Origin of the sequence: Sphingopyxis sp. GC21, from assembly GCF_025727575.1 — a bacterium.
Classification (GTDB): Bacteria; Pseudomonadota; Alphaproteobacteria; order Sphingomonadales; family Sphingomonadaceae; genus Sphingopyxis; species Sphingopyxis terrae_A.
In genome coordinates, this window is record NZ_CP095845.1 from 567007 (window position 1) to 681115 (window position 114109).

The 114109-nt window shown below is 64.9% G+C and carries 113 protein-coding genes, 1 tRNA gene, 1 other RNA gene and 1 pseudogene (2 of these 116 running past the window's edge); 51 read left to right on the plus strand and 65 right to left on the minus strand.

Annotated elements, in window-relative coordinates; translation table 11 throughout:
* Positions 1–711, minus strand: partial view of a hypothetical protein gene (locus tag MU856_RS02700; RefSeq protein WP_263588300.1) — the 5' portion only. The gene continues 186 nt to the left of window position 1, outside the view; only the first 711 of its 897 coding nucleotides appear in the window; its start codon is at positions 709–711; the stop codon falls past the left edge of the window.
* Between the two features lie 173 nt (positions 712–884).
* On the opposite strand from MU856_RS02700, the gene MU856_RS02705 reads away from it, so the two are divergent.
* From MU856_RS02705 to MU856_RS02715, 3 genes are all read left to right on the plus strand, one after another.
* The gene (locus tag MU856_RS02705) at positions 885–2276 is read left to right on the plus strand and encodes a cytochrome P450 (RefSeq protein WP_263588301.1); all 1392 of its coding nucleotides are present in this window, start codon (positions 885–887) and stop codon (positions 2274–2276) included.
* A gap of 84 nt (positions 2277–2360) precedes the next feature.
* Positions 2361–2801, plus strand: a complete 441-nt coding sequence (locus MU856_RS02710) for a hypothetical protein (RefSeq protein WP_062767881.1) — start codon at positions 2361–2363, stop codon at positions 2799–2801.
* 8 nt (positions 2802–2809) lie between these two features.
* A complete protein-coding gene (locus MU856_RS02715) occupies positions 2810–3526 on the plus strand; it encodes an extensin family protein (RefSeq protein ID WP_263588302.1) in 717 nt (238 codons plus the stop codon).
* 9 nt (positions 3527–3535) lie between these two features.
* Here the strand turns inward: MU856_RS02715 and MU856_RS02720 are convergent, their stop codons facing one another.
* The 11 genes from MU856_RS02720 to MU856_RS02770 form a co-directional block, all read right to left on the minus strand.
* Positions 3536–3907, minus strand: a complete 372-nt coding sequence (locus MU856_RS02720) for a HesB/IscA family protein (RefSeq protein ID WP_263588303.1) — start codon at positions 3905–3907, stop codon at positions 3536–3538.
* Positions 3907–4377, minus strand: a complete 471-nt coding sequence (locus MU856_RS02725) for an SUF system Fe-S cluster assembly protein (RefSeq protein WP_263588304.1) — start codon at positions 4375–4377, stop codon at positions 3907–3909. Before MU856_RS02725 ends, MU856_RS02720 begins: the two co-directional genes overlap by 1 nt.
* On the minus strand, positions 4374–5576 hold the full coding sequence (locus tag MU856_RS02730; protein ID WP_263589010.1) for an aminotransferase class V-fold PLP-dependent enzyme: 1203 nt from the start codon (positions 5574–5576) through the stop codon (positions 4374–4376). Before MU856_RS02730 ends, MU856_RS02725 begins: the two co-directional genes overlap by 4 nt.
* 38 nt (positions 5577–5614) lie before the next feature.
* On the minus strand, positions 5615–6340 hold the full coding sequence (locus MU856_RS02735) for a SufD family Fe-S cluster assembly protein (RefSeq protein WP_263588305.1): 726 nt from the start codon (positions 6338–6340) through the stop codon (positions 5615–5617).
* Positions 6337–6651, minus strand: a complete 315-nt coding sequence (locus MU856_RS02740) for a hypothetical protein (RefSeq protein WP_263588306.1) — start codon at positions 6649–6651, stop codon at positions 6337–6339. The genes MU856_RS02735 and MU856_RS02740 overlap by 4 nt, the downstream gene beginning before the upstream one ends.
* Positions 6648–7391, minus strand: a complete 744-nt coding sequence (sufC, locus tag MU856_RS02745) for a Fe-S cluster assembly ATPase SufC (RefSeq protein WP_263588307.1) — start codon at positions 7389–7391, stop codon at positions 6648–6650. Before sufC ends, MU856_RS02740 begins: the two co-directional genes overlap by 4 nt.
* A 5-nt stretch (positions 7392–7396) precedes the next feature.
* On the minus strand, positions 7397–7777 hold the full coding sequence (locus MU856_RS02750; RefSeq protein ID WP_263588308.1) for a hypothetical protein: 381 nt from the start codon (positions 7775–7777) through the stop codon (positions 7397–7399).
* Entirely contained in the window at positions 7774–9261 is a 1488-nt protein-coding gene (sufB, locus tag MU856_RS02755; protein ID WP_058812754.1) for a Fe-S cluster assembly protein SufB, read from the minus strand. Before sufB ends, MU856_RS02750 begins: the two co-directional genes overlap by 4 nt.
* A 4-nt stretch (positions 9262–9265) precedes the next feature.
* The gene (locus MU856_RS02760; protein ID WP_058812753.1) at positions 9266–9751 is read right to left on the minus strand and encodes an SUF system Fe-S cluster assembly regulator; all 486 of its coding nucleotides are present in this window, start codon (positions 9749–9751) and stop codon (positions 9266–9268) included.
* 364 nt (positions 9752–10115) lie between these two features.
* Positions 10116–11003, minus strand: coding sequence for a helix-turn-helix domain-containing protein (locus tag MU856_RS02765; RefSeq protein ID WP_263588309.1), 888 nt, complete (start codon positions 11001–11003; stop codon positions 10116–10118).
* 100 nt (positions 11004–11103) lie between these two features.
* Positions 11104–12921 carry a DUF885 domain-containing protein gene (locus tag MU856_RS02770; RefSeq protein WP_263588310.1) on the minus strand — a complete coding sequence of 606 codons (1818 nt, stop codon included), beginning with the start codon at positions 12919–12921 and terminating at the stop codon, positions 11104–11106.
* A 120-nt stretch (positions 12922–13041) separates the two neighbouring features.
* Here MU856_RS02770 and MU856_RS02775 point away from each other — a divergent pair, with 120 nt between their 5' ends.
* The 3 genes from MU856_RS02775 (at position 13042) to MU856_RS02785 (ending at position 17896) form a co-directional block, all read left to right on the plus strand.
* Positions 13042–14112, plus strand: coding sequence for a quinone-dependent dihydroorotate dehydrogenase (locus MU856_RS02775; RefSeq protein WP_263588311.1), 1071 nt, complete (start codon positions 13042–13044; stop codon positions 14110–14112).
* An 83-nt stretch (positions 14113–14195) separates the two neighbouring features.
* Positions 14196–15887: a gamma-glutamyltransferase gene (gene ggt, locus MU856_RS02780; RefSeq protein WP_003047899.1), complete on the plus strand. Its 1692-nt coding sequence runs from the start codon at positions 14196–14198 to the stop codon at positions 15885–15887.
* Positions 15888–16066: 179 nt separating this feature from the next.
* Entirely contained in the window at positions 16067–17896 is a 1830-nt protein-coding gene (locus MU856_RS02785) for an AMP-dependent synthetase/ligase (protein ID WP_062902040.1), read from the plus strand.
* A gap of 81 nt (positions 17897–17977) precedes the next feature.
* Here the strand turns inward: MU856_RS02785 and MU856_RS02790 are convergent, their stop codons facing one another.
* The 11 genes from MU856_RS02790 to MU856_RS02840 all read right to left on the minus strand — a co-directional run bounded on the left by MU856_RS02790 (position 17978) and on the right by MU856_RS02840 (position 23810).
* Entirely contained in the window at positions 17978–18427 is a 450-nt protein-coding gene (locus MU856_RS02790; protein ID WP_263588312.1) for a hypothetical protein, read from the minus strand.
* Positions 18428–18488: 61 nt separating this feature from the next.
* A complete protein-coding gene (gene gloB, locus MU856_RS02795; protein WP_062767902.1) occupies positions 18489–19217 on the minus strand; it encodes a hydroxyacylglutathione hydrolase in 729 nt (242 codons plus the stop codon).
* Between the two features lie 74 nt (positions 19218–19291).
* Positions 19292–19729: a VOC family protein gene (locus MU856_RS02800; RefSeq protein WP_003047492.1), complete on the minus strand. Its 438-nt coding sequence runs from the start codon at positions 19727–19729 to the stop codon at positions 19292–19294.
* 9 nt (positions 19730–19738) lie between these two features.
* Positions 19739–20176, minus strand: a complete 438-nt coding sequence (locus MU856_RS02805; protein WP_086455924.1) for an acyl-CoA thioesterase — start codon at positions 20174–20176, stop codon at positions 19739–19741.
* A 9-nt stretch (positions 20177–20185) separates the two neighbouring features.
* Entirely contained in the window at positions 20186–20953 is a 768-nt protein-coding gene (locus MU856_RS02810) for an alpha/beta fold hydrolase (protein ID WP_263588313.1), read from the minus strand.
* A gap of 10 nt (positions 20954–20963) precedes the next feature.
* Complete coding sequence (locus MU856_RS02815) at positions 20964–21218, minus strand: DUF6356 family protein (protein ID WP_062902045.1); 255 nt, start codon at positions 21216–21218, stop codon at positions 20964–20966.
* Between the two features lie 193 nt (positions 21219–21411).
* Positions 21412–22320 (minus strand): alpha/beta fold hydrolase, encoded by a 909-nt coding sequence (locus MU856_RS02820; protein ID WP_263588314.1) that lies wholly within the window; start codon positions 22318–22320, stop codon positions 21412–21414.
* 4 nt (positions 22321–22324) lie between these two features.
* Positions 22325–22516, minus strand: a complete 192-nt coding sequence (locus MU856_RS02825) for a helix-turn-helix transcriptional regulator (RefSeq protein WP_263588315.1) — start codon at positions 22514–22516, stop codon at positions 22325–22327.
* Positions 22513–23109, minus strand: coding sequence for a hypothetical protein (locus tag MU856_RS02830; protein ID WP_263588316.1), 597 nt, complete (start codon positions 23107–23109; stop codon positions 22513–22515). Before MU856_RS02830 ends, MU856_RS02825 begins: the two co-directional genes overlap by 4 nt.
* Before the next feature lie 3 nt (positions 23110–23112).
* Positions 23113–23292, minus strand: coding sequence for a hypothetical protein (locus MU856_RS02835; protein ID WP_156001228.1), 180 nt, complete (start codon positions 23290–23292; stop codon positions 23113–23115).
* A gap of 104 nt (positions 23293–23396) precedes the next feature.
* A complete protein-coding gene (locus MU856_RS02840) occupies positions 23397–23810 on the minus strand; it encodes a MerC family mercury resistance protein (protein WP_058813422.1) in 414 nt (137 codons plus the stop codon).
* Positions 23811–23959: 149 nt separating this feature from the next.
* Here MU856_RS02840 and thrS point away from each other — a divergent pair, with 149 nt between their 5' ends.
* A complete protein-coding gene (gene thrS / locus MU856_RS02845) occupies positions 23960–25966 on the plus strand; it encodes a threonine--tRNA ligase (RefSeq protein WP_086455919.1) in 2007 nt (668 codons plus the stop codon).
* Entirely contained in the window at positions 25963–26724 is a 762-nt protein-coding gene (locus MU856_RS02850; protein ID WP_086455918.1) for a sulfite exporter TauE/SafE family protein, read from the plus strand. Before thrS ends, MU856_RS02850 begins: the two co-directional genes overlap by 4 nt.
* On the opposite strand, the gene MU856_RS02855 is transcribed toward MU856_RS02850, so the two are convergent.
* Together MU856_RS02855 and MU856_RS02860 are read right to left on the minus strand one after the other, a co-directional pair.
* Positions 26721–29222: an ABC transporter permease gene (locus tag MU856_RS02855; protein ID WP_263588317.1), complete on the minus strand. Its 2502-nt coding sequence runs from the start codon at positions 29220–29222 to the stop codon at positions 26721–26723. The genes MU856_RS02850 and MU856_RS02855 overlap by 4 nt on opposite strands.
* A gap of 46 nt (positions 29223–29268) precedes the next feature.
* Positions 29269–29940 (minus strand): ABC transporter ATP-binding protein, encoded by a 672-nt coding sequence (locus MU856_RS02860; RefSeq protein WP_263589011.1) that lies wholly within the window; start codon positions 29938–29940, stop codon positions 29269–29271.
* Between the two features lie 53 nt (positions 29941–29993).
* Here MU856_RS02860 and MU856_RS02865 point away from each other — a divergent pair, with 53 nt between their 5' ends.
* A complete protein-coding gene (locus tag MU856_RS02865; RefSeq protein ID WP_263588318.1) occupies positions 29994–30710 on the plus strand; it encodes an arylesterase in 717 nt (238 codons plus the stop codon).
* Here MU856_RS02865 and MU856_RS02870 read toward each other — a convergent pair.
* From MU856_RS02870 to MU856_RS02890, 5 genes are all read right to left on the minus strand, one after another.
* On the minus strand, positions 30707–31354 hold the full coding sequence (locus tag MU856_RS02870) for an MOSC domain-containing protein (RefSeq protein WP_263588319.1): 648 nt from the start codon (positions 31352–31354) through the stop codon (positions 30707–30709). The two genes, MU856_RS02865 and MU856_RS02870, sit on opposite strands and share 4 nt — an antisense overlap.
* An 86-nt stretch (positions 31355–31440) precedes the next feature.
* Positions 31441–31896 (minus strand): outer membrane protein, encoded by a 456-nt coding sequence (locus tag MU856_RS02875; RefSeq protein WP_003047453.1) that lies wholly within the window; start codon positions 31894–31896, stop codon positions 31441–31443.
* Positions 31897–32055: 159 nt separating this feature from the next.
* On the minus strand, positions 32056–33294 hold the full coding sequence (rlmN, locus tag MU856_RS02880) for a 23S rRNA (adenine(2503)-C(2))-methyltransferase RlmN (protein WP_003047451.1): 1239 nt from the start codon (positions 33292–33294) through the stop codon (positions 32056–32058).
* A 61-nt stretch (positions 33295–33355) separates the two neighbouring features.
* Positions 33356–33703, minus strand: a complete 348-nt coding sequence (locus tag MU856_RS02885; RefSeq protein ID WP_058813415.1) for a hypothetical protein — start codon at positions 33701–33703, stop codon at positions 33356–33358.
* Positions 33704–33872: 169 nt separating this feature from the next.
* Entirely contained in the window at positions 33873–34616 is a 744-nt protein-coding gene (locus tag MU856_RS02890; protein ID WP_263588320.1) for an SDR family oxidoreductase, read from the minus strand.
* A gap of 123 nt (positions 34617–34739) precedes the next feature.
* Between MU856_RS02890 and MU856_RS02895 the strand changes: the two genes are divergently transcribed.
* Positions 34740–35126 carry a winged helix-turn-helix transcriptional regulator gene (locus MU856_RS02895; protein WP_412072810.1) on the plus strand — a complete coding sequence of 129 codons (387 nt, stop codon included), beginning with the start codon at positions 34740–34742 and terminating at the stop codon, positions 35124–35126.
* 35 nt (positions 35127–35161) lie between these two features.
* Here MU856_RS02895 and MU856_RS02900 read toward each other — a convergent pair whose 3' ends face one another.
* Entirely contained in the window at positions 35162–35494 is a 333-nt protein-coding gene (locus MU856_RS02900) for a UrcA family protein (protein ID WP_263588322.1), read from the minus strand.
* Between the two features lie 150 nt (positions 35495–35644).
* On the opposite strand from MU856_RS02900, the gene MU856_RS02905 reads away from it, so the two are divergent.
* Complete coding sequence (locus MU856_RS02905; protein WP_263588323.1) at positions 35645–36526, plus strand: LysR family transcriptional regulator; 882 nt, start codon at positions 35645–35647, stop codon at positions 36524–36526.
* A 286-nt stretch (positions 36527–36812) separates the two neighbouring features.
* Here the strand turns inward: MU856_RS02905 and MU856_RS02910 are convergent, their stop codons facing one another.
* Complete coding sequence (locus tag MU856_RS02910) at positions 36813–37307, minus strand: hypothetical protein (protein WP_263588324.1); 495 nt, start codon at positions 37305–37307, stop codon at positions 36813–36815.
* Between the two features lie 170 nt (positions 37308–37477).
* Here MU856_RS02910 and dnaN point away from each other — a divergent pair, with 170 nt between their 5' ends.
* Complete coding sequence (gene dnaN, locus MU856_RS02915; RefSeq protein WP_058813473.1) at positions 37478–38593, plus strand: DNA polymerase III subunit beta; 1116 nt, start codon at positions 37478–37480, stop codon at positions 38591–38593.
* 25 nt (positions 38594–38618) lie between these two features.
* Here the strand turns inward: dnaN and MU856_RS02920 are convergent, their stop codons facing one another.
* Positions 38619–39959, minus strand: coding sequence for a PQQ-dependent sugar dehydrogenase (locus tag MU856_RS02920; protein WP_263588325.1), 1341 nt, complete (start codon positions 39957–39959; stop codon positions 38619–38621).
* A gap of 170 nt (positions 39960–40129) precedes the next feature.
* Here MU856_RS02920 and MU856_RS02925 point away from each other — a divergent pair, with 170 nt between their 5' ends.
* A complete protein-coding gene (locus MU856_RS02925) occupies positions 40130–40345 on the plus strand; it encodes a hypothetical protein (RefSeq protein WP_003047427.1) in 216 nt (71 codons plus the stop codon).
* A gap of 3 nt (positions 40346–40348) precedes the next feature.
* On the opposite strand, the gene argC is transcribed toward MU856_RS02925, so the two are convergent.
* The 3 genes from argC to MU856_RS02940 all read right to left on the minus strand — a co-directional run bounded on the left by argC (position 40349) and on the right by MU856_RS02940 (position 43711).
* Positions 40349–41272 carry an N-acetyl-gamma-glutamyl-phosphate reductase gene (gene argC, locus MU856_RS02930; RefSeq protein ID WP_003047424.1) on the minus strand — a complete coding sequence of 308 codons (924 nt, stop codon included), beginning with the start codon at positions 41270–41272 and terminating at the stop codon, positions 40349–40351.
* A 3-nt stretch (positions 41273–41275) separates the two neighbouring features.
* Positions 41276–42220 (minus strand): C40 family peptidase, encoded by a 945-nt coding sequence (locus tag MU856_RS02935; RefSeq protein ID WP_263588326.1) that lies wholly within the window; start codon positions 42218–42220, stop codon positions 41276–41278.
* 84 nt (positions 42221–42304) lie between these two features.
* Entirely contained in the window at positions 42305–43711 is a 1407-nt protein-coding gene (locus MU856_RS02940; RefSeq protein ID WP_263588327.1) for a leucyl aminopeptidase family protein, read from the minus strand.
* A gap of 56 nt (positions 43712–43767) precedes the next feature.
* Between MU856_RS02940 and MU856_RS02945 the strand changes: the two genes are divergently transcribed.
* From MU856_RS02945 to MU856_RS02955, 3 genes are all read left to right on the plus strand, one after another.
* Entirely contained in the window at positions 43768–44592 is an 825-nt protein-coding gene (locus MU856_RS02945; protein WP_263588328.1) for a DUF3298 and DUF4163 domain-containing protein, read from the plus strand.
* A 50-nt stretch (positions 44593–44642) separates the two neighbouring features.
* Entirely contained in the window at positions 44643–44825 is a 183-nt protein-coding gene (locus tag MU856_RS02950; protein WP_263588329.1) for a DUF3008 family protein, read from the plus strand.
* A gap of 145 nt (positions 44826–44970) precedes the next feature.
* On the plus strand, positions 44971–45978 hold the full coding sequence (locus tag MU856_RS02955) for an IS110 family transposase (protein ID WP_263588330.1): 1008 nt from the start codon (positions 44971–44973) through the stop codon (positions 45976–45978).
* Between the two features lie 449 nt (positions 45979–46427).
* On the opposite strand, the gene MU856_RS02960 is transcribed toward MU856_RS02955, so the two are convergent.
* Positions 46428–47933 (minus strand): flavin-containing monooxygenase, encoded by a 1506-nt coding sequence (locus tag MU856_RS02960; RefSeq protein ID WP_263588331.1) that lies wholly within the window; start codon positions 47931–47933, stop codon positions 46428–46430.
* A 201-nt stretch (positions 47934–48134) separates the two neighbouring features.
* On the opposite strand from MU856_RS02960, the gene MU856_RS02965 reads away from it, so the two are divergent.
* The gene (locus tag MU856_RS02965) at positions 48135–49259 is read left to right on the plus strand and encodes a DUF47 family protein (protein WP_003047402.1); all 1125 of its coding nucleotides are present in this window, start codon (positions 48135–48137) and stop codon (positions 49257–49259) included.
* Positions 49260–49274: 15 nt separating this feature from the next.
* Positions 49275–50288: an inorganic phosphate transporter gene (locus MU856_RS02970; protein ID WP_263588332.1), complete on the plus strand. Its 1014-nt coding sequence runs from the start codon at positions 49275–49277 to the stop codon at positions 50286–50288.
* Here the strand turns inward: MU856_RS02970 and MU856_RS02975 are convergent, their stop codons facing one another.
* From MU856_RS02975 to serS, 6 genes are all read right to left on the minus strand, one after another.
* Positions 50289–51770, minus strand: a complete 1482-nt coding sequence (locus MU856_RS02975) for a DUF4403 family protein (RefSeq protein WP_263588333.1) — start codon at positions 51768–51770, stop codon at positions 50289–50291.
* An 85-nt stretch (positions 51771–51855) separates the two neighbouring features.
* On the minus strand, positions 51856–53226 hold the full coding sequence (rimO, locus tag MU856_RS02980) for a 30S ribosomal protein S12 methylthiotransferase RimO (protein WP_263588334.1): 1371 nt from the start codon (positions 53224–53226) through the stop codon (positions 51856–51858).
* Positions 53227–53290: 64 nt separating this feature from the next.
* The gene (locus MU856_RS02985; protein ID WP_003047390.1) at positions 53291–54346 is read right to left on the minus strand and encodes a potassium channel family protein; all 1056 of its coding nucleotides are present in this window, start codon (positions 54344–54346) and stop codon (positions 53291–53293) included.
* Positions 54343–55413 (minus strand): M23 family metallopeptidase, encoded by a 1071-nt coding sequence (locus tag MU856_RS02990; protein WP_263588335.1) that lies wholly within the window; start codon positions 55411–55413, stop codon positions 54343–54345. Before MU856_RS02990 ends, MU856_RS02985 begins: the two co-directional genes overlap by 4 nt.
* Before the next feature lie 41 nt (positions 55414–55454).
* Entirely contained in the window at positions 55455–56234 is a 780-nt protein-coding gene (gene surE, locus MU856_RS02995) for a 5'/3'-nucleotidase SurE (RefSeq protein ID WP_263588336.1), read from the minus strand.
* Positions 56235–56356: 122 nt separating this feature from the next.
* Positions 56357–57631 carry a serine--tRNA ligase gene (gene serS, locus MU856_RS03000; RefSeq protein ID WP_263588337.1) on the minus strand — a complete coding sequence of 425 codons (1275 nt, stop codon included), beginning with the start codon at positions 57629–57631 and terminating at the stop codon, positions 56357–56359.
* Positions 57632–57904: 273 nt separating this feature from the next.
* On the opposite strand from serS, the gene MU856_RS03005 reads away from it, so the two are divergent.
* From MU856_RS03005 to MU856_RS03015, 3 genes are all read left to right on the plus strand, one after another.
* Positions 57905–58783 carry a hypothetical protein gene (locus MU856_RS03005; RefSeq protein ID WP_263588338.1) on the plus strand — a complete coding sequence of 293 codons (879 nt, stop codon included), beginning with the start codon at positions 57905–57907 and terminating at the stop codon, positions 58781–58783.
* A gap of 706 nt (positions 58784–59489) precedes the next feature.
* Positions 59490–59951, plus strand: coding sequence for an RNA polymerase-binding protein DksA (dksA, locus tag MU856_RS03010; protein ID WP_003047377.1), 462 nt, complete (start codon positions 59490–59492; stop codon positions 59949–59951).
* A 91-nt stretch (positions 59952–60042) separates the two neighbouring features.
* Entirely contained in the window at positions 60043–60432 is a 390-nt protein-coding gene (locus tag MU856_RS03015) for a PilZ domain-containing protein (protein ID WP_263588339.1), read from the plus strand.
* A 48-nt stretch (positions 60433–60480) separates the two neighbouring features.
* Here the strand turns inward: MU856_RS03015 and MU856_RS03020 are convergent, their stop codons facing one another.
* Positions 60481–60639, minus strand: coding sequence for a YdcH family protein (locus tag MU856_RS03020; protein ID WP_003047371.1), 159 nt, complete (start codon positions 60637–60639; stop codon positions 60481–60483).
* A 135-nt stretch (positions 60640–60774) separates the two neighbouring features.
* Here MU856_RS03020 and MU856_RS03025 point away from each other — a divergent pair, with 135 nt between their 5' ends.
* The 3 genes from MU856_RS03025 to MU856_RS03035 all read left to right on the plus strand — a co-directional run bounded on the left by MU856_RS03025 (position 60775) and on the right by MU856_RS03035 (position 62998).
* On the plus strand, positions 60775–60972 hold the full coding sequence (locus MU856_RS03025; protein ID WP_003047369.1) for a YdcH family protein: 198 nt from the start codon (positions 60775–60777) through the stop codon (positions 60970–60972).
* Between the two features lie 69 nt (positions 60973–61041).
* Positions 61042–61518, plus strand: coding sequence for a DUF1465 family protein (locus MU856_RS03030; RefSeq protein WP_263588340.1), 477 nt, complete (start codon positions 61042–61044; stop codon positions 61516–61518).
* Between the two features lie 82 nt (positions 61519–61600).
* On the plus strand, positions 61601–62998 hold the full coding sequence (locus MU856_RS03035) for a methyl-accepting chemotaxis protein (protein ID WP_186401874.1): 1398 nt from the start codon (positions 61601–61603) through the stop codon (positions 62996–62998).
* Between the two features lie 26 nt (positions 62999–63024).
* Here MU856_RS03035 and MU856_RS03040 read toward each other — a convergent pair whose 3' ends face one another.
* The 7 genes from MU856_RS03040 to MU856_RS03070 all read right to left on the minus strand — a co-directional run bounded on the left by MU856_RS03040 (position 63025) and on the right by MU856_RS03070 (position 70464).
* Positions 63025–63870 (minus strand): AAA family ATPase, encoded by an 846-nt coding sequence (locus MU856_RS03040; RefSeq protein WP_003047362.1) that lies wholly within the window; start codon positions 63868–63870, stop codon positions 63025–63027.
* 112 nt (positions 63871–63982) lie between these two features.
* Positions 63983–64654: a DUF6975 family protein gene (locus tag MU856_RS03045; RefSeq protein WP_263588341.1), complete on the minus strand. Its 672-nt coding sequence runs from the start codon at positions 64652–64654 to the stop codon at positions 63983–63985.
* A gap of 273 nt (positions 64655–64927) precedes the next feature.
* The gene (locus MU856_RS03050) at positions 64928–65227 is read right to left on the minus strand and encodes a PspC domain-containing protein (protein ID WP_263588342.1); all 300 of its coding nucleotides are present in this window, start codon (positions 65225–65227) and stop codon (positions 64928–64930) included.
* Positions 65228–65583: 356 nt separating this feature from the next.
* Positions 65584–67599, minus strand: coding sequence for an RNA polymerase sigma factor RpoD (gene rpoD / locus MU856_RS03055; protein WP_263588343.1), 2016 nt, complete (start codon positions 67597–67599; stop codon positions 65584–65586).
* A 35-nt stretch (positions 67600–67634) separates the two neighbouring features.
* On the minus strand, positions 67635–69515 hold the full coding sequence (dnaG, locus tag MU856_RS03060; protein ID WP_263588344.1) for a DNA primase: 1881 nt from the start codon (positions 69513–69515) through the stop codon (positions 67635–67637).
* Positions 69512–69901, minus strand: coding sequence for an endonuclease domain-containing protein (locus MU856_RS03065; RefSeq protein WP_263588345.1), 390 nt, complete (start codon positions 69899–69901; stop codon positions 69512–69514). Before MU856_RS03065 ends, dnaG begins: the two co-directional genes overlap by 4 nt.
* 110 nt (positions 69902–70011) lie before the next feature.
* Positions 70012–70464 (minus strand): GatB/YqeY domain-containing protein, encoded by a 453-nt coding sequence (locus MU856_RS03070; RefSeq protein WP_058813483.1) that lies wholly within the window; start codon positions 70462–70464, stop codon positions 70012–70014.
* A 131-nt stretch (positions 70465–70595) separates the two neighbouring features.
* Between MU856_RS03070 and carA the strand changes: the two genes are divergently transcribed.
* The 5 genes from carA to MU856_RS03095 all read left to right on the plus strand — a co-directional run bounded on the left by carA (position 70596) and on the right by MU856_RS03095 (position 76700).
* Complete coding sequence (gene carA, locus MU856_RS03075; RefSeq protein ID WP_263588346.1) at positions 70596–71855, plus strand: glutamine-hydrolyzing carbamoyl-phosphate synthase small subunit; 1260 nt, start codon at positions 70596–70598, stop codon at positions 71853–71855.
* A gap of 29 nt (positions 71856–71884) precedes the next feature.
* Positions 71885–72157, plus strand: coding sequence for a hypothetical protein (locus tag MU856_RS03080; protein WP_263588347.1), 273 nt, complete (start codon positions 71885–71887; stop codon positions 72155–72157).
* Entirely contained in the window at positions 72157–75477 is a 3321-nt protein-coding gene (gene carB, locus MU856_RS03085; protein ID WP_263588348.1) for a carbamoyl-phosphate synthase large subunit, read from the plus strand. The genes MU856_RS03080 and carB overlap by 1 nt, the downstream gene beginning before the upstream one ends.
* Positions 75478–75574: 97 nt before the next feature.
* Entirely contained in the window at positions 75575–76051 is a 477-nt protein-coding gene (gene greA, locus MU856_RS03090) for a transcription elongation factor GreA (protein ID WP_003047342.1), read from the plus strand.
* A gap of 13 nt (positions 76052–76064) precedes the next feature.
* A complete protein-coding gene (locus MU856_RS03095; RefSeq protein ID WP_263588349.1) occupies positions 76065–76700 on the plus strand; it encodes a rhomboid family intramembrane serine protease in 636 nt (211 codons plus the stop codon).
* A 3-nt stretch (positions 76701–76703) separates the two neighbouring features.
* On the opposite strand, the gene MU856_RS03100 is transcribed toward MU856_RS03095, so the two are convergent.
* The 5 genes from MU856_RS03100 to MU856_RS03120 are packed head-to-tail and all read right to left on the minus strand — an operon-like array spanning position 76704 to position 79917.
* Complete coding sequence (locus tag MU856_RS03100) at positions 76704–77252, minus strand: NUDIX hydrolase (protein ID WP_263588350.1); 549 nt, start codon at positions 77250–77252, stop codon at positions 76704–76706.
* A gap of 28 nt (positions 77253–77280) precedes the next feature.
* Positions 77281–77961 (minus strand): TPM domain-containing protein, encoded by a 681-nt coding sequence (locus MU856_RS03105; RefSeq protein ID WP_003047334.1) that lies wholly within the window; start codon positions 77959–77961, stop codon positions 77281–77283.
* A gap of 12 nt (positions 77962–77973) precedes the next feature.
* Complete coding sequence (locus tag MU856_RS03110) at positions 77974–78792, minus strand: TPM domain-containing protein (protein WP_263588351.1); 819 nt, start codon at positions 78790–78792, stop codon at positions 77974–77976.
* Complete coding sequence (locus MU856_RS03115) at positions 78789–79313, minus strand: TPM domain-containing protein (RefSeq protein ID WP_062767975.1); 525 nt, start codon at positions 79311–79313, stop codon at positions 78789–78791. Before MU856_RS03115 ends, MU856_RS03110 begins: the two co-directional genes overlap by 4 nt.
* A 1-nt stretch (position 79314) precedes the next feature.
* Entirely contained in the window at positions 79315–79917 is a 603-nt protein-coding gene (locus tag MU856_RS03120; RefSeq protein ID WP_003047327.1) for a LemA family protein, read from the minus strand.
* Between the two features lie 118 nt (positions 79918–80035).
* Here MU856_RS03120 and mscL point away from each other — a divergent pair, with 118 nt between their 5' ends.
* Positions 80036–80458, plus strand: coding sequence for a large conductance mechanosensitive channel protein MscL (gene mscL / locus MU856_RS03125; protein WP_086455884.1), 423 nt, complete (start codon positions 80036–80038; stop codon positions 80456–80458).
* 58 nt (positions 80459–80516) lie between these two features.
* Positions 80517–80875, plus strand: a transfer-messenger RNA (tmRNA) gene (gene ssrA, locus MU856_RS03130).
* 90 nt (positions 80876–80965) lie between these two features.
* Here ssrA and MU856_RS03135 read toward each other — a convergent pair.
* On the minus strand, positions 80966–81376 hold the full coding sequence (locus MU856_RS03135; protein WP_263588352.1) for a MerR family transcriptional regulator: 411 nt from the start codon (positions 81374–81376) through the stop codon (positions 80966–80968).
* Positions 81377–81483: 107 nt separating this feature from the next.
* On the opposite strand from MU856_RS03135, the gene MU856_RS03140 reads away from it, so the two are divergent.
* The 4 genes from MU856_RS03140 to MU856_RS03155 all read left to right on the plus strand — a co-directional run bounded on the left by MU856_RS03140 (position 81484) and on the right by MU856_RS03155 (position 86523).
* Entirely contained in the window at positions 81484–82101 is a 618-nt protein-coding gene (locus tag MU856_RS03140; protein WP_263588353.1) for a cation transporter, read from the plus strand.
* A gap of 185 nt (positions 82102–82286) precedes the next feature.
* The gene (locus MU856_RS03145) at positions 82287–83969 is read left to right on the plus strand and encodes an MFS transporter (RefSeq protein ID WP_263588354.1); all 1683 of its coding nucleotides are present in this window, start codon (positions 82287–82289) and stop codon (positions 83967–83969) included.
* Positions 83966–85153, plus strand: a complete 1188-nt coding sequence (locus MU856_RS03150; RefSeq protein WP_263588355.1) for an HlyD family secretion protein — start codon at positions 83966–83968, stop codon at positions 85151–85153. The genes MU856_RS03145 and MU856_RS03150 overlap by 4 nt, the downstream gene beginning before the upstream one ends.
* The gene (locus tag MU856_RS03155; protein WP_062902089.1) at positions 85150–86523 is read left to right on the plus strand and encodes an efflux transporter outer membrane subunit; all 1374 of its coding nucleotides are present in this window, start codon (positions 85150–85152) and stop codon (positions 86521–86523) included. The genes MU856_RS03150 and MU856_RS03155 overlap by 4 nt, the downstream gene beginning before the upstream one ends.
* Here the strand turns inward: MU856_RS03155 and MU856_RS03160 are convergent.
* Entirely contained in the window at positions 86520–88391 is a 1872-nt protein-coding gene (locus MU856_RS03160) for a M1 family metallopeptidase (protein ID WP_062903154.1), read from the minus strand. The genes MU856_RS03155 and MU856_RS03160 overlap by 4 nt on opposite strands.
* Positions 88392–88569: 178 nt before the next feature.
* Between MU856_RS03160 and MU856_RS03165 the strand changes: the two genes are divergently transcribed.
* The 9 genes from MU856_RS03165 (at position 88570) to MU856_RS03205 (ending at position 95146) form a co-directional block, all read left to right on the plus strand.
* On the plus strand, positions 88570–90624 hold the full coding sequence (locus tag MU856_RS03165; RefSeq protein WP_263588356.1) for a S46 family peptidase: 2055 nt from the start codon (positions 88570–88572) through the stop codon (positions 90622–90624).
* 111 nt (positions 90625–90735) lie between these two features.
* Positions 90736–91044 (plus strand): hypothetical protein, encoded by a 309-nt coding sequence (locus tag MU856_RS03170; protein ID WP_202988258.1) that lies wholly within the window; start codon positions 90736–90738, stop codon positions 91042–91044.
* A gap of 189 nt (positions 91045–91233) precedes the next feature.
* The gene (locus tag MU856_RS03175) at positions 91234–91557 is read left to right on the plus strand and encodes a ParB/Srx family N-terminal domain-containing protein (protein ID WP_062902091.1); all 324 of its coding nucleotides are present in this window, start codon (positions 91234–91236) and stop codon (positions 91555–91557) included.
* Positions 91554–92027 carry a hypothetical protein gene (locus MU856_RS03180; RefSeq protein WP_062902092.1) on the plus strand — a complete coding sequence of 158 codons (474 nt, stop codon included), beginning with the start codon at positions 91554–91556 and terminating at the stop codon, positions 92025–92027. Before MU856_RS03175 ends, MU856_RS03180 begins: the two co-directional genes overlap by 4 nt.
* A gap of 20 nt (positions 92028–92047) precedes the next feature.
* Positions 92048–92437 (plus strand): hypothetical protein, encoded by a 390-nt coding sequence (locus MU856_RS03185; protein ID WP_263589015.1) that lies wholly within the window; start codon positions 92048–92050, stop codon positions 92435–92437.
* Positions 92407–92742, plus strand: coding sequence for a DNA-methyltransferase (locus MU856_RS03190; RefSeq protein WP_062902094.1), 336 nt, complete (start codon positions 92407–92409; stop codon positions 92740–92742). Before MU856_RS03185 ends, MU856_RS03190 begins: the two co-directional genes overlap by 31 nt.
* Positions 92743–92861: 119 nt before the next feature.
* Positions 92862–93272, plus strand: a complete 411-nt coding sequence (locus tag MU856_RS03195; protein WP_263588357.1) for a DUF5681 domain-containing protein — start codon at positions 92862–92864, stop codon at positions 93270–93272.
* A gap of 252 nt (positions 93273–93524) precedes the next feature.
* A complete protein-coding gene (locus MU856_RS03200) occupies positions 93525–94211 on the plus strand; it encodes a hypothetical protein (protein WP_263588358.1) in 687 nt (228 codons plus the stop codon).
* Positions 94208–95146 carry a type IV secretory system conjugative DNA transfer family protein gene (locus MU856_RS03205; RefSeq protein WP_062902097.1) on the plus strand — a complete coding sequence of 313 codons (939 nt, stop codon included), beginning with the start codon at positions 94208–94210 and terminating at the stop codon, positions 95144–95146. Before MU856_RS03200 ends, MU856_RS03205 begins: the two co-directional genes overlap by 4 nt.
* 293 nt (positions 95147–95439) lie before the next feature.
* Here the strand turns inward: MU856_RS03205 and MU856_RS03210 are convergent, their stop codons facing one another.
* The 4 genes from MU856_RS03210 to MU856_RS03225 form a co-directional block, all read right to left on the minus strand.
* On the minus strand, positions 95440–96630 hold the full coding sequence (locus MU856_RS03210) for an IS91 family transposase (RefSeq protein ID WP_412072811.1): 1191 nt from the start codon (positions 96628–96630) through the stop codon (positions 95440–95442).
* A 5-nt stretch (positions 96631–96635) separates the two neighbouring features.
* Positions 96636–97544, minus strand: a complete 909-nt coding sequence (locus MU856_RS03215; RefSeq protein ID WP_263588359.1) for a tyrosine-type recombinase/integrase — start codon at positions 97542–97544, stop codon at positions 96636–96638.
* A 524-nt stretch (positions 97545–98068) separates the two neighbouring features.
* Positions 98069–99553 carry a peroxidase family protein gene (locus tag MU856_RS03220; protein ID WP_263588360.1) on the minus strand — a complete coding sequence of 495 codons (1485 nt, stop codon included), beginning with the start codon at positions 99551–99553 and terminating at the stop codon, positions 98069–98071.
* A gap of 360 nt (positions 99554–99913) precedes the next feature.
* On the minus strand, positions 99914–100621 hold the full coding sequence (locus MU856_RS03225) for a Crp/Fnr family transcriptional regulator (protein ID WP_003039380.1): 708 nt from the start codon (positions 100619–100621) through the stop codon (positions 99914–99916).
* Positions 100622–100919: 298 nt separating this feature from the next.
* On the opposite strand from MU856_RS03225, the gene MU856_RS03230 reads away from it, so the two are divergent.
* The 3 genes from MU856_RS03230 to MU856_RS03240 are packed head-to-tail and all read left to right on the plus strand — an operon-like array spanning position 100920 to position 104755.
* Positions 100920–101270 (plus strand): cupin domain-containing protein, encoded by a 351-nt coding sequence (locus tag MU856_RS03230; protein WP_003039377.1) that lies wholly within the window; start codon positions 100920–100922, stop codon positions 101268–101270.
* Positions 101271–101312: 42 nt separating this feature from the next.
* Positions 101313–103565, plus strand: a complete 2253-nt coding sequence (locus MU856_RS03235; RefSeq protein WP_263588361.1) for a nitric-oxide reductase large subunit — start codon at positions 101313–101315, stop codon at positions 103563–103565.
* Entirely contained in the window at positions 103562–104755 is a 1194-nt protein-coding gene (locus MU856_RS03240) for an NnrS family protein (protein ID WP_263588362.1), read from the plus strand. Before MU856_RS03235 ends, MU856_RS03240 begins: the two co-directional genes overlap by 4 nt.
* Before the next feature lie 175 nt (positions 104756–104930).
* On the opposite strand, the pseudogene MU856_RS03245 reads toward MU856_RS03240, so the two are convergent.
* Positions 104931–105946, minus strand: a pseudogene (locus MU856_RS03245) (IS3 family transposase); the annotation flags it as partial.
* 81 nt (positions 105947–106027) lie between these two features.
* Positions 106028–107391, minus strand: a protein-coding gene (locus MU856_RS03250) for an IS3 family transposase (protein WP_412072812.1) whose coding sequence is annotated in 2 segments (ribosomal slippage) — positions 106028–107041 and positions 107044–107391 — 1362 coding nt in all. Because the reading frame shifts where the segments join, the coding sequence is not laid out codon by codon here.
* Between the two features lie 94 nt (positions 107392–107485).
* Here MU856_RS03250 and MU856_RS03255 point away from each other — a divergent pair.
* Positions 107486–107623, plus strand: coding sequence for a DUF2924 domain-containing protein (locus tag MU856_RS03255; RefSeq protein WP_082819923.1), 138 nt, complete (start codon positions 107486–107488; stop codon positions 107621–107623).
* Positions 107616–109319 carry a recombinase family protein gene (locus tag MU856_RS03260; protein WP_062902101.1) on the plus strand — a complete coding sequence of 568 codons (1704 nt, stop codon included), beginning with the start codon at positions 107616–107618 and terminating at the stop codon, positions 109317–109319. The genes MU856_RS03255 and MU856_RS03260 overlap by 8 nt, the downstream gene beginning before the upstream one ends.
* Positions 109320–109507: 188 nt before the next feature.
* Here the strand turns inward: MU856_RS03260 and MU856_RS03265 are convergent.
* Positions 109508–109594: transfer RNA gene (locus MU856_RS03265), tRNA-Leu, on the minus strand.
* A 318-nt stretch (positions 109595–109912) separates the two neighbouring features.
* On the opposite strand from MU856_RS03265, the gene MU856_RS03270 reads away from it, so the two are divergent.
* The gene (locus tag MU856_RS03270; protein WP_062902102.1) at positions 109913–111535 is read left to right on the plus strand and encodes a hypothetical protein; all 1623 of its coding nucleotides are present in this window, start codon (positions 109913–109915) and stop codon (positions 111533–111535) included.
* A gap of 78 nt (positions 111536–111613) precedes the next feature.
* On the plus strand, positions 111614–114109 hold the 5' portion of the coding sequence (locus MU856_RS03275; protein WP_062902103.1) for a TonB-dependent receptor domain-containing protein. The gene runs 255 nt beyond the window's last position; only the first 2496 of its 2751 coding nucleotides appear in the window; the start codon lies at positions 111614–111616; its stop codon lies beyond the right edge, outside the window.

The window sequence follows — 114109 nt, forward strand, 5'->3', positions numbered from 1 at the left end:
CTGCCGGTTTCCGGTCCATTCACCCGAAGGCGCGGGCCGCGGGCGGAGGACGCCGGGACCGCGCGTAGGCCGCGACGGCGCCGTGACGGGATCGCCTGAGGGGCGCGTCGGGGTGCTGCCCACCGGCGGACGCGGGCGGATGACGCCCGGACCGCGATCGGGGCGTCCCGGGTTGCCGCTGGTCGGCGGGGTACCGGCGCCGGGCCGACCGCCGGGCGGGCGCGTCCCATGCTGGCCGTCGCCGTCCCGATCATGCCCCTGCCAGCCGCCGGGGCGATGGGGGCGTCCGCCGTGATCGCCGCCGCTCGACGGCGGGCGGCCTTGCCAGTGGCCGTCGCCGCGGTCGCCGCGATGCTTCCACCAGGCGCGGCGCCCGCCCCAATAGTTCAGATACTGGCCGCGCAGCGGGTAGCGGTTGCGATAATTGTCGAACATCCACATGCCGTAGCCGGGGTAATAATAATTGTCGTACCAGCCGCCGCCGAAACCGATCTGGACGAAGCCGCCGCTATAATCGGTCGGATCGTAACAGTCGTAGCTATAGCCGTCCGAATAGGCATAGGGATCATAGTCGTAATAGTCGTTCGCGCAGACCCCCGCCGAGGCATAGCTCGGGCCATAGAGATCGCCGTCATAGTAGCAGCCGCCGAGCGTCGCGGTGGCGAGAGCGCCGAGCGCAAGGGAGAGGGGCTTTTTGAGGCTGTTGGGCATGATGCCATCCTTCCTTGGCGCCGCGATGGAGGCGCCATATCGGAATCGAAACTGCACGAAGCGAGTTGAATTTGCGGTGAATGGTCGCCGCCGCCGGAATAAGACTTACTTGCAACAATGTCAGTAAGCCGATAGTCTGCGCCGACATCGGACAAAATGAAGGATTTGCCGCGATGAATGCCCCCACGAAGATCGAATGGTCGGAACGCCGCTTCGGACCCGAGACCGCGCACTGGATGCCGCGTAACGCGGAGACCGCGCTCGATCATATTCCCGGCGACGACGGGATTCCCGTGCTCGGCACGACGCTGGCGCAGCTCAAGGATCCGGTCGGCTTCACCAACCGCATGGTCGCGCAGCACGGCAAGGTCTATCGCGCCAAAAGCTTCGGCGGCCGCGGCGTGTCGCTCGTCGGGCCCGAAGCGAACGAGCTTGTCCTGTTCGATCGCGAAAAGATCTTCTCGTCCGAACAGGGGTGGGGGCCGGTGCTCAACCTCCTGTTCCCGCGCGGCTTGATGCTGATGGACTTCGAAAAGCATCGCGCCGACCGCAAGACGCTGTCGGTCGCCTTCAAGCCCGAACCGATGCGGCATTATGCCGGCGCACTGAACGAGGGTATCGGCAGCCGCATCGGCGCATGGAGCGGCAAGAGCTTCAAATTCTATCCGGCGATCAAGCAGCTGACGCTCGATCTGGCCGCGACGAGCTTTCTAGGCATCCCTTGGGGGCCGGAGGCGGAACGGATCAACAAGGCGTTCGTCGACATGGTGCAGGCGTCGATCGGCATCATACGCGTGCCGATGCCCTTCACCGCCATGGGCCGCGGGGTCGCCGGGCGCAAATTCCTCGTCGATTATTTCACGCGACTGGTGCCCGAACGCCGGGCATCGGAAGGCGAGGATATTTTCACCCAAATCTGTCACGCCAAGGACGATGACGGCGAATATCTCAGCGTGGAGGCGATCGTCGACCACATGAACTTCCTGATGATGGCGGCGCATGACACCATCACCAGTTCGATCACCTCGCTCGTCTGGCTGCTCGCCCGGCATCCCGAATGGCAGGACCGGCTGCGCGACGAAATGCTGTCCGTCGCGCCGGCGGGCGAGGGTGTGGGGCACAACAGCCTCGGCGAGCTTGAACTGACCGAAATGGCGTTCAAGGAAGCGTTGCGACTGATCCCGCCGGTGCCCGCCATCCCGCGCCGCGCGCTCCGGGATTTCGAATTCTGCGGCTACCATATTCCCGCCGGCACCAATGTCGGGATCAACCCGAGCTATACGCATATGATGGCCGAATATTGGCCCGACCCCGAACGCTTCGACCCGCTGCGCTTCGCGCCCGAAGCGGTGCGGGGTCGCCATAAATATGCATGGGTTCCCTTCGGCGGCGGCGCGCATATGTGCCTGGGGCTGCACTTCGCCTATATGCAGGCGAAAATCTTCTTCCACCATGTGCTGACGACGCATCGCATCCGTATCGCCGACGGCTATGCCCCCGACTGGCACATGTGGCCGATCCCGCGCCCGAAAGACGGGCTGACGGTCACCTTCGAACCGCTCTGATCTTCGCCCGGCGATTTCAGCGGCTTGCGCCGCGACCCGTCCGCCCTATCTCTGTCTTTCAACCGAAAGGCAGGGGGACAGGATATGGCATTGGCGGCTTTTCTTGCGGGGCTGGTGGCGGCGATGCTGCTGGCACCGGACACGCCAGCGGCGCGCTGGCTTCACCGCCATTGCGTCGAAGAACTGCTCGATCTCGCGAGCCGGCTCGAGCGCAAGCATATCCTGTTCCTCGTCGTCGGCCTCGTGTCGATCCAGGCTTTCGCGATGACTCTGCCCGCCGAACTGGCGGTGGCGATGGCGTGGGATGTCACCGCCTATGTCGATCTGGTCGTCGCCGTCTGGACGCTCTCCGCCTTCGCGCGAGTCCGGTCGATGAAGGCCTGGGTCGCGATGAAAGTCCGCGGGTCGCTGCTGCGGCTGCACCGCCGCCGGGTGCGGGCGAGCCGCGTGCGCCGACCCGTCGAAAGCCATAGCGCCGCAAATGACGACGACCCTGCGCCGGCGCGCGTTGCGCTGGCGGCCTGAGCGCCGCCGTGGCACGCCGTCGCGGGCCGATTCTGTCCCTGCTGCTGCTGGCGCTGCTAAGCGCGGGCTTGCTGGTCGGCTGGCGCTGGCTGCGCGCGCATCCCGAACATGATCCCTTTGCGCCCTTCGACCTCGCGCAGCCGCTGGGCTGGGCAACGCATCGCAAGCTCGTCGGACTGGCTGGCGAGGATGAAGCCTGTTTTGCGGTGTTCGACCGCGCGGGCGAGCGATACGCGCGGCGCCCTGCGGCCGGCGCGGGGCAATGCCGTGCGAGCCAGCGCATGATCCTTGCCGGCAATCGCCTTGTCCCCTCGATGCGTCCCGCGAACGCCGCACCCGGCTGCGCCGTGACCGCGGCACTGGCGCTATGGACGCGCGATGTGGTTCAGCCCGCGGCGCAGGAGCATTTCGGACAGAAGGTTGTCGGCCTTGAAAATCTGGGCAGCTATAATTGCCGCAAAATTGCCGGGCGACAGGCGCAAAGCGAACATTCGACCGCCAATGCAATCGACATTTCGGCCTTTATCCTTGCTGACGGGACGCGTGTGGCGCTGCGTGCCGACTGGGACGATCACGGTGCGAAAGTAGCTTTCCTGCACGCGGTGCGCGATCGGTCGTGCGGGCTGTTCAGTACGCTGCTGTCACCCGATTATAACCGGGCGCACGCCGACCATTTCCACCTCGATATGGCGGCGCGGACGGCGGGGTGGACGGTCTGCCGCTAATATCGACCGTCAGACCGTAAAGCTTTCGCCGCAGCCGCACGCGCCCTTGGCGTTGGGGTTCTCGAATACGAAACCCGCTGCGAAATCATCCTCTGCCCAGTCCATGGTGCTGCCGATCAGATAGAGTACCGACGCGCCGTCGATGTAAAACACGCCGCCGGGCGTTTCGATTTTCTCGTCGAATTTCTGCTCTTCGGTCACATAGTCGACCGAATAGGCAAGGCCTGAACAGCCGCGCCGCGGCGTCGACAGCCTGACCCCGATCGCGCCGTCGGGCGCGGCCGCCATCAGCTTTGCGATGCGCGCTTCGGCGCCGGGCGTCAGCGTGACGGCGGCGGAGCGGGCTGTCCGCGTCTTCTCGGGTGTCTTGGCTTCAGTCATCACAGCATTCCCAATTCGAGCCGCGCCTCGTCGCTCATATTGGCGGGCGACCAGGGCGGATCCCAGACAAGGTTCACTTCGGCATCGCCGACGCCGGGCACCGCGCCGACGCGCAGCTCGACCTCGCCGGGCATCGATTCGGCGACGGGGCAGTGCGGGGTGGTCAACGTCATGGTGACGATGACATGGCCTTCATCGATCTCGACATTGTAGATCAGGCCAAGGTCATAGATATTCACCGGAATTTCCGGATCGTAAATATCCTTGAGCGCCGCGACGACGGCTTCGTACAGGTCGCCGCCGACGCCGTGCGGGTCGACCGGGGCGGGCTTGGCGGCCAGAAAGCCCTCCAGATAATCGCGCTTGCGCTCCAGCTTCTCGGGCGCGGTTTCTGCATCCTCGACGCGCGCCTTGGGCGGCGGCGCGACGCTTTCCACTTCCTCGATCCTGATGCTGTTTTCTTCGCTCATCCGAAAATCCTCTCGACGCGCGCCAATCCTTCGACCAGCGCGGTCACATCGTCTGCATTGCTGTAGAGCCCGAAGCTCGCGCGGGCGGTCGCCGGTACGCCGAGATGCGCCATCAGCGGCTGCGCGCAATGATGCCCGGCGCGGATCGCGACCCCGCTTTCGTCCAAGATAGTGCCGATGTCGTGCGGATGAACCCCCGCCATCGCGAAACTGACGATCCCGGCGCTGCGGTCGGGGCCGAACAGCGTGATGCTGTTCTTGCGGGCGAGCTGCTCGCGCAAACTGCCGACCAGCGCACATTCATGCGCGTGGATCGCCTCGACACCGATCGCTTCGACATAATCGACCGCCGCCGCGAGCCCCAGCGCCTCGACGATCGCCGGCGTGCCGGCCTCGAAACGGGTGGGGGCGGGGGCGTAGGTCGTGCGTTCGAAGGTCACACGGTCGATCATCGACCCGCCGCCCTGCCAGGGCGGGAGCGTGTCGAGCTTGTCGCTCCACAGCACGCCGATGCCGGTGGGGCCGTAAAGCTTGTGCCCCGAGAAGGCATAATAGTCGCAGCCCAATGCCGCGACATCGACCGGCAGGCGCGGCACGGCCTGGCAGCCGTCGATCAGAAGTTCGGCGCCGACGCGGTGCGCGATATCGGCGGCGCGGGCAACCTCGAGCGGGCTGCCGAGCACGTTCGACACATGCGCGAAAGCGACCATCGTGTGTTCGGGGGTGAGAAGCTTTTCGGCGGCGCCCAAGTCGATGCAGCCGTCGGCGGTGAGCGGGCACACGTCGACCTGCCAGCCCGCGAGCTGCCAGGGCACGATATTGCTGTGATGTTCGAGCATCGACAGCAGCACGCGGCCTTTGCGCGGGTGGGAATAGGCGACGAGGTTGATCGCCTCGGTCGCACCGCGCACGAAGGCGATCTGATCCTCCTTCGCGCGGATGAACCCTGCGATCCGCCGCCGTGCCGCCTCATAGGCGAGCGTCATGTCGGCCGAGCGCGCATAAACACCGCGGTGCACGGTCGCATAGTCGCGGCCCATCGCATTCACCGTCGCGTCGATGACGGCTTGCGGCTTTTGCGCGGTCGCGGCGGTGTCGAGATAGTGCCAGCCGGGCGTCAGGCCGGGGAACTGGTCTCTAACCCCGTTCGTGTCGAGCGAAGTCGAGACACCCCGAAGGCGTGCGTTACCGATGGGCATCTCGACTTCGCTCGATGCGAACGGGGAAGGGAGGTTGGTCACACCAATTCCCCCAGCTTCGCGAGCGCGAGAGCCTGCAACTGTTCCTCATCTTCGGCGCCATCGAACACGCCGGCAACGAACGCTTGCAGCATCAGCTTCTTCGCCTCCGCGGGCGGGAGGCCGCGCGACTGGAGATAATAGAGGCTCATCGCGTCGAGCTCGCCGATCGCGCAGCCGTGCGCGCACTTCACATCGTCGGCGAAGATTTCGAGCTCGGGCTTTGCGTTGGCGGTCGCGCTGCGGTCCAGCAGCATCGCCTTCACATCCTGTTCGCTGTCGGTCTGCTGCGCGTCACGCGCGACCGCAACTTTGCCGAGATAGGTGCCGGTTGCCGTACCGCCGAGGACCGAGCGCACCATCTGCCGCGACGTCGCACCGGGCTCGGCGTGGGTGACGGTGGTGACGATCTCGAGATTCTGCTCGCCGCCGCCAATCTGCGCGGCGCCGAGATTGAAGTCCGCGCCTTCGTGGAGTGTCACGGCGAGTTCGATGCGGCCATATGCACCGCCGATGTTGAGGACGTGCAGCGACGCAGTCGCGCCCTTGCCCAGCACCAGCTCGATCTGCTGGATGTCACCCGAATCCTGCACAATCGCGCGCTTGAAGTCACCGCCTGCGGGCACGACGATATTTTCGGGCGCGGGCAGCGGCCAAGCTGCTGCGACCGCGTCGATGTCGCTATAGCGCCACGCTTCGTCGCGGCGATTAGGGAGAGCGGTCATGGCCTGCGCTCCGCCCATTCGCGGCGGAAGTTCGCGAGCAACGTCGATTTTCGCTTGTCGATGCGGGCCTTCACTTCAGCCTGATTCGATGCGCCTTTCTTCACGCAGGTCGCGCTTGTCTTGCAGAGCTGCGCGTCGAGACGCGCATTGCCGCTGCTTTCGCTGAGGTCGCAATGATAGCGCCCCTTGGCATCACGGCCGACATGGACCGCGATGCCGCTCAGCTTCTGTGCGATCACGACGATTTCCTCGTCGGTCGGCACCGGCTCGGGCGCTTGCGCAATCGTCAGAAGGGCGAAAGCGAGGATCACGCCGCGATCTCCGCATAGCCTTCGCGTTCGAGTTCGAGCGCGAGTTCGGGGCCACCCGACTTGACGATGCGGCCAGCGGCGAGGACATGCACGAAATCGGGCCGCACATAGTCGAGCAGGCGCTGATAATGGGTGATCAGCAGCACCGCCTTGTCGGGACGTCGCATGATCGCGTTGATCCCGTCGCCGACGATGCGCAGCGCGTCGATGTCGAGGCCTGAATCGGTCTCGTCGAGGATCGCGAGCTTGGGGTCGAGGATGCCCATCTGCACCATCTCGTTGCGCTTCTTCTCGCCGCCCGAAAAGCCGACGTTCACCGGGCGCTTGAGCATGTCCATGTCCATCTTGAGCAGCCCCGCCTTCTCGCGCGCCAGCTTCAGGAAATCGCCGCCCGACAGCGGCTCTTCGCCGCGCGCCTTGCGCTGGGCATTGAGGCTTTCGCGCAGGAACTGGACGTTCGACACGCCGGGGATTTCGACCGGATATTGGAAGCCGAGAAACAGGCCGGCAGCAGCGCGCTCGTGCGGGTCGAGGGCGAGGAGGTCCTGTCCGTCGAACGTCGCTGACCCCTCGGTGACCTCATAGCCGGGGCGCCCGCCGAGGACATAGGACAGCGTCGACTTGCCCGCGCCATTGGGCCCCATGATCGCATGGATTTCGCCCGCATTGATGCTGAGCGACAGGCCTTTCAGGATCGGCTTGTCGGCGACGGTGGCGTGGAGGTTTTCAATTTTGAGCATTGGAATTACTGGCCTGAAAAATTGGAAGGCGAAGAGGCGGAAGATTTTAATTTTTGGATGAAGTTTCGGAACGATCCCTCGACGGCGGCGAAGCTTCCGCTGACATATCGATCACGGTCTTCCGCCGAGATTGTCGGCTCCGCTAGCAACGCCTGATCCGCGGCTTTAACTGCTTGCACCTTGACCTGTTCGCAATCGGCAAGAACAGCGTCATCGAGCTTGCCGAGTTCCGCTACATCCCCTCGCGAGCGCTTTTGCAGTCCGGAATTCAGGCAGCCCATATAATCGCCAATCATCGGCCGGATCGCGTTGGGTATCTGAATTGCGTCGGAGCTTTGGACGGTCTGTTGTGCTGCCAAAGCCATTGCGAAGAGAAAGCTAATCACCCCACGCTCCCTTCAAGGCTGATCCCCAAGAGCTTCTGCGCCTCGACCGCAAACTCCATCGGCAGTTGCTGCAGCACTTCCTTGGCAAAGCCGTTGACGATCAGCGCCACCGCCTCTTCCTGCCCCAGCCCGCGCTGCATTGCATAGAAAAGCTGATCGTCGCTGATCTTGCTCGTCGTCGCTTCATGCTCGACGGTCGCCGTGGGATTGCGGACTTCGATGTACGGCACGGTGTGTGCGCCGCAGGTGCTGCTCAAGAGCAGGCTGTCGCACTGGGTGAAGTTGCGCACACCCTCGGCATTGGGCGCGACGCGGACGATGCCGCGATAGGTGTTGTTCGACTTGCCCGCGCTGATCCCCTTCGAAACGATGGTCGAGCGCGTGCGCTTGCCATTGTGGATCATCTTGGTGCCGGTGTCGGCCTGCTGGAAATTGTTGGTGACGGCCACCGAATAAAATTCGCCGACGCTGTCGTCGCCGTTGAGCACGCAGCTCGGATATTTCCAGGTGATCGCGCTGCCGGTTTCGACCTGCGTCCACGACACCTTGCTGCGCTTGCCTTGGCACAGCGCGCGCTTGGTCACGAAATTATAGATGCCGCCGAGGCCTTCGGCATTACCCGGATACCAGTTCTGGACGGTCGAATATTTGATCTCGGCATCGTCGAGCGCGACCAGTTCGACCACCGCGGCGTGAAGCTGGTTCTCGTCGCGCATCGGCGCGGTGCACCCTTCGAGGTAGGAGACGTACGCGCCCTTGTCGGCGACGATCAACGTGCGCTCGAACTGCCCCGTATTCTCGGCATTGATGCGGAAATAGGTGCTGAGCTCCATCGGGCAGCGCACGCCCTCGGGAACGTAGACGAACGTCCCGTCCGAGAAGACCGCGCAATTGAGCGTCGCAAAATAATTGTCGTGCATCGGCACGACCTTGCCGAGCCACTTCTTCACCAGCTCGGGATATTCGCGGATCGCTTCGCTGATCGACAGGAAGATCACGCCCGCGCGCTTCAATTCCTCGCGGAACGTCGTCGCGACGCTGACGCTGTCGAACACCGCGTCGACCGCGACCTTGCGCGCGCCCTCGACGCCCGCGAGCACCTTCTGCTCCTCGATCGGGATGCCGAGCTTCTTGTAGACCTCGAGAATCTCGGGATCGACCTCGTCGAGGCTCGCGAGCTTCGGTTTCGCCTTGGGCGCTGCATAATAGTACGCGTCTTGATAGTCGATCGGCGGCACGTTGAGCTTCGCCCAGTCGGGCGTCTCCATCGTCTGCCAATGGCGAAACGCCTTCAGCCGCCAGTCGAGCATCCATTCGGGCTCGTTCTTCTTGGCGCTGATGAAGCGTACCGTATCCTCGGTGAGCCCCTTGGGCGCGAAGTCGGTCTCGATCGCCGAGGACCAGCCATGCTCATAGTCGGCAACGCGCAGCGCGGCGTCGCGGGCTGCCTGATCCTTGACGGGGGTTTCGCTGTTATCGGTCATAATCTTAACTCGTCGCTCCCGCGAAGGCGGGAGCCGTTGGAGGGGGCAATCCGGCGCTGTCGCCCGGACGTCCAGCGCCCGGCGCAGGGGCACCGCTCAGGCTGGCGAGGCTGATCTGTGCCAGCGCGCCGCGCACGGCGTTGTTTACGACGCCCCAATGCGGCTTGACGCGGCAATTGCCTTCGAGCGCGCAATCGTGGCGACCGTCCTCGACGCAAGTGGTGAGGGCGATCGGACCTTCGACGGCTTCGATAATATCGGCGATGCTGATCGCCGCTGCGGGCCGCGCAAGGCGTACGCCGCCGCCAGTGCCCCGCGTCGACACCAGCAGGCCGGCGCGGGCGAGGCCGCTCACCAGTTTCTGCGCCGTCGGACCGGGAATGCCCGTCTGTTCGGCCAGCATCGCCGCATGCAGCGGCACCGATCCGCACTGGCGCGCGGCGGCGCTCATCAGCACGACGGCATAATCGGCAAGGTTGGACAGGCGCATGGCTCTTTCCGGCGGAACTGCGAATGATTCTTAATTGGAGTAATTCGTTCCAATTAGATAGTCGCTGAGCGCCCTAGGCGCAAGGTCGCGGACCGGCAATAAAAAAAGGCACCCATCCAGCCGGAGCCGAATGAGTGCCGAGATGAAGGTCTCAGTCCTCGTCAAAGGAAGAGCTCTTCTGGGTCGCAGGTTCCGGATAGGTCGCGGGTCTGATTCGCGATTGTATCAAAACGCCAAATCGTCGTTCGGCGCCGAAAAAGACCGTCCCGTCGTGGGGCAGGGCGAATGGATCAGCAAGTCCGGGATGACGAGATCTGGAAAAAGCGGGCGAGCCTCCGCCACACTCCGCCCGCTTCTTCCTGCCTCAGGTTTCGGAAACGATCGGGCTGACCTTGCCCGCAAGCTGTTTGCGGCCCTTCGTCGTCGCCTCGGTATAAAGCGTCGGCTTGCCGAGCTGTCCCGGGGTTGCCCCGGCAAAGCGCTTGATCTCGCGAATCAGGTGCGACTGGTCGTAAAAGGCGTCGCCAAGCTGCGCCTGGTCGAGCGTCTCGCCGCGCGCCAGCGCCGCCGCGGCGCGCACGGCGCGATATTTGCGCGCCAGCATGCGCGGCGACAGGCCGTAATAATGTTTGGTCATCCGCTCGACCGAGCGGATCGACATGCCGGTCGCTTCGACCAGGTCATGCACCTGCGGCGACGCCGATCGCGTCAGCCATTCATCGACGGTCCGGATGAACCACATCGCGGGCGCCTCGGTCTGTTTCAGCACCGCGCGGACGAAATTATTACCGATAATCAGCCGCTCTTCGTCGTTCGCGGCGCCCAGTATCGCGTCGGCGACCTCGTTGATCCAGTCGCCGAACAGATCGGCCGCGTCGATCGCGCGGTCGGTCAGTTTCTCGCCATGGCTGCCCATCAGCGCGGCCCAGCCGGCGGGCAGCATGCCGAAGCCGAAGATGCGCGTCGGGCGGTTGCTGATCGCGCGGACGCGCCCGCTCGTCGGTCCGACGATATTGGCGCGCCGTACCGCGCTGCTGTGCCCGTCCGAAAAGACATATTCGCCGTCGGCGACGGTGATAAAGCGAAACTGCGGGCGGTCGGCGCGCTCATATTCGTCGAAGCGCGGCATGTTGATGCGCGCGCAGTAAAAGCTCGACACCATGTCCGCCAGATCGGGATCGGGCGGAAAATAGTGCAGCTCGAACGGCTGCTCGCCGCTCATCTGCCCGGATGAGGCTGACGTATCCGACATGACGAGACCGACCCTTCGGTGGCTTTGTTGCCGCCTGTTGCTTCCCCGCCATAATTTCAGAACGCCCGGCTGCGTCAAGGCGCAATTTTGATTCGCACTATCAACGGCTGGCGGCGATCCAGGCATCGACGCGGCGTTCGAGGATGTCGAGCGGCACCGGCCCCGATTTGAGCACGACATCGTGAAAGTCGCGATAGTCGAAACGGTCGCCGAGCGCCGCCTGCGCGCGCGTCCTGAGTTCCATGATCTTGAGCTTGCCGATCAGATAGGCAGTGGCCTGCCCCGGATAGACGATATAGCGTTCGATCGCCTTTTCGATGTCGCCGTCGGGGTTGGGCGTATTGTCCTTGAGATACTGGATCGCCTGCTCGCGGCTCCAGCGCTTGTCGTGAATGCCGGTGTCGACGACGAGGCGGCACGCGCGCCACAATTCCATGCCGAGCCGCCCGAAATCACTGTAGGGATCGGTGTAAAAGCCCATGTCCTTGGCGAGTTCCTCCGAATAGAGGCCCCAGCCCTCGGTATAGGCGGTGAAGCCGCCGAAACGGCGGAAGGGCGGCAGGCCGGTCAGTTCGGTCTGCACCGCGCGCTGCAGGTGGTGTCCCGGAATACCCTCATGATAGGCGAGCGCCTCGAGCTCGGTCTTCGACATGTCGCGCAGGTCATAGAGGTTCACATAATAGGTGCCGGGCCGCGATCCATCGGGCGAGGGCGACTGGTAAAAGGCCTTGCCCGCCGACTTTTCGCGGAACGCTTCGACCGCTTTCACCTGCAGGTGCGCCTTGGGCAGCGTATGGAAGAAGGCGGGCAGCCGCGCCTCCATCGCCTTCACCTTGGCATCGACATCGGCCAGATAATCCTCGCGGGTCGTATAATAATATTGCGGGCTGGTGCGCAGATGCTCGAAAAACTCGCGCAAAGTCCCTTTGAAGCCCACCTGCGCCATGATCTTCTTCATCTCGCCGTGGATACGTGCGACTTCGGAGAGGCCGAGCGCGTGGATCTGCGCCGCGCTCATGTCGGTGGTCGTGTAATTGGCGAGCAGCGCGGCATAATAGGCTTTGCCGTCGGGCAGGCGCCAGATGCCGTCCTGCGTCGGCGCGACCGCCTGCTGGCGCTTCATTTCGGCGAGCAGCCGGCCATAGGCGGGGCCCGCGCTTTCGGCCCATGCGGCCTTCGCGGCATCGGTCAGCCGCGTCTTTTCGCCGGCGCCGATGTCGAGCTTGCCGACCTTCGCGCCGATATCCTCGATCACCGCATTGTCCGGCTTCATCAGATTTTCGATGTCGCTGATGACATAGGCATAGACCCACTTGGGCGGCTGGACGCCCTTTTTCGCGCGCCGCGCCGATTCGGCCGACAGCGCGTCGAGCACCGGGCCCATGCCGCGGATGCGCTCCACATAGGCTTCGGCTTCGGCAACATTCGCAACGCGGTGGATATTGATCAGAAAGGCGGGCATCTGGCTCTGCGCGCCGTTCATCTGGTCGAAGATATATTCATCGTCGCGGAACGGGAACAGCCGCTCTGCGCGCGCCGCCTGCGCGTTGAACAGTTCGAAGGACAGCGCTTCCTCCGCCGACAGCTTCGCGGGGTCGAAGCTCGCGCGCATCGCGGCGGCAGTCGCCTGTTGCAGCGTGTGGCTGGCAACCTCGGCGTCGTCGCTCGGGTCGTTCCACTTGCCGTAATCGGCGTCGCGGATACCGCGATACGCCTTGCCTTGCGGGCTCAACGACAGCTGCGCTTCGTCATAATTGTCGAAGAATTGCGCAAGATCGGCGCCCGCCGGTGCGCTCGCCGCGGGCGATTGCGGCGCGGTCGCCACGGTCGCCGGCGTACATCCCGCCGTCGCCAGCAGCACGAGCGCGGTGGACAGGATCGCGGTGGACGGGCGGGCGGCGAAACGGCGATGCGACACGATAGTCTCCCTTTGTTGGCCGGTTGACCGCAGGCCCGGCAAGGCCCTTCATTTTGCAACGATTTCCGGCTGGTCGGCAGGGGGCTTGCCATAGCCGTCGCCCCGGCGCAATGGCGGGGCATGTCGCTCTTTGCCTCCGCCGCCGATGCCGCCTACGGCCTTGTCCGCCCCGTCGTTCACGCGACCGATGGCGAGGCGGCGCACAATCTGACGCTCGCCGCGCTCCAGCCGCTACCGCGTGCGCGCGCCGCGCTGACCAGTCCTGCGCTGGCGACCGAACTGGCGGGTCTGCACTTCCCGAACCCGGTCGGCCTCGCCCCCGGCTTCGACAAGGATGCGCGCGTGGCGCATGCGATGCCCCATTTCGGTTTCGGCTTTGTCGAGGTCGGGACGCTCACCCCCTTGCCGCAGGACGGCAATCCGCGCCCGCGGCTGTTCCGGCTGGTCGAGGACCGCGCGGTGGTCAACCGCATGGGCTTCAACAACGGCGGGCAGGCAAAGGCGGCCGACCGCATCGCCTGCCTGCGCCGCCACGGTCTGCCGGTGCCGCTCGGCATCAACATCGGCGCCAACAAGGACAGCGCCGATCGCATCGCCGACTATGCGAAGGGCACGGCGGCAATGGCGCCGCTCGCCGATTATCTCACCGTCAATATCTCGTCGCCCAACACGCCGGGCCTGCGCGCCTTGCAGGATCGCGGCGCCCTCGAGGCGCTGCTCGACGGCGTCGCGGCGGCGCAGCCCGCGGGAGCGGCCAAGCCCGTCTTCCTGAAGGTCGCGCCCGATCTCGAACCCGCCGACATCGACGACATCGTCGCGGTGGCGATCGACAAGCGCCTCGCCGCGGTCATCGTGTCGAACACCACGATCACGCGCCCGCCGCTCGCCTCGCGCCACGCGGGCGAAGCGGGGGGGCTATCGGGCGCGCCGCTTCACGATCTTGCGCTGCAGCGCCTGCGCGACTTTCGCCGGGCAAGCGGCGGAACAGTGCCGCTGATCGGCGTCGGCGGTATCGCCAATGCCGATCAGGCCTGGGCGCGCATCCGCGCGGGCGCCAGCCTGATCCAGATCTATTCGGCGATGGTGTTCGAAGGGCCGGGGCTGGCCGCACGCATCGCGCACGGCCTCGAAGATCGCGCCGCGCGCGACGGCTTTGCGCGGGTGTGCGACGCGGTGGGCGCCGGCGCCTGACGTGCTCGCGCCGACGGGCGAGGGGAGACGGGCGGGGGGAACAGGGCTTGCACTCGACAGACCCCCGCGCCAATGTCGCGCCCATGCTTAAACGACTCTTTGCTGTTTTCAGCCTCTTCGTCCTTGCCGTCCCGTCGCTTGCCGCGGCGCAGGGCGTCACCTCGTCGGCCGACCCGCGCGCGACCGAGGCGGGGCGAGAGATTTTGCATCAGGGCGGATCGGCGGCCGACGCCGCGATTGCCATGGTCGCGGTGCTGACCCTCGTCGAACCGCAATCGAGCGGCATCGGCGGCGGCGGCTTCATGGTCTATCACAATGCCAAGGACGACAGCATCTCGACCATCGACGGCCGCGAAAAGGCGCCGGCGGCGGCGAAGGGCGACCGCTTCCTCGGCCCCGACGGCAAGCCGCGCGGCTTCATGGACGTCGTGCCAGGCGGCTTGTCGGTCGGCGTTCCGGGCAATGTCCGCCTGATGGAAATGGCGCACAAGAAATGGGGCAAGCTCGAATGGAAGGCGCTGTTCCAGCCCGCGATCAAACTGGCCGAGGACGGATATAAGGTCACGCCCGCGCTTTATACCTGGCTCGAACAATTCCAGCCGGTGTGGAAGGATTTCCCGGCCGCCCGCGCCATCTATTATGTCGACGGCAAACCCGCGCCCGTCGGCACCGTGATCCGCAACCCGGCCTATGCGGCCATTCTGCGCGACATTGCGGCGCGCGGCCCCGAAGCCTTTTATGCGGGCGCCAATGCCAAGGCGATCAGCGACGCCGTGGCAAAGGCGCCGCGCAATCAGGCACAGCTCACGCTCAAGGATCTCGCCGCCTATCAGGCGAAGGAGCGCCCGGCGGTCTGCACCACCTATCGCATCTACAAGCTGTGCGGCATGGGGCCGCCCTCGTCGGGCGCGACGACCGTCTTCGGCATCCTCGGCATGCTCGAGGGCTATGACATGAAGGCGATGGGCAAGGATAATCCGATGAGCTGGCACCTGCTGGCCGAAGCGATGCAACTCGCCTATGCCGACCGCGCGGCCTATCTCGGCGACGCCGATTTCGTCGATGTGCCGGTGAAAGGCCTGCTCGACAAAGGCTATCTGGCCGAACGCCGCCAGCTCATCTCGCCCTATGGCGCCGCAGGCCATTATGAACCCGGCACGCCGCCGGGCGCGAAGCCGCGCGCTGCCGCGCCGCCGATCCCCGAACATGGCACGACGCATTTCGTCGTCGCCGACAAGGACGGCAATGTCGTCTCGATGACCTCGACCGTCGAAAGCATCTTCGGCAGCCAGCTCATCGCCAACGGCTATTTCCTCAACAACGAGCTCACCGATTTCGACTTCGTGCCGGTCAAGGACGGGCAGCCGACCGCCAACCGCGTCGAAGCGGGCAAGCGACCGCTCTCCTCCATGTCGCCGACGATCGTCTATGGGCCCGACGGCAAGGTGATCCTCGCCGTCGGCTCGGCGGGCGGCAAGCGCATCATCATGCATGTCACGAAGACGCTGATCGGCGTCCTCGACTGGGGGCTCAGCGCGCAGGATGCGATGGAACTGCCCAATATCTTCTTCGGCCAGCAGGGCGTGCTGATCGAGAATGACGATCTCGGCAAGGCGATCGCGGCGAAGATGAAGCCCTTCGGCTACAGCTTCACGCCGACCGATCTAGGCTCGAAGCTCAACGCGATCGAACGCGTCGGCGATGGCTGGCGCGGCGCCGCCGACCCGCGCGGGCCCGGCACCTCGTCGGTCGACGGCGCACCGGCGCAGAACTGATTATTACGGCCAATTTTATCGTCATCCCGGCGAAGGCCGGGATCTCGCCGCTGCGCTGTGACGCGAGGATGAGATCCCGGGCTCCGCCGGGATGACGGAGGGGTTATGGGCTTCTATCGTGTGGCGATTGACCCTAAGAACGACCCAACGACAATAACCTCCCGAGGAGAGCGAGAGGCATGAAGCTGGACAACCCGCATCTCGACCATTTTCCCAGTCTGGTCGCGATGTTTTTCGACCGTGCCGAACGGGGCGGCGAAAGCCCCTTTCTCTGGCACAAGGCCGACCGCGCGTGGCAACCCCTGAGCTGGCGGCAGGTTGCGAACCAGGTCGCCGCGCTCGCGCATAATCTGCGCGCGCTGGGGCTGAAGGAGGGCGACCGCGTCGTCCTCGTCAGCGAAAACCGGCCCGAATTCTGCATCGCCGATCTCGCCATCATGGCGGCGGGGTGCATCACCGTGCCCACCTACACCACGAACACCGAACGCGATCACCAGCATATCCTCGACAACAGCGGCGCGCGCGCCGTCATCGTCTCGACCGCGAAGCTCGCGCGCACCCTGATGCCCGCGGTGATGCGGTCCGACGCGCATATCGTCATCAGCATGGAAAGCCTGCGCGTCGGCCAGCAGGGCGAGGTGGCGGTCCACGACTGGGCGCCGCTGGTCGAAGGCGGCGAGGCCCATCTGGCGGACGCGAAGGCGCGCGGTCTGGCGATGACGCGCGATGATACCGCCTGCCTTATCTACACCAGCGGCACCGGCGGCGCGCCGCGCGGGGTGATGCAGCATCATGGCGCGATCCTGCACAATGCGGCGGGCGCGGCCGAGGTGCTGGTCAATGATTTCGGCATCGGCGACGAAGAGGTATTCCTCTCCTTCCTGCCCCTGAGCCACGCCTATGAACATTCGGGCGGACAGTTTCTGCCGATCATGGTCGGCGCGCAAATCTATTACAGCGAGGGTCTCGAAAAGCTCGTCTCGAACATCGAGGAAACGAAGCCGACGATCATGGTCGTCGTCCCGCGGCTGTTCGAAGTGATCCGCGCCCGGATGATCAAGTCGGTCGAAAAACAGGGCAAGCTTGCGAACTGGATGCTCAGCCAGGCGCTGCGCGTCGGCGAAAAGGATTATGAGCGCCGCCTCGGCGTGCTCGACCGCCCGGTCGACCTCATCCTCAACAAGCTGTTCCGCCCCAAGATCCAGCAGCGCTTCGGCGGCCGGATGAAAGCGCTCGTTTCGGGCGGTGCGCCGCTCAACCCCGAAATCGGCGTCTTCTTCCACTCGATCGGCCTGACGCTGCTTCAGGGCTATGGGCAGACCGAGGCGGGGCCGGTAATCAGCTGCAACCGCCCCTCGGTCGGCCTCAAGATGGACACCGTCGGCCCGCCGCTGATGAACACCGAAGTGCGGATCGCCGACGACGGGGAAATCTGCGTCCGCGGCGAACTCGTCATGAAGGGCTATTGGCGCAACAAGGAGGAAACGGCACGCGTCCTCGTTCCCGATCCGGCCGAACCCGACAAGGGGCCATGGCTCCATACCGGCGACATCGGCCATATCGACGATCAGGGCCGCATCGTCATCACCGATCGCAAGAAGGATCTGATCGTCAACGACAAGGGCGACAATGTCTCGCCGCAGCGGGTCGAAGGGATGCTGACGCTCCAGCCCGAAATCCTGCAGGCGATGGTCTATGGCGACAAGCGCCCGCACCTCGTCGGCATATTGGTGCCCGATCCCGAATGGATGGCCGAATGGGCCGAGGTCGAAGGGCTGCCCAAGGATCTGAAACTGCTGCGCGAGCACGAAAAATTCCGCACCGCGATCCGCGAGGCAGTCGACCGCGTCAACGGCCAGCTTTCGGTGATCGAGAAGGTGCGCAAGTTCGACTTTGCCGACGAACCCTTCACGATCGAGAATGAACAGATGACCCCGTCGATGAAGATCCGTCGCCATATCCTGCGCAAGGTCTATGAGGACAAGATCGCGGCTCTCTACAAGGGGTAGGTTCGCGTCAGGATACAGGCGGGGGCGCGACCCGAAAAGCTCGGCGCAAACCGGAACCCCGCCTGTGACCGAACCTTTGGTTCAGCCGCCGTCCCCCGCCGGTTTGCGATAGGGGACGAATTCGCCAAAAACGCATGTCGGACCGCGAATGCCGCTGCTGCGATCGACCAGGTAAAAGAAGTCGCCTTCGCAGGTCGACGATCCGAACTGGCGCACGACCATGATATCGCTGTCGCGCGCGAGGCCGGGGCAACTGCCTTTCAGCGTGTTGCGGTAAACCAGATTGCGGCCCGACCGATAGAGCAGGATGTCGTCCGACACGCGAATGCTGTCCATCGAACGGTAATTGGGCAGGCATTTGACCGGGGTGCCCGGCGTCTTGCCAGTGAGCTGCTTGTCGAGCGTCGCCGCCTGCTTGGGCGTCAGCGCTGCGGCGCCGGGGGCTCCGCTTGCCGACGGCGCACAGCCGGCAAGCGAGGCGGCGGCGCCGATCAGCGCGGTGCAAAGGGCAAAGCGGGGCATGGTCATCATAGGGATCCTGACGGGCGTTGTTTGGCGGACGGACGCTGAACGAGGGCTGAAGCAGCCCATTTCAGGCCGCATCCTTCAGCGCGCGGATGCGGCCGAGTTCCGCTGCGCTGGGCGCGCGCAGAAAGGGATTGGTCGCGCGCTCGTCGCCGATCGTCGTCGGCACCGTGGCTATGCCTTGCGCGCGCGCCGTTTCGACCGCGCTCAGGCGCTCGGCCAGCGCGCGGTTGTCGGGATCGACCGTCACCGCGAAGCGCGCGTTCGACAGTGTATATTCGTGCGCGCAATAGACGCGCGTCGCATCGTCGAGGGTCGCGAGGCGCTGCATGTTCGCGAACATCTGGTCGGCGGTGCCTTCGAACAGGCGGCCGCATCCCATCGCGAACAATGTGTCGCCGACGAAGATCACGCCGTCCTCGGCAAAATGATAGGCGATATGCCCGGCGGTGTGCGCGGGGACCGCCCAGACGTCGGCGACATGCGCGCCGAGCATGACCCGGTCGCCATCGGCGACGAGGCGGTCGGCGGTCGGTATGCGCTCGCGCTCGGCCGCGGGCGCGATGATCTCGCACCCGGTCTTCGCCTTGATGTCGGCGTTGCCGCCCGTATGGTCGGGGTGCCAATGGGTGTTCCAGATCGCGGTGATCGGCCAGCCGCGCGCGTTCGCCTCGGCCAGCACCGGCTCCGCCACGGCGGGGTCGACGACCATCGTTTCGAAGCTTGCCGGATCGTGGACCAGCCAGACATAATTGTCGCTGAGGACGGGGATGCGGACGATTTCCAGCGCGCTCACGCTCTTCTCCTATGTCTCGCCGGCCTCATGCCTTCCAAGACGGACACGCGCGCGCGCCGCCTTGGTTGCACGATCTACCAGCTTCCCGTGTTGGGCATCGAGGCCCAGGGTTCGGCAGGCTCCAGATGGCCGTCCTGCAACAGCTCGACCGAGATACCGTCGGGCGATCGCACGAAGGCCATGTGGCCGTCGCGCGGCGGGCGGTTGATCGTCACGCCGGCGTCCATCAGGCGCTGGCAGGTTTCGTAGATATTGTCGACGCGATAGGCGAGATGCCCGAAATTGCGCCCGCCCGAATAACTTTCGGGGGCGCTGCCATCCTCGGGCGGCCAATTATAGGTCAGTTCGACCTCGGCAACGCCGGCCTGTCCCGGCGGGGCCAGAAAGATCAGCGTGAACCGGCCCGCCTCGCTGTCGAAGCGGCGGACTTCCTCAAGGCCGATCAGCTTGAAGAAATCGATGGTGGCGTCCGGATCCGAAACGCGGATCATCGTGTGGAGATATTTGGTCATGCCCCCATATTAGGCACGAAGCGCGCGACCTTCAAACGCTTCGAACAGATTTACGAATTCATCGGGGACCGGGCTCGGCGCGCCCTGCGCTTCGGCGACATGGACGTTCACCAGCACGCCCGTCGCGCGCAGATCGTCCGCGCCCGCGCCGTGCAGTTCGAAGTGAAAAACCATCGAACTGCGCCCGACCCGCGCCGCGCGCACGCAGATGTCGATTTCCTCGTCGAGCAGGATGGGCGCGCGATAGTCGATCTCGGCGCGCGCAACGTGGAATTCGGGGCTGTCGTGGCCCGGCCAGCGATCATATACACCCGCCGCGCGCCAATATTCGGTGATGCCGATGTCGAAATATTCGAGGTAGCGGCTGTTGAACACCACCCGCTGCGCGTCGATCTCGGCATAGCGGACGCGCTTGCGCACATGGAATTTATAGTCGCTGCGGGCCATGATTGTCCTTCAGTCCGGATGGGTCGCGAGGCGCGCGACAGTATCGATCAACAGGGCGATGTCGCCATCGCGTGACAGGCGGTGGTCGCCGCCCTTGACCAGCGTCACCTGCACATCGTCGCTCGCAAGCGCCGCGGCAAGGCGCAGGCTGATGTCGGACGGCACGTCGCCGTCTTCCTGCCCGTGGAGCAGCCGCACGGGGCAGGAGAGGGGGATTTCGCTGTCGAGCAGCAGATTCGACTCTCCTGACTGGAAGAAGACGCGCGTGGTCGCATAGGGCTGATCGCCATAGGGCGTTTCTTCGATCAGCGCGCCTTCGGCGAGGATGATCGCCTTTTCCTCAGGCGAGAAACCCCAGCGGGTGAAGTCGGGCGCCGCGGCGATGCCGACAAGTCCCGCCACCCGCGTCGGCCCGTCGCGCGCGACCAGCTCGCGCGCCGCAAGCAGCATCAGCCAGCCGCCCATCGACGATCCGACAAGGATCACCGGCCCCTCGACCTTTGCGTCGATCAGGTCGAGCACGTCGCCGCGCCAGTCGAGCAGCGTCTGGTCGGCAAAAAGTCCGTCGGACAGGCCGCAGCCCGCATAATCGAGCAGCAGGCAGGCCTGCCCCTCGGCCGCCGCCCAGTCGAACAGCGCGGTCGCCTTGCCCCCGGCCATGTCGGACATATAACCGGGCAGGAATATGATCGTCGGCCCTGCGCCACTGGCATGGCGATAGGCAAGCCGCGGGCGGCCGGGACGGTCGAGATAATCGGGTGTCGCCGTTTCGGTCACGCGAACGCGCTCAGATCACCCAATCGACCGTGTTCATCTGCGCCACGGCCTGGCCCTTGGCGCGGCGCTGTTCGACCATGATCTTGTTGAGCCGCTGGATGGTGTCGCTGCCGGTGGTGATGCACCAGCCGGGGACGACCGCATGGACCAGCGCGCACAGACCGCCCCAGATCATCGTGAAGCCGAAGCGCGCGGCGACCCCGAAATGCTCGACGTAATTTTCGTCTACGCTTTTCGGATGATCGACAAACAGGCGCTTGAACATTTTGGCGGTTCCTTTCGGGTTGCCGCTGCCCTAGCGAGCGGCCGGGGCGCAGGCAAGGGCGGTATCCGGATCCTACCCGCGGGGGAACACTTACTTGCTCCCGCCAGATATATGCCGACCTTGTCCTGAGCGCCTACCCGGTAGCCGAAGTCCGCTGCCGCCTCCCCATGCCGGCAGCACAGGGTGGATCGCCTTAATTCGCCAGGAATTCGTCGACCGCCGCGGCAAAGGCCTCGGGTTGATCGAGCATGATGAAATGGCGGCTGTCGTCGATACGCTTCAGCGTCACGGTCTTGGCCGTTGTAAAGGCGCCCTTGTAGAGTCCATCGACCATCGCTTCGGGCATCGCGCTGGCATCGAGTGGATAGAGCATCGTGAACGGCGCAGCGATTGCGCTCAGCTCGGGACGAAGATCGGTGGTCATGTCATCATACATCAGCTGCGCCGCGACCTTCGCGTTCGCCGCCCGCGTCCAGGCTTTGACCTGCGCGCGGCCTACGTCGGTGGCCGACATCATCTGCAACGTCCGGTCGTCGGCCTCGGCGCTATCCCGTGCGGCGAGCATCTTCTGCATCGCAGCGGCTTGCGGCTCGACGCCGGCGACGGTCGCGGTCGGACCGAATAGCATCCCGAAAAAGGGCAGGCTGTCGACGACCATCAGCCGGCCGACTTCCTTGGGGGAACGGGCAGCGATCATCATCGCGGTCAGGCCGCCGAGCGAATGGCCGATAATGGCCGGAGCGGGGCGGCCTTGGTCGACGATGCAATCGTCGATGTAGTCCGCAATCTCGCGCATCATCGGCTCGAGTATCGGGCCCTCGGCATTCAGGCCCGGCGCATCGCCGCCGAATCCGCGCACCTCGACAAGGTGCAGGCGATGCGTCGCTTTCAGCCGTTCGGTGGTGGGCGCCCAGACCGCGCGCGGCGAGGACAGGCCGGGGATCAGCACGACGTCGGGACCGTCGCCTTCGACCTCGACCGTGATCCGCTTGCCTTCGAGCAGGCCGGTGCCGCATCCGGCGGCGCCTTCCGCGGCATCGGCGCGCGGTGTGATGGTGGCGATCAGCAGGATGAACAGCGCGGCGATGGAAAGTCGTTTCATGGGTTCAGTCTTTCAGGAATATGGCTTCGATCGGCAGGCCGAACAGGTCGGAAATGCGGAAGGCGAGCGGCAGCGACGGATCATATTTGCCGGTTTCGATGGCGTTGACCGACTGGCGCGACACCTCGAGCCGGTCGGCGAGGTCATGCTGGCTCCAGTCACGCTCGGCGCGCAGAACCTTCAGGCGGTTCTTCACAGGCCGCGAACCTTGCCGATGAAATGTCCCAGCCCCAGGCCAAGACACCACACCGGGACGGCGGTCCACATCGGCACCGCCGGCGCAACGCCGAAGGTCGTCAGGAAGCCCCAGAAAGTCGCCACCGCGAGCAGCAGGCCGGTGGCGATCAGCGCCGCATTGACCGTCCGCGCGCGCAGATACTCATCGCTCTCCTCGATGACATAGCGCGCCATTGCCCAGATCATCCCGAATACGGGCAGCGTCGGCAGCAGCGCGAGCAGCGCGGCGAACGGTTTGGCTGCCTCCTGCTGTCGAAACAGGAGCAGCGCGCTGCCCAGTCCGATCACATACGCGAAGGAGGCGACCAGCATCCGGCGGTTGTAGCGCGTGGCAACGACCGATGCGCAGCCAGTTTCGCGCTGCATGCGCTCGGTCGCGCGCACCATCGGGATCAGCAGCAGCATCGGGAGAATCATGATCGCAAGACCCCAGGGTGCCGCGATGACCTTGCTCGTTTTCAGCAGCCATGCGGTGCCGAACATGCCGATCAGAAAGGCGATCGCCCAAAATCCTGCGGCACGCCGGGCGGAGGTTTCGGTTGCGCTTGCCATGGTTCAGGCCGCCGTCCGCTTGGCGCAGGCGCGGCCGTCGCGTGGCGTCGTTGCGATCATGATCGCGGGCAGCACGATGATCAGCATCGTCGCGATATTCTCGGGAATGATGTCGAGGATCTGCGCAACGGCGACGCACATGATGGCGAGGGCCCAGCAAAGAGCACGGAAAATCGGCGGCATCGGTCAAGCTCCCTTGTTAAAAAGTAAAGGGACATTGACACGGAGATTTGCGCTTGTCAAGCAACATTGACACAATGACAAGCGAGCCAATCGCGCTGGAGGCGTCAGCCTTTCGCGTGCCGCAATCGCCAGTTGACGATGTGTGCGCTGGCGAGGGCGATCGCGCCGAGGGTGGTGAACAGGCGGTCGCCGGTTTCGGGGGCGAGACCGCGGACCCAGCCTTCGTGCGCGGCGAGTCCGGCGGCGAGGAGGGCAAGGCCGACCAGCGCCGCGGCGACGGGATAGCGATGGCCGTGGTGCCGCTGGCCGTCGGCCAGCGCCAGCGCCGCCGCGGGCGCGGCAAGCAGCAGGATCACCGCATGAAAGCTCTCGGGCAGCGAGAGCCAGGCGCTCAGCGCGGGCGCCGCGAGCAGGAGCAGCGGCAGTGCGAGGCAATGGACGAGGCAGGCGAGCGACAGCCCGACTCCGATAAGGTCGGCGGCGCGCGAACGCAGCGAGGGGCGGGCGGGGAGGCACATGGTTCGGGCTTTCGACAGGGGGGGCGGCGGGCGTGACATAATGATACATTGTATCATTGCAGGCCCTCGCGGTGAAAACGGCCCTTGCCGCTGCTTTCGCGCGCTGGCAAAGGGGCGCAGTTTATTCCGCCAGAAAGGCCCGATTTCCAATGTCCGAGATGATCCGCGTCACCCTTCCCGACGGCTCTGCCCGAGAAGTCGCACGCGGCACTACTCCGGCGCAGATCGCGGCAGACATCGGCCCCGGCCTCGCCAAGGCGGCACTTGCCGCAAAGATCGACGGCGAACTGCGCGACATCATGCGGCCGCTGGAGGAAGACACCAACCTTGCGCTGGTCACGAGCCGCGACGAGGCCGATGCGCTCGAACTCGTGCGCCACGACTATGCGCATGTGCTGGCGGAGGCAGTGCAGACTCTGTTTCCCGGCACGCAGATCACCTTCGGTCCCTCGACGAACGACGGTTTCTATTATGATTTCGCGCCGACCGCCGACCGCGGCCCGTTTCGCGACGACGAACTGCCGCTGATCGAGGAGGAGATGCGCCGTATCATCGCCGCCGACCTTCCGCTGACGCGCGAGGTGTGGGAGCGCGACAAGCTGATCGCCAAATGGCAGGCCGAGGGTGAGACGTTCAAGGCCGAATGGGCCGCCGAACTGCCCGAGGGTGAGGAACTGACCGTCTATCGCTCGGGAGACGGCTGGATGGACATGTGCCGCGGGCCCCACTTGGCCTCGACCGGCAAGCTCGACCCCGCCGCCTTTAAGCTGACGCGCGTCTCGGGCGCTTATTGGCGCGGCGACCAGAAGAATGCGCAGCTTTCGCGTATCTATGGTACCGGCTGGCTCAACAAGAAGCAGCTCGCCGAGCATCTCGTCCGGCTGGAGGAAGCCGCGAAACGCGACCATCGCAAGATCGGCCGCGAGATGGACCTCTTCCACCTCCAGGAAGAAGCGCACGGCAGCGTCTTCTGGCACCCCAAGGGCTATCGCATCTACCGCGAGCTTGAGGCCTATATGCGCCGGGCGATCGACGGCTCGGGCTATCAGGAGGTCAAGACGCCGCAGGTGATGGACGCGCGCCAGTGGGAACAGTCGGGCCACTGGGGCAAGTATCGCGAGAATATGTTCGTCATCCCCGACGAGGTGCCGAATATCGAGGACGACGGCCCGCTCGTCTCCGACGATGCCGAGTGGATGGCGCTCAAGCCGATGAACTGCCCCGCGCACGTGCTGATCTTCCGCCAGGGGATCAAGTCGTACCGCGACCTGCCGCTGCGCATGGCCGAAATGGGCTGCTGCCACCGCAACGAACCGCATGGTGCGCTGCACGGCATCATGCGTGTCCGCCAATTCACGCAGGACGACGGCCATATTTTCTGCCGCGAGGATCAGATCGTCGAGGAAGTGCGCGCCTTCTGCGAACTGCTCGACCGCGTCTACAAGCAGCTCGGCTTCGAGAAATATGCCGTGAAGCTCGCGCTGCGGCCCGAGATGCGCTTCGGCACCGACGCGATGTGGGACAAGGCCGAGCAGGAACTGCGTGAGGCGGTCGCGCGCGCGGGCATGGCGAACGACGATTATGGCTGGGAAGAATTGCCGGGCGAGGGCGCCTTCTATGCTCCCAAGCTCGAATTCCACCTGACCGACGCGATCGGCCGGACGTGGCAGTGCGGCACGATCCAGTCCGACCGCGTGATGCCCGAACGCCTCGATGCGTCCTACGTCGGCGAAGATGGCGAGCGCCATCGCCCGGTGATGCTCCACCGCGCGATCCTCGGCACCTATGAACGCTTCATCGGCATATTGATCGAGCATTTCGCGGGCCGCTTCCCGACATGGCTCGCGCCGGTGCAGGCGGTCGTCGCGACGATCGTGTCCGATGCCGACGATTATGCGAAGGACGCCGCGGCGCAGCTCGAGGCGGCGGGCATCCGCGTCGAAACCGACCTGCGCAACGAAAAGATCAACTACAAGGTGCGCGAACACAGCCTTCAGAAGGTTCCCTATCTGCTTGTCGTCGGCAAGCGCGAGGCCGACGAAGGCACCGTCGCGATCCGCACCCTCGGCCAGGATGGCCAGCGCATCCTGCCGCTCGCCGAAGCGATCGCGATGCTGAAGGGCGAAGCGACCCCGCCGGACCTGCGCCCCGCTTGACCGGCATCAAGGCTCTCGTCGGCCTGGCGCCGCTCACCTTTGCGGGCGCTGCGGCGATGACGTTCGGCGCGGCCTATGTGCGCGGGCTGACCGGCTTCGGCATGGCGATCATCCTCGTGCCGCTGCTCGGGATGATCGTGCCGCCGGGGCAGGCGGTCGTCGTAGCGATCATCCTGCAATTGCTGATCGGTCCGGTCGGGCTGCGCGTCATCCTGGCCGATGCCGACCGCCATACGGCGGTGCCGATCGGGCTGATCGCGATGGCGACGACGCCGCTCGGCATGCTCGCGCTGAAAGCGATCACCCCCGATGTCGCGCGCCTGATGATCACGCTCGTCGCGGTCGGCGCCTTCCTGGCGATCCTGATGCCCAAACAGCCCGAGGGACATCGGCCCGGCCGCGTCGCCATCGGCGGGACGGGGATTGCGTCGGGCTTGCTCACCGGCTTCGCCGCGATGCCGGGACCCCCGGTGGTGCCCTTTTACCTGCGCCGCCGGCTCGATCCGCGGACCGCGCGCGCGTCGATGATGCTGATCTTTTTCGCCACCGCCATCGCAGGGACGCTCGCGGCGCTGTGGACCGGGCTCGCGACGCACCGCTTGTTCATCCTCGCGCTGCTGCTGTTCGTGCCGATGTGGCTCGGCAATCATCTCGGCGGCCGCCACTTCGGCCGCGTTCCGGCGCATCTGTGGCAGGCGATGGTTGCGGTCGTGCTCGGCCTCTCGGCGATTTCGGCGGTGGTGCGGATATTGAACTAGAGGCTGCGCAGCGCCTGCGCGGGTTTCGCCGACAGCAAGGGCCAGCTTCCGGCGATGCCGATCAGGAAGGCGAGGCCCGCACCGCCGACCAGCGTCGCGCCGACGACCAGAGGATCGGGGGCGAAGCGGAAGTCGAACAGTTCGACCACCACATAATGCGCCGCAACGAGCCCGAGGCCGAGCGCGAGCAGCGCGAGGATCGCGGCGAGCAGCGCATATTCCAGCCCCTGCGCCCCCAGAATCTGGCCGCGCGTCGCGCCGAGCAGTTTCAGGATCACGCTGTCATAGACGCGTCGCTCGCGGCTTGCGGCAATCGCGCCGATCAGCACGGCGATGCCGGCCAGGATCGCAATGCTCGCCGCCGCAGCGATCGCCTGGCTCATCTGCGTCAGCAGGCTCGTCACCTGACTCACCACGTCGCGCACCTGAATCAGCGAGGCCGAGGGGAAGGCGCGGGGGATGCTGCGCGCCAGCGCGGTTTCGGCCTGCGGCCCGACGGCGACGGTCGCCACCATGTTATGCGGCGCCGCGTCGAAGGTGCCGGGCGAAAAGACGAGCGCATAGTTGAGCCCGAAATTGTCCCATTCGACGGAGCGGAAAGAGGCGACGTGCGCCTGAACCTCGACCCCCAGCACGTTGACCGACAGCGTGTCGCCGATCTTCAGTGCCAGCGATTTGGCGACATCGGCCTCGACGCTGACCAACGGCGGGCCCTTGTAATCGGGCGCCCACCACTGGCCCTGGGTCAGGCTGCTGCCCTTGGGCAGCACGGGGCTGTAGGTCAGGCCGCGGTCGCCGCGCAGCACCCACGCGCCTTCGGGCAGTTCGGCGAGCTCGTCGACGCGCTTGCCGGCAAATTCGGTGACGCTGCCGCGCAGCGCGGGGATCATGTTGATCGCCGCCTTGCCGTCGGTGCCCGTCACCAGCGCGCGGAACGCCGCCGCCCGGTCGCGCGGAATGTCGAGCACGAAAAAGCTCGGCGCGCGTTCGGGTACGGTGCGCGCGATTTCGGCGGTGATGCTTGTCTGGATCGCGGCGAGGGTAACGAACAGCGTCAGCCCCAGGCCGAGCGCGACGACCAGCGCGCCGGTTGCGGCGCCGGGACGATGCAGATTGGCGAGCGCAAGGCGCAGCAGCGGTCGCTTCGGGCGCGGCAGCCGGCTCGCGAAGCGGCGCACCAGCCAGCCGAGCGCGACAAGGATCAGGAGCAGCAGCACCGCCGCCCCGATAAAGCCCAGCGCAAACAGCGGTTCGCGCGCCGTCCCGACCGCGAGGGCGACGATGGCGGCGAAGGCGAGGGCAACGGCGGCCAGCACGCGCTTTTCGATCCGGCCCGCGCCGTCGACCGTCGCGCGGTAGAGGCCCGCGGCCGGAATATGGCGCGTCGCGGCGAGCGGTGGCAACGCAAAGGCAATCGCGATGAGCAGGCCGTAGGCGGCGCTGACCGCGAGCGGGAGCGGATAGACGGCCAGCCCCGGCTTGACCGGCAGGACGTCGCCCGCAATCGCGCCGATCGCCGCGGGGGCCAAGGCGCCCGCGATCAACCCTGCGGCAATCGCGGCGGCGGCCACCGCCAATATCTGCAAGCCATAGATGCGCAGCACCGCCGCGCTGTCGGCCCCGAGCACCTTCAATGTCGCAAGCCCGGGGCGCTTGCCCGCAAGATAGCTGGCGACCCCGTTGCCGACCCCGATCCCGGCGATCACCAGCGCGGCGAGGCCGACGAGTGACAGGAACTGCCCCATGCGTTCGATAAAGCGCCGCGTGCCCGGCGCGCCGTTGCTACGGTCGGTCACTTCCCAGCCTGCGTCGGGGAAGGCCGCGCTCAGCCGCTTGCCCACGGCCACCGGATCGGCACTGGCGGGCAGGCGGACGCGATATTTGCTTTCGTAGAGGCTGCCGGGCTGGATCAACTGCGTTGCGGCAAGGTCGCCGAGGCCGATGATTGCCACCGGGCCCAGCGTAAAGCCTTCGCCTAGCCGGTCGGGCTCGTCGGCGATGATGCCGTCGATGCGGAAGGATTTGTCGCCGAAGTTCACCGCGCCGCCGACCGCCAGGTCAAGCCGCGACGCGAGATCCTTGCCGATCCAGATCGCCCCCGGCGGCGGCGGGCCGCGGCGCGCGCCGCTTTCGAGCCGCATCGTACCGTAAAGCGGATAGGCAGCATCGACCGCCTTGAGTTCGGAGAGCAGCGCGCCGCCGCCCGGTGCGTTCGCCATCGCGCGCATCCGCACCGTCGCCGATGTCGCGCCCGCACCGCGCAGCCCCGCGAGCTCGGCCTCGCTCGCCTGCCGCTGCGGCAGGCCGAACTGCAGGTCGCCGCCCAGGATCGTCTGCCCCCGCGACGCCAGTTCGGCGGTGATGCCGCTCGTCAGGCTGCCGATGGCCGCGAGCGTCGCGACGCCGAGGAACAGGCACACTGCCAGCAGGCGCAGCCCGCGAATCCGTGCCGCCAGATCGCGCCGCGCGATACGCCACAGGGTGGTGAGCGGGATCATCAAATCCTCCCTGCCGCGTAGCGGTGGGGAGGGGGACCATCGGCGCTCATGCAGCTCGTTCCTCGATCCGCCCGTCATGCATCACGACGACGCGGTCGCAATGGTCTGCCAGTTCGGGGTCGTGGGTGATGATCAGCAGCGTCGCGCCGAGCGCCGCGCGCCGCGCGAAGATCAATTCGATGATCGCATGTCCGGTCGCGGTGTCGAGGTTGCCGGTGGGTTCGTCGGCGAAGATGATCTGCGGCTCGCTCGCCATCGCGCGGGCGATCGCGACGCGCTGTTGCTCGCCGCCCGAAAGCTGCGCGGGATAATGGGTCAGGCGGTGGCCCAGGCCGACCGCCTCCAGCTCGCGCGCGGCGCGCCCGAACGGGTCGTCGATCCCCGCCAGTTCCAGCGGCACGGCGACATTTTCGAGCGCGGTCATCGTCGGCAGCAGGTGAAAGGCTTGCAGGACGATACCGATCCGCCCGCGCCGCGCGCGTGCCAGCGCATCCTCGTCCATCGTTGCAAAATCGAGCCCCGCGACCATGACCGTTCCGCCGCGGGCGCGTTCCAGTCCGGCGAGCACCGCCATCAGCGAACTCTTGCCCGATCCCGACGGACCGAGCAGCGCGACCGAGGTGCCGGCCGCAACTTCCAGGTCGACGCCGCGCAAAATTTCGACGGGGGCCTTGTCGCTCCCCAGCGTCAGCGTCACATTATGGGCGGCAATCGCCATCGTCGGCGCGACGGGCGGTCGGGGGCTGTCGGTCAAGAAAGGACCCTTTGGAAATGAGAACGGCCGGATGGCGCTCTTTCGCCCTATATGGTTTTGCAATCGCCCTTTGCCAACCGCTTGCCGGGTGCGGCTCTGCGGAGGCGCCCGCGACGCCCGTAGCGGGCAAGGAAATTCCGGCAAAGGCGGCGCCCGTGCTTCCCGCCGACGCGCCGCTCGTCATCGCCTTCGGCGACAGCCTCTACGCCGGTTACCAGCTTGACCCCAAGGAAGGCCTCGCGCCGCAGCTTCAGGCGGCGCTTGCGGCGGACGGCCGCATGGTGCGCGTCCAGAACGCCGGGGTATCGGGCGATACCACCGCGGCGGGGCGGCAGCGGCTGTCCTATGTTCTCGACAATGCGAAGGTGAAGCCCGCGCTCGTGCTGCTCGGCCTCGGCGGCAACGACATGCTGCGCGGCATCGGCCCCGACCAGACGCGCGCCAATCTCGACGCGATGCTTGCCGAGCTCAAGCGGCGCGGCATCCCCGTCCTGATGACCGGGATGATGGCGGCGCCCAATCTGGGCAGCGATTATGCGAGCAAGTTCAATCCGATATTTCCCGAACTTGCCGACAAATATGGCGCGAGCCTCTATCCCTTCATCCTCGACAATGTCGTCACCGACAAATCGCTGATGCTCGGCGACAATATGCATCCCAATGCCAAGGGCGTGAAAATCATCGCCGCATCGCTGGCGCCGCTCGTCGAACAGGCGCTGCCGACGCCGCGCTAACCCAGCAGCTTGTCGGCGCGGGCGCGCCAGTTGGCGGCGAGCAGGTCCATCGCGGCGAGCGCGCGCAGCGCCGCCGGTTCGCGCTTGCCCGCCCCGCCGATCAGCAGGTGAAAGACGCGCTCGACGCTCCAGTCGGGCAGCGGACGCTCCATCAGCTCCAACGCGTCGCCTGCGCCCACCGCGCCATCCTCGATGACACGGTAATACCAGCCGCCGCGGCGAGAGGTGACGACGGTGGCGGGCAGCGTCGCGATGCCGAACCGGTGGCCGAGCTTCCAGCACGGCTGGCGGCCCTGGCTGATCTCGACCAGCGCGCTGCCGAGGCGATAGCGGTCGCCGATGCACGCCGCGCTCTCGGTCAGGCCCGATGTCGAGATATTCTCGCCGAACGCGCCGGCGTCCTGCAACAGCGCATGGTCGCCGATCGTCTCGGCCCACCAGTCATAATGATCGCGCGGATAATGGTGGATCGCCTTGTCGGGGCCGCCGTGGACCGAAAGGTCGGCCTGCTCGTCGCCCGCGATGCCCAGTGCGCCGACCGCGCGCCGTCCCTCGACCGCGCGCTTGTCGATCGCGCTCGGCTCGCCTTTCGCGCCGAAGCGGCGGGCCTTGCCGGTCAACAGGGCGTCGATCGTGTAGCGCATCGCCCTGCTGTGGCGGCTTCCCGCGCAAAAGAAAAGGGGCGACCCTGCGGGGCCGCCCCTTTCCGTTCGTCTCGCTGACCGAAGGATCAGAAAGCGAAGCCGACGCCGACCGCGAAGGCGTCGGTGTCGTCGAAGTTGTTGATGAACTGGTGGCGATATTCGACCTTGCCATAGACGTTCTGGGTCAGCTTGTGCTGATAACCGGCGCCAACATAGGGATCGTCGATCTGGCCGAAGGTGTAGCCGCCGGTCGCGTAGAGCTTGCCGTTCGTGCCGAGGTTGGCGCCCAGGCGCGCACCCGACGAGAACTGGACCTTGGCGCCGTCGATCAGCACCTTGTCGCCCGCGATTTCGACGCCGGCAAAAGCCTTGTCGCCCAGGTTGTAATCATAGCCGCCCGCAACGCCCAGGGTGGCGTCGTCCAGGCCGCTGCCGGTGATGTACCCGCCGCGCACTTCGACATGACCTTCGCCGTTCTGGGCGAGGGCAGGCGTGGCAACGACAGCCGAGAGGAGAGCGGCAGCAACTGCGAACTTCTTCATTGTCTTTTCCTTTTCTTTGACAGGGGGCGCCCTTTGGGTCGCGTCCCGTGTGCAAAGATGGCGTTCGCACCTGTCGTTTCAATGAACGCATCGTTCAGAAAATGACAATTTTATTACCTGTGTTGTTTTTGCAACACAGCATAGCTATGCAAGCCAGCCTCAGCCCAGCGCGGCCTGCTTCTCTTCGGCGATCCGGTCGAGTTCGGCGCGTGACGGTTTGGTCGCCGCGCTCTTGAGCTGGCCGCACGCCGCCATGATGTCGCGCCCGCGCGGGGTGCGAATCGGCGCCGAAATTCCGCTTTCGAAGATGATGTTGCTGAACGCGCGCACCCGCTCGGGCGACGAACATTCATAGATCGCGCCGGGCCAGGGGTTGAACGGGATCAGGTTGACCTTCGCCGGCAGCTTGTACTGCTTGATCAGCCGCACCAGCTCGCGCGCGTCGGCGTCGCTGTCATTCTTGTCCTTCAGCATCACATATTCGAAGGTGATGCGCCGCGCATTGTTCGCGCCGGGGTAAGCGGCGCAGGCGGCGAGCAGTTCCTCGATGCCGTATTTGCGGTTGAGCGGCACGATCTCGTCGCGGATTTCCTTGTTCACCGCGTGGAGCGAGACGGCGAGGTTGACGCCGATCTCCTCGCCCGCGCGCGCCATCATCGGCACCACGCCGCTCGTCGACAGGGTGATGCGCCGCTTCGACAGCGCCAGCCCGTCGCCGTCCATCACGATCTTCAGCGCGCCCTTGACCTCGTCGAAATTATAGAGCGGTTCGCCCATCCCCATCATCACGATATTGGTCAGCATACGGCCGTCCGCGGTATAATGGCCCGCGTCGTCATCCTCGTCGTCGATGTCGGCGCTTGATGCCATCGTGCCCTTCGGCCATTCGCCCAGCGCATCGCGCGCGAGCAGAACCTGGCCGACGATCTCGCCGGCAGATAGGTTGCGGACGAGCCGCATCGTGCCGGTGTGACAGAAACGGCAGTTCAGGGTGCAGCCGACCTGGCTGGACACGCACAGCGTTCCCCGATCGGCGTCGGGAATGAACACCATTTCATATTCCTGGCCGTCCGCCGCCGCGAGCAGCCATTTGCGCGTGCCGTCGGTTGAAACCTGCGCGGTGACGACGGTCGGGCGGCCGACGATGAAGCGTTCGGTGAGCCAGGGGCGCATCGCCTTGGCGATGTCGGTCATCGCGTCGAATTCGGTGACGCCGCGATGATAGATCCAGTGCCAGATCTGCTTGGAGCGCAGCTTCGCCGCCTTGGCGTCGAGCCCCGCCTCCTCGAGCGCGGAACGGATGCCCTCGCGCGTCAGTCCGACAAGGTCGACGCGGTTGCCGCCGCGCAGGGGAACGGTGCCCGTCGTAACGGGATCGATGTGGCCGGGGATCTGCATGATGCGCGGCCCTATAGTCGCGATGCGCGCTTCGCGCAATTGTGCGCGTCAGCGCGGCCCTTCACGCACCGTGATAGGGGTCCATCGCATCTTCGAAATCTTCGAGCGTCCCGACATGCTCCAGCGGCGGTTCACCGGGGGCGGCGGGAAAGATCGCATCGATCCGACGGCGCAGCGTGTCGTCGAACGCGGCATGGTTCGAAATGCGCGCGTTGCTGCTGACCGTCAGCTCGGTGCGGATCGCGCCCTTGATGCGCTCCAGCCCCTCGGGGCTCAGCACCCCGCTGTTCAGCAATTCCTCGCAAAGCTGGATCAATCCGACCGTCGTCGCATGGGCGCGCAGCCCGATGAAATCCAGCGCCCGGTGCCGCTCGCGTGCGGCGGCATCGCATCTGCCAATGGCATTCATTGGCCCATCTCCTCATCCCACTAACCTCGCCGTCGGGCGCGCCTCTGTCGGGCGTCGTCCTTTCGGGCCGGTCGATCATGCGCGCCGGACGCCGCCTCGGCAAGAGCCGATGTGGCGTCCGGCGCATCATTTCGGGATGAGCGCGCTGGCGGCGATCAGAGGGTAGCCATCAGAGGGTGGCGAGGAACGCCAGCCGTTCGGCTACCGCGCCTTCGGCTTCGGCGTTCCGCAGCGGGAGGACATTGCGCACCAGAATCTCCGCCGGCGTCGGCGTTTCGGCGAACAGCGCCATGACCTCGTCGGCAAAGGCATCCAGCGGCATATAGGCGTCGCGCGTCGACTGGCCGGGGGTCAGTTCGGTCCGCACCGCGGGCGGCGCCAGTTCGATCACGTCGACGCGGCCGGCAAGCTGGACGCGCAGCGCCTGCGTATAGCTGTGCAGCGCCGCCTTGGTCGCCGAATAGGTCGGCGCCTTGGGCAGCGGAACAAAGGCCAGCCCGGAGGTTACGTTGACGATCGCGCCGTCGCCGCGCGCGACGAGATGGTCGATCAGCGCATCGGTCAGCCGGATCGGGCCGAGCAGGTTGGTGACGACCGTCGCTTCGGCGTCGCTCAGATCGCGCTCGCCGTCCAGCGCCTCGTACATCATCACCCCGGCATTGTTCACCAGGACGTTGAGATCGGGGAAGCGCTGCACGATATCGGCGGCAAAGGCGGCGATCGCGTCGGCGTCGGTCACGTCGAGCGGCGCCGCGTGCATATTAGCCCGGCCCGCGATCGCGGCGTCCAGCTTGGCGCTATTGCGTCCGGTCACGATCACCACATTGCCGGCATCGTGCCAACGCTGCGCGAGCGCCAGACCGATGCCCGATCCGCCACCGGTGACCAGGATGGTGTTGCCTGTCGTTTTCATCGATTGTCCTTCGTTTCGGGGTTGGGGAGGCGGCCAATTTATGCCAATACTCTCCAATGGAAAGTAGGCACCTGAAAGTGCTATACTTACGCGATGGAGAGAATTGGGATTTCCGCCATGTCCATGATGAAAAATTCCACCGCGGCCGCCTATCCCACGCCCGATCCGCGCGTCGAGATGCTGGTCAACGAGTTGATCGGCCGAGTCGCCGACAAATGGACGCTGCTCGTGCTCGAGGAATTGGAAGAGCATGGCACCTGCCGCTTCACGCGGCTCGCGCAGCTCGTGCCGGGGATCAGCCAGAAGATGCTGACCCAGACGCTGCGCGCAATGGAGCGCGACGGGCTCGTCCGCCGCACCGTCTATCCGGTGGTGCCGCCGAAGGTCGAATATGCGCTGACCGATCTCGGTCACAGCCTGGGTGAAGCCTTTTGCGGCGTGTGGCGCTGGGCCGAAGCCCATCTCGCCGCGGTCGAGGCGGCGCGCAGCGCCTTCGACGCCCGCACCTGACCGCGGCGGCGGCGCGCTGCGCGCTTATTTGGCACCTATTTGGCGAGCGTCACCTGGATCGGTTCGCCGCGAGTTGCGGCGCTGGCGATGACGCGGTCGGCGTCGGCTGATGCCTGCCGCATCGTGTCGCGGCGGCAATGGCGAACGTCATTCTTGCCTTCCAGGTCATAGTCGGGCGCGCTGCCGCACACGTTGACGACCGCGCGCCAGATGCGGCGTTCCAGCTTGTCGGCGCCGCGTTCGGTGCTGAGGTCGAGGTCCGAATGGACGACGGCGACGCTGCGCGGCGCGGGCGCCGGTTCGGCGTGGGCGGGCAGGGCGGGCGCGACCGCGGCGAGCGCGGCAAGGGTCAACATCATCTTCATCATATGTCTCCGTTGACCGGCGGGTTGGGGGAGGGGAGGAAGCCGGTAAGACCTAGATAGGCCTGCGCGCGCTGCCGCAGGAGCAGCGATGTTGCGCGATCGTTCTGCATAATTGCAGAATGAAGCGGGGGCGATTATTCCCCACAAGACGCCATGTTCGACTGGAACGACCTTAAATATTTCCTCGCGGTCGCCGAAAGCGGCAGCACGCTTGCGGCGGCGCAGGCGCTGCGCGTCAGCCAGACGACGGTGGCGCGCCGCATCGCCGCGCTGGAAGCGGCTACAGGCGTCACGCTATTTGAACGGCGCCAGGCTGGTTATGCGTTGACGCCGACGGGCGAGGCGATGCTGGCGAGTGCGCTTGCGGTCCGCGACTCTGCGGACCGGTTCGGCGAAGCCGTGGGTGCCCAGTCGCGCGACGCGGGCGGGACCGTCAGCCTGACGACGATGGAGATTATTGCGATCACCCTTCTGCCGCCCATCCTGCGCGACCTGCGTGCGGCGCATCCCGGCATCCATATCGACCTCGACACCGCCGACGAGCCGCGCGACCTTGCAAGCGGCGCCGCGGATATCGCGATCCGCAGCAGCAAGCAGCCGACGGGGGCGGGTCTCGTCGGACGCCGCGTCGCCGATAATCCGTGGACGGTCTATTGCAGCCGCGACTATGCCGGACGCCACGGCATTCCGCACAGCCGCGAGGAACTGGCGACGCATCCCTTCATCGGCGGCGGCGGCCATATCTGGGAGCCGTATCGGGCGTGGCTGAAGCAATACCGGCTCGAGGATTCGGTGGTCATGCGTTACGATACCGCATCGGGGTTGCTCGCTGGCGTGCGTTCGGGAATGGGGCTGACGATCCTGCCGGCCTTCCTCGCCGACCGCGAACCCGACCTCGTCCGCTGCATCCCGGCGCGGGAGGATGATACGACCGGCCTGTGGCTGCTCACCCACGAACGCCTGCGCCACGTCCCCCGCATCCGCGTCGTCCTCGATTTTCTGGCCGGGGCGCTGACGCGGCTTGCGCGCAGTTGACCCGGCGGCGGCGCGGACCGGAAATGCCTTTCCTACAATCGTCGGCTGTGGTTCAAACTGGCCGATGACTACCGGCACCCCTCCACAACATGAAACGCGAGTGAAGTTGCGCGGTTTTCCGCGATTTTTCGATCGCACAAAATCTTCCACCTTCGTCACCCAGGACTTGATCCCGGGTCAATTCGCGCCGCGTCGAAGAAGTCCACCACGGATCAGGTCCAGTGCGGCGCGCTACCGTGAATCGCGAATGAAGTTCGGCAGTTTTCTGCCATTTTCCAAAACGGCATCAGCGGATGCTCGCGCACCCCAGCGCTGCCGCGTCGATCGCCGTCGCGGCGCCGCGCAGGCGATAGGTATCGGCGATCGCGCCGCCGGTCGTCGACCGGCTCTCGACGCTCATGCTCGGTGCCGCGCGCATGGCGGCGATGATCGCGGCGTCCATGCGGGCATCGCTGGCCCAGCCGTGGACGCCATTGCCCGTCAGCACGAAGCGGCGGCTGCCGACCGTCAGCCGCAATTCGCTCTGCGGTGCGCGCGGCTTCGACACGCGGATATAGAATTGACCGCGGATGCGCGCCTTGGGCCAATATCCGATGCTGGCATACGCTTTTTCCTGCGCCCGCCCGATCATCGCGGCGGGGCTGGCGATCGCGTAGCAGCGGGGGGTTGCCGGATCGCGGAAGGCGCCCCAGCCATCGAAGATGCCGAGCGCGGTCGGTGCCGCCCAGGCGAACGCGGGCAGGCCGATGCACAGCAATAGAAGGAATAGCGCCCGCCGCATCGCGCTTCCGTTGCGCGAAAGCCGCCGCAATGCAAGCATGGCTTGCGCGGCGCGGTGCGCGCGTTAAGGAAGGAAGACATTTCCAGGGGCAGGGAATCGGGGCGTCGCTGCGTCCGCGGCGCCGGCTCCATCAGGGACTTCTCCCGCAGAACACAGGATGGCGGATAAGAATGAAAGCGACGATTGAACGCGCAGTGCTTCTGAAGAGCCTCGGCCACGTCCAGTCGGTGGTCGAACGGCGCAACACGATTCCGATCCTGTCGAACGTCCTGATCGAAGCCGATGCGAGCGGCCAGCTCAAGCTGATGGCGACCGACCTTGATCTGCAGGTCGTCGAGACCATCGCGGCAAAGGTCGAAACGCCGGGTACCACGACCGTCTCGGCGCACACCCTGTTCGAAATCGCGCGCAAGCTGCCCGAAGGCGCCGAGGTCAGCCTCGCCGCCGCCGAAGGCAAGATGCAGGTCAAGGCCGGCCGCTCGAACTTCAATCTGCCGACGCTGCCGCGCGACGATTTTCCGGTGATCGCCGAGGGCGATCTGCCGACCAGCTTCGAACTGCCGGTCGCCGAACTCATCCAGATCATCGACAAGACGCGCTTCGCCATCTCGACCGAGGAAACGCGCTATTATCTCAACGGCATCTTCCTGCACGTCGCCGAAGACTCGACGGGTCCGGTGCTCAAGGCCGCGGCGACCGACGGCCACCGTCTCGCGCGCTATACGGTAACGCGTCCCGAGGGCGCCGCGGGCATGCCCGACGTCATCGTGCCGCGTAAGTGCGTCGGCGAAATCCGCAAGCTGCTCGACGAAGCCGAAGGCAATGTCGAAATCAGCCTGTCGGCGTCGAAGATCCGCTTCCAGCTCGGCAATGCCGTGCTGACCTCGAAGCTGATCGACGGCACCTTCCCCGACTATAGCCGCGTTATTCCGACCGCGAACGACAAGCTCCTGAAGGTCGATCCCAAGAGCCTGTTCCAGGGCGTCGATCGCGTCTCGACCATCGCCAGCGAAAAGACGCGCGCGGTCAAGGTCGGGCTCGACAAGGATCGCATCACGCTCAGCGTTACCAGCCCGGAAAACGGTACCGCGGCCGAAGAACTTCCCGCCGGCTACGACGCCGACGCGATGGAGATCGGCTTCAACGCCCGCTATCTCAGTGATATCCTGGGCCAGGTCGACGGCGACACCGTCGAACTCCATCTCGCCGACGCGAACGCGCCGACGCTGATCCGCGAAAGCGAAAAAAGCCCGGCGCTCTACGTGCTGATGCCGATGCGGGTGTAGGTCCGCGTCCGCTTGATCTGGCGGATCAGCCCGCCTTCGCGACCCGCCAGATAATCCCGCCGGTATCGTCGGCGACCAGCGCGCTGCCGTCCTTGGCGACCTTGACATCGGCCGGGCGGCCGCGGGTCGTCTTGCCGTCCTTGGCGACAAACTGGTCGAGCAGGGTGACGGGCAGGGCGTCGAGCGGCTTGCCATTGTCGCCGAACTTGACGAACACGACGTCATATCCCGACACCGGATCGCGGTTCCACGACCCGTGCAGCGCGACCAGCGCGCCGTTTGCCCAGCGGTCGCCAAGGTCCAGACCGTTGGTGAAGGTCATGCCCAGCGGCGCGACATGGGCGCCCAGCGCATATTGCGGCCGCTTGACATATTGCCGCCGGTCCTCGGCTTCGGGGGCAACTCGCGGATCGGTGAAACCACCCCAATAATACCAGGGCCAGCCGAAGAAATCGCCCTCGTCGACGTCGGTCAGATAGTCGGGAACGAGGTCCGACCCCAGCATGTCGCGTTCGTTGACCACGGTCCACAGCGTGTTGCTGCCCGGATAGAAGGCCAGGCCGACGGGATTGCGGATACCGGCGGCATAGGTGCGCATATATTTATTCTCGGGCCGCACCTCCAGAATACGGGCGCGGCGAACCTCGTTGCCCATGCCCTTTTCACCGATGTTCGAATCGGCGCCGACGCCGATGTAGAGCCAGCCGTTGGGCGCCGCGACCAGGCTTTTCGTCCAGTGGCGGTTGGTGCCCTGGGCGGGCAGATCGACGATCTTGGTCGGCTTGCCGGCCATCGCGGTCGCGCCCTCGACAAACGGAAAGGCGAGCAGCGCGTCAGTGTCGGCGACGTAGAGCGTCTTGCCAACGAGCGCCATGCCGTAGGGCGAGTTCAGTCCGGTGATATAGGCGGTCTTTACCTCCGCCTTGCCGTCGCCATTGGTATCGCGGAGCAGGGTGATGCGATTGGCCGACGGGCCGCCCGCACCGGCCTTGCCCATCAGTGACTTCATCACCTTGCCTTCGACGCCGCTGTCCTTGCGCGGGGGGCTCTGCGCCTCGGCGACCAGCACGTCGCCATTGGGCAGCACGAGCATCGAACGCGGATGGTCGAGCCCTTCGGCAAAACGCGCGACGGTCAGCCCGTCCGCAGCCCGCGGCGCTTCGCCGGCCGGCCAGCCCGTGGCTTCGAGCACTTTCATCGTCGGAAATTGTTCGGGGCGCTGCGATGCCATTACCGGCACCCGGCCGCTGAGTTCGGCGGTCGAAAAGCGCGCAATGTCGGGACGTGACGCGACGTAAAAGGCGATCCCGCCCGCGACGATCAACACGACAAGGGCGATGGCGACATATTTCAGGATTTTGCGCATGCCCCCTGCTTACACGCGCAGTGCCGCGCGGCAAAGAGGCGAAAGGCGAAGGCTATGGTTAAGCGCCAAGCCGCTTGCATTAACCTTACCCGATTGTTCATCACGGTTGGGAACGGCGCGGTCAGGCGTGCGCGCTAGGGGAGTGTTTCGAGGCAACGGACGGGGACTCCATGCAGCTTCCAGCACCATTTCTTGCCGACCGCGGTGCGGTCGACGATGCGTATGCGCTGATGACCGAGCATGGCGAGGAAGCCGGCTTCGCGGCGGCCGCGCGCGCCGAACAATATCGGGTGCTCGGCAACCACGTCCATTTCGCGCGCTGGCGGCAGATCGAGCGGCTGATCACCTATCTGTCGATCGATGCCGCACTCGATACGGTGCACTGACGCCTAAAGCCGCAACCCCGCCGTTTCGGGCAGGCCCGCCATGATGTTGAGGTTCTGTACGCAAGCGCCGCTCGCGCCCTTGCCCAGATTGTCGAGCCGCGCGACGAGCCGCGCCTGGCTGCCGTCGGCATCGCCGAAGACGAACAATGCAATGCGATCGTCGCCTTGGTCCGATGCGCGCAGCAGCATTTCGCCGTCCGCGGGGGCGTCGCCCATCACGACGATCGGGCTTGCCGCATAAAAGTCGGCGAGCGCCGCGCGGAGTTCATCGACCGGCGCGGCGCCGGACATCGCGCCAAGCGGCAAAGGCACCTCGACCACCATGCCGCGATGCGCCGGCACGACAGCGGGGGAGAATAGCGGGGCGACCGTCAGCCCGCAGCGCGCCTGCATTTCGGGTACATGCTTGTGTCCCAGCGACAGCGCATAGCCGCGCCAGGCAATGTCGGGGTCGGCCTTGAAGCGCTCGATGAGGCTTTTACCGCCGCCCGAATAGCCGCTGACGGCGTGGCAGCTATAGGGCCAGTCGGCGGGGAGGAGGCCGTCGCGGACCAGCGGCGCGACGAGCGCGATGAAGCCGGTCGAATAGCAGCCGGGATTGCTGACGCGCATCGCTTCGGCCACCGTGCCATGGCCGACGACCTCCGGAAAGCCATAGACCCAGCCGGGCGTGACGCGGTGCGCGGTCGACGCGTCGATGACGCGCGTGCGGTCATTGTCGATCATCGCCACCGCTTCGCGCGCCGCATCGTCGGGCAGGCAGAGGATGACGAAATCGGCGGCGTTCAGAGCTTCGCGCCGCGCGCTCGCATCCTTGCGCCGCGCCTCGTCGAGCTGGAGCAGCGAAAATTCCTGGCGCCCGGCCAGCCGGTCGGCGATTTCAAGCCCGGTGGTGCCGGCGGCACCATCGATAAACACGCTCGTCATGGCTCAGCGCGGCCGCTTGCAGCCGGTGACGGCCGGCTCATGCCCCTTGGCGGCCGACCGCGCCACGACATCGGCGAGCGGCTCGGCTTTCACGCCCATCCAACGGCGGCTCGAGTGGATGATCGTGTCAGCGTCGGCCATGATCCCGACATGACCGGGGAAGAAGATGAGGTCGCCGCGCTGCAAATCGCCCTGGGCGACATCCTTGTCGGCACCGAGCGCAGCGAGTTGCAGATCGCTGTCGCGCGGAAGCTGCACCCCCGCCGCCGCCCAGGCGAGCTGGACGAGCCCAGAACAGTCGATGCCCCGCTTCGTGCGGCCGCCGAACAGATAGGGCGCCCCGATCATCGCTTCGGCGACCACCGCGGCATCGGCAACCTGGCTGTCTGCATCGACCAGAGCGCCTAGCGGTAGGTAGCCGTGCGCGGTCGCGAGCCACTCGCCGGCAATTTCGCCCATTACGAGCGCGCCCATCGGCAGCACCGCCGAACCGCCGCTCGCGGCATCGGGGGCGGAGTGGAAGATGGCCTCGGTCGCGGCGACGCGGTGCGTCGGCGCAATCGGCGCGCCGAGCGCATCGGCGGCGAGATAGCCGACATAATGATCGGCCAGACTATAACCCCAGGCCCAGCCCCCGGTCAGGTCGAGCAGCGCGAAACCCTCGCCATAGAGCAGTTCGCTCGTCTGTTCGGCATCGGGCGACGGCGTGCCGCGCAACACGGCGGCCGGCAGGACGCTGCTCATCATCATCGGCGCCGCATAATGCGGTGCGAAATACTTGCCGGCGACCGCGATGTCGGCAAGGTCGGGACGGATCGCGACGATGCGCGGATCATAGCTTTGCGAGGTGCCTGCGAGCCCGAAGCGGTCGCGGCCCGCGCCCGCAACGCCGGGGCGCCCCATCCGCACGCGATTGGTCGCTAGATTGTCACCACTGTCAGCGTTCACTGGCTATCCTGTTTTCCGGTCGATCCGCCCGCGGCGGACAATCGCGCGCCATTAGCGCAGCGCGCGGCGCTTTATCAAGGATGTTCAACCTTTGGCGCGCCGGTCGTAGCGCGCCTGCAACATCGCCCAGGCCGCGCGCAGCCCCAGCGCCGCGCCGCCCTTCGGCCGCCCGGGCTTCGCAGAAGGCCGCCACGCGAAGGTGTCGAAATGCGCCCAGGCGGCGCCGTCGGGCACGAAGCGCTTGAGAAACAAGGCCGCCGTGATCGAACCGGCAAACGACGAGGAACCGGCATTGCCAAGATCGGCGATATCGGTTTCGAGCAGATCGGCGTAGCCGTCCCACAGCGGCATGCGCCAGACGGGATCGTCGCGATCGATACCGCCGGCGAGCAGATCGTCGGCGAGCGCATCTTCATTGGCATAGAGCGCGGGCAGGTCGGGGCCGAGTGCGACCCGCGCCGCGCCGGTCAGCGTCGCAAAGTCGACAAGCAGTTCGGGCGCTTCCTCGCCCGCCTTGGTCAGCGCGTCGCCGAGGACAAGGCGGCCCTCCGCATCGGTGTTGCCGATTTCGACCGTCAGCCCCTTGCGGCTCTTCAGCACATCGCCCGGCCGGAAGGCATCGCCCGAGATGGCGTTTTCGGCCGCGGCAACCAGACAGTGAAGGCGCACCGGCAGGCCGCTTTCCATAATGAGCTGCGCCAGGGCGAGCGCATGCGCAGCGCCGCCCATATCCTTTTTCATCAACCGCATGCCCGATGCGGGTTTGATGTCGAGCCCGCCGCTGTCGAAGCTGATTCCCTTGCCTACCAGCGCAACGCGCGGGTGATCCGCCTTGCCCCAATGAATTTCGATCAGCCGCGGCGCATGATGCTTTGCTGCAGCGCGCCCGACCGCATGGATCATCGGATATCCCTGCTCGAGCGCTTCGCCCTTGGTTACGGTCAGCTTGCCGCCATGCGCTTTGGCGATCCGTTCGGCCACCTTTTCAAGCTCGGCGGGCCCCATGTCGGCACCGGGCGTGTTGACCAGATCGCGGACGAGCGCCGTTGCACGCATTTCGGCCACCATCGGCGCAATTGCGCCGACATCGGCGGTCAAAAGCACGCGCGGGCCGCTGCCTGCCTCTTCCTTGCTGCGATAGGCGTCGAAGCGATACTGACCGCTCATCCAGCCGAACAGCGCCTTGCCGGGCTGGCGTCCGTCGAGCCGGTAGCGCCCCTCGGGCAAGAGTGGCGCGATTTTGGCGAGACACCAGGCCGACAGATTGTCGACATTGGCGACCGCGGTGACGACCGACCAGCTTTCGGCGTCGTCGCCCGGAAGGATGGCGTGAGCATAGCCGTCAGGCTTGTAGCGCATGGCCGCAAGCGCGGCGCGTTCGCGCGCGCTGCGGCTCTTCAGCCAGTCGTCATAGCTCTTCTTGTCGACAAGGTGGATGGTGCGTGCATCCTGCCCCTTGTCGGGCTGGATCAGGTCGGAATAATCGGTCATGCAAATTCTGCTAGGCTTCCCCGGAAACTTTGTCGATTCCCCGCGTTGGAGCTGTCATGACAAGCAAAAGCCTTCCGATCGTCCTGATCGCCGCCGCCCTGTGTTCCGCCTGCTCGAAGGAGCCCGAACCGACCCCGGCCGAAAAGGTTGCGGCGGCGTCGGTTCCGGGCGCGCCGCCAGGCGCCGCCGACGATGTGGCGGCGAAGGCCGCGACCGCCTCGGACGTCAAGGAAAGCAGCGACCTCATCGAATTCGCCTACAGCTATCCGCGCGAAGCCGCCGCGATTCCGGACCTTGCGAAATGGCTCGACAACGACCGCGCGAGGAAGCGCGAGGCGCTGATCGCCGATGCGACGCGCGACCGCGACGCGGCGAAGAAGGAGGGTTTCCCCTATCACGCGCACAGCCATTTGCAGGCGTGGGAGCGGGTGACGAACACGCCGCGTTTCCTGAGCCTGTCGAGCGACATTTCAACCTATACCGGCGGCGCGCACGGCATGACGAGTTTCGACACGCTGATCTGGGACCGTAACCGCGCGATCCGGCTGAAGCCGCTCGACCTGTTTACCAGCGGCGAAGCGTTCGACGCCGCGATCCGCAAGCCGTTCTGCGATGCGATCGTGCGCGCCAAAGCCGCGCGCGGCATTGCGCCGTCGGACGATCCCGACGGCATCTTCGACAAATGTCCCGCCGCGTCGACGCAGACCGTGTGGCTGGGATCGTCGGACGGCAAATATCTCGACCGGCTGACGATCGGCATCGCGCCCTATGAGATCGGCCCCTATGCCGAGGGCAATTACAAGATCAACGTCCCCGTAACCGGCGCGCTGGTGAAGGTGGTGAAGCCCGAATATCAGCGCGATTTTCTGCCGCTGAACTGAAGCAGCCGGTCACGCGTTGGTCGGACGAGGGGGCAAGCAGGAGACATGTCATGCCAGCCAAGTCCGAGGCCCAGCAAAAGGCCGCCGGCGCCGCGCTGAGCGCGAAGCGCGGCGATACGCCGAAATCGGAGCTTCGGGGTGCATCGAAGGAGATGTACGATTCGATGAGCGAAAAGGAACTCGAAGACTTTGCGTCGGGATCGACCAAGGGGAAGCCGGATCACGTCGATTAGAAGGCGCTCAAGGTGGTTCTTGAAGCGGCCGATCGCGGCTTTGGGGTGATGGGGTGGACGCCCCCCGGCGGCATCGATGTGCCATAGTGGAGGTGTTATCACACCACTAGAGGAGGCGTCCGTGTTGGAAGTTAGCATAATCGGATTGGATATCGCGAAGAATGTTTTTCATGCGCACGGCGCGGATGCGAGCGGGCGAGCACTGTTCAGCCGCAAGATCGGCCGAGGGAAGTGCTGGAGTTCTTTGCTGGGCACCAGCGTTGTACGGTCGCGCTGGAAGCCTGTGGGGGCGCGCACCATTGGGGGGCGGGAGCTCACACGGTTGGGATACAAGGTGAAGCTGATCCCGCCGGCGTATGTGAAGCCGTTCGTGAAGCGGAACAAGAATGATGCGGCGGATGCGGAGGCGATCTGCGAGGCCGCCCAGCGCCCGAGCATGCGGTTCGTGGCGATCAAGAGCGAAGAGCAGCAGGCGTCAGGCCTGGTGTTCCGGACCCGTGACCTGCTGGTGCGGCAGCGCACCCAGCTGATCAATGCCATCCGAGGTCATCTTACCGAATATGGCTGGGTAGCGCCCAAGGGTCCCTCGCATGTCGCGATGCTCGGCGATCTGCTTGAGGACGAGATGGCCTCGTCGCTACCCGAGGCAGCCAGGGCGATGTTCCGCACGATGCTCGACCTGCTGGAGGAGCTCAACGAGAAGATCGGCGATCTCGACAAGGAGATTGCGCGGCGGGCTCGTGAGGATGCCGTCGCGAGGCGGCTGATGACGATCCCTGGGGTTGGACCGATTACGGCCACTGCATTGGCGGCTCTGGCACCGCCGGCAGAAAGCTTCACCAAGGGCCGGGACTTTGCGGCGTGGCTAGGGCTGGCGCCAAGGCAGATGTCGACGGGCGGCAAGCAGAAGTTGGGCTCGATATCCAAAATGGGCGAGCGCACGCTGCGGCGATTGCTCATCATCGGTTGCAGTGCGGTGGTCCTGCAGGCCAGCAAGCGAGGCGCGCCTCAAGGCTCATGGCTCGAGCAGATGATGGCGAGGAAGCCGCGTATGCTGGTCACGGTTGCCCTTGCCAACAAGACAGCGCGGATCATCTGGGCCGTGCTTGTAAAGGAAGAGGATTACAGAGCTCCGGTCGCAGCCGCGGCGTAAGCCAGGGCGGACCAGAGGTCGCCGGAAGGCGTAGTCGGTCGAAGGAGAGTATGGCACAACAGTCGGCGAGACGGGGCCGGAAGAACCAGGGCTTTCCACTGTGCCGCGAGCACGCTGTGGGTGATGTGGTTCCGGTCCGCGAACTCCCATACGGGCCCGCAGCCTCCGATGCTGCATTGCAAGGCCGGACAGATGGCCGCATCCGACTACGTGCACTACCTCCAAAAATCGCTTGCGTCTTTTGGGGCGTCCACAGATGGGAAGCGGACGCTGCCACTTCCCCAAGGTGGCGCTGCATAGTCCTTCTTTCGTCATCCCGGACTTGATCCGGGATTCATTGTTTCGACGCTGCGTGAATGGATCCCGGATCAAGTCCGGGATACGATGAAGAAGGTGTCTACAACCGGTCGCCACCAATCCTTTGATATGGCGAAAACCGAACCCGCCGATTACTCCGCGGCTTCGAGGGCCGGGGCCGATGCCTCCTTCGATACCGACGCCGCCTTGCCGAATTTGAGCACGCCGTCATCGACCGGGCCGGTGCGCATGTCGATGCGGTCCTGGACATAATTCTGGCTGAGCCGCCACGGCAGCTTGTCGGCATTTTTGGGCATGATGTGGAGCGCGCGCTGGATATAGCCCGACGAGAAGTCGAAGATATTCTCTTCGGTCAGGCTCGTCGGGTCGGCGAGCAGCGGCGTTGCGACTGTCGTGCCGGTATCGCGCATATGGTTGAGGATGCGGCAGACATATTCGGACACGATGTCGGCGCGTAGCGTCCAGCTGGCGTTGAGATAGCCGAAGACGACCGAGAAATTCGGCACGTTCGAGAACATGCACGCCTTGTAATAGAAATGCTCGTTCCACGCGACCGGCTCGCCATCGACGCGGACGGGGATTTTGCCCGCGACCGCGAGCTTGAGGCCGGTCGCCGTAACGATCACGTCGGCGTCGAGATGCTGGCCCGATTTGAGCTGGATGCCGGTCTTGTCGAAGCGTTCGATATGATCGGTGACGACCGAGGCCTTGCCCGCCTTCATCGCTTCGAAAAAGTCGGCATCGGGGACAAGGCAGAGCCGCTGGTCCCACGGATTATAGGGCGGGGTGAAAGCGACGGGATCGTAACGGTCGCCGAGCGCCTGCTTCAGCTTCTTGGTCAGGAAATCCGCAACCTTTTCCGGCTTTTCGCGCGCGCGGCGGAAAACGATGTCCTGAAGGCGGATATTCTTGAACCGCGTCAGCCGGTAGGCGGTCTTTTCGGGCAGGATCTTGCGCAGGAAATTGGCGAATCCGTCCTTTGCCGGACGGATGGCATACCAGGTCGGCGTGCGTTGCAGCATCGTCACATGCGCGGCCTTGTCCGCCATCGACGGGACGATCGTCACCGCGGTGGCGCCCGATCCGATGACCACGACCTTCTTGCCCGAATAGTCGAAATCCTTCGGCCAGAATTGCGGGTGGATGATCTGCCCCGCAAAATCCTCGCGCCCCGTGAAATTGGCGTCGAACGGCTCGTCATAATCATAATAGCCCGAGCCGAGGTAGAGCCAGCGCGCGGTCGTCGTGCTGACCGCGCCCTTGTCGTCTTCCATCGTCACGGTCCAGCGCGCGGCGGCACTATCCCAGTCGGCGCCGACAACCTTGTTGTTGAAGCGGATATGCTCGCGGATGCCGCGCTCGTCGACGATGCGGTTGAGATATTCGAGGATCGAGGGGCCGTCGGCGATCGACTTTTCGTGCCGCCACGGTTCGAAGACGAAACCCAGCGTGTGCATGTCGCTGTCCGACCGGATGCCGGGGTAGCGGAACAGATCCCAGGTGCCGCCCAGATTGGCCCGCCGCTCTACCAGCGCGAAGCTGCGGTCGGGACTGTGCATCTGGAGATGCGCGGCCATGCCGATGCCCGAAAGGCCGGCGCCGACGATCAGAACGTCCTGATCCACGGGGCTGTCCATGCCTGCCATCATTTCGTCTCCCATTTGTCTTTAAGGTCGCAGCTTACGCACAGCGTTGCATTTTGCAATCGAATTGACGTTTACGGAAAGGGCATCGCGGCCAATGCGCCATTGCCGCTGTCACAATATTGTCATAGGGGCGTCACCGAATGGCAATGAAACACCGCGGCTCCGGCGGTAGTTTAGGATTTCGGCCGGTTTATGCGTCAAATTGCGGTGCTTCCTTATCGATTCGCGGGCGTGGGCAAGGATGGCCCCACCGAAATCATGCTCATCACCTCGCGCGGCACGGGCCGCTGGGTGATCCCGAAAGGCAATCCGCTGACCGGGATGGACCGCCACGCTTCGGCGGCGGTCGAGGCCGAAGAAGAGGCGGGGGTGATCGGCGCGGTCTGCCCCACCTCGATCGGCAGCTATGAATATCGCAAGCGCCGCGCGAACGGCGCCGCGATCATGTACAATGTCGAAGTGTTTCCGCTCGCCGTGACGCGGGAGCTTTCCGAATGGAAGGAAATGGACGAGCGCGAGCGGCGCTGGTTCACTTTCGACGAGGCCGCGGGGGCGGTCGACGAACCCGATCTTCAGGCCCTTATCCGGTCGTTCGGCGACAGCGGCTTTCGCGTCGCGGCGCAGCGATCGGGGGTCATGTTCAACGTTGCGGAAAAGACAGGGGTCAATCGCATGTTTGCCTGGTTCCAGCGCCTGCTCCCGAGGCAGGGCAATTTCTTCGATCTGTTCGAAGCGCATGCGGCGACGCTAGCCGCGGGATCGGAAGCGCTGGCGCGGCTGCTCCAGGGCGGCGAGGGCATGGCCGACCATATCCAGGAGATCGTCGAGCGCGAGCATGATGCCGACGCGATCACGCGCGAAGTGCTGCAGACCGTTCGCCGCACCTTCCTGACCCCCTTCGACCGCAGCGCGATCACCGACCTCATCGCCTCGATGGACGACGCGATCGACGAGATGCAGAAGACCGCGGGCGCGATCGACCTGTACGACGTCAAGGAATTCGACGCCGAAATGCGTGATATCGCGGCGATCATCGTCGATGCCGCGCGGCTGACGGTCGAGGCGCTGCCGCTGCTGCGCAATGTCGCCGCGAACGGTACCCGCCTGCACGAACTCACCGAGCGGCTGGTCCGCATGGAGGGGCATGCCGACGAGATCCACGCGGCAGGGCTGAAGCGATTGTTCAAGGAACATGGGGCGTCGAACACGATCCACTTCATGATCGCGCGCGAACTCTACAGCCACCTCGAGCGCGTCGTCGACCGGTTCGAGGATGTCGCGAACGAAATCGACGGTCTGGTTATCGACCACGCGTAAGCGGGGCGCGCGCTCATGCACGAACTGGCATTTCCTCTTCTCGCTGGCTTGATCCTCCTCGCGCTGGCGTTCGACTTTCTGAACGGCCTGCACGACGCCGCAAACAGCATTGCGACGGTCGTCGCGACGCGGCTGCTGAAGCCTGTGCAGGCGGTGATGTTCGCCGCCTTCTTCAACTTCGCGGCCTATTTCCTGAGCCTCGCTTTTCCGCAATTGCACAAGGTGGCAGAAACGATCGGCGCCGGGCTGATCGACAAGGATCTGGTCACGCCAGCGGTGGTCTTCGGCGCGCTGGTCGGCGCGATGTTCTGGAATGTCGTCACCTGGCTGAAGGGCATCCCGTCCTCGTCGAGCCATGCGCTCGTCGGCGGCATCGTCGGCGCGGGCATCGCCCATGCGGGATTCGAGGGCATCCAGTGGTCGGGGCTCAACAAGACGGTCATCGCGATCTTCCTCTCGCCGCTGCTCGGCATGCTGCTCTCGATGCTCGTGATGCTGCTCAGCAGCTGGGCGTTCCGGCGCTCGACCGCGAAATTCGCCGAAGTGACGTTCCGCCGCCTGCATCTCGTTTCATCGGCCGCCTATTCGCTCAGCCACGGTCTTAACGACGCGCAGAAGACGATGGGCGTCATCACCGTGCTGCTGTATTCGACCGGCTATCTGACCGGCGATTTCCATGTGCCCCACTGGGTAGCGATCAGCTGCTATATCGCGATCGGTCTCGGCACCTTGTCGGGCGGGTGGAAGATCATCGAGACGATGGGCGGACGCATCACCAAATTGTCGCAGCATCAGGGTTTTGCCGCCTCGACCGGCGGGTCGATCATGGTGTTCACCGCCAGCCTGCTCGGCATTCCGGTGTCGACGACCCATACGATCACCGGCAGCATCATCGGCGCCGGTGTCGCGCGCCGCGCCAGTGCAGTGCGCTGGGGCGTGGCGAGCAACGTCGTCGTCGCCTGGTTCATCACCATCCCGGCGAGTGCGATCGTTGCAGCGCTCTTCTATTCGCTTACGCGCCTGTTCTGATCATTTCGCCGGGCGATAGTCGATGCTCGCCGCCCCGACCATGCGGACGGGGAGGTAGAGGCCATTGCCATACGCCTTGATCTCGCCGGTTTCGAAACTGTCGATGCGGGTCCGGATGACGAAGTCGCCTTCGCGTCGCTGGTCGATCGCGCGGCGGATCTTGGCTTCGAGTTCGGTGAGATCGCGGGTGAAATTCTGGGTCAGCGCGTCGGCGATCATCGGCGCGAAATCGGGTTGCTGTGCCAACAGCACGAAGATGTCACCCTTGATCCCGTTGGTGTCGCCGTTGATGTGCAGGTCGGTGAAGCGCACCTCGGCCGATCCCGGCTTGTTCACCGGACGCGCGGTCAGCCAGACACGGCCGCGCGTGGGCGCGCGCTTCGCTCCGACCGACAGCACATCCATGTCGACCCCCACCGCAATCTTGTTGTCGGGCGCGCCATAGACAGTGACCTTGCCGATGCGCGCATCGACTGGACCGACGGCGGGCAGGTCGAACGGCCGCAGCGATCGTTTGGCGAGCGCCCGCGCGATCACGGGTTCGAGCTGCGCATAATGGGCGATCACCGGCACGCGCACGTCGAAATGCGGCTTGGGCATTTCGCGCACCAGCCGCGGCAGCGGCGTCGGCGCCGGATCCTGCGGCCGGTTCGACACGAAGCTTTCGGTCACCGCCTCGACCGCAAGATTGAGGTAGAGCCGCAGGCCATTGACGCGGAATCCGCCGAACAGGATACGCTGCGGCGTGACCCGCATCCACACGGGGGGATTTCCGCGGTTGAGCTCGATCGTCGTAAAGGCCTGGCGCCAGATGTCGGCCGCCTGGGCGCGGATGTTGATGCGGGCGATCTCACGATTCACTTCGCGTTCGACATCGCGGATCACCGGGCGGAGCTTTTCATCCGCCTCGTCAGTGAAGGTGATGCGCTGGCCCAGAAAGTCGATGCCGGGGGGATTGGTCCAGCCATAGCTGATCCGCGCCTTACCCTGCATCCGCCAGTCGCTGGTCAGATCGACCCGCACGCGCGCATGCGCCATTGCCGATCCGGTCGCGGTTTCACCCTTCAGCACGCCGCCGACGTCGCGCGCGCTGATCCGCGCATGCAGCGGTACATCGACGACGATCTCGTTTCCTTCGCCGCGCATGCGCAGCGCCCCGCGCGTGACTTGCCCGACGATGGTGCAGGGGATCGCCGGCGTCACCTTTACCTTCTTGCCGAACAGCTTGACGCGTTGCGGTTCGACGCAGGCCCTTTCGCGCCGGTTGATCGTCCACAGCGTCTTTGGGATCGCCCGTTCGAGTTCGCGTTTCAGTGGGGCGATGTCGGCGTTGACCGGGACCGCGATCAGCGACGTTTGCGAGGGGGTGGGCGCCGTGTCGGTGGCATGCGGCGGAGCTTCGTCGCCGCCCTTCGCGGGATCGCAGCCGGCGAGCGTAGCCGCCAGACATGATGCAACAATCAGCCCCTTGATCGCGTGCATGGCCCTGTCCCCGATCGATATCTGTCAGATAACATCGATCGGCGAAAGCCGTTCCAACAATTTGCGCGCATCAGGAAGAGGGCGATCAGTCTGCGACGACCCCGAACAGGTCATGCTCGTCGGCATCTTCGACCACCACATCGACGATATCGCCGGCTTTCAGCGTCGCGGCGACATCGCGCAGATAGACATGCCCGTCGATTTCGGGGGCGTCGGCCTGGCTGCGGCCCGTGGCGCCGATGCTGCCGTCTTCGTCGGCTTCGCCCACTTCGTCGATGATGACGGCAAGCGTGCGGCCGACCTTGGCTTCGAGCTTTGCGGCGCTGATCGCTGCGGTCTTCGCCATGATCCGCTGATAGCGTTCTTCCTTGACCTCTTCGGGGACCGGATCGGGCAGGGCATTCGCCTGCGCGCCCGCGACGGGTTCGAAGCGGAAGGCGCCGACGCGGTCGAGCTGCGCCTCGTCGAGCCAGTCGAGGAGATATTGGAAATCCTCTTCGGTTTCGCCGGGGAAACCGACGACGAAGCTGGAGCGGATCGCGATGTCGGGTGCGATCGCGCGCCAGGCTTTCAGCCGTTCGAGCACCTTGGCTTCGTTCGCCGGGCGCTTCATCGCCTTCAGAACCTTCGGGCTCGCGTGCTGGAAGGGGATGTCCAGATAAGGCGTCAACAGCCCCTCGGCCATCAGCGGGATCACCGCATCGACGTGCGGATAGGGATAGACATAGTGGAGCCGCACCCACGGCGCGCGACCGTCGCTAGTCTTTAACTGACCGAGCTCGCGCGCGAGCTCAGTCATGTGCGCACGCACCTCATGGCCTTTCCATTCGCGCGGCTGGTGCCGGATGTCGACGCCATAGGCCGAGGTGTCCTGGCTGATCACCAGCAACTCCTTCGTCCCTGCCGCGACGAGCTTTTCAGCCTCGCGCAGCACCGCGTCGATGCGGCGGCTGACGAGCTTGCCGCGCAGATCGGGGATGATGCAGAAGGCGCAGCTGTGATTGCAGCCTTCGCTGATCTTCAAATAGCTGTAGTGGCGCGGTGTGAGCTTCAGCCCGCCTTCGGGGATCAAATCAACGAATGGCCCCTGAGTCGGGGGCGCCGCCTCGTGGACCGCGTCGACAACCTGTTCATATTGATGCGCGCCGGTGACCGCGAGGACGTTGGGGAAACGCGCGCGGATGACCTCCGCCTCGTTGCCCATGCAGCCGGTGACGATGACGCGGCCATTCTCCGCCATCGCCTCGCCGATCGCCTCCAGGCTTTCCTCCTTCGCGCTGTCGAGGAAGCCGCAGGTGTTGACGAGCACCACGTCGGCGCCGGCATAGTCGGGCGACAGGCCATAGCCGTCGGCGCGCAATTTGGTCAGAATCCGTTCGCTGTCGACGAGTGCCTTCGGACAGCCGAGCGAAACCATGCCGACTTTCGGCTGGGCGGGGAGGGTCTTGATTGTCATGATCGGCCGCGCGCATAGGCGATTTTTGCGCCCTTGTCACGCGCCCGCTGCTTGGGCGTAAAGCCTAATCGGCTTCGCACGCCTCGCACGGGATGACTTCGACCAATATGTCGCCGCTCTGCAGGGATTTTGCACCCGCTTCCCAGAAGCCGATCGGCTGACCGCCGCGATAGATGCGCAGGCCGCGGCCGCCGCTGGCGAGTTCGTCGATGCTCTTGCCGATTTCCTCGGGCCGCACCGGGCGTTCGTTGAGCTGCACCTTGCCCGATACCGAGGCAAGGTCGGCCATATAATCGGCGATATGCGCGCCCTGCGCCGATCCGGCGAGCAGTAGCCCGGTGAAGCTGACCGGGTTGATGACGTCGTTCGCACCCGCTTGCCGCGCGAGCAATTCATTGTCCTGAGTCCGGATGACGACGCTGATCGGTACCTGCGGCGCAAGATGCCGGACGGTCAGGACGATCAGGATCGACGTGTCGTCGCGTCCCGCCGATACCAGCACCGAGCGGGCCTGCGCGATCCGCACATCGAGCAAGGTTTCGTCGCTCGATGCATCGCCTTCCAGCACGTTGCAGCCCATCGCTTCGGCGGCATTGATGCGCTGGCGCGACGGATCGATGACGACAATGCAAGCGGGATCGGTGCCGCGCGCGATCAGTTCGTGAACCGCCTCGCCGCCGCTGACGCCGAAGCCCAGAACGACGATGTGATCGGTGAGTTTTGCCTGGATGCGAGCCATGCGCCATTTTTCCCATGTGCGTTTGATGACGAAACTATAGGCCGTGCCGACGAAGATGAAGAGCACGGCGATGCGGATCGGCGTCACGATCAGCGCCTCGATCAGGCGCGAGCGGTCCGATACCGGCGCAATATCGCCGAAGCCGGTGGTCGTGACAGAAATCATCGTGAAATAGACGACGTCGAGGAAGCTGATGTGGCCGTCGTGGCTGTCCTTCAGTCCGGCGCGATCGATCCAGTGCACGAGGACGACGAAGGCGATCAGCAAGAAGGCGAGGCCGAGCCGCGCGGTGACATCCGCCCAGACGGGCCATTTGCTCGCGCGGCGCAGCGGTTGAAACCGGTGCTGGAGCTTCAGTCGGTCGGACGGACGACGGCTCATCGCGGCGGCAACTGCTTCATCGGATCGACGGGTATCCGATTCTTGCGGAGCTGGAAATGGAGTTGCGGCGATTGCACCTGCCCGGTGGCGCCGGCGAGGCCGATCACCTCGCCCGCCTTGACCGCCTGTCCGCGCTGGACGTCGATCTTGGCCGCATGGCCATAAGCGCTCATCCAGCCGCCGCCATGATCGATCAGGATCAGGCCGCCATAGACCGCGATCTGATCGCCGGCATAGGCGACGACCCCGGCCGCCGCGGCATGGATCGGCGTTCCGCGCGCGGCGGCGATGTTGATCCCGTCATTGACCTTGCCGGGCGCAAGCGGACCGAAACGTGCGATCAGCTTGCCCTGCAGCGGCCATTGGAAACGGCCCGAAAAGGCGGCGGGCGGCGCGATGGCGGTGGTGACGGGCGCGCGTGGCGCGGCGCTGGCGGCGGCGGGGCGCGTTCTGGCGGCGAGCGCGGGCTGGCTGCCGGTCATGATATCGTCGATGTCGAGACGGAAGGCGGCGGCGCGCGCGGCGACATCGACCTGCTCAGGGGTCAGCGGCCGGGCCGAAGCAGGCAGGCGCAAGCGCTGACCGACGCGCAGGATATAGGGCTCGGCAAGCGCGTTGATCGTCACCACCTCGCCCCAATCGACGCCATAGGCATGGGCGATGCCGATGCCGGTCTCGCCCGCGGCGACGCTGTGGTAGCGACCCGCCGGAATCTGCAGTTGTTGCCCGGGGCGCAGCGTATAGGGCGGCGCAAGGTCATTCTCCATCGCGATGGCCTCGGACCCCGCGCCGGTCGTCGCCCCGATCGCGCGCAGCGTGTCGCCGGGACGCACAACATAGGTCGAGGCGGCAATATCGCGGGCGTTGGCCGCGACGCGCTGAAGCGTCCAGGTCGGGCGCGCGTCGCCGCCGACAACCTCGCCAAGTGAACCGCGCTCGAAGTCGGAAGCTCGGGCCTGCTGCGTCGGTGCAGCCGCACGCGGAGCCGGAGCGGTGGTGGCCGGAATACAGGCCGACAGGGCGAGGGCGCCGGTCAACGCGCCGATATAATGATGAATTTTCCCCACCGCGGTCCTTTGGCAGAGCCGCGCCGGGAAATCTACTATGGTTAATCCGACGCCAATCGGGCGGCATAGGCGCCGCGCAGCGCAGCGAGCGAGGCGTCGTGGGTGAGGTCGAGTTGCAGCGGCGTCACCGCGATATAGCCGTCGTCGATCGCCTCGAGGTCGGTGTCGTGGCCGGGCGAATGTTCGATCCCGTGCAGCCCGAACCAGTAATAGCGATAGCCGCGCGGGTCGGTGCCCTCGACGATCGAGCCGCGGCTGTAATCGTGGAAGCCCTGCCGCACGACGCGGATGCCCTTCACTGCTTCGGCGGGGATGGCGGGGAAATTGACGTTGATCAGCGTTCGCGGCGTCATCGCCATGGCGACGAGCGGGCGCAGCACCTTGGCGCCCCATGCCTCGGCCGCCTCGAACGGCACAGCGTCACCCATGCCTTCGCGCGCATAGACCTGGCTCAGCGCGATGGCGGGGATGCCGGCCAGCGCACCCTCGATCGCCGCCGAAACGGTGCCCGAATAGGTGATGTCGTCGCCAAGGTTCGCGCCGCGATTGACGCCCGAGAGGATCAGGTCGGGCTTTTCAGGCATCAGCTTGCCCATCGCGATCATCACCGAATCGGTCGGGGTGCCGGTGCACGACCAGCGCCGTTCGCCATGCTCGCGCACGCGCACCGGGCGCGAGAGGGTGAGCGAGTGGCCGGCGCCCGACTGCTCCTCTGCCGGGGCGCAGACCCAGATGTCGTCGGAAAGCTGGCGCGCGATCGCTTCGAGCACGGCCATGCCGGGGGCGTGATAACCGTCGTCGTTGGTCAGAAGGACGCGCATGGCTTTTCCAGACTATATGTCATTATGTCATTGCGAGGAGCGCAGCGACGAAGCAATCTCCAGCGGAATATTTGCGCTTGATCGAAGGCTGGAGATTGCTTCGCTGCGCTCGCAATGGCGGATCAGGGCACCAGCCGCGCGATCCCGCCCATATAGGGCAAGAGTGCGGGCGGAACATCGACGCTGCCGTCTGCCTGCTGATAATTTTCCAGGATGGCGACAAGCGTGCGGCCCACCGCAAGCCCCGAACCATTGAGCGTATGGACGAATTCATTCGCCTTGGCGCCGTCGCGGCGGAAGCGGGCGTTCATCCGGCGCGCCTGGAAATCGCCGCAGTTCGAGCAGCTCGAAATCTCGCGATAGGCGCCTTGGCCCGGCAGCCAGACTTCGAGGTCATAGGTCTTGCGCGCGGCAAATCCCATGTCGCCCGCACATAGCAGCATCTTGCGATAGGGCAGGTCGAGCGCTTCGAGCACCGCTTCGGCGCAGCGCGTCTTGCGTTCGAGTTCGGCGTCCGAATCCTCGGGTCGGACGATCGAGACAAGCTCGACCTTCCAGAACTGGTGCTGGCGGATATAGCCGCGCGTGTCGCGCCCCGCCGATCCGGCCTCCGACCGGAAGCAGGGCGTGAGCGCGGTCATGCGGACGGGCAGGTCGGCCTCGGGCAGAATTTCTTCGCGCACCGCATTGGTCAGGCTCATCTCTGAGGTAGAGATCAGCCAGCGGCCGTCAGTGGTCTGGAACAGGTCCTCGCGGAATTTGGGCAGTTGCGTGGTTCCGAACGCCGCCTCGTCGCGCACCATCAGCGGCGTTGCGCATTCGACATAGCCCGGCTCACCCGTTTGCATGTCGAGCATGAACTGGCCGAGCGCGCGTTCGAGCCGCGCCATCTGCCCTTTCAGAAAGGCGAAGCGCGCGCCCGACATCTTGGCCGCGGTCTCAAAATCCAGCCCCAGCGCGGGACCGAAATCGGCATGCTCGAGCGGCTGGAAATCGAAGCTGCGCGGGGTTCCCCAGCGCGCGATTTCGACATTACCCTCTTCGTCGAGGCCATCGGGGACGTCGTCGGCCGGCAGGTTGGGCAGCGCCGCCAATATGTCTTGCAACGCGGCGAGCCGGTCGCGTTCGGCCTGTTCCTCTGCCGGGAGCTTTTCCTTGAGCGCGGCGACCTCGCTCTTGAGCGATTCGGCACGATCCTTGTCGCCCTGTGCCATCGCCTGGCCGATCAGCTTCGATGCTTCGTTGCGGCGCGCCAGCGATGCCTGGATCGCGGTCTGGAGCGCACGCAATTCGGCGTCGGCGGCGAGGATCGTCGCGGACATGGGTTCGAAGCCGCGGCGCGCGAGGCCGGCGTCGAAAGCTTGCGGGTTTTCCCGGATCAGGCGGATATCGTGCATCGCCGCGCTATGGCGTTGCTGCCTTCGCGGCGCAACCCTGCGCGGATATCATCGGGACGCAAAAAAGGGGGCCACCCCTAAGAGTGGCCCCCAGAAGGTGGTCTGGGTCTCCCCCCCCATGACCTCCAGTGGATCCGTTAGGCCGCGTCAGCTTCGTCGCCGTTGCGATTCGCGGCGCGGCGGCGCGAGACGAGCGCGGCTGCTGCTGCACCGAACAATAGCATCATCGGAGGCGCAGGAACAGGGGTTGGATCACCGGATGATCCGCTGCTCGTGCTGCCGCCGGAACTGGACGAGGAGGATGAGCTCGACGAGCTGCTGCTCGACGAAGATGACGACGACGAGCTGCTGCTCGATCCGCCGAAACTGCTGCTGCCACCGGTCGCGCCCGACGAGGTCGCGCCGCTCGACGAACTGCTGCTCGACGAAGAGGAACTGCTGCTCGACGACGAGCTTGAGGAGCTGCTGCTGCCCGAACCGCCCGAGCTGCCCGAGCTTCCGCCGTGCGACGACGACCCGCCGTGCGACGAGCTTCCGCCTTTCGACGAGCTGCCCCAGCCAGAGCTGCCATGCGAGGAGCCGCCTTTCGACGAACTGCCCCAACCAGAGCTGCCGTGCGAGCTGCCACCGCCCGACGACGACGAGCTCGACGACGAGGAAGAAGAGGAGGACGAGGAACTCGACGACGAGCTGCTGCTCGACGAAGAGGAGCTGACATTGCCCGACGAGGTCGAAACGCCGCCGGTCGAGGTGCTCACGCCGCCCGTGGAGGTCGATACGCCGCCCGTCGAGGTGCTGACGCCACCGGTCGAGGTCGAAACGCCGCCGGTGGAGGTGCTGACGCCGCCCGTCGAGGTGGTCGAGCTGATGCCGCCCGTGGAGGTTGAAACGCCGCCGGTCGAGGTCGAGGTGCTCACCCCGCCCGTCGACGTCGAAACGCCTCCCGAGGTGCTGCTGGTAGTCGAGCTGAGGCCGCCGGTGGTGGTCGAGGTGACGACCACGCTGCCGCTGCTGCCACCCGAGCTGCCGCCGAAGAAACCGCCGAAGAAACCGCCGCCGAAGCCGCCGCCAAAGCCGCCGCCGATAACGGTCACGCCGCCGCCGCTGCTGCCGCCGCCAAAGCCTTCGCCGCGCGGCGGGAAGGGGGCATAGGGGATGGGGGGCAGGGGGATCGTCTGGGTGACGAACTGCTGCTGCGGGGTCACGGTACGGATCACGCGCGTGGTCGTGACGACGCGCCGGACGCGCTTGACGGGCTTTCTCGCCACGTGGCGCTTGCGCACGACCTTCTTGCAACAGGAGCCCGATTTCTGGACCTGCGCAGCCGCAGCCGGTACGTCGGCGATCTGCATCGCGCCGCTACCGATGATCGCGCCGCCGCAGGTGCAGGCACAAAGCTTGGCGAGGGCCATTCGGACAGACATAGGTTACTCTCTCTTTCCCGTTGCAGGTGCGCCCCATGTCGTTGGCCGACACCCGTGCGCGCCTTCGCTAGCGCCAAAAGGCCAAAGCTTTGTGAACGCGGCAATTGCGTTAACCGCGTTTGATTGTCCGACAGCGGGAATTGATATGCGAAATCAACCGAAATGCGCGTAACTGTCCCAAAACAATACGTGTTTCACGCGAAATGGCCTCAACCGGTTAATTTGCAGCGGCATGCGGCGGTCGAAAGAGCTGGGGCGCGGCTTGTCGTGAGTGCGCCTCCGCCGGGCCGGTTCAGCACTGCTTCAGCCGCGCGCGGGCAAGCGGTCCGCTTCGCGCTTGTATCGCATCGGAGGGCTGGTTATAGGCCCGGCGCAATCCTTGGTTCGCCAAGCTCGGCGAGCCAGGCGATCAGGAAAGGACTTGGACGCTCCTCATGCCGACCAATGTTGCCGAAGTAGGCGCCGACGCTCTCCGCGAAGCCAAGTCCAATCTCGATTCGGATTATGTTCCCAGCGACGACGAGCCGTTCATGAACGAGCGGCAGCAGGAATATTTCCGTAACCTGCTGCTCGCCTGGAAGAAGTCGATCCTCACCGAATCCGAATCGACGCTGGCCCATTTGCAGGATGGTCCGCTGCGCGAACCTGATCTTGCCGACCGTGCATCGAGCGAGACCGACTGGGCGATCGAGCTGCGGACGCGCGACCGTCAGCGCAAGCTGATCGCGAAGATCGATTCGGCGCTGCGCCGCATCGACGAGGGCGAATATGGCTATTGCGCGGTGACGGGCGAACCGATTTCGCTCGCCCGCCTGCAAGCGCGTCCGATCGCGACGATGACTCTGGAAGCGCAGGAACGCCACGAACGCAACGAGCGGATCTCGCGCGAAGACTGATCCCAATCGGGACAGAAGCGCCGCTGTTTACGATTCGGTAAAGTACCGGGCCCTAGGGTCGCTCCGAACGCAATTCGGGGAACGGGTCGCCATGGAATCGCGCATACCATCAACGCTGGACGAAGAGGTCGCTTCGCTGTCGCGCAGCGCCGACCGCGACAGCCTGTTCATGCAGGCCAATCTTTTGTTTCCGGGTCAGTCCAGGCCCGTGACGGTGCGTGTGCGCAACCTGTCGGCGGGTGGCATGCTGGCCGAGGCCGTCGTGCCGGGGCTCGCGCAAGGCGCAACGGCCGAGATCGAACTGCGCAATATCGGCTTTGTGCCGGGGCATGTCGTCTGGGTGGGCGAAGGCAAATTCGGGGTGGCGTTCGAGCGACCGATCGATCCGCACGCGGTGCGGCGGCAGGTGGTTCAGAAGATGGACGTCCCGGCCTATATTTCGGCGCTGGACAAGAAGGCTTCGCTCTACCGCCGACGCTGATGCGTTTCGCGTCGAAAGGCATCAGCGGGCGATAGCGCTCTGCTCGCCTCAGGTTTCGGCGAGCAGCTCTTCCTTGATCTTGAGTTTCTGCTTCTTCATTTGCGCCAGCAAGGCCATGTCCGGTGCGGGGCGGCGCTCTTCATTCGCAATTTTCGCGTCGAGGTCCGCGTGGCGGGACTTCAGGGCGGAAAGGTGCGAGCTGCTCATAGGCCATTCTCCTTTTCGACTCGGTTGGCAGCTCCGAGTAAAACATGATTCGCCCCGCTTGTCCCGTCCGGATGGTCGCGTTTCGGCCAGATGGTGCCCGTTGCGGACGGGCCGTGATCGTGGCAGGGAAGCGGCGTGAACCCGGAAGAAATCGCCCAGCGCCTGGAACTGCTTCGGCTCGAGCATCGCGATCTCGACGCCGCGATCATCGCACTGGGCGACGCGACGGTTCCCGATCAGCTCCAGCTTGCCCGGATGAAGAAACGCAAGCTCAAGCTGCGCGACGAGATCAGCTGGTGCGAGGATCAGTTGCTGCCCGACATAATCGCCTGATTCAAAACGGGACGCTCCCTAAATTCATGGTTAGCGTCCTTGCGGCGGCGCTGCGTGGCGTGGCATTCGATGCCGATGTTCAGGGGACCGATCCGGAACGGCATGGCGACGCAGCCGGTGCAGCGCGCGCAGGTCGAAAATCTCTATGTCGAGGCGATGCTGCTCGCCGACGAGGCGCATGCCGCCTTCCGCGCGCATCGCGATTTCGAGGCGGTGGCGCGCGATCCGATCCTGCAGGTCGGGCTGGCGTGCGAATCGCTGAAGACGACAACGCGGCTGATGCACATCATCGCCTGGCTGCTCCACCGCCGCGCCATGTTCGCAGGCGACCCCGGCGCCGGTCCCGAGGACAGCGCAGCGCTCATCGGCGCGCCAGTTCCTGCCGACCATGCGCTGTGCGCGCATTTTGACGATAATCTTCAGAGAATCGTGGCGGCGAGCGAGCGCCTGTTCGACCGTATCGCGCGGATCGAGGCGGGATGGACCGCCGACGAAGCGGCGCGGCCGGTGCAGGCGCTGCTGGCCCAACTCGAAGCAAGGCTTTGATCGAACTGGTCCCGACCAAGCATTGACGCGGCGTTAACCAATGTGCGCCAAGGTTCGCCCGGAGTCATAAGTGGGTGCGCCAATGAAATTCGAACCGATCAGTTCCGCCGCGCAGAATCTCGACCAGTCGGTTGCCAGCGACTGCGGCGAGCTTGCCGTCGGCTGCAGCGATGCCGCGGGCCAGATCCAGCGCGCCACCGACCAGATGCAGCGCCAGATTTCGGAGCTGGGCCGGCTGGAGGATTATGTCGTCAGCCTGGAGGCCGACCAGCGCCAGATCGCCGATTCGACCGACGAGGCGAAGCTCTTGTCGGCGCGTGCGTGCGAACAGCTCGACGCCGGGGCCGAGCGCGTCAACAGCGCGGTCACCGAATTTCGTTCGGTCATCGATCTGGTCGCGCGGCTGGGCACGCATGTCACCAATTTCGCGTCGGTGATGGAGCAGGTGCAGCAGGTCAGCCAGTCGATCGAGCAGATTGCCAAGACCACCAACATGCTCGCGCTTAACGCCGCGATCGAGGCCGAGCGTGCGGGCGATGCCGGCCGCACCTTTGCCGTCGTCGCCGCCGAGGTGAAGAAGCTGGCGCAGAATACGCGCAGCGCAACCGATGAAATCCGCCGTTCGATCGGCAGCCTGTCGACCGAAGCCGCCGGTCTCGTCACCGAAATCCAGTCGGGGGTCGAGCAGTCGGGGCGGGCGGAGGCGCAGTTCGAGACGATCACCGATGCGCTGCACGATGCGACGCATCTCGTTGCGCTGCTCGACGATCAAAGCGACCGCATCGCGCAATCGAGCGCAATGGTGCACGCCAATGGCGCCAAGGTACGCGAGGCGCTCGACCGCGTCGTCGGATCGGTGCGCGACAATGGCGCGACGCTGAACAGGACGCGCGATTCGATCCTGACGATGGAAAATGTGTCGAACCGCATGTTCAACGCGGTGATTTCCGCCGGCGTCAGCCCCCAGGACAGCGCCATCGTCGATCTGGCCGCGTCGGTCCGCGACGAATTTGTCGCCTTGGCCGAAGCGGCGCTTGCGCGCGGCGAGCTGACGATGGAGCAACTGTTCGACACCAATTATGTGCGCGTGCCGGGATCGAACCCCGAACGCTTCCGTACCAGCCTTTGCGACTGGGCCGACGCCCATTGGCGGCCACTGTTCGACCGCACCGTGGCGCAGCATCCCGAAATCAAGATGTCGTCGGCGGGCGACATGAACGGCTTCCTGCCGACGCACATCACCGAATGTTCGCGCGCGCCGACGGGCGATCTGGAACATGACACCGCGCATTGCCGCAACGGCCGCATCCTGTTCGACGATGTCGACGCGGCGGCAAAGCGCAGCAGCGCGCCCTTTTTCATGTCGGTGTACCGCCAGGAAGGCGATGGCACCAACTATGTGACGGTGCGCAACGTCTATATGCCCGCGGTCATCAACGGTCGCCGCTGGGGCGACGTCGAGGTTGCCTACCAGCTGTAACGGCGGTCATTGCGAGCGAGGCTGGCTCAGCTACCCTGCCGGCGCGCCATGAAGGCGAGCTTTTCGAACAGCATCACATCCTGTTCATTCTTGAGCAGCGCGCCGTGCAGCGGCGGAATCGCTTTGCCGACGTCGCGGTTCTGCAGCACCTCGAGCGGCATGTCCTCGGCGAGCAGCAGCTTCAGCCAGTCGATGAGCTCGCTGGTCGAGGGCTTTTTCTTGAGCCCGGGCACGTCGCGCACGTCGTAGAAGATGTCCATCGCGCGGCTGACCAGCGTTTTCTGGATGCCGGGGAAGTGGACCTCGACGATTTCGGCCATCGTGTCGCGGTCGGGGAATTTGATATAATGGAAGAAACAGCGGCGCAGGAAGGCGTCGGGCAGTTCCTTTTCATTGTTGGAGGTGATGACGACGATCGGACGTTCGCGCGCGGTCACCGTTTCGTTGGTTTCATAGACGTGGAACGCCATGCGATCGAGTTCCTGAAGCAGATCGTTCGGAAATTCGATATCGGCCTTGTCGATCTCGTCGATCAGCAGCACCGGAAGCTGTTCGGAGGTGAACGCCTCCCACAGCTTGCCCTTCTTGATATAGTTGCGGATGTCGTGGACGCGCTCTTCGCCGAGCTGTCCGTCGCGCAGACGCGCAACCGCGTCATATTCATAGAGGCCCTGCTGCGCCTTGGTCGTCGATTTGATGTTCCAGGTGATCAGCGGCGCACCGAACGCCTTGGCGACTTCTTCGGCCAGCACGGTCTTGCCGGTGCCGGGTTCGCCCTTCACGAGCAGCGGGCGGCGCAGCATCGTCGCGGCATTGACCGCGACCTTCAGGTCGTCGGTTGCAATATAGGCGCTGGTTCCTTCGAAGCGCATGGCGGCTCGCCCTTTCCCTTAACGTGAACGTCAACCGGGATGGGCATAGCGAGCGCGAGGGAAGGGTGCAAGCGGAGCGTCGCCACGGCTGCCGCGGCGTGGACGTTCCCGGTCAGGCGTGCGTGCGGCTGGCGGCGCGGGCGGCCATCAGATCCCACAGGCCGCTGTGCTGTGCGATGAGCTGCTGCGCGCCAAAGGCCATCGCGCGCTCGACCGCCGGTGTTTCGGCGACGGCATTGGCAAGACGAGCGGTTTCGCGCAGGTCGGGCAGGGTGCAGCGTGGGACTTTCATGTCAAGCCGCTGAGCACTGATGTCGAGCAGGACGCGGATCGTCCGCCAATCGAGTGTCAGCGCGATCGCCGCGCCAATCGCGCAACCATTGCGATCGGATTCGGCGAGCATGTCGAGCGCCTTGCGCTGCGCGGCGACCGCCGCTTCGCACTGGGCCTGGCCCTGGGTGCTCGGCACCGGACCGACTGCGGCCGCGATTTTCGACAGGAAGGCGCGTTCCTGCGCAAAGGCTTGCGCGGTTTCATCCATCCATTTGCGCGATGCCGCATCGACCGCCTTGCGCGCCGCGCTGTCGACGATGCCGGGATAGCGGCCGTGGAGCAGGCAGAGAAAATGGACCGCGTCGGCAAGGTTGCGCATCGCGTCGGGGCCGCTCGACAGCGCACCCGATTTGACATGGCCGTGCGCGCCCGTTCCCTCGCTCGCGACGAGCGTGTCGAGCAGTTCGGCAATGCCGCGCGGCTGGGCCTGGGGCTGGGGCGACTGGCTCAAGGCTGCATCCTCGTCTGTTGCGGCGGCTCTTGCGACCGGCGCCGTTGCAAATCAGGGGATCAGCATTAGCCGAACGTCGTAAACGTCGCGTTTATGAGGGGCGAGCGATTTCAGGCGCTTCTGTCCCACTCCTGCACAGCGGGCCTCGGTTCGACGCGCAAAGGGACCGGCAGCGGGTTGAGCTGCCGGTCCCTGCGCTGTTGCGGTCCAGTGGAGCGCCGCAACATGGGCGGGGCCGGTGCAAGGGAGAGGGAGAGCCGGCCCCGGTTCGAATCAGGCGGCGAGTGCGAGTTCCTCGGCCTTTTCGGCCTTGGCAGCCGACGCCGCTTCGGCGAGCGCCGGGGCGTCGACCGTATCGGCAGCGCGCTGCGACGGGAAGAAGAAGCGCGACGCGAGCACGATCAGGCCGAGGCCGAAATAGGCCGCGAAGGTCTGCACCGGGAAGAAGAAGAGCGGTGCGACGAACGCGAGACGCAGATACAGGGGGTTGAAGCCGAAATCCTGGCCCACCGCTTCGCAGATGCCGAAGAAGGTGTCCTGGCGGGAGAAGATATTCTGGTTTTCGTTTGCCATCGCTCGGTCTTTCCTCTTGGCGGCGGTGGGGAGGCCGCTCCTGCCCATGACTAAGCAATGGGCGTGCCAATTGGTCATTTTCTCCATTTTCCGGGCTTTTTGGCATCCCCGATCGAGGAATGTGCCCTTGTTTGTTGAAATTATTCCCATCAATCGGGATAATGTGCCAATCGGCGTGATCGTCTGAACCGAGGCTGAAGCGATACGCCGACGGCGTCTCATCTGGTTGGGAAAGATAAAAATTTTAAGATGCTGTGCCAGATTTTTGTGCGGTGCAGCAAAAATGTCACGCCGAGGCCGAAGCAAAACACCCCGCCGGTTGGGGCGGGGTGTCTGATTTTTCGGTACGGATCGACCTATTGGTCGAGGAAACTGCGCATCTTGCGGCTGCGGCTCGGATGCTTGAGCTTGCGCAGCGCCTTCGCCTCGATCTGGCGGATACGTTCGCGCGTCACGCTGAACTGCTGGCCGACCTCTTCTAGGGTATGGTCGGTGTTCATGCCGATGCCGAAGCGCATGCGGAGAACACGCTCCTCGCGCGGCGTAAGCGAGGCCAAAACTCGCGTAACCGTCTCCTTGAGGTTCGACTGCACTGCGGCGTCGACCGGGATGACCGCGTTCTTGTCCTCGATGAAATCGCCGAGGTGGCTGTCTTCCTCGTCGCCGATCGGCGTTTCGAGGCTGATCGGCTCCTTGGCGATCTTCATCACCTTGCGGACCTTTTCGAGCGGCATCGACAGACGCTCGGCCATTTCCTCCGGCGTCGGCTCGCGGCCGCTTTCGTGGAGGAACTGACGGCTGCAGCGCACCAGCTTGTTGATCGTCTCGATCATGTGGACCGGGATGCGGATCGTGCGCGCCTGGTCGGCGATCGAGCGGGTGATCGCCTGCCGGATCCACCAGGTCGCATAGGTGCTGAACTTGTAGCCGCGGCGGTATTCGAATTTGTCGACCGCCTTCATCAGCCCGATATTGCCTTCCTGAATGAGGTCGAGGAACTGCAGGCCGCGGTTGGTGTATTTCTTCGCGATCGAGATCACGAGACGCAGGTTCGCCTCGACCATTTCCTTCTTGGCGATGCGCGCTTCGCGCTCGCCCTTCTGGACCATGTTCACGACGCGGCGGAACTCGGGCAGGCTCATACCCGCCGCCTGGGCGATTTCCGAAATCTCGGTCCGGATGCGGTCGACCGCTGCGCCCTCATTCTCGGCGAACGCCGCCCACTTCTTGTCGAGCTTGCCGACTTCGTCGAGCCAGTTTTCTTCGAGCTCGCGCCCGACATAATGGTCGAGGAAAGCCTTGCGCGGCACCTTATGGCGTTCGGCAAGGCGCAGCATCTGGCCGCCGAGCGCAGTCAGGCGCCGGTTGTAGCTGTAAAGCTGGTCAACCAGATATTCGATCTTGGTACCGTGGAACTGCACGCTTTCGACCTGCGCGGTAAGTTCCTCGCGCAGCTTGTGATATTTCTTTTCCTGCGCGTCGGGGAAGTCGCCCGCCGTCGACAGCGCCTCGAGCCGGGCGTCCTGAAGCTTCTGGAACGCCTTGAAGCTCTTGGTGATATTAGCGAACTTCTCGAGCGCGTCGGGCTTGAGCAATTCTTCCATCGCGGCGAGGCTCAGCGTGTTGTCCTCGTCGTCTTCCTCAAAGCTTTCGCGCTTGCCCGACGAGCCTTCGCCGTCCTCGTCATCGCCGTCGGCCGAAGGTTCTTCCTCGACCTCGTCCTCGTCCTTGAACGAGACGCCCGCGGTCTTTTCGCTGATTTCGCCGTCGTCGCCTTCGCCCTCGTCATCAAGGTTTTCGGGCGCCGGATCCTTCGACAGCATCGCTTCGAGGTCGACGATCTCGCGCAGTTGCATGTCGCTGTTGTTGAGCGCGTTCGACCATTCGATGATCGCGTTGAAGGTCAGCGGGCTTTCGCACAGGCCGAGGATCATCGTGTCGCGGCCCGCCTCGATGCGCTTCGCGATCGCGATTTCGCCTTCGCGGCTCAAAAGCTCGACCGCGCCCATTTCGCGCAGGTACATGCGTACCGGGTCGTCGGTGCGATCGACCGTTTCCTTCTTCTTTTCGATCGCGGGATTGGACACCGAACCGGTGTTGGCGCTGACGTCGATATCGTCATCGCTTTCCTGTTCGGCTTCTTCCTGCACATCCTCGTCGCTTTCGACGATGTTGATGCCCATGTCGGAAATCGCTGACATGATATCCTCGATCTGCTCCGAAGACATCTGATCCTGCGGCAGGGCTTCGTTGAGCTCGTCGTAGGTCAGGTAGCCGCGCTTCTTGCCGCGCGCGATCAGCTTTTTGACGTCGGCCTCGTTGAGGTCGATCAGCGGCGCGTCGGTGTCGGCTTCGGTGTTCTTGGTGGCCATATGCTTCAGTCGTTCCTGCCTTGGGGCAATATATGTCAGCTCTGGCTGCTGTCGGACAGCGCGGCCAGGCGGCGGGTCAGTTCCTCATCCATCGCGCGCAGCTTTTGCTGTCGGGCATGGCCCTCGTCGTCCATCGTGCGCATATAGTCCGCGGTCGCCTCGGCAAGCCGAGCGCGGATTTCGGGCTGCGTCACGAGCACGCCGATATATTCGTCAAGGTCACGCAGCGCGATTTCCCGAGCCGCTTCAACCTCTTCGCCTTCGAGCCTTCGATTGAATGAGAAGTGCATTCCGTCGGCTCTGAGCAATGTCGTCGCCCTATTATACACTTTCATTGGCTCCAATATGGCAAGCAACCCCTCGGTATCAAGCCCTTCTTGCGCTGCCGCGCTGTCAAGTATTGCGCGGAGCAGTTCGGCGTCGGCAGAATCGGGCACAGCGAGCCGTATGAGCGCCTCTTCATTGCGGGCGATCGCCTGTGGATAGCGGAGCAGTCCGCCAAGCAACGCCGCGGCAAGCGGCGCGGCGATTCCGGCCTTGCCGATGGAACGCGTCTCGTCGGCCGGAGGTTGCAGGCGCGGGTCGGGCGCGAAGCGGCGCCCGCCCCCGCGCGATGCCTGCGGCGCCCAGGGAACGCGCCCGCCACGCTCGGCGCGCGGGCGCGCGAACAGCGCGTCGAGCCGCTCCCGAAACGCCTCGCGATAATGGTGCCGCACGTCGGCATCCTGGATCGCGTCGGCATGGGCGAGCAGCCGCGTCTTGAGCGCCGCGCGCTCTTCGGGGGTGGTGAGCGGCCCCGCCGCAACCTCATGCGCCCATAGCCGTTCGACGAGCGGCTGCGCTTCGTCGAGGATGGCGGCAAAACCTGCGGCGCCCTTGGCGCGGACAAGATCGTCCGGATCCTGCCCCGCAGGCAGGGTCGCGAAGGCAAGGCTGAAGCCCGGGCGGAGCAGCGGCAGCGCTCGCGTTGCCGCGCGCATCGCGGCCTTTTGCCCGGCATTGTCGCCGTCGAAGCACAGCAGCGGCACCGGCACCATCCGCCACAGCATGCCAAGCTGGTTCTCGGTCAGCGCGGTGCCGAGCGGCGCGACGGCGTCGGCGATCCCTGCCTCGGCAAGCGCGATGACGTCCATATAGCCTTCGACGACGATCACCCGGTTCGTCTGCCGCGAGGCGGGGCTTGCCTTGTCGAGGTTGAAGAGCGTGCGCCCCTTGTCGAAGAGCGGCGTATCGGGCGAGTTCAGATATTTGGGCTCGCCGTCGCCCAGGATCCGGCCGCCGAACGCGATCACGCGCCCGCGCGCATCGCGGATCGGGATCATCAGCCGGCCGCGGAACCGGTCATAGGGTTCCTTGTCGTCGACCGCGATGAGCATGCCGGACTCCACCAGCATCGCGGTGGGGAATTTCTTGAGCGCCTCTTTCAGCGCGCTGCGGCTGTCGGGGGCGAGGCCGAAGGCAAAGGCGCGGCGGGTGGCGTCCGAAATGCCGCGCCTCGCCAGATAGTCGCGCGCCGGGGCGCCGTGGGTGCTTTCAAGCTGCTGCGCGAACCAGTCGGCGGCGCCCTGCACCACGTCGCGCAGACTCGCCTGCTCCTCGGCCTTTTTCGCGGCGCGCGGGTCGGGCGCGGGGACGTCCATCCCCGCCTCGGCAGCGAGTTCCTTTACCGCGTCCATGAACGACAGGCCGCGCTGGTCGGTCATCCAGCGGATCGCATCGCCATGCGCCGAGCAGCCGAAGCAGTGGTAGAAGCCCTTTTCGTCGTTGATCGTGAAACTGGGGGTCTTTTCGTTATGGAAGGGGCAACAGGCCTTATACTCGCGCCCCGCACGCGTGATCTTCACCGTCCGCCCGATGAGGGTCGACAGCGTGATCCGCGAGCGCAGTTCATCCAGCCATTGCGGGGTGAGGGTCAATCTTCTTCCCTCCCATTTATGGGAGGGGTCGGGGGAGGGCATATTTCAAGGACGGCCTCGATCTCGGTCACGACACCCTCGATCCGTTCCAACACGTCATTGTTCCAGAAACGGATCACCCGATATCCCTGAGCTTGCAAATAGGCGGTGCGTGCTTCGTCTTTCGCTACATGAACCGCGTGCTGGCCGCCATCGACTTCGATAACGAGCTTTGCCGAACGCGAAACAAAATCGCAGATGAACGGTCCGATCGGAAATTGGCGATTTAAGCGGGCGCCTCCAACCTTGCGGGCGCTCAGTCGTGCCCAAAGCGCTCGTTCGGCAGGCGTGGCATTGAGGCGCAGTTCGCGGGAGCGTGCGGTTGGACGCTTGTAGCCCTTATCCAACAGGCCCTCCCCTAACCCCTCCCGCAAGCGGGAGGGGAGAATATGCGTTGGCGGCCCATCCAGTTCCCCCCCCCATTTGCGGGAGGGGCCAGGGGCGGGCCTGTTTCAAATCAGCTCAGCGCCGCCTTCACCCATCCGCTTGCCTTGCTCATGTCGAGCTGGCTGCCGTGGCGGTCCTTTACCGCCGCCATCACCTTGCCCATGTCCTTGACGCTGGTCGCGCCGAGTTCGGCGACGATCGCGCGGATTGCGGCGGTGGCGTCGGCTTCGGAAAGCTGCGCGGGCAGGAAATCCTCGATCACCACGACCTCGGCCGCTTCGGCGTCGGCGAGTTCCTGGCGGCCGCCCTGTTCGTACATGGCGATCGATTCTCGGCGCTGCTTGACCATCTTCTGGAGGACGTCGGTGACGAGCACATCGTCGTCGGCCGGCGCCGTGCCGGTCCTGAGCTCGATGTCGCGGTCCTTGATCTTGGCCAGCATCAGCCGGATGGTGCCCAAACGCGCCTTGTCGCCGGCCTTCATCGCGGCAACCTGCGCAGCCTTGATGTCATCGCGAATCATGCGTGTCCCCATGTGCTGCAAATTTCGGAAAGAGCCTCTCTAGCGGGAAGATTCCAAATCCGATAGCTTGTGAATCACTTTTTTGCCGCCTACTTGGTCGGCCGTTTAGCCCCCCGTCCGGAGCAGTTTAAATGGCACCAGCCAATCCATCCGCCGCGCCTTCTGGAGCGACCGGCGTCCTCGTTCTTGCCGATGGCACGGTCCTGTGGGGCGTGGGCTATGGCGCCGCCGGGGCGGGTGTCGGCGAAATCTGTTTCAACACTGCGATGACCGGATATCAGGAGATACTGACCGACCCGAGCTATGCCGGGCAGATCATTACCTTCACCTTTCCGCACATCGGCAATGTCGGCGCGAATCCCGAGGATATCGAGCGCAGCGCACGGGCGGCCATCGGCTGCATCACCCGCGAACTGCCGACCGCACCGAGCAATTTCCGCAGCGTCCAGACGCTGCCCGAATGGATGGCCGAACAGGGCCTGATCGGGCTGGCCGGCATCGACACGCGCGCGCTGACCCGCCGCATCCGCGATGCGGGCGCCCCCAATGGCGTGATCGCGCACAGCCCCGACGGCAAATTCGACATCGACGCGCTGCTGGCGATGGCGCGCGGTTGGCCGGGGCTGGAGGGCATGGACCTGGCGAAGGAGGTCAGCCGCACGGATACGGGTGATTGGGATGCGGGGACTTGGACGCTGGGCAAGGGGTATGCTCCTCCCCTCCTGCATGCGGGAGGAGCTGGCGGTCGGCCAACGTCTGCACCGGTATCTGAGAACATACCCACCCCTAACCACTCCCGCGAGCGGGAGGGGGATAGCAGACCCCATGTCGTCGCGATCGATTATGGCGCGAAGGACAATATCTTCCGCAACCTCGTGAAGGCCGGCGCGCGGGTCACAGTGGTCCCCGCGACCGCGACGCTCGACGAGGTGCTGAGCCACCAGCCCGCGGGGGTATTCCTGTCGAACGGCCCCGGCGACCCCGCGGCGACCGGCGAATATGCGGTGCCGGTGATCCAGGGGCTGCTCGAACGGGGTGTGCCGATCTTCGGCATCTGCCTCGGCCACCAGATGCTCGCCATCGCGGCGGGCGCGAAGACGGTGAAGATGCATCAGGGCCATCGCGGCGCGAACCATCCGGTGCAGCGCGTGGGCGGCGACTTCGCCGACGGCGTGGTCGAGATCACCAGTATGAACCACGGCTTCGCAGTGGACGCCGCGACACTGCCCGCAGGCGTGGTCGAGACGCACAAGAGCCTGTTCGACGGATCGAACTGCGGCATCGCGATCACGGGCAAGCAGGCGTTCAGCGTGCAATATCACCCCGAAGCGAGCCCGGGGCCGCAGGACAGCTTCTATCTGTTCGAGAAGTTTGTGGGTGGGTTGAAGTGATTGCTCGCGCCGTTACGGCAATCACGCTTATGCTGACATTGGCGGGATGCGCGGCCAGCCCCACAGATTCCGACGCGGAAAGATTGAAGGAGGGGCTGGCACGTGTGGAGACACAATGCGGCGCAAAGCCGGGCACGTTAAAACTCGATAGCGATAACTTGGTCGCAGTGATGCCGACGCCGGATGCAAAATACGAAACGATCGATTGCGTGTTTCGAGAGCTGAAGAAGCCCGAATTCTCGGACCACATCAAACTCGGCTTCGTCGGCAACGAATCATACGCAGCAGAAGAACAGAAATAATGCCCAAAAGAACCGACATCCAATCCATCCTCGTCATCGGCGCCGGCCCGATCGTGATCGGTCAGGCGTGCGAGTTCGACTATTCGGGGACGCAGGCGATCAAGGCGCTGAAGGAGGAGGGCTATCGCATCGTCCTCGTCAACTCCAACCCGGCGACGATCATGACCGATCCCGAGCTGGCCGACGCCACGTACGTGGAGCCGATTACGCCTGAGATCGTCGCGAAGATCATCGAAAAGGAGCGCCCGGATGCGGTGCTGCCGACGATGGGCGGGCAGACCGCTCTGAACACCGCGCTGGCTTTGTTCAACGACGGCACCTTGACCAAATATGGCGTCGAGATGATCGGCGCCGATGCCGAGGCGATCGACAAGGCCGAGGACCGTATCAAGTTTCGCGACGCGATGGACAAGATCGGGCTGGAAAGTGCGCGCTCGGGCATCGCGCACACGCTCGACGAGGCGTTCGCGGTGCTCGAACGCACCGGCCTGCCCTCGATCATCCGGCCCAGCTTCACCATGGGCGGCACCGGCGGCGGCATCGCGTACAACCGCGAGGAGTTCGAGCATATCGTTCGCGGCGGCCTGATCGCCTCGCCGACCACCGAAGTCCTGATCGAGGAATCGCTCCTCGGCTGGAAAGAATATGAGATGGAGGTGGTGCGCGACCGCAAGGACAATTGCATCATCATCTGTTCGATCGAAAATGTCGATCCAATGGGCGTCCACACCGGCGACAGCATCACCGTCGCCCCCGCGCTGACGCTGACCGACAAGGAATATCAGATCATGCGCAACTCGAGCATCGCGGTGCTGCGCGAGATCGGGGTCGAAACCGGCGGGTCGAACGTGCAGTTCGCGGTCAATCCGAAGGACGGCCGCCTGATCGTGATCGAGATGAACCCGCGCGTGTCGCGCTCCTCGGCGCTCGCGTCGAAGGCGACGGGCTTCCCGATCGCCAAGGTCGCGGCGAAGCTCGCGGTCGGCTACACGCTCGACGAAATCATGAACGACATCACCGGGGTGACCCCGGCGTCGTTCGAGCCGACGATCGACTATGTCGTCACCAAGATCCCGCGCTTTGCCTTCGAAAAGTTCAAGGGCGCCGAGCCCTTGCTGTCGACGGCGATGAAGTCGGTCGGCGAGGTGATGGCGATCGGCCGCACGATCCATGAATCGATGCAGAAAGCGCTGCGCGGGCTGGAGACCGGATTGTCGGGCTTCAACTTCGTCGATCGGCTGGTCGGCGCGAGCCACGAACAATTGAAAAGCGAACTGGCGCAGCGCACTCCAGACCGGCTGCTGATCGCGGCGCAGGCGATCCGCGAGGGCGTGTCGCTCGCCGAGATCAACCGCATCGCGGGCTATGACATGTGGTTCCTCGATCGCATCGCAGAGATTGTCGAGGCCGAGAACGGCGTGCTCGAAAATGGTCTGCCACGCGATGCCGAGGGGCTGCGCCGGCTGAAGGCGATGGGCTTTTCGGACAAAAGGCTCGCCTATCTGGCGCTGCAGTCGGCGCATCTGCGGCCCGGCACCGGCGCGGCGGCGGCGCGCGGCAGCGGGCTGATTCACGAGGCAGTGAAGGCGATGACCGGCGGCGTCACCGAAGGCGAGGTGCGGAGCCTGCGTCACAAGCTCGGCGTGCGGCCGGTGTTCAAGACCATCGACACTTGCGCCGCCGAATTCGCCGCCAAAACCCCCTATCTCTATTCGACCTATGAAGCCCCGACCTTCGGCGAGCCCGAGAATGAGGCCAACCCGTCGGACCGCAAGAAGATCGTCATTCTCGGCGGCGGGCCGAACCGGATCGGGCAGGGGATCGAGTTCGATTATTGCTGCTGCCACGCCTGCTTCGCGCTCGAGGAGGCGGGTTATGAAACGATCATGGTCAACTGCAACCCCGAAACGGTGTCGACCGACTATGACACGTCGGACCGCCTCTATTTCGAACCGCTGACCGCCGAGGATGTGCTTGAAATATTGCACGTCGAGCAGTCGAAGGGCGAGCTTGTGGGCGTGATCGTCCAGTTCGGCGGCCAGACGCCGCTCAAGCTCGCGCAGGCGCTCGAGGAAGCGGGCATCCCGATCCTCGGCACCTCGCCCGACGCGATCGACCTCGCCGAAGACCGCGAACGCTTTGCGGCGCTGGTCAACAAGCTGGGCCTCAAGCAGCCCGAGAACGGCATCGCGCGCAGCCGCGAAGAAGCCGTCGCGGTCGCGGCGCGCATCGGTTACCCGGTGCTCACGCGCCCCTCCTATGTGCTCGGCGGCCGCGCGATGGAGATCGTCGACGATCAGGCGCAGCTCGAAAATTACATCGAGACCGCGGTGCAGGTGTCGGGTGATTCGCCCGTGCTGATCGACCGCTATCTGCGCGACGCGATCGAGGTCGATGTCGATGCGCTGTGCGACGGCACCGATGTCGTGGTGGCCGGGGTACTCCAGCATATCGAGGAAGCGGGCGTCCATTCGGGCGACAGCGCCTGTTCGATCCCGCCGTACAGTCTGCCCGCCGACATCGTCGCCGAGATCGAGCGGCAGACCGACGCGCTGGCGCGCGCCCTCAACGTCCGCGGGCTGATGAACGTGCAATATGCGGTGAAGGATGGTGAGGTCTACCTGATCGAGGTCAACCCGCGCGCGAGCCGCACCGTGCCCTTTGTCGCCAAGGCGGTGGGTTCGCCGATCGCCAAGATCGCGGCGCGGGTGATGGCGGGCGAGAAGCTGGCCGATCTGCCGAAGATCAACCGCGACATCGACCATGTCGCGGTCAAGGAAGCGGTTTTCCCCTTCGCGCGCTTCCCTGGCACCGACCCGGTATTGTCGCCTGAAATGAAGTCCACCGGCGAAGTCATGGGAATCGATAGCGATTTCAATCTCGCCTTTGCCAAGGCACAGCTCGGCGCGGGCGACCGCCTGCCGACCGACGGGCGGCTGTTCGTGTCGGTGAAGGACAGCGACAAGCCGCGCATCGTCGCGTCGGTGAAGCAGCTCGCCGCTTGGGGGTGGCAGGTGATCGCGACCGGCGGCACCGCCGACTATCTGGCGGGGCAGGGCATCGACGTTGAACGGGTGAACAAGGTCGCCGAAGGGCGTCCGCACATCGTCGACCGTATCAAGGACGGCGATGTGCAGCTGATCTTCAACACGACCGAGGGGTGGCAGTCGCTCCAGGACTCGCAGTCGATCCGCGCTTCGGCGCTCGCGGCCGACGTCGCCTATTATACGACCGCGACGGGCAGCGATGCCGCAACCCATGCGATTGGCGCGCTGCGCTCGCACTCTCTTGAAGTAAAGCCGCTTCAGGACTATTATTGAGGGACCGCTTCATCTCCCTACATTGACGGAAACAGCGGCTCAGCCGCCCCGGCGAAGTTTCGCTGGCGGTGGATTATTGACGAAGGACAACAGGATAATGGCAAGCGTTGAAAAGGTTCCGATGCTGCAGGAAGGCTATGAGAAGCTGAGCGCACAGCTCGCCACTCTTAAAGCCGAACGCCCCCTCATCGTCGATGCGATCGAGGAAGCGCGCGCGCATGGCGACCTTTCGGAAAATGCCGAATATCACGCCGCGAAGGAACGCCAGGGCCAGGTCGAAGCGACCATCGGCGATCTGGAGGACAAGCTGTCGCGTGCGCAGGTCATCGACCCGACGACGCTGTCGGGTGACCGCATCGTATTCGGTGCGACGGTGACGCTCGCCGACGAGGATGACAAGCCGGTCAAATATCAGATCGTGGGGCAGGCCGAGGCCGACGCCAAGGTGGGCAAGATCAGCTATAATTCGCCGCTCGGGCGCGCGCTGATCGGCCGAAAGGTCGATGACGAGATCGAAGTCACCGTTCCGGCGGGCGACAAATATTATCTCGTCACGAAGATCGAATTCATCTGACGATCGCGCCGAAATGAGACCGCAGGACGCACCGCTGGTCACGGGAGTTTCCGTGCTATGCGCGGTGATCTTTATCCTGCTGTCGATCAGCGGCTATCAGGTCGAGGCGATCGTGCGCGCGGGTTTCATTCCCGCGCGCTTTGCGATGGAGCCGATTGCGGCGCCGGGCTTTTTCGTGCCCTTCGCGCTCACCCCGCTGACCTCCGCTTTACTGCACGGCGGCATCCTCCACCTGGTGTTCAATCTGGTCGTCTTGCTGTTCATCGGCCGCCAGCTCGAAGCGCCGCTGGGGACGAAGGCGATGGCGGTATTGCTCGTCGCCGGCGCCTATGCGGGGGCCTTCGCGCAATATCTGGCCGATCCGCAATCGCCGGTGCCGATGATCGGCGCCTCGGGCGCGATTTCGGCGCTGATCGCGGTGTTCGCGCTGATTTTCAGTCGCTCCGAGACGCAGGCGCTGGGACCGATTCCGGCGCATTGGGTGCGCGCACTGTGGCTGGCGGCAGCATGGATCGGGGTGCAGATCCTGATCGGCTTTGCGGGCGGCGCAGGATTCGGCCTCGTCGCGATCTGGGCGCATGTCGGCGGCTTCCTCGCGGGGATATTGCTCGCACGGCCGTTGCTGCGCTGGCGCTTCGGCGCGCGCTGACCGTCAGGACAGCGCGAGCAGCCCGCCCGCGAGCAGCATCGCGACGCGCACGTCGATACCGCAGCCTTCGGCGCGCTTTGCGGCGATAAAGGCGGCGATTTCGGGCAGCGGGACGCGGTGGACCGCAATGTCCTCGCCATCGACGCCGCCGCCTTCACCGACCTTGGTCAGACCGGTCGCGCGGAGCAGGGTGAAGCTTTCGCTGACCATGCCGGGCGAACTGTAGAATTCGCCGACGGTCAGCCACTCGGCCGCGCGGTAGCCCGTTTCCTCTTCGAGTTCGCGCACCGCGGCAATCTCGGGCGCCTCGCCCGCGCTGTCGTCCCCGACAAGCCCCGCGGGCAGTTCGAGGCAATATTTGCCGAGCGGGACGCGATATTGTTCGACCAGCAGGATGTGCCGCCCGTCGGCGTCCTCGTCGATCGCCAGGATCACCGCGGCGTGAATGCCGCGCGACCGCGACACATATTCCCAATTGCCTTGCTGTTTCACCGTGATGAAGCGGCCTTCCCAACGCGTTTCGACGGGCGTGCCGGCTGCAGGGCGGGTCATATCGTCTCCGTCGGCGAAAGGGTAGGGATCAAAGCTCGATCAGCCGGTCGGGCAGCTCGTTGGGGTTGCCGTCGCTCTTCGGGAAATGTTCGGCCAGCACGATACCCATGCGGCGGACCGCCTCGGCCATGCCGTGGCCGGGGCGACCGGCGCGCACCTCGTCGATCAGCGCCTCCATCGCTTCGCCCCAAATCGAGGGCGCGACCTTGGCGGCGATCGCTTCGTCGGCGACGATGTCGGCGCGATGTTCGCGCAGGCTGACATAGAGCAGGATGCCCGTGCGGCCCATCGTCTTCGCCTCGGTCCCGACCTTGAACAGGTCGATGGCGCGGGCGCGGACGCGCGCGGCGCGGATCGCGCGCGGCGTCAGCCACAGGCGCAGCGGACGCCACAGCAGGACCAGCCAGACGCCGATCCATTTGAGCACCCCGACCGCGATGACGGTTCCGAGCCATTGATTGGCGGTCAATTCATGCCCCCAGCCGCCGCTCAGCCGGTAATAGAGACCCTGATAGAAATCGGGAAAAAGCGCGATCACCGACATGGCGATAAAGGCGATGACGCTCGCCCAGACGAGCGCGACATCGTCATAGTCGTTCGACTGCGCGGCGATCACCGTGACGATCTCGCCATCGGTGTGTCGTTCGGCCTCGGCGACCGCGGCGGTCACGATGTCGTGATCGGCTTCGCTGACATGGCTGACTTTCATTGCGCGTCCCCCTTACCAGCCGCCCGAGGCGCCGCCGCCGCCGAAGCTGCCGCCGCCGCCCGAAAAGCCGCCTCCGCCGCCGAAGCCGCCCCCGCCGCCCCAGGAACCACCGCCCCAGCCGCCACCCGAACTGCCGCCCCAGTCATTGTCGCCCCAGATGATGATCGGGGCGCCGCCCCATGGGCGATGCTTGCGATGCCGCCGTCCGCGACGCCCGAAGGCGCCGAGCATCGGCAGGATGAAAAAGAAGAAGATGATGAAGGCCACGAAGATCAGCCCGCCGATATTTCCATTGTAGGCGCGGTCGCGCTCGGCCTTCGCGGCCTTCGCGGCGCGCGCCGCGGCTTCCTCCGGCGGCAGCTGGATCTGCTCGGCGATCGCGTTCACGCCGTCCTGGATGCCGCCGGGCATGTCGCCGGCCTTGAATTTGGGCGTCACCACGTCGCGGATGATCCGGCCCGACAGCGCATCGGTCAGCACGGGTTCAAGCCCATAGCCGACCGAGATGTTCATTCGCCGTTCGTTGGGGGCGATCAGGAAGACGACGCCGTCGTTATTCTCCTTGCCGCCGATGCCCCACGCGCGGCCGAGCTTGTAGCCATAGTCGTTGATGTCATTGCCATCGAGGCTGTTCACCGTCGCGACGACGAGCTGATGCCCCGTGGTCTTTTCCAGCTGTTCGAGCTGGACCGTCAGATTGGCTTCCTCGGCCGCCGGAATGATATCCGCCTGATCGACGACGCGCCCGCTGAGCTTGGGGAAATCCTGCGCCGCCGCGGGAAGGGCAAGCAGTGAAAAGCCCAGCGCCCAGCCGAGCAGGAGCGATTTCATGGCTTGTCTCCCGTCTCTGCGGCGATGGCGTCGATGCCCACGGATAGGCCGCCAGAATAGTCCGCCTTGGCAAAATAGGGCGTCATCCGGTGCACGATCGCGAGCGCCTTGTCGTCGGTCAGTATTTTTTCCATTCCAAAACCGGTGGCGATCCGCATCTGCCGTTCATTCGGTGCAATCACGACGATCACGCCATCGTCATGACCCTGCCGTCCAATCTTCCAGCGATTGCCGAGGCAGGTGCCAAAATTGTCGATGCGGACGCCGTGAAGACTCGGCGTGGTCACGATGACCATCTGATGCTGCGTATCTCTTTCGTAGCGAGCAAGGCGCCCGGACAGGCGCGCCTCGTCTTCGGCGGGCAATATATTCGCCGCATCGGTCACTCGGCCGGCCAGCGCCATTTGAGGAACGCCGTCGCATGCCGCCGTTTCCTTCGCAGCCGCTGGGCCGGATCCACCGTTGCAGCCGCCCACGATGATCAGCATCGTGAGCGAAGCTGCGATGGCGGCTGCGCGCATATTATTGACCGAAATCGACCTTGGGCGCGACGTTCGCGTTGGGATCGACCGCCTTATAGGGGGTCATCGGCTTGGCGCCGTGGACGATCTTGGCACCGATTATGTCAGGGAAGGTGCGGATCGTCGTGTTATAGTCCTGCACCGCGGCGTTATAGTCCTGGATCGTGACGTTGATGCGGTTTTCGGTTCCCTCGAGCTGGGTCATCAGGTCGGCAAAGCGCGCCTGGCTCTTGAGCTCGGGATATTGTTCGACGGTAACGAGCAGGCGGCCGAGTGCGCTCGACACATTGCCCTGCGCTTGCTGGAAGGCCTGAACCTTCGCGGGGTCTTCCAAGTCGTCGGTGCTCAGCTTCACCTGCGTTGCCGATGCGCGCGCCTGGATAACGCCTTCGAGCGTCGATTGCTCGATCTTCGCGGCACCCTTGGCGGTTTCGACGAGGTTGGGGATCAGGTCGGCGCGGCGCTGATAGGCGGCTTCGACATTGGCCCATTTGGCCTTCGCGGCTTCTTCCTTGGTCGGAACGCTGTTGATGCCGCAGGCCGACAGGCTCATCGCGGCGGCCGGAACAATCAGCCAGCGGGCGGAACGATAGGACATGGTCATCAGGCTCCCTCAGGCGGCGTTTTGCCGCAACAATACACATAATAGGATGCCCCTTGCTTTTGCGCAATGACCGGCGCACCACCATGACGGCAGGATCAGCAGTTCGGGGAGCAATAAGATGCTGAACGAGTTCAAGGAATTTATCGCGCGCGGCAATGTCATCGATCTGGCGGTCGGCGTCATCATCGGCGGCGCGTTCGCGACGATCACCGGATCGCTGACCGAGGACGTCATCATGCCGATCGTCGGCTGGTTGTTCGGCGGGGTCGATTTTTCGAGCAAGTTCATCCTGCTTGGCAGCATTCCCGACGGCGTCGCTGCGACCGACTATGCCGCCTTGAAAAAGGCGGGCGTCGCGATGATCGGCTATGGTGCCTTCATTACGGCGGTGATCAACTTCCTGATTTTGGCATGGATCATCTTCCTGCTCGTGCGGGCAGTGAACAGGGTGGTGCGCAAGGAAGCGCCGGCCGAAGCGCCTGCGGGGCCGAGCGAGGTCGATCTGCTCACCGAAATCCGCGACGAACTGCGCAAGAAATAGCATTTCATCGCGCGCCGGCGTGGGTCCGGTGTCGTTTCAGGACGAAAGGCCCGCCTGCGCTCTTCCAAAGTGCGGGCGGGCTTCCTATATGGGAAGGGCCGGTTTCGACCGGCTATGAGGATAAATGGTGTCGTGGAATAGACACAGCGGACCCGGGGGCAGTACCCGGCGGCTCCACCACAAGCCCGCGTCCTTTTCGAAGGGGTGCGCGGGCTTCTGACGGGGCCGAACCAGGATCGACGTGTGTTCAAAGACGATGTTTTCTTCCGGGCTGAGTAACCCGTTAAAGGCTCAAAACCAATAGGTGCTAACGATAACGAAGCACTCGCTCTTGCTGCCTAACCGATAAGCCTCACGGCCTAAGGTTAGACAAATAGAACGCGGTTCGGACCGAACCGGGCAACAGAATCGGATACCAGCGGCTGGGGACGAGCCGGGCAACAGAATCGTCCCACCTTTCCCTTTTTCAGCTGCCGCCTCTCGCGTCGCCCCTGCGACCGTGTCTTATCAATGCGCGCCGTCGCATTGACCATGATCGCCCAGCGCCTCGATCACCCGGCAATCGCCGGCCAAGCCGCCGCGGCAGCGGCCGACGATGCGGGTCAGCTCGTCGCGTAGCGCCGAAAGCTGTGCGATTTTCGCCTCGACCTGTTCCAGATGCGCGGACGCGATGCGGTCGGCGTCGGCGCAGTCGCGTTCGGGATGATCGGTGAGGTCGAGCAGCGAGCGGATTTCGTCGATTGTGAAGCCCAGTTCGCGCGAGTGGCGCACGAAGCGCAGCCGCGCGCGATGCGCGTCGCCATAGCTGCGGTAATTGGCATCGGTCCGCGCCGGGGCGGGGAGGAGGCCGATCCGCTCATAGTAGCGGATGGTTTCGATGTTGGTGCCGGTGGCACGCGACAGTTCGCCGATCTTCATCGCTTGACCCTGTAGTTGCTACAGGGTGCATATAGGATGCCGACTCGAAGAACCAAGCGGCCGCCCGGCAATTCCTGCGGCGGCCGAGACGGAAGGAGATGCAGGCGATGGCCGATCAATGCTGCGCCGGAAAAAGCGGAGCGACCGCGCTGAACGATCCCAAGTGGCGGCGCATCCTGTGGATCGCGCTGCTGATCAACGGGGCGATGTTCCTCGTCGAAATCGTCGCGGGCGTCGCAGCCGATTCGCGCGCGCTGCAGGCCGATGCGCTAGATTTTCTGGGCGACAGCGCCAATTATGCGATCAGCCTTACGGTCGCCGGCATGGCGATCGCATGGCGCGCGCGCGCGGCAATGCTGAAGGCTACGACGATGCTGGCGTTCGGGCTGTGGATATTGGGCTCGACGATCTGGGGCTTCATCGACGGCAGCGCACCGCATGCCGAAACGATGGGGATGATCGGCGTCGTCGCGCTCGCCGCCAATGTCGCGGTCGCGCTGATGCTCTATCGCTACCGGACCGGCGACGCCAATATGCGCTCGGTGTGGATATGCTCGCGCAACGATGCGATCGGCAATCTGGCGGTGATGGGGGCGGCGCTCGGCGTGTTCGGCACCGGGCAGGGCTGGCCCGACCTTCTGGTGGCCGCGATCATGGCGCTGCTTGCCATATGGGGCAGCGCCGAGGTCTTCCGCCACGCGCGCCGCGATCTCACCGCCGCCTGACGCGCGCCGCCCATAGGTGCCATTCGTATGCGCCGCGCGGAACCGAACTGGCGGCAAAGCATTTCCCCGCTTTGCCTTCGCCGGTCAGGAGCATATTGTGGCGCACAGGATGCGGATCAGGGGCGCCTTGCACTTCGGCCCGGCGCGCGCGTGCCGACGGCCGCGCGCAGGATGGAGGCACGCGAGTGGCTGATCCCGCAGCGCCCGCGGCAGCCGGCGGCGCCTATGTGTTCAAGCCGCACGAACGCCCGATCATGCCGGGGTCGCCCGCGTCGCCTGACCATCCCGTCGGGCGCAAGGTCGGCTATTTCGTCATTGGCCTGTATCTTGCGATCGTCGGCGGTTTCCAGAATGGCCTGCTCATCGCCAATCTGACGGTGCTGCAGGGGCATCTCGACCTGGCGCCCGCAGATGCGGGCTGGGTCACCGTTTCCTATAATATGACCAATGCGTGCATGAGCATCCTGCTCTATAAGTCGCGCCAGCAGTTCGGCATTCAGCGTTTCGTGCGCGCGACGATGATCGCGCTCCTGATTGCCAATTTCGTCCAGCTTTTCGATGCCGGTTACCGCATGGAGCTCATCGCGCGCGGCGTGTCGGGGATCGCCGCGAGCGGGCTGACGACGCTTGCTGCCTTCTACATGATGCAAGGCTTGCCAGCGAAGATGCGGATTGCGGGCTTCCTGCTCGGCATCGGGCTGGGACAGGTGGCGATTCCGCTCGCGCGCGCCATATCGCCGCTGTTGCTCGCCGACGGGGACATCGGCAATCTGTTCGTGCTGCAATTCGCGCTCTCGCTCGTCGCAGTCGGCGCGGTCAACATATTGCAGCTCCCGCCGGGCGAAACGATCCGTTCGTTCGAAAAGCTCGACCTTATCACCTTTCCGATCCTGGCGGTCGGCGTCGGGCTGCTCTGCGCCTTTCTGGTGCAGGGGCGCATCATCTGGTGGTCGACGCCGTGGCTCGGCGGCGCGCTGGCTGCGTCGGTGGTGCTGATCGGCACCGCCTTCCTGATCGAACATTACCGCCGAAATCCGATGCTCCACACGCGCTGGATCGGCAGCCGCAACCTCATAAAATTCGCGCTGACCGGCGCACTCGTCCGCGTGCTGACGTCCGAACAGAATTTCGGGGCGAGCGGGCTGCTGTCCGCCACCGGCCTCGTCAACGATCAGCTTGTCACCTATTATGCGGTGCTGTCGTTCGCGACTCTGATGGGGGCGGTGCTGTCGATCGCGCGGCTCGACCCGACCGACCTGCGGCGGCCGATCCTCGTCGCGCTTGCCGTCATCACCGTCGGCGCGTTCCTCGACACCCATTCGGGTCTGCGCACCGGGCCGGTGAACCTGTATTTCTCGCAAGGCGCGATCGCGTTCGCCGCGGTCTATGTGATGGGGCCGCTGCTGCTCGAAGGGCTGCTGCGCGCCATTTCGCGCGGCCCTGCCTATATGGTCAGCTTTCTGGCGGTGTTCAGCCTGTCGCAGACGATCGGCGGGCTTGCCGGGGTTGCGGCGCTATCGGCCTTTCACACGCTGCGCACCAAGGCGCATCTGATGACGCTGGGGCAGAGCCTGTCGACGACCAACCCCGAACTGGCGCATGGCATCAACGCCATTGCGGCGAGCCTGACCGGCAGCATCGCCGACCCGGCGCTGCGCAGCGCGACCGCCGCGGGGCAGGTGGTGCGCGAGGCGGCGCGCGAAGCGACGATCCTGGCATTCAACGACGTGTTCGTCGTGATCGGCAGCCTGTCGGCGATCGCCTTCGTCGCGATGTTCGCGCGCTGGGTTTATGATCGACGCCGCGGAATCAATCCATTGGCACGGGAACTTGAAGTCTTGCAGAAACTGAGGGCGCAAAATCAATGAGCGACGACAAACAGGAAGGCGCGCCGCCCGCGCCCGAAACGCCGGCACCGGCTCCGACGCCGGACCCGATGCCGACCCCGGCACCGGCTGCTGCCGATCCGACCCCGGCGGACCGGCCCGCCGACGCGCCGGCCGATGGCTGGGCGCCGCCGCGTTCGCGCGGACGGATCATCCTGTTCGGCGCGATCATCCTCGTCGGCGCGCTCGCCATTCTCTACGCCTGGGGACTACCGCCCTTCCGCGCGAACAGCCAGACCACCGACAATGCCTATGTGCGCGGCCAGACGACGATCATCGCGCCGCAGGTCGGCGGCTATGTGACCGCGGTGCTGGTGCAGGATTTCCAGACTGTCGCGGCGGGGCAGGAACTGGTGCGGATCGACGACCGCATCTACCGCCAGCGCGTTGCGCAGGGCAGCGCCAATATTGCCGCGCAGACCGCCTCGCTCGACAATAGCGCGCAGAGCAGGCGCTCGGCCGAGGCGCAGGTGAAGGCGCAGGAGGCGGCGGTCGCCAACGCCCGCGCGCAGCTCGCCCGTGCCCAGGCCGATATGCGGCGCGTCAACGATCTGGTCGGCGAAGGATCGGTGTCGATCCGCGAACGTGACCAGACGCTCGCGGGGCTCCGCCAGGCCGAAGCAGCGGTGCGGCAGGCCGAGGCGCAGCGCGCGATCGCCGAGGAGCAGGTGCGATCGGTGAGCGTCGGGCGCGGCGGTCTGGAGGCCGGGGTGGCCAATGCAAAGGCGGCGCGCGGTCTGGCCGACATCGATCTTCAGAACACGATCGTTCGCGCCCCGCGCGCGGGCAAGCTGAGCGAAGTGTCGGTGCGCGTCGGCCAGCTCGTCAGCCCGGGCACCCAGCTCATGTATCTCGTGCCCGAGAAGCATTGGGTGGTCGCCAATTTCAAGGAAGCGCAGACCGCGAATATCCGCGTCGGCCAGCGCGCGACGCTGCGCGTCGATGCGCTGGGCGGCGCCGAGCTGAAGGGTGTGGTTGAAAATATCGCCCCCGCGGCGGGCAGCGAGTTCAGCATCATCAAACCCGACACCGGATCGGGCAATTTCGTCAAGGTGCCGCAGCGGATCGCCGTGCGCATCCGCATCGAACCGAAACAGAAACTTGCCGAGCGGCTCGGTCCCGGCATGTCGGTGGTGGCGACGGTTCATACCGGACGCGGCGAATGAGGCGGCTCACCTTGCCGTTTGCCGGTCTGGCGCTGGCGTTGGCGGGCTGCGCGCCCGCGCTGACGCCGCCGCCCGCCGCGAGCGCGGTCGCACCGCCCGCCGACTGGCGCACCGTGCTGCCGACCGACGGTGCGGCGATCGACAGCCGCTGGTGGTCGGCATTCGGCGACGCGCGGCTGACCGCGCTGGTCGAACAGGCGCGCGCGAACAACAGCGACCTTGCCATCGCGGCGGCGCGCGTCGCCGAAGCGCGGGCACAGGAGCGCGTCGCACGCTCGCTGCTGCTGCCGAACCTGTCGCTGAGCGGGCAGGGGGCCGAGGCGCGCAGCGTCAACGCCTTCGGCCAGCCGACCGAAAGCTTCGCCGCGCAGCCGGTGTTCCAGGCGAGCTACGAGATCGACCTGTTCGGCCGCAATGCCGCGACGCGCGAAGCGGCGCGGGCCAATGCGGCGGCGGTTGCGGCGGCGCACGAGGCGGCAACACTGTCGGTCAGTGCGGCAGCGGCGAGCGGCTATATCACGCTGCTCGCGCTCGACGCGCGGCGGCAGTTGCTCGCCGAGACGCTGACCTCGCGGTCGGAGGCGCTACGGCTCGCGCGCAGCCGCGCCGAGGCCGGCTATACCTCGCAGCTCGAACTGCGACAGGCCGAGGCCGAATATCAGGCGACGACGCAGCAGATCCCGGCGATCGAGGCGGCAATCGCGCGGCAGGAAAACGGCCTGTCGCTGCTGGTCGGCGATACGCCGCATGCAATCGCGCGCGGCGAAGGTTTTGCCGCGCTCGCGGTGCCGCCGGTGCCTGCGGTGCTGCCGTCTGAACTGGTGCGGCGGCGGCCCGACATCGCGCAGGCCGAATATGCGCTGGCGGCGACCGACGCCAATCTGCGTGCCGCGCGGGCACAATTCCTGCCGCAAGTCCGGTTGGCAGCGTCGGCCGGGGCGGTGATTTCGTCGGCTTTGGGCGATCCGATCAGCATATGGTCGGTCGGCGGCAGTATATTGGCGCCGATCTTTTCGGGCGGGCGACTGCAAGGCCAGTTCGACGCCGCGACGGCGCAGCGCGATCAGGCAGCTTTCGCCTATCGCAAGACGGTTCTCACCGCCTTTCGCGAGGTGGAGGACCAAATGGCGGTGATCGACCGGTTCAACGCGCAGGAACAGGCGCTGATGGCGCAGCGCGCGGCGGTGGCCGATGCGCTGCGGCACGCGACCAACCGCTATCGCGCGGGCTATTCGCCCTATCTGGAACAGCTCGACGCGCAGCGGTCGCTGCTCGGCGTCGATCTCGCGCTGATCCAGCTCCGCGCCGACCGCCTGAACGCATATGTCGCCCTCTATCAGGCGCTCGGCGGCGGCGCCCCGGCGGCTTAATCGCCAGCGAGGATTTTCTCGATCCCCGATGCCACCGCGGGGTGATAGGTGGCGCGCGAGCGGGCGAACAGGTCGCGCGCGATCGCATCGCCCCACGCGCCCTGACGCTTCAGCCCGGTGTAGAGCGGCCGGATCAGCAGACCGCGCCCGACGGTGCCGGCGAACTGGCGCAATGACGGTAGCGCGGGTTCGTAGCGGTTGGCGATGGCAAGTTCGAGCCAGGCCGAACGGACATAGGCGTTGGTTGACGCCGACAGACCCAGCGTTTCGTCGAGTTCCTTGAGCCGCGCCGCGCTCTGCGCCCGCGGGATGCCGTTCAGGAAACGTAGCCATTGCTGCGTCGTCCAACCTTCGGGGGCGATGGCGCGCGCCGGACCGCCGGCGTTGAAGGCGGCAAGCTTGGCATCGACCGCGGCCAGCGTCGCGCTCTTGTGGTGCACCGCATTGTCGGGCAGGCCCGCGGCATAGGACCAGCGGTCGAGTTGCAACGACAGTTCGAGCGCCGGGTCGCCCTTCAGCAGATTTTCGCGCAGATCGGTCAGGAAACCCGCGGTCGTCTGCGGCTGAAAGGCATGGCGGTCGAAATAGGATTTGAGATAGGCGTCCCAGCGCGCGCGGCCGACCGTCGTTTCGATCATGCGCAGGAAGTTGGATCCCTTGGTATAATCGAGCGTGCCGTCGCCGGGTGCACCGTGCAGCCGGGTCTTGGCGCCGGTCTGGCCGCCATTGGCGTCGATGTCGCGCATCATATTGTCCCAGTCGAGATCGGCATACATCGCCGCGCGCTCCTTGCCATAGAGCGCCTCCATGATCCGGTTCTCGAAATAGGTAGTGAAGCCTTCGTTGAGCCAACTGTCGGACCAGGTCGCATTGGTGACGAGGTTGCCCGACCAGCTATGCGCCAGTTCGTGCGCGACGACGTCGGTGTTCGACCGGTCGCCGGTGATGATCGTCGGCGTGAGAAAGGTCAGCATCGGGTTTTCCATGCCGCCATAGGGAAAGGAGGGCGGCAGGACGAGCATGTCGTAGCGGCCCCAGCGATAAGGGCCATAGAGCGCCGAGGCCGCGTCGATCATCTTTTCGACATCGCCGAATTCGCGCGCCGCGGCGTCGAGCATCGTCGCTTCGGTCCACACGCCCGAGCGTGGGCCGAGCGAGCGGAATTTAAGGTCGCCGACCGCGAAAGCGATCAGATAGGGCGGCACCGGCTTGTCCATGCGAAAGCGAAAACGGCGGCGACCGTCGGGCAGCGCTTCGCCCTTGTCGCCGCTCAGCTTCTCGCCGCTCATCACCGCGACGAGATCGCCCGGAACGGTCAGCGTCGCATCCCATGTCTGACGGATACCGGGGCTGTCCTGCGTCGGAATCCAGCTCCGGTTGAGGATCGCCTGGCCTTGGCTGAACAGATAGGGCTTGGTCTTTCCCGCAGTCATTTCGGGCGGCAGCCATTGTAGCGCATTGGCTCCCGGCCGGCTGCGATAGGTCAAGACGATGCGCTGCGCGCCATCGAGTTCGACCGTCAGCGCCGAACCGAGTTCGGGATCGGTATCGCCGACAGCCCATTTGAGCGGCTTGCCATTGGCGTCGGTGACCGAAGAAATCGCCAGATTGTCGGCATCGAGGACGATCGACTGGGCATTGTTGGCGACGAGCAGATCGAGCGTCGCGGTGCCGCCCAGCGTGCGGGTCGCGAAATCGACATCGAGGTTCAGCGACACATGGGTGACGCGGGCGACCTCGGGATCGGCGTGGGTCCATACGTCCTTCGCTTCGGGCGTGGTCAATATGGGGGCAGGGGCGGTCGCCGTCTGTGCGGCGAGGGGCGAGGCGCCGGCGAGCAGCGCGGCGGCGAGCAGGATCATACGCATGGGAAGGCGGCGTAGGCGGCGACGCACGAAACTGCAACCGGCTGGTGGCACGAAGCAATCCTGGCGAACGCGAAATTGGCGGTGGCGATTGCGGCCGATCGGGCGCAAGGTGCGCGCCACCCCCGACGCGGGCGCTTCCCGCGCGGGATGTCGATGATTCAAATGATGGATTTTGCCAATGACCCGATATCGCCCCATTTCGTTCGCCGCGGCCGCGCTCGCCGGCGCTGCTCTGCTTGCCCCTCCCGCCCTCGCCGAAGAGGGGATGTGGACCTTTGATGCCTTTCCGGCGCAGCAGGTGAAGCAGACGTATGGCTGGGCGCCCGACCAGGCGTGGCTGGGCAAGGTGCAGGCGGCGGCGGTGCGTCTGACTGGCGGCTGTTCGGCAAGCTTCGTATCGGCCGAAGGCCTGATCCTGACCAACCACCATTGCGTCGCAAGCTGCCTGTTCGACAATTCGAAGGCGGGCGCCGACTATCTCAACGACGGGTATGTCGCCGACCGCCGCGACATGGAGCTCAAATGCCCCGGTCAGCAGGCCGAGGTCGTCACCAGCATCGGCGACGTGACCGGGGCCCTCAAGGCGGCGATGGGATCGCTCGCGGGCGAAGCGCTGACGAAGGCGCGCGATGCGAAGATCGCCGAAATCGAAAAGAGCGGTTGTCCCGACACCGACAAGACGCGCTGCCAGGTCGTCACCCTGTTCGGCGGCGGTCAGTACAAGCTCTACAAATATCGCAAATATTCCGACGTGCGGCTGGCATGGGCGCCTGAGGATCGCGCCGCGACCTTCGGCGGCGATCCCGACAATTTCAACTTCCCGCGCTATTCGCTCGATGCAAGCTTCCTGCGCGCTTACGAGAATGGCAAGCCGGTCGCGACGCCCGCGCACCTGCAATGGAACCCGCGCGCGCCGCGTGAGGGCGAGATGACCTTCGTCGTCGGCAATCCCGGTTCGACCAGCCGGCTCTACACGACCAGCCAGCTTGCGTTCGAGCGCGAACTGCGCCTGCCGATTACGGTGACGACCTATTCCGAACTGCGCGGCCGCCTGCTGCGCGCGATGGAGGAAAGCAAGGATCATGAGCGCGAAGGGCTCGATCTGCTCAACGGGCTCGAAAACAGCCTGAAAGTCTATATCGGCCGCCAGAAGGCGCTGAACGACCCGGACTTCACCGCGACATTGGTCGCCAAGGAGGACGAGCTGAAGGAGAAGAGCGCGGGGAATGCCGCGATCGGCGATCCCTGGTCGTCGGTCGACAAGGCGGTCGGCGCCTATCGCTCGCTCTATTTGCCGGCGCGCTTCACCAATCCGATGAGCGATCTTTATGGCTATGCCGAAACGCTCGTCTATGCGGCGCAGGAGCGCTCGAAGCCCAATAGCGAGCGCCTGCCCGGCTACACCGACAGCGCTCTGCCGCTGACCAAGAAGAGCCTGCTCGATGCGAAGCCGGTCTATCCCTGGCTCGACGAGCTGACGCTCGAATGGAGCCTGTCGAAGGCGCGTGAATATCTGGGTGCCGACGATCCGGACACCAAATTGCTGCTCGGTCAGGAAAGCCCCGAGCAGCTTGCCAAGCGGCTGGTCGAAGGATCGAAGCTCGCCGATCCCGCCTATCGTCAGATATTGTGGGACGGCGGACTCGCCGCGATCGAGGCCAGCGACGATCCGATGATCCGCTTCGCGCTGCGCCTCGCACCGCGCCAGCGCGCGCTCAAGAAGGCGGTCGACGAAGCCTATGGCGGCCCGCTTGCGGTCGCCGGCGGCAAGATCGCCGACGCGCGCTTCGCCGCCTATGGCGACACGCTCTATCCCGACGCGACCTTCACGCTGCGCATTTCCTATGGTCAGGTGAAGGGCTGGATGGAGCGCGGCAATGCGGTGCCGATCGCAACCACGATGGGTGGCACCTTCGACCGCGCGACGGGCAACCCGCCGTTCGACCTCGCCCCGGCTTTTGCGGCGAAAAAGGCGGCCATCGATCCGGCGGTCACCTATGACTTCGTGACGACCAATGACATCATCGGCGGCAATTCCGGCTCGCCGGTGATCGACAGGGCCGGTACCGTCATCGGCGCCGCGTTCGACGGCAATATCCACTCGCTCGGCGGCAATTACGGTTACGACGGCACGCTCAACCGTACCGTGGTCGTTTCGACCGCTGCGGTGCAGGAAGCGCTCGAAACCATCTATCCCGCGCCGGCGCTGATGAAGGAGCTTGCGGGCAAATAGCGATGCCTGCTTCGCCGCGGAGGTGATGCAGACAGGTTGCGGCGGGCGGCGGACTAACCGTCGCCCGCCGCAGCGGACTCATCTCGATGGTCGGGCTTAAGCGCGACAACAATGGCCGAAAGCGCCGACGCTAACGGCGCGCCCCGCGGGGTAATTCCAAGTGAATGCCAATTTTTGAAGTCCCGCAGGACTGTTTGGTGCGCCACGCAGTCCGCCGAGCTTTGCTCTCTCAATTTGAAGCGCAAATTTCGCGAGATTTTCGCTGTTTATGTACATTACAGCGTAAAATCGCTGACTGAATTCCCTTCGAAGCATCACAAAAGGCTGAAACGGGCAGGGATTGCAATGGTTTCCCAAGATGCGCGCATGAACGCGGGTTACAAATTAACAGGGAAACGAGCGCCAAACAAAGATGCCTGATCACCGTAGCCGCGCGCGATCACGCTGGCGCGCGAGCCAGACAACGCACGGACGCTTGCGTTCCAGATGAGCGCTGGCTAATATTGGGAACGAGAGTAATTGCTCCGATCGCAGGCCAAAGAGCCTAGCGCCCCGCCAAGGACAACAGAAGTCTCGCCAATGCGGCGTGACCAGTTGGATTGTCCTATCATGGAAAATATCAAGTTGGAGTTCCTCGCGCCGGGCGAGATCAAGCCGCGCATTCGCGCCTACCGTAAGCACAGCCCAAAGCAAGTCGATCTCATCGCTCGGTCGTTGAAAGAGCGGGGCTGTATCGAACCTGTCTTGGTTGACAGCCAGAACCGCATCGTTTGCGGCGAAGCCGTGGTTGCCGCAGCTGGGCAAATTGGCCTCAACCGCCTGCCGGTCGTGCGAGCCGGTCACCTTAGCGATGACCAATTGCGGGCTTATGCGGTGGCGGCGAACAGGCTGATGTACTTGCCGACGTACACGCGAGGCGCGTCACGATCGTGAAGGACGCGGCGCTGGAATTGGCGGCGTTCAGCATCAATAGCGGGGGCCTGCAAGACGCGTTCTCCCCCGCGACCATGGGCAGTGCCGCACTAGAGCGCTTTGACCTCTTGTCGATGCGGTGGCGCACAGGCCAGGATGTCGTAGGTCACGGTGCGTTCAAGGCAAGCTATGCTGGCACCACCTATTTTTACCGGGCGCCGTCGGGCGCGACCTACAGCGCTTCCTATGAGCTCGTTAAACTAGCCGCGGCACGTGCCGCCGGCGTGCGCCTCCACGCGTACGACGAGGCATCGAGGGAATTCTCAAGCGTCCTGGGATGTGAACCGCAAGGCTTGCCCGGCCGGGCTCTCGTCGCGTGTTCGGGATCACTGCCTCGCATCGAGCCAGGGCTTTCCATCTATCGCGACGTCGGCCCTGACGTAGCCTCGCGCGTCCTTGAGTTTCTTTACAACGGAGAGTTGCCGTCGTGATTTCGCGTACACCCCGCACCGTGATGAACTACGTCCGCGACGCGTATCTTCGCTACTACGACACGGCATTCTGGATGCGCGATGAAGCCATCATGGCCGAGCGTAAGAAATTGCTGCTCGAGCCTGGCGTCATGGCGCAGGAGCCGCTCCTTGAGGCGGTCCCGGTCTATCCGTCGGTAACGCCGGTGGCAGAGGCATGTGAGCGCGCGGGCTTGTCGTCTTGGACTGGCGATCGACTAGGGCAGGTGGTGTTCGGCAAACCAGGCATTGCGCTCCGCGAGCACCAGGCGCAAGCACTCGAATACGCGATCAAGGGCGACGCCGAGGGAAGAAAGAACGTCGTCGTTACGTCGGGCAGCATGGCCGGTACCGGACCAACGTGTGGGACTATGCGGGCGTCAATTCGCTGAAGGCCGATCGCGACGAGGAACTCGCGATGCATCCGACGGTGAAGCCCGTGGCGATGGTTGCCGACGCGATCCGCGACTGTTCGCGCCGCGGCGGGGTCATCCTCGACGCGTTTTCGGGCTCGGGAACGACCATCATTGCGGCGGAGCAGACGGGTCGGCGGGCTCGAGCGATCGAACTCGATCCACGATATGTCGACGTCGCGATCCGGCGCTGGCAGCATCTGACCGGCGGCAAGGCGACGCTTGCCGGATCGGACAGCACATTCGACGAGCTGTCCGAAATGGTCGCGGACCTGGAAGAATGAGAATGAGCGGCGCGGGCGTCATGCCCGCGCCGCTCATTTCATTTGTGCTGCTATTGCCGTGAGTGAAGTTCTGGGAACTTCGTGCCACGCGTCTTCGACATCGGCACGAGGAGAAATCGATGAACGACGAAGATGATTACAAGGTCGGCTACGGCAAGCCGCCGAAGCAGCACCAGTTCAAAAAGGGAGTATCCGGCAATCCAACAGGTCGACCTCCCAAGGTTCCGCAAGACAATGACCTGAAGTCCATTCTTGAAAGAGTTGGAAATGAAGTGGTCGAGATCAACGGTCGGCCCGTTACCCCCCTCGAGCTCAACCTGATGACGATGCAGCGGAAAGCCGCCAAGGGCGATGTGCCGGCAAGCCGGCATCTTGCCAAGCTGCGCGCCGATGCGGGCGTTGGCAAACTTGACACTCTCTGTGGCGTCCTGGTCGTGCCCGGCAAGATGCCGTTGGAGCAATGGAGTGCGGCTGCCGCAATTCAGCAGTCGAAGTACCGCGTCAAGAATGTCGATGACGAGTTGGGATGAGGTTAGGCGGGAAACCGCCGAGGAGATCAGCGTGCCGGGCGGTACGCGGTGCCCGAGCGGTAGCGCTGCGGTTCGGCGCTCAGGTCTCTACGCCTTTAGAAATCCTTGAAACTTGCGCAAGGACGTCCGACTATCCGCGTGAGAGAATGGCAGAAACTTTAATGAACCGCGACGCCCGTTGGAGCCATGGGGTCCCTTCTGAATGCGCGCGGGTCGATCAAGGCGAAGCCATTTGCAGGGGATGAAGTTCGCATGATTCTGGATATGCGTTGGCCGACGCCACCGCTGGTCGGGCCCTGGCACGAACTCGCCGAAGATGTGGCCGATGCGTTTCGCGGGGTGCTGGAGCGCGATGGCAGCTTTGCAAGCGCGGCATGTCCGCCCGGCGCGATCGGCGCGTTTCGCGTCCATCCGCTGCTATTCTGGCCGGACTGGATGTGGGTGGATGCGCTGATCGAGGAGACCGATGCAGCCTCGAAGGTCATATCCTTTCTCTACGGCCCTCACGGTCCGCATATACTCGATGGCACATCGCGCATCTTCCACGATGTCAACGATCTCATATCGATCCGGATCGAAAAGGCCGAGGCCGTGTGCGATTATCTGCGGGTGTTCTGCAGCGCCGTCCGGATGGAGGACAAGCCATTTTTTATCATCGAATCGCCCGGCCGGCTCCAGCAGCTCATCTACCCGTTCGACTTGCCTGAAAGCGCGGTCCCGCTCGCGAGGCCGCTGGAGGCCGTCCGCCAGCGCGACGGATGGAAAATTCACGCACTCGTTCTCTTCGGCGCTACGCTGTTCGAGGCGACCTTTCTGATCTCGACCTACGGCCTCGTCGACATGATCGACGACAAGCTGCTGACCGACGGTCTTCCCGATCATCCTATCCGGTTCGACGGGATATTCTATCGCCAGACCGGCGCAGGAGCATCGCAATGAGCGCCTTGGCCGACCAGTTCGGGGCAAAGACCCCCTCCACGCTCAAATTGCCCGAAACCATCGAAGGCGATGGCTTGCTCGTCGGCTGGTCGCTCGAGACCCGTCCCAGGCAGCGGCCGATCGGATTCAGCTTCGGCGCCGACGCAGGCGCGTCGGACCTTGCCGCGCGCCCCATACTTCTCGAAGGCGAGGGGCATTTGATCACCATCGCCCCGACCGGTGCCGGCAAGGGCATCGGCTGCGTGGTCCCGGCGCTGCTTCGGCACAGGGGACCCGCGATCGTCATCGACCCCAAGGGCGAGAATGCCGCGATTACCGCACGCCGTCGGCGCGAGCTCGGGCAGCAGGTTATCGTGCTCGATCCGATCGGAATTACATCCTTTCCCGGCGACTGTCTCAACCCGCTCGATCTGATCGATCCGCATTCGGCGACGGCCGTCGATGAGGCGCATGTTCTCATCGATCAATTGCTCGCATTTACCAATGACCGCGACAAATTCTGGCAGGGGCGCGCGCGCCAGTTGCTCGTCGGGGCGCTGTTTCACCTGCTGACCGATATGCCCAAGTCAGACCATAATCTGGGCCGGCTGCGGCAGATCGTGAACGGCGCAGCCGAGAGCAACGGGGCTTTGCTCGTCGAGGCCCTGGAAGGCTCGCGCCATCCCGAGGCGCGCAATACGGGCCAGCTCTTCAAGATCAGCGCACCGGAAACCCTTGGCGGCATCGTCGCATTTGCGCAGGAAGCGATCGACTTCCTGCGCGGGCCTGCGCGTTCCTTCGCGGCGTGTGTCATAGCCGGTAACGAATGCTTTTCGGAAGCTCCGTTAAGAGATCGAGCGGCCAGCTTTGGTTGCCGCCAGCCATGGTCACCCGGGCGAGGCGACAGTCCGCTTCTCTCAACATTCCGCCAAAAGCGGCCCGACTGCAAACGTTGAGAGTTTCAGACGCCGGGAGGCGTCAGAAAGTCTTCGGTGCCCGAACCGCGGTGATCATGAGCCGAGCTATGGGGAAAACTGTTTTGCGCAGGTCATGGTGCTGGACGTTGCTGCCCAAAATCGGACGTATCTGAGATCGGACCGTCTGAATTTAGATCGCGAAAGCGGACGCTGAAAGTCGGACCGTCCGATTTTGCGGTTCCGGCGTCTGCTATTGGGCAGCACCGGCGCGAGCGGGTCCGCTTCCAGGCGCGGGTGCGCGCTGGATCGTGTCGGTGCCAGGCCGTGCCGGGTCACGGCGCATGTGTCCCGGGTGCGAGGGATGGCGGTGGCGGCGCGCGGGGCTGATAGCGGCGCTCGAACACTTCGATGATGATCATGATGCCGCCGCAGCACGGACAGGTCGGTCGGGGCTCTGCATCGTCGGCGGGCTCGACGGTCGGTGGAGGCGCGACATCGAGCAGGCGTCGGGCGCGCTCGAGATGATCCTTGCGGCGTGCGCTGGCGAGGAGGCCATAGTGGCGGATGCGGTGAAACCCGCGCGGCAGGGCGTGGAGGAGAAAGCGGCGGATGAACTCGTCGGCGGCGAGGGTCATGACCTGCTGCCGTCCGGCGCCGGCCTTGCGGTAATCCTTGTAGCGGAAGGTGACCCCGGCTTCGTCGAACCGGAGAAGGCGGCTGTTCGGTATGGCGACGCGGTGAGTGTAGCGCGCGAGGTAAGCGAGCACGGCCTCGGGGCCCGCGAATGGCGGCTTGGCATAGACCACCCAGCGCTTCTTCCTGACGGGTGAGAGGTGCCGCAGGAATGCACGCCGCTCGGCAAGATCCGACATGCTGCCGTAGAATGCGAGCTGCCCGCGGTCATGGAGGGCGCGCAGCCGGGTGAGGAACAGGCGTCGGAACAGGGCCCCAAGGACGCGGACCGGGAGCAGGAAGGCGGGGCGCGCCGATATCCAGCGTGTTCCATCGCGCGATATGCCGCCGCCAGGCACGATCATGTGGATGTGCGGATGATGGGTCAGCGCCGAGCCCCATGTGTGGAGGACGGCGGTGATGCGGATCCGGGCGCCGAGGTGCTTGGGATCAGCGGCGATGGTCATCATCGTATCGGCCGCGGCCTTGAACAAGAGGTCATAGACCAGCGCCTTGTTGTAATAGGCGATCGCGGCGACCTCGGCAGGGAGGGTAAATACGACGTGGAAGTAGCCGACCGGGAGGAGATCGGCCTCGCGCGCTTCGAGCCAGCTACGCGCGGCGGCGCCCTGGCATCTGGGGCAGTGCCGGTTGCGGCAGCTGTTGTACGCGATCCGCCAGTGCCCGCAGTCGGTGCAAGCCTCGACGTGGCCACCCAAAGCGGCGGTGCGGCAATGTTCGATCGCCGACATGATCCTCAGCTGATGCAGGCTGAGGTGCCCGGTATGGGACGTGCGATAGGCAGGGCCAGCAGCACGGAAGATGTCGGCGACCTCGAGCGAGGCGCGCATCAGCCTCAGCCGTCGGGTGCATCCTCGCTGGGCGATGCGAGCGCGAGCCTGTCGAGCGGGCTGACGATCGACCGTACCGTCTTGGTCGCGACCTGCGTGTAGAAGGCGGTGGTGTTTAGCTTGGCATGGCCGAGCAGCGCCTGGATGACGCGGATATCGACGCCATCCTCGAGCAGGTGCGTGGCGAAGCTGTGGCGCAGCGTATGCGGTCCGACGCGCTTGTCGATATCCGCGGCCTCCGCAGCTTCGACGACGACGCGGTAGAGCTGGCGCGTGCTGATCGGAGCCGCGGCGCTCTGTCCGGGGAACAGCCAGCCATCGGGAACGAGGATGCCCTGCTGCCGTCCGGCGCGCCACCAGTCGCGCAGGAGCAGGAGCAGCCCTTCGGGCAGCATGGCGTTGCGGTAGCGGCCGCCTTTACCGCGCTCGATCCTGAGCAGCATCCGCTTGCTGTCGATATCGCTGACCTTCAGCGCCGACACCTCGGCGACGCGCAAGCCCGCGCCGTAAGCGACCGAGAGCGCGGCCTGGTGCTTGAGCGAGCGCGTCGCATCGAGCAGGCGCTTCACCTCGGCCATGGTCAGCACGACCGGTATCTTGCGAACCTGCCTGGTGCGGACGAGCTTGCGCGCGAGATCGGGGCGGTCGAGCGTGTGCGTGAAGAAGAACCGCAATGCGCCGACGATGCTGTTCATGGTCGGCGCCGGGACGCCCGCCTGTTGCTGCTCGATCTGGAACTGCCGGATATCCTCGGCGCTCGCGGTGTGGGGCGAGCGCCCGAGCCAGGTCGCGAACCGCCCGACGTCGCGAAGATAGTTACGCTGCGTCTCCTTCGAGAAGCGGCGCATGGTCATGTCGTCGATCAGCCGCTGGCGCAGCGGGCTGATCGGGCCAATCTGGATAAGCTCATTCATCGTTCGACTCCTCAGTTGAAGGAGTCGAAAGGGTCTGCCTGTGGCCGCAGACGTTCAATCAGGCGCGGCGCTCGCTCAGCGCTTTACATCGAGGCTAGCGCCAATCCGCGATAGCGGTTCGTGCACCGGCCACTACCTCTTGTTGGGACAAGGTATTCCTGCGAATGTAGGCATATATTTGACTCTGACAGGACGAGCCAATGACGGAGTGCCGGCCGCCTCACACCCGAGCCCAATGTGGTCGGGGCTATCGAGCGTCGACGGACTGCCATGGAACACCGATAGAGCTGATAAATGCCACCGGCGGCGGCAAGCTTGATGCAATCGTTCGGCATTATCGAGAGAATTACTCGAAGGACGTTCAGGACGAGATGTCCTATTTCGGCGACACCGGCATGGATCTCCCCCGGCAGGCTGCATCCGCGCGAGGCGATAATCCCGGGCGGGGGGGGGGGGGGGAGGGCACAAATTGGCCGCCGGCAATAGGCGCACGATGCCGGCGGCCAATCTTCGCGGACCGCTCTCTACGCAACCTTCGCGTAATGCAGCAGGTCGACCATCCTGAAATCGTCGCCCGTCTTCGACGCATCGACGGTCGGCAGGAAGGGCTGCCATTCGGGATCCTGTGCCAGATAGGAGCCCTTGTCGCCGTGGAGCAGCCCGAGGAACACCTCGGTCACGATCCGCGCCCCGACCGGGCCGAGCCGCTCGCCATTCTCCACCGTCTGCGCCTCGCGGAGGATGTAGAACCAGAGCGGCGTGCGGTCGTCGAAGCCGTGAGGCTTGAGGTCGGCAAGGTCGCCCTTCGACAGCTCAGGCAGCTTCATCGCGCGGGCGACGCGCTGGCCCGAGGGGAGCGCGAAGGTCAGGTGACGCAGCAGGTTGCGCTGCGCGAGCGACGCCGGGTTGGTCTTGGGATCGGGGTTGGGCACCACCGAGCCCGGCAGGCGGAAGAGCGCGGTCGACAGCGTCGTGTCGATCTTCTTGTTCGGCTTCACATTGCCGTCGGCGAAGTCGAAGAAGGTCGGCCAGTCGACGAAACGCCGCGGCGCGCGGCAGCCGCCCGACAGGTCGTCGGGATCGTCGGGGTCCGACGGGGTGGGCTTGAAGATCATCGCGAAGAAGGGATTGCCGCCGTTGCCGGTGAAGTTCGCGCGGTAGGACGGGCGGATCTGGCTGTGCCCGAAACGATAGGCGGCGACCGAGAATTCGACCGGAATATAGGGCTCGTTGTGCCAGCTGTAATATTTGCGCCCGTTCTGCAGCACATCGTCGACCACCGCATCGCCGCAGGTCCGGCGCAGGAACTCATGGACTACGATCCATTGATAATGCCAGCGCACGATCCGCTGCGCCTCGGCGAAAATCTCGTCGGAGCCGGTCAGCTTGATCTTGGTCTTCACATAATCGACGACCTCGTTGTGGAATTTCAGGAATGCGACCTGGAGCTGGCTGATGATGAGATTTTCATCATCGCGCGGATCGCCGATCAACGCGACCTTCTGGCTGTTGCGCGGCAGGTCGAACTTGTTCGCGGTGCCCGTCGCTTCGAGCAGGAATTTGCCGCCCTTGCCGCCTCGCGTGTCGTAGAGATGCGGGCTGCCGCCCGGCCCGGCGCCGTAGACATTGTCGAGGCCGAGGCTCGGCGTGCGGAAATTGGCGATCTGTTCGGGATCGGCCTGCCGTTCGAGGCTGGAGGTCGGGTCGAACGTCATGTCATGGTCGAGGAACTGGCCGAGGAAGGTGAAGCCCGCGGTCAGGTTGGGGTTGTCGCTGTTCTTCGCCGACAGCGCCGGGTTGGTGATGAGCTCGGCGGGCGTCTTGGCCAGATTGTCCTTGGAATCCATGATCCCGCCAGGCTTGCCGATCTCCATCAGCGCGGCGCGGACATCGGGGGTATCGGCGGCGAAGGGGGGCAATTCGCCGAACATGCGGCCGAAGCGGCCAGCGTCGGAATATTTTGAGCGCGGCGGAACGATGTCGCGCGGATATACGCCGTGACGAGGCATGGCAGTCTCTCCTGCTATCTAGCTATGCTGTTGCGATTTTTGGGAGGGCTTCGCCGTCAAGGAGACGGCGCGCATCCGCTGTTCTGGCACGACACCAAGACGGGCAGGTTGCGCGCGCGACGGGCGCTTTCAAAGATAAAAGAGGCTTAATGCCGCGTTAGGCTGACAGGGAGGTGCTTTAACGCGACCAAGTGCGCGCGGTCTGTCTGACGGATTGGCCGGCGTTTCGATCGGGAAAAAGCGGGCTAGCCTTCCAACCGCGCAAGCGGTGTGGTTCCCGGTCCGTCGCGCCGCCGAGCCGGGCAGCGCGGGGGCCTCGGCTTACGGATGCGGATTATGCCGCTGGTTCAGCAACCTCGCTCAGTCCGCCGTCCGTTCGGCGATGCGCCGTAGCTCCGCCTCCGACACAATCGTCAGATGCTGATTCCGGCTGACCAGCAGCCGCCTTCGATCCCATTCGGCGAGCGTTCGGCTCGCGGTGTGGAGCGTGGTCCCCGCGATGTCGGCGATGTCCTTGCGCCGGAGCGGAAAGGCGATCCGCACGCCCTCGTCGTCACGGCAGCCGGCCTGTTCGAGCAGGCGCAGCAGCGTCCGCGCAATGCGGCGCTCGGCGCTCTGCGTCGCGAGCTCGCGCAATCGCTCCTGCGCTTCGCCGAGGCGCTTGCCGATGATGCCGGCCATGTTGATCGCGACCTGCGATTGCCGCCGCATCAGCGCGAGCAGATCGGCGGGATCCCAGCTGATCTCGACCGAGTCGACCATCGCGGTCGCATCGGCGGGATAGAGCCCGTCGGTGAGGAACGGGACGCAGCCGAAAATCTCGCCGGCCCCGATAAGACGCACGAGTATCTCTTCGCCGTCGCTCCCAACCTGCGAGATACGCACACAGCCTGCGAGCAGCGCGTGCGCGCGGCCGGCGCGCTCGCCCTGGCCGAAAATGCGGGTGTCATGCGGCAGTTCGCGCAACCGTCCCGATGCGATCACCTCTTCGCGCGTGGCCGACGGCAGTCCGGCCAGCAGCGCGAGAGTGCGGATCGTCCTGGGATCGACGGAGGTTCGGGCGGCCATGACTCGCTTCTAACGGCGCCGGAGCAAAAGTGGAGCTCTTTGCGCCAGCGCAAATCGGCGTGTCGCGCCTGTGCTAGAAGCGTCGCCATCGGGGATCGGAAGGACCCCGGCGAAAACAGGCGAAGGAGGATGGCATGGTCTGTCCCGAATGCGGAGAAGTGATCGGATCAGGACCGCTCGATCTGCGGCGCTCCGCGCCCTTACGACAGGATGGCGCTGTGTTGCTCCTGCGCCGGTCGATCGGTGAGACGCTCGCGCGTGCAAGGCGCCTCGCTCGCCGCTGGGTGCGCGCCTGACGATGGCACAGCCCCATTGCCGCTCGGGCGACATTGCCCGGCTCGGACCGGTTGGCGACGCCGCCACGCACAGCGTGGCGCTCGCGCGCACCGCGTCATTCGAGGCGATTCACCTCGTCGTTCGCGCCGGAAGCTCGATCGCCCCGCATCAGGTCACGGGATCGATGACGCTATACTGCATCGCGGGCCATGTGCGTTTCGAGGGCGGCTCGCCGTCCGAGCTTCGGGCGGGCGACTGGCTATTCCTCGAACCGGGAACCCCGCATGCGCTCGCAGCGGTCGCGGACACGTCGCTGCTGCTGACGATCCTGTTCGACGAACCCGGTGCCGAGGCCGCGGCGCCGGCGGGCTAATCGCATGTTCTGCAGATAATGGCTTAGAAACAGGGGGTTGCAATGGGCGAATATCGCAAGCTTTGGTGGACGTTGATCGCGGTGCTGACCGTGACCTTCGCCATATTGGGGGTGGCCGGCGCCGAAGTCTATCGCAAGGCGCCGCCGATCCCCGCGAAGGTCGTCAGCGCCTCGGGCGCGCTCCTGATGACCCACGACGATATCATGGCGGGGCAGGCGGCGTGGCAGAGCACCGGCGGGATGCAGCTCGGTTCGATCTGGGGCCACGGCGCCTACCAGGCGCCCGACTGGTCGGCCGACTGGCTGCACCGCGAACTCACCGCCTGGCTGAGCCTTGCGGCTGAGGACGGCTATGGCAAGCCGTTCGACGATCTTGCCGTCGAGCAGAAGGCGGCGCTGACCTATCAGCTCAAGCAGGAATATCGGCATAACGCCCTCGATCCGGCGACCGGCGTCGTCACCGTGTCGGACCGCCGCGCCCGCGCGCTTGCGATCGTCGCGGCGCATTATGACGCGCTCTACGGCACCGATCCGGCGCTGCGCGAAATGCGCGATAATTATGCGATGAAAGAGGATACGCTGCCGAGCGCGGAGAAGCGGCAGAAGCTGACCGATTTCTTCTTCTGGACCGCGTGGGCCGCGTCGACCGAGCGGCCGGGGACGGTTGCCACTTATACCAACAACTGGCCGCCCGAGCCGTTGATCGGCAACCAGCCGACGCCGGAGAATATTCTCTGGTCGCTCGCCTGTGTCGTCATCCTGATCGCGGGCGTGGGCTCGCTGATCTGGGGCTGGGCGTTTCTGCGCCGCCACGAAGACACGCCGCTCGTCGCCGCCGACAAGGATCCGCTAACGCTCGCGGCGCTGACCCCGTCGCAGCGAGCGCTCGGCAAATATCTGTTCGTGGTGCTCGCGCTGTTCGTCTTTCAGGTGTTCATCGGCGGCTTCACCGCGCATTACACGATCGAGGGGCAAAGCTTTTACGGCATCGATGTTTCGCAGTGGTTTCCTTATGCGCTGACCCGCACCTGGCATGTGCAGAGCGCGGTGCTGTGGATCGCCACCGCTTTCCTCGCTGCCGGGCTGTTTCTTGCGCCGGTGATCCACGGCGGCGATCCCAAGCATCAGAAGCTGGGGGTCGATCTGTTGTTCTGGGCGCTCGTCCTTGTCGTGGTCGGATCGTTCGGCGGCAACTACCTGTCGATCGCGCAGGAAATGCCGGACGGGCTCGGATTCTGGCTCGGGCATCAGGGCTATGAATTTCTCGACCTCGGTCGCGTCTGGCAGTTCGCGCTGTTCGCCGGGCTGCTCGTCTGGCTGGTGCTGATGCTGCGCTGCATGATGCCGGCGCTGCGGCGCGAAAAGGAAGGCGACCGGAGCCTGCTCCTGCTGCTCACCGTCTCGACCGTCGCGATCGGGCTCTTCTACGGCTCGGGCCTCTTCTATGGCGAGCGCACCCACATCACGATCATGGAATATTGGCGCTGGTGGGTTGTCCACCTGTGGGTCGAAGGCATTTTCGAGGTGTTCGCGACCGCCGCCATCGCCTTCATCTTCGCCTCGATGGGCCTCGTGTCGAAACGGATCGCGACCGCGGCCAGCCTCGCTTCGGCCTCGCTGTTCATGGTCGGCGGGGTGCCGGGCACCTTCCATCATCTCTATTTCTCGGGGACGACGACCCCGGTGATGGCGGTCGGCGCGGCGTTCAGCGCGCTCGAGGTCGTACCGCTGATCGTGCTCGGCTACGAGGCGTGGGAGCATTGGAGCCTGCGCGACCGCGCGCCGTGGATGCGCTCGCTGCGCTGGCCCTTGATATGCTTCGTCGCGGTCGCCTTCTGGAACATGCTTGGCGCCGGGGTCTTCGGCTTCATGATCAACACGCCGGTCGCGCTCTTTTACCTCCAGGGGCTCAACACCACCGCGGTTCACGCCCATGCGGCATTGTTCGGGGTCTACGGTTTTCTCGCGCTGGGCTTCACCCTGCTGGTGCTGCGCTACATCCGGCCTGAGATCGCGTTCAACGAGCGGCTGATGCGCACGGGCTTCTGGGGGCTCAACGCGGGGCTGGTGCTGATGATCTTCACCAGCCTGCTGCCGGTCGGCCTGTTCCAGTTCGAGGCGAGCGTGACCACCGGCATGTGGTATGCGCGCAGCGATACCTTCCTGCAGCAGGGCTTCCTCGAAACCTTGCGCTGGGTCCGCACCTTCGGCGACGTGGTGTTCATCGTCGGCGCGGTCGCGATCGCGTGGCAGGTCGTGATCCTCGGCCTGTGGCGGAAGGGCGCGCGGGCATGAATATGGCGATGATGGCCGCCGCGGCGCCCGATGCCGGAGCGCGGTCGCCGCTCTGGCTGCGCGGCGGCTATCGCCTGCTCTTCGGATGCGGCGCGCTGTGGGCGGTCGTCGTCGTGACGTTGTGGGTCGGCGCGCTTGGCGGGCGCTTGACGCTGCCGATCGCGATGGAGCCGCTCGCGTGGCACCAGCACGAGATGCTGTTCGGCTATCTCGGGGCGATCATCGGCGGCTTCGTCAGCGCCGCCATGCCCAACTGGACCGGGCGGCCGACGGTGACGGGCTGGCGGGTCGCGGCGGTCGGCGGCCTGTGGCTGGCGGCGCGGCTGGCGATCCTCTTTTCGGCGACGGTGCCGCCGCTCGTCGGCGCGGTGCTCGATGTCGTCTATCTGCTGATTCTGCTCGCCTATGCGGCGCGCGAGATTTTCGCCTCGGGCAACCGCAACAAGCCGATCCTGATCATCCTTTTCCTGTTCGCCGCCGCCTGCGCGCTCGATCATGCCGCGATGATGGGGGCGCTCGCCGACGCCGCGCTCGGCGTGCATCTGGGCTTTGCGCTGATCCTGCTGCTGATCTCGCTGATCGGCGGGCGCATCACCCCCGCCTTCACGCGCAACTGGCTGATGCGACGGGGGAGCAGCGAGGGCCTGCCGACCTTGCCGAACCGCTTCGACATGGCGGTGATCGGCGCCACCGCGCTCGCGCTCGCGGCGTGGGTCGCGGAGCCAGCCAGCGCCATCGCAGCCGGGTTGCTGATCGCGGCGGGCGTGCTCCAGTTCATTCGCCTCGCGCGCTGGGCGGGGATGAAGGCGCTCAGCGATCCGCTCGTTTTCGTCCTTCACATCTCCTACGCGTGGCTGCCGACGGGGCTGATCCTGCTCGGCTGCGCGACGCTGCATCCGGTGCTGCCGGTGTCGAGCGCGATTCATGCGCTCGGGGCGGGCGCGATGGGGGCGATGACGCTGGCGGTGATGACGCGCGCGACGCGCGGCCATACCGGTTGTCCGCTCGAGGCCGACCGTGCGACGGTCCTCATCTATATTCTCGTTCACGCGGGCGCGCTGCTGCGCGTGGTCGCGCCGCTGCTGCCCTTCGATTATCTGACGGTCATTGCGGCCGCGGGCGGGCTGTGGGCGGCGGCTTTCCTGCTGTTCCTGCTCGTCTATGTGCCAATGGCGGTGCGGCCGCGATAGAAGCCGGCTGCCGCCGCGATTGTCAGCACGCCGGGCCTAAAAGAAGGACCCCGCCAGCGAGGGCGGGGCCAAGGAGGGGAGGTTGCCATGCGGCAAGGGACTGTCCGTCGTCAGAACATTCGGCACAACTCGCGGCGTAGATTAGCGGAGTGCGGACCTCGTCAGGGGGTTGATGTTAGGCGGCGAACTTGCGGTGCTGCAAGCGCCGATGTTCGATGGTCTGTCGCTTGATCCTTTCGCGCAGTTTGATGATTGCCGGAGCCTGCCGAAGTAGGCGTCGGCAGGCGTCACGTTGGCCAGGCTCTCGTGGTATCGCTGGTGATTGTAGTGCTCGACGAAGGCCTCGATGTGGGCTTCGAGGTCGCCGGGCAGGAAGTAGTTTTCCAGCAAGATGCGGTTTTTCAGGGTCTGGTGCCAGCGCTCGATCTTGCCCTGGGTTTGGGGATGACACGGGGCGCCGCGGACATGGCTCATCTTCCGGGCCTCGATGTATTCCGCCAGCTCACCCGCGATGTAGCTGGGGCCATTATCGCTGAGTAGCCGGGGTTTGTGCAGCACCGTGGCGCTGTCGCAACCAGAAGCCGCCAGGGCGAGGTCCAGCGTGTCGGTGACGTCCTCGGCTCGCATGTTGGTGCACAGCTTCCAGGCGATGATGTAGCGCGAGAAGTCGTCGAGCACGGTCGACAGATACATCCAGCCCCACCCGATGATCTTGAAGTAGGTGAAGTCGGTCTGCCACATCTCGTTCGGCCGCGTGGTTTTCGTGTGGAACTGATCGGCAGCCTTGATCACGACATAGGCCGGGCTGGTGATCAGGTCGTGGGCCTTCAACAGGCGGTAAACCGTGGATTCCGACACGAAGTAGCGCTGCCCATCGGTGAAGCGCACGGCCAGTTCCCGGGGGCTCAGCTCAGACTGTTCCAGCGCCAGCTCGATGATCTGGTCGTGGATGCCCACCGGGATGCGGTTCCACACCCGGCTCGGCGCCGATGGCCGATCTTCCAACGCCTCCGGCCCGCCTTCGAGGTAGCGATCATACCAGCGGTAGAATGTCCGACGAGGGATGCCGAGTTGGTCCAGCGTGCGCTTGGCCGACAGGTGCGACTGCTCGACGGTTCTGATGATCTCGAGCTTCTCGGATGCGGGATATCTCATTCGTCGTTGCCCCCATCCGCGACCATGCTTTTTTTGAGCAGACTGTCTGTCGTCAGAACATTTGGCGCAGATCGCGGCGTTGATTAGCGGAGCGCGGGCCTCGTCCTGGGGTTGATATTAAGCGGCGAGCTTGCGGTGCTGCAAGCGTCGGTGTTCGATGGTCTTCCGTTTGATCCTTTCGCGCTGTTGGATGATGGCGTCTGCCCTGCCGAAGTAGGTGTCGGCGGGCGTCACATTGCCGAGGCTTTCGTGATATCGGCGGTGATTATAGTGGTCGATGAAGGCCTCGATCCGGGTCTCCAGATCGCCGGGCAGGAAGTAATTTTCCAGCAGGATCCGGTTCTTGAGGGTCTGGTGCCAGCGCTCGATCTTGCCTTGGGTCTGGGGATGCATCGGGGCGCCGCGGACATGGCTCATACCGTTGGCACCGATCCATTGGGCCAGCTCCTCGGCGATGTAGCTCGGACCATTATCGCTGAGCAGCCTGGGCTTTTGCACGACCCTGGCTGACGAACAGCCCGAGGCTTCAAGCGCCAGTTCCAGCGTGTCGGTGACGTCCCCGGCGCGCATGGTGGTGCAAAGCTTCCAGGCGATGACATAGCGGGAGAAGTCGTCGAGCACGGTCGACAGATACACCCAGCCCCAACCGATGATTTTGAAGTAGGTGAAGTCGGTCTGCCACATCTCGTTCGGCCGCGTCGTCTTGGTGTGGAACGCATCGGCCGCCTTGATCACGATGAAGGCCGGGCTGGTGATCAGGTCATGGGCTTTCAGAAGCCGGTAAACCGTCGATTCCGACACGAAGTAGCGCTTCTCGTCGGTAAAGCGCACAGCCAACTCGCGGGGCGATAGCTCGGACTCGTCCAGCGCCATCTCGACGATCTGCTGCTGGATATCGTTGCCGATGCGATTCCACACCCGGCTCGGCGCCGATGGCCGATCCTCTAGCGCCTCCGGCCCGCCTTCGAGGTAGCGGTCATACCATCGATAGAAGGTCCGGCGGGGGATGCCGAGCTGGTCCAGCGTCCGCTTGGCGGGCAGATGCGACTGCTCGACGATCCTGATGATCTCGAGCTTCTCAGATGCGGGATACCTCATTCTTCGTCGCCCCCATCCGCGATCATGCTTTTTTTGAGCAGACGGTTTTCCAGCGTCAGGTCGGCCACGCATTCCTTCAGGGCACGGGTTTCGCGGCGCAGATCGTGCACCTCGCCGGTGGTCGCAGCTCGGGCGGTATCGTCGGCCAGACGACGCTTGCCCGCTTCCATAAACTCCTTCGACCAGGTGTAATACAGGCTCTGGGCGATGCCTTCCTTGCGGCACAGCTCGGCGATGCTGTCTTCGCCGCGCAGCCCCTCCAGCACGATCCTGATTTTGTCCTCTGCAGAGAAGTGCCGGCGCGTCGCACGCCGTATGTCCTTCACCACCCGCTCCGCTGGGGCCTTCGGCGCCGATTTTTTCAAGGAGGATTTGGGCTTCATCTTCGTTCCTTCGTCACTACGACGAAGCCCAAATCCTCCTTAAATCACAACCTCAAATCTGCGCCATTGGCGCTGACGGCGGACAGGCCGGACCATCGAGGTGCTGGTCCGCGAAGACACCTTCGAGTGGGAAGGTCAAACCTACAAGTCGCTGAGCCATATAGCTCGCGAAGTGACCGGAGCGCACTGGTCGGGGCCGCGCTTTTTCGGGATGTCCACACGTCGTGGCTGACCGGATCGTTCGCTGCGCAATCTACACGCGCAAATCCACCGAGGATGGTCTAGAGCAGGAGTTCAATAGTCTAGATGCCCAATATGAAGCCTGTGTCGCCTATGCTGCGAGCCAGCGCCACGAGGGCTGGAAGGTAATTCCGGATCGATACGATGACGGAGGCTTCTCGGGCGGCAACATGGCGCGGCCAGGCTTGAAGCGACTGCTCGCCGACGTTGCGGCCGGGAAAATCGATGTTGTCCTGCTCTACAAGATCGACCGTCTGACACGGAGCCTCTCGGACTTCGCGCGGATTGTCGATATCCTAGATCAGCGGGGCGCCAGCTTCGTGTCGATCACCCAGTCGTTCAACACGACGACAAGCATGGGCCGGCTAACGTTGAACATGCTCCTATCCTTCGCCCAGTTCGAACGCGAAGTCACCGGCGAGCGCATCCGCGACAAGATCGCGGCCTCGAAGCGCAGGGGCATATGGATGGGTGGTCCGGTGCCGCTCGGTTATGTTGCCCGCGACCGCAAGCTCATCATCGAACCACAGGAGGCCGAACAGGTTCGCCATATTATGCGGCGTTATCTTGTTCTTGGCTCGGTCCGGATGCTCGTCGAGGAATTGAACGCTGACGGGTACCGAACCAAGGTGCAGAACCGGACTAGCGGTCCGCACAAGGGCGGGTGCCTCTATCGCCGGGGTACGATCTACCACTTGCTCGCGAACCGGATGTATCGTGGGGACATCGTTCACAAGGGCGAAGCATTCCCAGGCGAGCATGAGCCGGTCGTATCGGAAGAGCTGTGGAATGAGGTCCAGCGGACACTCGCCAACCGGTCGCAGGGCGGATCGAGCCAGCACGGAGCACGCTGGCCGAGCCTACTGATCAACCTTCTCTATGACGGGGAAGGGCGGCCAATGTCTCCGAGTCACTCGACGCGAAAAGCAGGAAACACTGGCATGTCCGCACAGCGCAGGCGTTATCGCTATTATCAAACGCGCACTGATGCCGAAGGTGGCGTTGCGTGGCGCGTCACTGCGTCGGATATCGAGCCCCTCGTCCGCAGCCGTCTCGCGACCTTCCTAGAGGATCAGCAGGCGATCATCGGGATGGCTGAGAATCGCAGCGCTGAAATCATCAGCGCCATATTGTCGTCTGCTCTTGGCATGGCTGCAAAACTTCGTTCGCACTCGACGGGTGAGTGCCGGGACGCCATCGAACAGATTGTTCGCCGCATCGACCTCGCTCGGGACAACATAGCCATCACCGTCAGCACCGTGGGACTGAGAGTCCAACTTGGGCTGCTCGAGGTGCGGAGCGGGGAGGGCGCAGTCGATGAGATCGTCCTGCATTGTCCAGTCGTCAAGGTAAGGCGCGGACATGCGCTGCGGCTGATCTTGCCTCCATCGACGCCCGCGGTTCCGCCACGAGAGCGCGACGAGAAGCTGGTCCAGCTTGTTGCAGAAGCATATGCGGCACGGAAGCTGGTCCTGGAGAATCCGGGACGAGCGATGGCCTCGATTGCTTCGGATCATGGCAGGTGCCGTACGCGTCTTGCAAAGCTGGTCGGCCTGTCGTGCCTCGCGCCCGATATCGTGACAGCCATCGTTGAGGGGCGTCAGCCTGCCAAGCTCACTCCCAATATGTTGACCACCATAAATCTACCGCTGTGCTGGCGGGAGCAACGCGCCGCTCTCGGGTTCTGAACCAAACTATCGACTGCAGTCACAAAAATGCCCGGCAGAGACCGGGCTTCCTTTTTGCCGTTTTGATGGCGAGTTTTGCGGGTCTCTGACTGCAGTCCGGATCAGCCGAGGCGCAAATGCGCAGAAAGGCGCGCCCTTGCGGGGCGATCCCAGATAACTGCCGATTTTTGAAGTCCTGCCGGACTGTATGGTGCGGTCGAGAAGACTCGAACTTCCACGGCCTTTCGGCCACAACGACCTCAACGTTGCGCGTCTACCAGTTCCGCCACGACCGCACATCATGATGGTCCGGATCGGGTCCGGCACCAGGTAGGAGCGGGCGCCTAGCAAAGCTTTGTTGGCGATGCAAGCGAGCACCGCGCAATTATTTTTCGGGATCGCGCAATCGGTGCGGCGGCGCAGAGGCGCAGGTTCGCGCCATGTCATCGAAACGACTCCGAAGAGTCACTCAACTGTCATGGCTCTACCGTCAGACCGTCATCGAATCACCCTAGTGGCGGCGTCACCGGGGGCGAGGGGCGATTCCTTTTCTCGTTCGCGGATGAATGTTCAGCAGCGTGCCGAGGGCGCGCACACGGGGAACGGAGATTTTCATGGCGGCTTTTGCGCGCGTTCGTTTGGTCATGCTCAGTGGCGTGGCCTGTTCTGTCCTGGCAGCCTGCGGCGCCGACAATATCGCGTCGCCGGGTGAGGGCGGCACCATCATCATCAATCCGACGCCGACCCCCACGCCGACGCCGACCCCGACGCCGACCCCGACGCCCAGCGTGACCCCGGCCGCGGGCTGTCCCACGATTTCCGATCCGCAGGGCCTGACCGACAGCGGCACGATCAAGAATCCGACCGTCGGCGAGTTCCGCGTCTGCACGCTGCCGTCGCGCATCAACAAGAGCGTGACGCTGCCCAAGATCGCCGGTCTCGTCTATCGCATGAACGGCCGCGTCGATGTCGGCACCGATCAGGGCGCGGCGACGTCGGGCACGACCAACGTCGTGCTGACGATCGAGCCGGGCGTGATGCTATACGGCGAATCGGGCCCGTCGTGGCTCAACGTCAACCGCGGCAACTCGATCCAGGCGGTCGGCACCCCGACGCTGCCGATCATCTTCACCAGCCGCGACAACGTCCAGGGCCTGAACACCGAAAATTCGTCGGGCCAGTGGGGCGGCGTCGTGCTGAGCGGCCGCGCGCAGATCACCGATTGCGGCACCAGCGGCGCGACCCCGGGCACGACGGCGTGCGAGCGCCAGACCGAAGGCGCCGTCGATCCGGCGCTCTATGGCGGTGCGAGCAACAGCGAGAGCAGCGGCCGCATGAGCTATGTCCAGATCCGCTATTCGGGCTACATCCTGTCGTCGAACAGCGAGCTTCAGTCGCTGACGCTGCAGGGCGTCGGTTCGGGCACCCAGCTCGACCATATCATGTCGTACAACAGCTCGGACGATGCGGTCGAAGTGTTCGGTGGCCACGCGCACATGAAATATTTCATCGCGATCGGCGCCGAGGACGATAATCTCGACACCGACGTCGGGACCAAGGCGAACTTCCAGTACGGGATCGTCGTCCAGCGCGCGAACATCGGGGACGCGATGATCGAGGCTGATACCGACAACGCGCTCGACGGCGACAATCCGCGCCAGAACACGCGCGTTGCCAACTTTGTCTTCTACCAGAATTCGCCCAACGCCTCGGCCGACCAGGCATCGATCCTGCTGCGCGGCGGCACCGACTACGGCATCTACAACAGTGTGCTGCTTAGCCCGAACAATCCCTGCCTGCGCATCAGCCGCGCGCAGACGGCTTCGGCGACGCAGAATGCGGCGATCGACGAATTTGGCGCGCCGGTATTCCAGTCGGTGCTCATGCAGTGTGCGGCGACCAAATATATCGGCAGCGGCGTGACCGCGGCCGAGGTGCAGGCGATCTTCGGTGCCGGCAGCAACGGCAACAGCGATACCTATGTTCCGACGCTGACCAGCCTGTTCGTCAACGGCGCGACCGAAACGGCGGTGACGCCGTTCGATATGTCGACGTTGAACGGCCAGACCTTCAACAGCATCGAACTGACCCGCGCCGGCTTCTTCGACAAGACGACCTATATCGGCGCGGTCAAGGACGCCAACGACACCTGGTACCAAGGCTGGACCTGCAACAGCGGCACCGCCAGCTTCGGCACCGGCAACAGCGGACTCTGCACCTCGCTGCCGACCAGCTGAGATTGAAACGTCGACCAGGAGGGGGCGGCGCGTGCCGTCCCCTCCCGCATATCTGATCCGGATTCTGGGGAAACCGCCATGTCCAAGCCGTACCGGCTCGCCAGCCTGCTTTTGATCACCACGGCGCTCGTCGCGCCCGCCACGGCGATGGCGCAGACCGACCCCGCTCCGGCCGAACCCGCGGCAGAGGCTGCCGCGGACGCGGCGCCGGCAGACGCTGCCGAACCGGCACCACAGGACGATACCGACATTTCGATCCCCGGCGCGGAGATCGTCGTCACCGGCCGCCGCAGCGCCAATATCGAGCGCACCGCGCCGCAGGTCGTCTCGGTGCTCGGCGCCGCCGACATCGCGCGTACGGGTGAAGGCAATATCGCCGGCGCGCTCGGCCGCGTCACCGGCCTCAGCGTCGTCGGCAACGGCTTCGTCTATGTTCGCGGCCTTGGCGATCGCTATTCGCTCGCGCTGCTCAACGGTTCGCCGCTGCCAAGTCCCGAACCGCTCAAGCGCGTCGTCCCGCTCGACATTTTCCCCAGCAGCATCATCGCCTCGTCGCTGGTGCAGAAAAGCTATTCGGCGAATTTCCCCGGCGAATTCGGCGGCGGCGTGATCAACCTGACGACCAAGGCGGTTCCGCGCGAGCCGTTTCTGACCATCGGCGGCAGCATCGGCGGCAATTCGGAAACCACCGGGCAGCTCGGTTACACCTATTATGGCACCGGCAGCGACTGGACCGGCTTCGGCGACGGTGGCCGCAATCTGCCGCCCGCCTATGCGGCGTGGCGCGCATCGGGGCTGCGCATCAACGATCCCAGCGTCAATCAGCAGGCGATCGCCGGCCAGTTCGTCAACGCCAGTAATGCGGTGCTGCAGCAGAACAACAATATGCCGGTCAACTGGGGCGTGAACGTCACCGGGGGCAAGTCCTGGACGATCGGCGATGCCGAACTCGGCCTGATCGCGACCGCTGGCTACACGACCAAATGGCGCACGCGCGATATTGCGCAGCAGACCGCGAACGCGCTCGACCTGTCGTCGCTCAACACCAATGTCCGCCGCGTCGTTACCGACAACCGTGTCGTTGCCAACGCGCTGCTCGGTCTCAGCCTCGAATTCGGCGATAACAAGATCCGCTGGACCAACCTTTATATCCGCGACACGATCAAACAGGCGCGCCTGGGTGCCGAAGACCGGCCCGACACCGCCGACGCCAATCCCGGCGTCAGCTTCCAGTATCAAGACACGGCCTGGTACGCCCGCCAGCTGATCGACACGCAGTTCGTTGGCGAGTTCAAGCCGATGGACGGCCTCGACGTCGATATCCGCGCCGGCTACGCCAATTCGCAGCGCGAAGCGCCGTTCGAGCTGAGCTTCATGTACAGCCGTTCGAACAGCCCGACCGATCCCTATGGGCAGTTCTTCACCAACACGCTGAACACGGGCCAGCGGCCGGGCAGCGCGACGATCGCCTTTTCGGACCTCAACGAAGATCTCTATTCGGCCGGTATCGACGTCACCTACGATCTGGCGGCGCGGGTCAAGCTGATCCTCGGCTACGCCTTCAGTGATACCAACCGCGTCACCGAACGCCGCGACTTCCTGTTCCAGGGCAACAACAACATTCCGCTCGGCATTTCGCTGCTGCGCCCCGACCTGCTGCTCTCGCAGGCGGTGATCTGCTTCCCCGGCGTCGATGCGACGGTTGCGCCCGATTGTCCGGCGAACCCCGTTGCGACGGGGATCGCGCTCGTCGACAGCACCGGGTCGAACCCGACTTTCAAGGCGACGCTGCGCAACCATGCGGGCTATGTTCAGCTCCAGGCCGATCTGACCGACCAGCTCAATCTCAACATCGGCGCCCGCTACGAAAGCGCCGATCAGGGCGTGAGCGCGGTGCAGGTCTATACGGTCAACCCGACGCTGCCGCCGGCGACCAACCTCAAGCGCGACTATCTGCTTCCTGCCGCGACGCTGACCTACGAAATCTCGCCGCAGCTGCAATTCCGCCTGAGCGGGTCGAAGACGATCGCGCGGCCGCAGTTCCGCGAGCTGGTATTCCAGACCTATTATGATCCGGACAGCAACCGCACGTTCCAGGGCAATCCGCAGCTCGTCGACAGCCAGCTCTATAACGCGGAAACGCGCCTCGAATGGTATTTCGCACCCGAACAGCGCGTGTCGCTCGGCGGCTTCTGGAAAAAGATCAAGAATCCGATCGAAACCTACGCCAGCTTCGACGGCAACAGCGTGACGACGCGCTTTGCCAACGCGCCCGAGGCGACGCTTTATGGCGTCGAGTTCGAGGCGCAGAAATATTTCGACCTCAGCGGTATGAACGGGGCTTTCTGGGCCAGCCGCCGCGCAGTGCTGATCGGCAACTACACCTGGTCGCAATCGAAGCTGAAGGTCGGGCCGACCGATCCCGTTCAGGCTTATCCGTTCACCGGTGCGACGCTGGCGAGTCAGTTCTACCGCGACGGCGCGCCGCTGACCGGCCAGTCGGATCATCTGGTCAATCTGGAATTCGGCCTCGAAGACACCGACAAGCTGTCGCAGCAGACTTTCCTGATCTCT

Coding starts and splice junctions, on each gene's coding strand:
- MU856_RS02705 (WP_263588301.1), top strand. CDS start 885: ATGAATGCCCCCACGAAGATCGAATGGTCGGAACGCCGCTTCGGACCC.
- MU856_RS02710 (WP_062767881.1), top strand. CDS start 2,361: ATGGCATTGGCGGCTTTTCTTGCGGGGCTGGTGGCGGCGATGCTGCTG.
- MU856_RS02720 (WP_263588303.1), bottom strand. CDS start 3,907: ATGACTGAAGCCAAGACACCCGAGAAGACGCGGACAGCCCGCTCCGCC.
- MU856_RS02725 (WP_263588304.1), bottom strand. CDS start 4,377: ATGAGCGAAGAAAACAGCATCAGGATCGAGGAAGTGGAAAGCGTCGCG.
- MU856_RS02730 (WP_263589010.1), bottom strand. CDS start 5,576: ATGCCCATCGGTAACGCACGCCTTCGGGGTGTCTCGACTTCGCTCGAC.
- MU856_RS02735 (WP_263588305.1), bottom strand. CDS start 6,340: ATGACCGCTCTCCCTAATCGCCGCGACGAAGCGTGGCGCTATAGCGAC.
- sufC (WP_263588307.1), bottom strand. CDS start 7,391: ATGCTCAAAATTGAAAACCTCCACGCCACCGTCGCCGACAAGCCGATC.
- sufB (WP_058812754.1), bottom strand. CDS start 9,261: ATGACCGATAACAGCGAAACCCCCGTCAAGGATCAGGCAGCCCGCGAC.
- MU856_RS02760 (WP_058812753.1), bottom strand. CDS start 9,751: ATGCGCCTGTCCAACCTTGCCGATTATGCCGTCGTGCTGATGAGCGCC.
- MU856_RS02765 (WP_263588309.1), bottom strand. CDS start 11,003: ATGTCGGATACGTCAGCCTCATCCGGGCAGATGAGCGGCGAGCAGCCG.
- MU856_RS02775 (WP_263588311.1), top strand. CDS start 13,042: ATGTCGCTCTTTGCCTCCGCCGCCGATGCCGCCTACGGCCTTGTCCGC.
- ggt (WP_003047899.1), top strand. CDS start 14,196: ATGCTTAAACGACTCTTTGCTGTTTTCAGCCTCTTCGTCCTTGCCGTC.
- MU856_RS02785 (WP_062902040.1), top strand. CDS start 16,067: ATGAAGCTGGACAACCCGCATCTCGACCATTTTCCCAGTCTGGTCGCG.
- MU856_RS02790 (WP_263588312.1), bottom strand. CDS start 18,427: ATGATGACCATGCCCCGCTTTGCCCTTTGCACCGCGCTGATCGGCGCC.
- MU856_RS02800 (WP_003047492.1), bottom strand. CDS start 19,729: ATGACCAAATATCTCCACACGATGATCCGCGTTTCGGATCCGGACGCC.
- MU856_RS02805 (WP_086455924.1), bottom strand. CDS start 20,176: ATGGCCCGCAGCGACTATAAATTCCATGTGCGCAAGCGCGTCCGCTAT.
- MU856_RS02815 (WP_062902045.1), bottom strand. CDS start 21,218: ATGTTCAAGCGCCTGTTTGTCGATCATCCGAAAAGCGTAGACGAAAAT.
- MU856_RS02820 (WP_263588314.1), bottom strand. CDS start 22,320: ATGAAACGACTTTCCATCGCCGCGCTGTTCATCCTGCTGATCGCCACC.
- MU856_RS02830 (WP_263588316.1), bottom strand. CDS start 23,109: ATGGCAAGCGCAACCGAAACCTCCGCCCGGCGTGCCGCAGGATTTTGG.
- MU856_RS02835 (WP_156001228.1), bottom strand. CDS start 23,292: ATGCCGCCGATTTTCCGTGCTCTTTGCTGGGCCCTCGCCATCATGTGC.
- MU856_RS02840 (WP_058813422.1), bottom strand. CDS start 23,810: ATGTGCCTCCCCGCCCGCCCCTCGCTGCGTTCGCGCGCCGCCGACCTT.
- thrS (WP_086455919.1), top strand. CDS start 23,960: ATGTCCGAGATGATCCGCGTCACCCTTCCCGACGGCTCTGCCCGAGAA.
- MU856_RS02855 (WP_263588317.1), bottom strand. CDS start 29,222: ATGATCCCGCTCACCACCCTGTGGCGTATCGCGCGGCGCGATCTGGCG.
- MU856_RS02860 (WP_263589011.1), bottom strand. CDS start 29,940: ATGGCGATTGCCGCCCATAATGTGACGCTGACGCTGGGGAGCGACAAG.
- MU856_RS02865 (WP_263588318.1), top strand. CDS start 29,994: ATGAGAACGGCCGGATGGCGCTCTTTCGCCCTATATGGTTTTGCAATC.
- MU856_RS02870 (WP_263588319.1), bottom strand. CDS start 31,354: ATGCGCTACACGATCGACGCCCTGTTGACCGGCAAGGCCCGCCGCTTC.
- MU856_RS02875 (WP_003047453.1), bottom strand. CDS start 31,896: ATGAAGAAGTTCGCAGTTGCTGCCGCTCTCCTCTCGGCTGTCGTTGCC.
- rlmN (WP_003047451.1), bottom strand. CDS start 33,294: ATGCAGATCCCCGGCCACATCGATCCCGTTACGACGGGCACCGTTCCC.
- MU856_RS02885 (WP_058813415.1), bottom strand. CDS start 33,703: ATGAATGCCATTGGCAGATGCGATGCCGCCGCACGCGAGCGGCACCGG.
- MU856_RS02890 (WP_263588320.1), bottom strand. CDS start 34,616: ATGAAAACGACAGGCAACACCATCCTGGTCACCGGTGGCGGATCGGGC.
- MU856_RS02895 (WP_412072810.1), top strand. CDS start 34,740: ATGATGAAAAATTCCACCGCGGCCGCCTATCCCACGCCCGATCCGCGC.
- MU856_RS02900 (WP_263588322.1), bottom strand. CDS start 35,494: ATGATGAAGATGATGTTGACCCTTGCCGCGCTCGCCGCGGTCGCGCCC.
- MU856_RS02905 (WP_263588323.1), top strand. CDS start 35,645: ATGTTCGACTGGAACGACCTTAAATATTTCCTCGCGGTCGCCGAAAGC.
- MU856_RS02910 (WP_263588324.1), bottom strand. CDS start 37,307: ATGCGGCGGGCGCTATTCCTTCTATTGCTGTGCATCGGCCTGCCCGCG.
- dnaN (WP_058813473.1), top strand. CDS start 37,478: ATGAAAGCGACGATTGAACGCGCAGTGCTTCTGAAGAGCCTCGGCCAC.
- MU856_RS02920 (WP_263588325.1), bottom strand. CDS start 39,959: ATGCGCAAAATCCTGAAATATGTCGCCATCGCCCTTGTCGTGTTGATC.
- MU856_RS02925 (WP_003047427.1), top strand. CDS start 40,130: ATGCAGCTTCCAGCACCATTTCTTGCCGACCGCGGTGCGGTCGACGAT.
- argC (WP_003047424.1), bottom strand. CDS start 41,272: ATGACGAGCGTGTTTATCGATGGTGCCGCCGGCACCACCGGGCTTGAA.
- MU856_RS02940 (WP_263588327.1), bottom strand. CDS start 43,711: ATGACCGATTATTCCGACCTGATCCAGCCCGACAAGGGGCAGGATGCA.
- MU856_RS02945 (WP_263588328.1), top strand. CDS start 43,768: ATGACAAGCAAAAGCCTTCCGATCGTCCTGATCGCCGCCGCCCTGTGT.
- MU856_RS02950 (WP_263588329.1), top strand. CDS start 44,643: ATGCCAGCCAAGTCCGAGGCCCAGCAAAAGGCCGCCGGCGCCGCGCTG.
- MU856_RS02960 (WP_263588331.1), bottom strand. CDS start 47,933: ATGGACAGCCCCGTGGATCAGGACGTTCTGATCGTCGGCGCCGGCCTT.
- MU856_RS02965 (WP_003047402.1), top strand. CDS start 48,135: ATGCGTCAAATTGCGGTGCTTCCTTATCGATTCGCGGGCGTGGGCAAG.
- MU856_RS02970 (WP_263588332.1), top strand. CDS start 49,275: ATGCACGAACTGGCATTTCCTCTTCTCGCTGGCTTGATCCTCCTCGCG.
- MU856_RS02975 (WP_263588333.1), bottom strand. CDS start 51,770: ATGCACGCGATCAAGGGGCTGATTGTTGCATCATGTCTGGCGGCTACG.
- rimO (WP_263588334.1), bottom strand. CDS start 53,226: ATGACAATCAAGACCCTCCCCGCCCAGCCGAAAGTCGGCATGGTTTCG.
- MU856_RS02985 (WP_003047390.1), bottom strand. CDS start 54,346: ATGAGCCGTCGTCCGTCCGACCGACTGAAGCTCCAGCACCGGTTTCAA.
- surE (WP_263588336.1), bottom strand. CDS start 56,234: ATGCGCGTCCTTCTGACCAACGACGACGGTTATCACGCCCCCGGCATG.
- serS (WP_263588337.1), bottom strand. CDS start 57,631: ATGCACGATATCCGCCTGATCCGGGAAAACCCGCAAGCTTTCGACGCC.
- dksA (WP_003047377.1), top strand. CDS start 59,490: ATGCCGACCAATGTTGCCGAAGTAGGCGCCGACGCTCTCCGCGAAGCC.
- MU856_RS03015 (WP_263588339.1), top strand. CDS start 60,043: ATGGAATCGCGCATACCATCAACGCTGGACGAAGAGGTCGCTTCGCTG.
- MU856_RS03020 (WP_003047371.1), bottom strand. CDS start 60,639: ATGAGCAGCTCGCACCTTTCCGCCCTGAAGTCCCGCCACGCGGACCTC.
- MU856_RS03030 (WP_263588340.1), top strand. CDS start 61,042: ATGCCGATGTTCAGGGGACCGATCCGGAACGGCATGGCGACGCAGCCG.
- MU856_RS03035 (WP_186401874.1), top strand. CDS start 61,601: ATGAAATTCGAACCGATCAGTTCCGCCGCGCAGAATCTCGACCAGTCG.
- MU856_RS03040 (WP_003047362.1), bottom strand. CDS start 63,870: ATGCGCTTCGAAGGAACCAGCGCCTATATTGCAACCGACGACCTGAAG.
- MU856_RS03050 (WP_263588342.1), bottom strand. CDS start 65,227: ATGGCAAACGAAAACCAGAATATCTTCTCCCGCCAGGACACCTTCTTC.
- rpoD (WP_263588343.1), bottom strand. CDS start 67,599: ATGGCCACCAAGAACACCGAAGCCGACACCGACGCGCCGCTGATCGAC.
- MU856_RS03070 (WP_058813483.1), bottom strand. CDS start 70,464: ATGATTCGCGATGACATCAAGGCTGCGCAGGTTGCCGCGATGAAGGCC.
- carA (WP_263588346.1), top strand. CDS start 70,596: ATGGCACCAGCCAATCCATCCGCCGCGCCTTCTGGAGCGACCGGCGTC.
- MU856_RS03080 (WP_263588347.1), top strand. CDS start 71,885: ATGCTGACATTGGCGGGATGCGCGGCCAGCCCCACAGATTCCGACGCG.
- carB (WP_263588348.1), top strand. CDS start 72,157: ATGCCCAAAAGAACCGACATCCAATCCATCCTCGTCATCGGCGCCGGC.
- greA (WP_003047342.1), top strand. CDS start 75,575: ATGGCAAGCGTTGAAAAGGTTCCGATGCTGCAGGAAGGCTATGAGAAG.
- MU856_RS03095 (WP_263588349.1), top strand. CDS start 76,065: ATGAGACCGCAGGACGCACCGCTGGTCACGGGAGTTTCCGTGCTATGC.
- MU856_RS03100 (WP_263588350.1), bottom strand. CDS start 77,252: ATGACCCGCCCTGCAGCCGGCACGCCCGTCGAAACGCGTTGGGAAGGC.
- MU856_RS03105 (WP_003047334.1), bottom strand. CDS start 77,961: ATGAAAGTCAGCCATGTCAGCGAAGCCGATCACGACATCGTGACCGCC.
- MU856_RS03110 (WP_263588351.1), bottom strand. CDS start 78,792: ATGAAATCGCTCCTGCTCGGCTGGGCGCTGGGCTTTTCACTGCTTGCC.
- MU856_RS03115 (WP_062767975.1), bottom strand. CDS start 79,313: ATGCGCGCAGCCGCCATCGCAGCTTCGCTCACGATGCTGATCATCGTG.
- MU856_RS03120 (WP_003047327.1), bottom strand. CDS start 79,917: ATGACCATGTCCTATCGTTCCGCCCGCTGGCTGATTGTTCCGGCCGCC.
- mscL (WP_086455884.1), top strand. CDS start 80,036: ATGCTGAACGAGTTCAAGGAATTTATCGCGCGCGGCAATGTCATCGAT.
- MU856_RS03135 (WP_263588352.1), bottom strand. CDS start 81,376: ATGAAGATCGGCGAACTGTCGCGTGCCACCGGCACCAACATCGAAACC.
- MU856_RS03140 (WP_263588353.1), top strand. CDS start 81,484: ATGGCCGATCAATGCTGCGCCGGAAAAAGCGGAGCGACCGCGCTGAAC.
- MU856_RS03150 (WP_263588355.1), top strand. CDS start 83,966: ATGAGCGACGACAAACAGGAAGGCGCGCCGCCCGCGCCCGAAACGCCG.
- MU856_RS03155 (WP_062902089.1), top strand. CDS start 85,150: ATGAGGCGGCTCACCTTGCCGTTTGCCGGTCTGGCGCTGGCGTTGGCG.
- MU856_RS03160 (WP_062903154.1), bottom strand. CDS start 88,391: ATGCGTATGATCCTGCTCGCCGCCGCGCTGCTCGCCGGCGCCTCGCCC.
- MU856_RS03165 (WP_263588356.1), top strand. CDS start 88,570: ATGACCCGATATCGCCCCATTTCGTTCGCCGCGGCCGCGCTCGCCGGC.
- MU856_RS03170 (WP_202988258.1), top strand. CDS start 90,736: ATGGCCGAAAGCGCCGACGCTAACGGCGCGCCCCGCGGGGTAATTCCA.
- MU856_RS03175 (WP_062902091.1), top strand. CDS start 91,234: ATGGAAAATATCAAGTTGGAGTTCCTCGCGCCGGGCGAGATCAAGCCG.
- MU856_RS03195 (WP_263588357.1), top strand. CDS start 92,862: ATGAACGACGAAGATGATTACAAGGTCGGCTACGGCAAGCCGCCGAAG.
- MU856_RS03200 (WP_263588358.1), top strand. CDS start 93,525: ATGATTCTGGATATGCGTTGGCCGACGCCACCGCTGGTCGGGCCCTGG.
- MU856_RS03205 (WP_062902097.1), top strand. CDS start 94,208: ATGAGCGCCTTGGCCGACCAGTTCGGGGCAAAGACCCCCTCCACGCTC.
- MU856_RS03210 (WP_412072811.1), bottom strand. CDS start 96,630: ATGCGCGCCTCGCTCGAGGTCGCCGACATCTTCCGTGCTGCTGGCCCT.
- MU856_RS03215 (WP_263588359.1), bottom strand. CDS start 97,544: ATGAATGAGCTTATCCAGATTGGCCCGATCAGCCCGCTGCGCCAGCGG.
- MU856_RS03220 (WP_263588360.1), bottom strand. CDS start 99,553: ATGCCTCGTCACGGCGTATATCCGCGCGACATCGTTCCGCCGCGCTCA.
- MU856_RS03225 (WP_003039380.1), bottom strand. CDS start 100,621: ATGGCCGCCCGAACCTCCGTCGATCCCAGGACGATCCGCACTCTCGCG.
- MU856_RS03230 (WP_003039377.1), top strand. CDS start 100,920: ATGGCACAGCCCCATTGCCGCTCGGGCGACATTGCCCGGCTCGGACCG.
- MU856_RS03235 (WP_263588361.1), top strand. CDS start 101,313: ATGGGCGAATATCGCAAGCTTTGGTGGACGTTGATCGCGGTGCTGACC.
- MU856_RS03240 (WP_263588362.1), top strand. CDS start 103,562: ATGAATATGGCGATGATGGCCGCCGCGGCGCCCGATGCCGGAGCGCGG.
- MU856_RS03270 (WP_062902102.1), top strand. CDS start 109,913: ATGGCGGCTTTTGCGCGCGTTCGTTTGGTCATGCTCAGTGGCGTGGCC.